A 115,343-nucleotide genomic window follows, 5' to 3' on the forward strand; every position below is an offset into this window, starting at 1 on the left:
CTATTGCTTTTGTTTTCGATGGCATCATCGTATATCGAGAGTCAGTTCATTATGGGAATAACTTTTTTTGTATTCAAGATAGCTTTAGGGCTTAGAATTCCATTGTTATTCATGCCAGCAGCGAGAGCTGACATTGTACGTGTAATGGGTTGGGATAAGGCTTGTGAAGGTTAATACTAAAAGTATCGGTGTAATTGACATTGATGAAGTTGATGACGGCATAGAGACTCTCTCTATTAAAGAGCTCTTAAAGTATTGGAATCCTTTTTTAGCGTGGTTTGAGCTGAAAGGCGTTGCTATTGCTCAAGAAGAAGTTCTTGAATGCTTAAAGAAGGGTGAGGAGGAGTTGGTATTTACTGAGATTTTCTTCTCTGGGGAGTATGTGTCGGACGAAATTGCAGCTGAAGCTCGCCGAAATCACATTAAGAAGATTGCTTATTTCGTTAAGCATGGGGTGAATGACGCCATTGATGTTGAGTTCCTTGAGAATGACAACATCGCGGTTAATGATGGTAATCATCGTTTATGCGCAAAGGTTATTCGAGGAGAGACAGAGATAGAGTCATTCCTCGGTGGTTTCATTGACTTTGCCTACGACAATAATTTGGTGATAGAAAGTGTCAAATGATGCAAATGATGCAAATGAATTAACTTTTGAATTTTGCCATCCAGAAACGGGTGAGGTAAAACAGGTTACTGTGTCGAAAAAAGAAGTGGGCTCATATATGGAAGATGTGTTGTTTGACAAACTCCTTGATTCCGCATGTGAATGTAAGTTAGTTGGAGAGACAACGCACCTCGACTGTTTATGTTATGAGCAATACGAAGATTTTGTCTTAAAATCCTAAATAAGAGTTTGACTAGCCGTAATAATGCCACTAATATTCGCTTTATCAGATGCGCGGTCTGTGTTGCGGTAATACCACAACTCAACAACAACGGTTACTGGGCTCCCTCCATCTTTGCGCGAAAAGAAAATCGGGAATTAGGTTCCGCAAGTGACATTAAGTTACTTGCGGTTTCTTCTTTCCAGACCTCTGGAAACTAAGCAGCCTTCCTCAGCTCTCGTCTCTCTCTATCTTTGAATTGATTCGTAACTTCTGTTTGAAGCATAGGGTAAGTGTTCCAGATTTGCTTCATTACCAAGTCAAATGACCAGTCGTGGTAGGTTTTGTGCTCATCTTCTTTTGCTAACTTCCAGCTGTGTTCATAGCCTTTGGCGCAATGTCTGATCATGTTGACTGTATGTTTGTTCATTCTACTCAAACTAAGAGATTGTCTAGTTTCGCCTCGGGAAAGGAGCCATTTTTCTGTAACGTCACGCCATACTTGTATTGGTAATGGGATTATACGAGGCGGTATCTTTTCAGACCAATTTACGCATATATCACCCGCTAGCTTATTGGATAACGGGATATCGCACTTAGTGTAGTACCCGTCACTCAAGTCCTCACAAGCCCATACTGCTGAATTAAACTGCCCATTCTCATCTCGAATGACAGAGACCATATGAGTTTCCACGCGTGATGCCTTTAGGGGTTTGGCTAACTTCAGTTTGAATGGCCCTTTTGAAAACATTCGATAGAAGATCCGTGCATCATGCTCTGGTAAGTTATAGTGCTTGATGAGATTCTTTACGTTGAATGTGACAAACTCAAAGTCCGATCGATTACACATGACGTTTTTGTCCAAAATGGGAATTTCAACGGGATTGTCTTCATTGACAACACGATGTCCATTTCGAGCCTCATCGCCTAGGTTGTCTTTGAAAAATATCAATGGACAAGGCAGAGATGTATTCAGTCCCTTGGGTTTTTGCCACTCATCTTCCATACCCATCATTTTGAGCATAGCTTTAAAGCCTTCAAGTATTGTTCTCGGCAGCTTTCCTTCTGAAGTTATAGTCACTGTCTGCTCAAGCTCATCTAAGAGCTGTGAAGGGATTGAGACGCCTTCTATGTCAGTAATACTTAGCATCTCTTGAATTTTGTCAGGGCTTTTCATGCTGCTCTTTGTGGTACTATTACTATGATTTTCGGATAATGCCACGTCAGCACAATCCCTTCAAGTAGCATTATTGCAAAAGCCAAGTACGTATAAGGATCTGGCATGTAATAATTCCAGAACTCTGGAAAGTCAAAATTGGCTTTATCTCCTATGAATTTATACAATTAAAGAAAAGACTAATGTATTTCATTAACCAGAGCGAAATCCCTTTAAATAGACTACGAGGCTACACTAACAGCAAGATTGCAATCCCCTTAACTGAGGTAATCAAGCATGATGGAACTCTTGATTGGTTTGAGCTTGATTCAGTGAATCAAACATATAAAGAATCGCTACTTTTAGATGAATCAGAATTTGATTTAAAATCCGCCTGTGAACGCTTTAACCTCGAACTCAAGGATTCAGCGACAGTACCGATCACTGAGACTCGTGTTCAGCAAGGCTTTAAAGCGGGTCTTGTTGATTATGGGCTTGGTGCAATCATTAAGGTAGGGGATAAGTGGTTTGATAAAAACAACGAAGTAGAAATCAAATCTGAACAGGATGCACTCTCATACGTTTCAAAGTACACATCTATAATCCCTTGTCTGTACCAACACGATATCGAACAAATGGATCAGAGTGGGGTAATTACATTAAATGGTGATGTGGTAGCTACACGCTCAAAAGAAGAGGGTGAGCTTGTTGAAACGTGGAAATTACACAAGACGGGGAGACAGCTCACTGGAGAAGCTCTTCGTGTTCTCCATCACCTAGATTACCCTCTAGCAATAATGAATAGCGCTGCACACGCAGACCTCTATCACGGTACACTTACAGATAAAGAGTCGATGTCAAAGTTTGACTCTAAGCCTATGACAACATCAATGCGTGGTTCAGGTTTATACACTACTCGTTCCATTAATGAAGCTGTTACTGTCTATGCGAACCCTAAGAGTTTTGAGGTCTCTATGAAGCGTGAAGGAGCATCAGACGAAGAGAAGGCAAGAATGAAAAGTGAAAACGGCTTACTACTTAAACTTCGAGTTTCTGGAAGTAATTGTTTTTACAATGCCGACTTCAATCGTGACTCAGGGTTTAAAACTCTCGGTGATATGCCTTCACCACATGCAATTGAGGCACTATGTAATAGCTTTAAGACTAATAATCCTTCAACAGACAAGATGCTGGAAAATACAGCTAAACGTACTGTTTCAAAGCTGTTTAACGCAAGAACTCATTACGATTGCTACGTGGTGATGAACGAATTAAACACCGAACTTGGAAAGCTTAATCAAAAGGAATTCAGACGTAGTGGCGGAGCTCTAAGCCGATTAATTTCATCGATGGGATATGATGCAATAAATATCGTTCCCCCAAAGCCTGAGCAAATACAACATATAAGAGATCTGATTGATGATGTTGACCGACCTAGGAGCGAAGTAAATGAGACTATTACAGACTTGAGTATTACCCCTAAAGCCATGAAGACTTACTTGGACAACCATCTGAAAGCAATTTGTAGCTCAGTTGCGCCTAAAATGGAAATGGGGCATACATTGTTTTTTGATCAGGATAAGCTCCCTGTAATTACAGAAAGCATTAAATTGCCTAAACACACTGCAATTTACACCGATGAAGTTCCTCACCCTGTAAAAGGTTACAGCGATGAGTTTTACTCCTTTGATAATAAAGACGAAAACAGGTTCAACACAATGAACATAAACCTTGTAAGGACGGTGCGTGAGGCTCAGTTTAAGAACCCACAAATAAAAGCCGAGCATTCAATAAACGCTAATAGACCTAGAATCTAGTGTTGGCTTCGTATAAAAAAAGACCTCTAAGCGAGGTCTTTTTATCGTTTAAATACTGCTAACTTTTGATTGGGTTCGTTTGACCCAGTCGATCTCTGGAATATCTTTCTGTTTGTCCAATAATTCTTTCCGTTTTAGGATCTTGTCTAGTGATGAGCTTTTGATCCATTCATCAAATTGCGATTGAACTAACCCACGAATACACTCATGCGTTGGGAATTGCGGCTTCACTCCGCACACCCCTAAAACCCGCTGTACATCCGCCACTTCCGTTAGCTTGCTCAATGCGATTTTTTCGACCTCATAAGTCTTGCCATTTTTGTCTTTTGACACACCATCTACTTTTACATCGTTCGCAAAAAGCAACTCATCAATAATGTAGGTCGGGATTAGGTAAATAGAATCCACGTAGTTATAAGGGTGTTTGTGCTCACCATTATTAGTTCGGATGAAGAGGTAGAAATCTGAAGGTCGACGCATCACAGAGATAGCACCGCTGAGGTTATCATCTTTGATGATGTGTAACTGTTTTCTTTTGATGTCTACTTTTGGGTTCACGGAGCATTTCATCTCTATACCGAAGCCATTAAAAAAACTCTTACACACCATCTCTTGACTAAAATAGGCTTCAAGTTTTTTGGGCTTAATATAGAAGTCGCACACATCGTCATCGCCAATAGGAGGTCGGCAAAATGTATCATCTACGGATGATGATGCTCCAATCTGAAGCTCTAGAAACTTAGCGCGGATTTTGGCATCTTTAAGAGCTAAGACCTTTAAATCCTCGACTTCTTGCTGGGTGTAAAGATCAGTTTGGGGCAATTTGAAATTCACTTGATACTTTACAGTTTGAGAAATTAGAAACACCTCTTCGAGTGTTGGAGGTATGCAATCATCATCAATGCCGCGACTTTCAACTAAGTCTTTAAGTCTTTGTTCTGAGATGTTGGTTGACGCCGCCAAGCTTTCAAATGATACCTCTTTGTCTTCAATTAGGATCATTAAATCTTCGAAGAAATTAAAGATATAGCTTTGTGCGCTGTGAATTAATTTATCATTCATACTAAAAATGAGCAGCTTACACTGCTCTATCCTTGATTAGGTTGAAAAGCTACCAGTCTTTTGACTTGGTCTTCAATTTCTGGCTTAACGCCAACCACAGTTTCGATTAACTTGGTGATCTCTTTGGCGTGGTAATCATAGAACTCACCAGCCATGGTATCGACAATTACCTCAGTTTCTGTCATCCGGTGTTTGTTGATCTCATCAACTACTTTTCCTAATGAATTTACTAGCTCTTGAATTTCTTGTTTATGAGCTTTTGACTGAGATTTCTTTTCAATCAGTTCCACTAATTGGGAAATAATGTCTTTAAAAGAAGAAGTTTCTTTCTTCATTCCCAATCGACTGAAACTGAATGTGTCGTGCTCAAGTGATGAGCTTGGGTTCTTTAACTCTCTTCCGAGGTAATAAGGAATTGTACACTTGACAAAGTGTCCGCATAAACTGCCTTGGATAAGCTCAAGCAACTGGTTTTTGGTCATGCAAATTTTCGCAATACCATGCAAGCGTTTAATACCCACATCACCATGCTCTCCAATGTAGTCATTAGCAAAGCAGATGTTCATATCGATAGTTGAGTTATTCGTATGAGCGTTCCCGAAGGTGTAAGTATCGTTGGCACTATTGGTGCTCAATTTAATTACCCCTTGGCAGTTTTGAGCGCCAAAAGAAGCTTTTCTTCTTAGGTCAAACGTTCTTTGATCAACTAGCCAACTGTATTCCTTACTTTCGTCACCTCTTAGGTTGGCCGAGCGCACAACACGCGCAAGCGAGACATGCTCAGGCTTATCAATGCGAAATGCTTCGAAATAATCGTTAATAATTGAAGTTTTTTCTACGTTACTCTCTAGTAACGCAGGCGAGGCTACTTTCTTCAATAAACCAGTTAACGTAGACACTACCTCTGATCTTACGCCAACCATAGTTGATTCTAAAGTTCTTCTTAGAGTCTCAATAAGAAACTCTACGTCGACATTAGTTGATCTAGCTAGGACAGCAAGCTGCCTCTTAAAATCATCTTTAAACTGTTTATTGATTTTAAAGTCAGGCTCACAGAGTGACACACATACATCTTCTAGCTTTTTAACTGCGTCCACCAGCTCTTGGGCATCAGCATTGGTTTGTTGGTAGAGTTGCTTATTTAAACTAATGTTTGGCTTATAGATGTCTGTCTTTAAATCGTTCAACTGGCTTAATGTTATTGGCGTTCCTTCGCCCGAGTCGACTTCAAAAATCAACTTAGCTAAAGATAGTTCCGATAACATCAGTTTTAATAATGGAGTTTCTAAATCAGGCACCCATTCATCATCGCGATAAACGGCAGGGTAGATTGATAACTCCTGAGCAAAGTCAGACTTGACCTTTGAATTGAATAACTGAACTTTATCGATTTGAACAGGTTTAAGCTGAATAAATCCTGCTGAGGTCATAGAATCAGCAATTGTATCAACTCGTTTTCTTACTTGAGCTCTTTGATTTAAGCAGCTAATAGCTTCATTAGTGACAATGCTTGGTAACCCATGCTTGTCCTCATTCAGGCAGTCGCTGACAATTTGCCTAATTGTGCGCATTTGAACCTCTTGAAAAGTGAATCTATCGCCATTTTACCATAACTAGTTGGCCTTGCAATGGATAGTCATTTGTTTTTAAAAACACCTATTTTGCACAGTGCCTCAGTATTTCTTGTATATCCGGCGTGTGTGTTGGTTTGTATAAGTGCTTAACCTTTTCATGTATTCGAAGCACATCTTCCTTACGAGCTAAATTAAATACAGGGATGTTGTGACGCAGTGCAAGCCTAATAGCTGTTCGGGTTCCACCCGTTCTTTGCGTTGTCTCTTCCCATTCCTTTGCCCCGTCAGGTGTCCAACAGACAAGAAGTCTTGATGGGATTGGTGATTCTATTGGGTCATCGCCTAATACTTGAAAAACATTGCGAAGATGATTTGCAACGGTGTTGTTGTTGCTTGGTGATTCTATTAAGACGTGCCAGAACTCGTGTAACGACTCTTTTTCAACAACGCTCATGGCGTCCATTCGTTTTCTAAAGTCTGATACATAAGTTCTTCTGCAATTCCCTTTAGGGAAACGAGGGGAGGGCATGTATATTTCTTGAAGTTGAGATAGTCGAGCTGGCACTCCCATCTCAAAGAAAGTGTCGGCACCTTTTGCTCCACCAGATCTAATGATATATCTGCATTGTTCAGTTAAATACAGAGCTACATAGTGCATTAAAACCCCAACGCAATTCGGGGTTTTTTGAGATCCTACAAGGGTGGCAGCAAAAGACATTGTTTCTCTTTATTTTAGAATTTTGCCAAAAAAGATTCCACGAGAGAGAAGTGTGTGTAGCTTAGATCGCGTATTGCTTAAGTTCCAAGGTCTGACTTTTGACTTTGCCGTTACACCCCGTAGATATTGACTGCAAATTTCGTTCTGCTTATCAATATAAGATGTAAGCTTTTTTTCTGCTTGCACTTTGAAAGAGTGGTAGTCATCTTGTGCTTCGTTAAAGTTATGCTCTTTGGAAATCTCTAATTTCTTTTTCTTAAGCGCCTCTTCAGCCGCCTCAAGTTCTTTTTTTGCCAAGTTTAATCGAGCCATTTCAGGTGAATCTTCAACTGCCTTATCCACAGACTTCTGTAGAGCAATGAATTCATTGTATTTGTCTTGTGCCGACTGGAAAACACCGTAGATACAATCTTCAACTTGTGACATCTCAGTTTCGAAGTTTTTTTGTTCTAACTCTAATGAGCCATTCTTCGATGGTAGTTCTTCGCCTGTAATTAAGCTTTTTACACCGCCAATAAAGCTGAGCTCTTTTTCTTTTGTCATCCCTTCCGAAACGCCAAGCGATTCTGCTAGGTAGGTTATGCGACAGATAAGATCGCGAGCATCACGAGGTGTTAGTTCGTTGCTTGAGATAACTGTGTCATTAGCTGCGTTCTTAATCGAGACGCTTACAAATGGCGTTTTAGTATTAGTCTTAACTAATGCCACCGACAAAATGATTTGTGGTTCGTCTTGTCTAATGAAGAAGTATCTTGAGTCGGCATTAATCTCTTTGTAAGAGAAGTTGGTGTCACCGTCTTTATTGCCGCTAAACTTAGGGTCGTGTTTGTGTATTTCTCTGTATGTCGGCGACAGCTCTTTTCTTAAGTGTTTTAGCTCAAAGCTAATTTGTTGTGAGAGTTTTTTTGTGCAAGACATTGGATAGCCTCTTGATTAAAGTTGTTCTAGATCGTTGAGAATTTCTACAATACGGTGCTTACACTCATCTGAAAGCTCACTAATTAAAAGTCCTTGCCGACCGTCAATGTGTAAGGTGTTTCGTTGCTCGTTAACACGGACGAGCATATTCAAATGCCCTAACTTGTGAGCCTCTATTGCGTCACTTAAAAGCTTGGCGGCTTTTTGGTTTGAAGAGCCAAGTCTAGAGATGTTTCTGTACAGATTTGGGGAATCGATTGAGTTGCCTGCAACAAAGTATGTATAGCCAAATTTGTCAGTTTTAGGGTTTATTGGGGAGCCAACTGCACACGTCATTGGATTTGAAAAAAGAATATTAGATTTCATTATTTATAAGTCCTTTGTAACTTGGTTATGCTAAACCAATACTTAAAGATCTTCAATTGTTTTTAAAAACAAAAAGGCAACCATTGGCTGCCTTCTAGTGTTGTGTTTGTCTTTTGTTGTGTGATTAACGGAATAGGAAAGTAGTCTTTATCACATCTTTCAAAACAACGATTTCTTGGGGAGTCATCGTGTCCTTCAGTTTCTTCACAGAATCATCTGTTAGGTGGTGTTGATCAGTTTCAACCGATAAGCCGTTCGGTAGTTTCACCACTGTTTTTTTGTCTTTAAGACCAAACGAAAGCAAAATATAGCCGTTAGTGAATTCTCCACCTAGTGTGATGGTATCATCTTGGCAGTTTTGGTCACACCAATCGTTCATATCAACCGATGCTTCCATTAGCGCAGTGATTAATAGGAAGTTTTTAAAGCCTAGTTTATCTTCCTTGATAAGCTCTATAATCTCTGAACCTTTCATTTCAGAATTATACAGTTCAACTTGATCGCCTATAGATTCAACACCCTCAAAAATTGAATCATCTAGATCGAACTCGTCTGTTTTTTCATCAGTGATAACTATCGCTGTATGAACATTGCCAAGGTTTGAGATCTCGGTAACAGGAGTGGAAAATATTGCAACATTGTAAACAGAATTAACATTGAATGTAGCAATATCAACTAGCACGTCTGACTCGATAAATGGCTTCCCTGATTTTAAAAGTGAACTCTCGATTTCGCAAATCGTTGTAGCATTATTATGTAAAGTCACTCTAAATCTCCGTTTTTCTTATATCTGTTTAAGTGGGGCGTAGTTTAGCGGTCTGATGATTTTTGTCAATAGAACGAGCGTGCTATGTGGCATTAAAACAAATGGAATTGTTAACAGAATGTTTAATGCACCACACCAAAAACATACCATCAATCGCAAGAAGGCGATCATTATGATCGTCTTATGATCAATAATGCATAAATTAAAACCTGTAAGATTACACTTTCATTAAATTTATGTTAATCAAATGTTTTTATCGACACTCAAAATTTTTTTATAGAACGATTTCTTGTATTTGTTGTCAGAGCTTCAATCGCCTTAGAACCAACCAGAAGAATGTTTACGGTAGCATTATGACTCACAATTACGAGCATACTTACGAGTACAAAAGTTTCTTCTAGTGACGGCATATGGCTGTTTTTTCAAATGTATTCACGTGTCGAATGCTTACATTGAACCAAATAGAATTAAAAGTTTTCGTGCATATCTCGATTGTTAACGTTAAAGTTTCAGATCTATCTATCAGTAGATATCTAAGCTTCTGCTGAATATTCAAATTTATAGGATAATTATGAAGTCGACAACGATTGCCTTACCCGAGAACTTTGTTTTTGTTTTTAAAAGACAGTGGGAAATGCGCCTTAATGACCCGTGTAAATATCGTCTTTCTGCATACTGGCATAAGCAGGCAAATTTAAATTCTATAAAATTTAATTCAAAAAGTATTCGCGTACCGTTTACTGGAGAGAGTACAGTTCTGACTCAAAGTATTTACGACCTTTTGGATTTGATCTTTAAGTCTTCAGTAAAGAAGGGGCTTATCACTCAAAATGATGGGTTGTTGTATCTAGCAAAACTAAAGAACTGGAAGAAGACTGGGGAATTTAAAAAATCAGTCCAAAAGAAACGACTTAAAACCATCAAGAGTAAGCGAGGTGATTTTTACTTGACTCCAGAGGAGCAAGTTCGTCGCTCAAAGCTAGCACCTTTACTTCAGAAGCGAATTGAATCACTTGTTTGCGAGTACGTGCGTGCCTCGTTTAAGCTATTTCCAGACTTGCCGTCAAGTTTAGCGGGTTTGAGAGAGGTCAAATACACCACAGCGCCTAGCATAACTCGCTCATCTGGTGGGATAAGTGGGGGCAATCCGTACATGAAGTTTGCTTTAAGCCGGATAATGATTGAACTTGACGATCAGGGGACTGATTTAATATTTCACGAGTACGACAGCTTTAAAGATGACGATGTGATTGGATCTATAGGTGGTAGCATTGAGGTTTACCTTTCGGCACTCGTTGCGCATGAACTGGCTCATGCTATCCAATATACATTATGGATCAACAACATGTTCGATCAACCCACTTGGAATGGTTTAAAAACCATAGATATGACTGAGGGGCATGGTGAAGGCTGGCGCTACATTTACGGCGTATTACGTAAAACGATTACAAATCGCCTTCCAGACGCTAAAAGGGTCGCTTAAAGCGACCTTATCCCCTGCGTACAAAACTTCCTTACACCACAACCAATCTGATAAACAGGCATACGAACTCTCAAGAAACAGCCCCTCATTAAATACAAGCTATCTCGCTCAGGTTAAAGCCGATAAGCCAATCCTATTATTAGTGCATCTGTAACACCTTTTAAATTGTCGAGGCTCTTTCTGACACCTACTTTGTACGCATTGTTTTTAAAAACAATTGAAGTCTGTACACATGTTCCGATAATTAGTATTCTTTAATTAAAATGTTCATTGGTTCACAAGCAGAAGGTGCCAAAGATTTAGGTATCGATGAAGCTATTCAAATGGAAGCTCAGGGTCTGTCCCGTGAAGAAATTTTCACAAATACTGGATGGTTTAGACAAGTTGAGTCTGATAGTAAGTGGAGATTTGAAACTGACGACTCAACTCTTGAATTCTCAGAAGAAATGAACAGCTTCTTGAGCGGGAGTGGTGGTCAAGAAATCCTATTGATGGATGCTTTTAAGCCCAACCCCATTCTTGAGCAATATCATGATTTCTGGAATGTTGTCATCACTCCAATCATTCAGGACGATTCGACTATCCGTTCAGGAGGGTATAAGGCTTCCAATCAATGTAGGTTCAACACAAATTCTGGATTCGTTGAGCTTCACGTGTCTCTTGATGTTACAAAAGAACAATTCAAAAAGTCATTACTACATGAGGTGCAGCACTTTATTCAACAAAAGGAAGATTTTGCTGTAGGTGGCAATGCAACAATGTTTAGGGAACTAGACCTTCTTAAAGAAAAACGCAGAGTGAGCCTTCTTAAGATAAATAACTTACTTAGGGAGAATCCAGAATTTGCAAAAGGTCTTGCTCAGCGATTTCAGACGTTAATTGAATTGCACTCATACGGGGAGGGGAACGACCTTGACTGGGATGCTGTCCCTGATGAAATCGCTGACAGATACTTCGATGAGCTTGATGCGTTCGAGGAAATGTATCCGAAATTGTCTAGTGAATATTTTGAGCTGGCAGATGAAGCTGAAAATCAAGAATATCGAGGGACTGAAGGTTATAGATACATAGACTCTATCACTCAGTATTTGCACTTAGCGGGTGAAATTGAGGCTTATCAAGTAGCAGACAGGGCGTACCTAACCAACACTGAGCGTAAAGCTTCAATTCCTGTTTTTATTCCACACTTTAATGAGAAAGTAGTATCAATAAAGCCCATTGTTCACTTTCAAAATGATGTCGATCAGGTAATTGAGAATGCTTGGAAAGATGAAATGCTTTCCAGAAATACAACTGTTAATGATGTGTCAGTTTATGCAGATTATTTCTCCCGATCGTCCTTTAGTAAGTTTGCCCAGTTCGATGAACTAGTTAAATCTGTAAATAGCAGTTTTCTTGTAATGATGGCCGACTTGTCCAAAGACCTACCTGATGACAATCCTCTAGTGAAGGACTTTAATATCGTAACCGCTTGGCTAGGTACTACACCTAGGCAGTTTAGAAACCTTGATTACGTTTCCCGTCGTGAGTACGAGCACAGGTTTAATGAGGGATTCTTGAGTTATGTGTCAGAGCCAACCACTAATGTTCAGATGAAAGGTGTATTTGATACAGTTACAAAATGGCTTCGACTTATCGCTGAAAAGTTTACGGGCGCTTTAACCGATATAGATGTTACCCCTGAGATGATGTCTGTTTACAACAACCTTTTTGGCAACAGTGATGGTGTAAATCCACACTCCGATTTCCAAACTAAACTCAGGACATCAATCAATGATGCAATGGACTTAACGGTAGATGCTCAATTATCTTTCGCCGCTGTTGTAGACGCGGGGTATGACGCAGTGGCTGAAAGGTCAGGGGTTCCAAGAGACACTTTAGAGAAAAAGTATTCGATGGAATTTAATAAACGAACAATACTCAAAGCACCAAAGAAGGACAGTAACGGAGTGATTAGAATTCCCCGCTCTATGAGCTTCTAGAGTGGCAATAAGTAGGCTAGCGAGATGCTAGCCTTATTTTTGCACCCGCATCCCCACGTTCATTAATTCATGGTTAACGATCAGGGCTAACATCGATATCAGACTTAAGACTTAAATGGCTGCACGTTCACGATTCAAGGATTAATGATCAAGGCTAACATCGATGTATCAGTTCATGTTCGATCTTGCGGTTTGCTTTTGTTTCTCGAAAGTTATTAACGATATTTGTCATTAATATCTGAGTGTTGGTGGTTTACTTGTTTTTTCACACACTACAGTTAACAGTGTTTTGTTTCGGAAGCATGATCAAGTCTTGTGTTTGTACGGTAATTGCAGAATGTATCGTTGTGCGTCCATGTACGATCTTGCGCATCGTAAAACATCCACCAGCATCAAACAAAAGACCCTTTTTAACTTGATGTTAAGTATAAAAATAGGAGGCTATGCCCCCTATATGAGTTTAGAGGTATCGAGCGATGTCTTTACGAACTGTATTCGGAGCCAGACCTGTTTTAACCACTTCCATTACAACTTCAGCAATCTGACCTGAGATATCAGCTTCCTGTGAAGTGAAATCTGAAACATCACCAAGATTAAGGACTACTTCACCATCTTCACCGACCAAGTATAAATGAGCTTCTAAATGTGAGTAATCACTATCATCAAAGCCTACATCTAGCCTTAGTCTGTATTCCTCTGCGTATTTACAAAGAATGACCGATGGCATTTTGGAATCATTAGTGGTTACATCTTCGAATAGAGACAAAGCCTTCTCAATTACTAAATACTTTGACGTTCCTTTAAAGAAGTCTTTGCCGAACCTTGAAACCCAAGGACTCATAGGCTTGATTGGTGAGAAAGAGTAAATTAACTCTAATTGCCCCTCATGCGATAGCTTGTCAATGTCGTGATTTAGCTCGCTAAGGATAATTCCGCGCAGGCTAGTGTATTCACTCCCCTTAGAGTCTTTGGTTTGAAGGTAAGCGTTGGTAGGGATGCCTTTACAGTTCGAGATTGATTCAATAATCTCCTGCTCATTAGACTTATATTGGTCAAAGATATTTAAGCTCCATCCATCAAAGTCCTTAGGCTGCAACTTCTTAATGTTTTCGTTTACCCAATTAACAATCTCAAACGCATAGTTAATTGCAATCTGACTGTCACGCATACGATCTGAAATTGAGATGGTGCGCTCTGAGGACTCCATTCCAATACTAATACGAACCTCTGCTTTTGTTAGGTAACCATCATCCCCTAGAACTCCGTCGTGAATGTGGATGTTTTCGAAGTGGTCACCATTCACCTTAATCGAAAGATGAATCCCTGCGAGTTTATACTTGTTGTCACTTGTGCGTGTGAAGAACACCTGCTTAGTTGTCACATCATAGGCGTGAGCATGAAGTTTAGATACATGGTCAAGATATGCTTCTTGAGAGCGGAATCCGTAGATCGTGGACAGACACTTAACAAATGCTTTTTGTGTAACCTTCATACCTGCGATTTTTGGAGAGGCGAATAAGGTTGCAAAGTTAGTAATGCGTTCGCGACTTAGAAAGTTATGTAGATAGAGTTTCATATATCACCTGTAATTGCCGATACGTATTTATAGTACTGACCTCCAGTTAGCACTTACAGAATCGGACATGAGGTTACATATGCGTTCTTTAGGGTAAGTGTTTTTATATTAAGAAGTTATTGACCATCAGATTAATCTGGGAGGTGGCGAGGTAACTACCCTCAATCAAGGGCTTATTTGTGTGCCAAGACGTGCAACTACAATACCATGATTAGGTACATTGTCAACGAATAAGGAGTTTAGGATCGGATTTGACAGGTTAGTGGTCAATGAAGAACATCGATATAATCTTGTGCTGCTAGGCTCTAACAGGCTTCGTACGTTCACGAATGGTGTGATAGCGATCAGAGCAAACATCGATACAAAATAATTGATGCTGGTGGATGTTGAGATTGAGTCACAAACCTATCTAAGTCCATGAATGCTAATTACGTTCACGGATGTCGGATTAATGATCAAGGCTAACATCGATGCAAGTGTGACTAACACATCATTGTGCAATTTCATGTACGAACGGCACCACGATCGTATTAATTAGCCTAAAGGTCATTAATTACAACGATATAGAGTCTCATGCTTGTTTTGTATAGTTCATGTACGATCTTGGTTATGTTCACTCTTATGGGAATAATGATCAAGGCTTGCAACGATATAACGTTTTTTATTATCCAGAGAAATGCTCAACAAGAACTTAAAGCTGAAGGTTGGCAGTGATACATCTCACAGTAATAGGAATTAATTACTTTTACTTAACGTGCCTTAAACCCTTAAATCTACCGTAGTTCACTCCTGACTCCACTTCGATCACATATCGATGTTTATGTTCATGTACGATCTTTAGTTTAAACTGTCCTTTCTCTTAACCTATTCAATTTCAATTGATTTGCTCATTTTGTATCGATGATAAGGTTCATGTACGATCTTGCTTTTATACCCTAGGCGACTATTAGGGTATCGGTACTTCATATTAAATCACTACGTATCAATGATTTATGACAGGTATGATTTATCGACAGGTGCATATTGTATGATGTTTACGCTTGCAAAACTCAGTGCTAGTATGGATTTGTTGATAACTAAATAACCAGTCCTAGCAATGATAGAAATAAGCGAACTGCTACCAAACGAATATGAAAAGCTCAACCTAAAGTCTAAGCTCCGTCTATTTCGCTTTACTGGTGAAGAGCACAAAAACGTGCTCACGTATGAAAAGCTATCATTAAACTCATCTCAAACAACTATTATTCGCCAGTTACTTCTTGCTAGCTCCACAACAAAAGGTTTAACCCTCAAATCATTCGCTAACATCTTAAAGGAAAAGCGATTGAAGTTTGCACCTGAATCCATCAGAAGAATTATAGGCGAACTAAAACAGCGAAAGGTGATCGAGGAAGTAGAGGTTACCTTACATGGAAATTTACTTAAGCAACCTAGGTGTTTCCAATTCTGTGATATCGCTGAGACAATCAGAGAAGCTGACGAACGTGAGTTCGCCAAGTTAAAAGATAAGAGTGTTAATGAGAAGAGAAGCACCGATATAGTCGCTCAAAGAGAAGCTTTAGAGCGTAGGGGATTGTCTTTGGATGATTGTCGTTCAGATAAAGCGTATTTCCCTAGTGGTGCTATGTATTCTGATGGTCTTGTTTTGAAGGAGATACAAGAAATTAGTCCCGATAGAGCAAACGGGATTAAATTCAGAGGCAGAACCTTTGATAACAATTCGGGCAAGTTTCATCTTGAAGCCAAAGCGCCAGATCAAATAGCTACAAAGGGAGCTATAGCTACGCTTGTAGTTATTATCAATATAGCTGTAGCTTACAACTCTAAAATGTTAACACAGCGACGTTTTCAGGTGCCTTTTGAACACAAGGAGTTCCCAGTCCATATCGTTGATATCCTAGAGTTACGAGGGATTAAAGATAGTGGGCAGGCTAGGAAACGTATTCGTAATCAAATCTCGTGGCTGCGCGAAACCATTTATCGTGCATCAGATTTGAAAGGGATATTAGATCGTAACCTTACGAAAATCTTCAAGCAATCTGACTATCAATTTTTCATACAGGTCACATCGAACGCAGATGAAGCTCCTGTCATTGAAAATGACAAGGCCAAAGCATCACCAAATCTGTATTTTATTACCTTTAATCCAATATTGGAGAAGGAGTTGTGTGAGGAAGAAACGTTCTTCAGCTTACCTTGGCGCTTGATGCAAGCAAGTGAACTATTGCTTTTCGTTTACATTAACTTTCGTCGACGCAAGATTGAAGATGAGGTTATTACCTTAGAAGTTCTCAGAGAATTAATGTGTTACGAGGCAAATGCTGACAAGTTTCAAGAGAAGCTTGAGAAGGAGCTTAATGCTGGTGGGTTTAATTTGGATGGTGGAGACGCGGATTTTAATCTTTGTGGCTATTACATTAAAAAGTCTGTAAATCAGTCTGGTGAACAACAATATCGAATCACTTGTAATGAAGTTGAGATGATTGAAGAGTCCGGAGCGATCGGTAATCGCAGCACTCCAGAAATAGTAAACCCTCTAAAGCTAAGACCAGATCAAATAGCCTCTACAATTAAAACGGCTGAAGAGATGAAGGTTGCACTGAATCACCAATCAGCTTATCAGGAGTTTGTTCGCAAATATGTTGTCAAACACACCTTGCGCACTAAGCACTTCCGTAGACTTTCATTTGGCAATGAAGAACTGGCAGTCACCTATTACGACAGTGACCAGATTATAAACTCTTTGGCTAAGTCGATTTCGGGCAAGATTGGCGGCAACGCTGACATTTTTCTTGAGTTCACAAACGCGATGAGATCAGAGCTTCACCCAGTAAAATTTGGTGAACAAGAAGTCTCATATGAACTGTTTTGGGACTTAATTGAATTCCTTAAAGATAGAGGGGTGACAGCAATCAGTCCTGTAGGTGTTCTTGAGGTGACCCGCACATATAGAAAGCTAAAGGTGATGCATTGGGTAAATAGGGAATTTGACCAACTAGTTGCGGATTTTCTCTAACCATACAAGCCTTATTACGTCTGAAACAAGTCCTTTCCGGAGGTTTGGAAAGCAAGTAAGTTCTTAAGGCTTGTTACTTATTGCGTGCGTATCACTGACATTTATCCGCCTGAGAATAAGTCTTTAAGTAAACTCAACACTGTGGCATTATGACTAAACAATAAATCATTAAGTCGTAGCACCATGGATAACGATACAAACTTAAACGACGTTCTAGATCTTACACCAAGCCAAGATATTGTAGAGCCTAATGACTACTTTGAAGCTTTAAAAGCAAAAGTAGAGTCTAACGAAGACAGCAGATTGAAAGAACAATACAAGATGTTGATTTCTGAAATAGAAGGGGCGGCGAAGATTGGGCAAGACTCACTGATAGAACACTTGCTGTTTAACATTAAGGTAATCACGAAAGAGATCGCGTTAATCGACTCGCCCTTCAACAAGTTTGTTCGGAAGGAAGCCTTAAAGGAGATGGTTGATAAAGTTCAACCTAAAGACTCAATCAAAATCATTGAACTTGAGCGCTTCCCTCGTTTAATTCCCAATGAGGTGAAGGAGAAAATTGCTGCTGCAAAGGATTTAGGAATCTTTGATAAGTATTGTGTCGTATTTACCGATTTAACTCAAAACGACTACAAAACACCTAAGGAACGAGAGTTTGTTGACCGAAATCGTGACCCTATTGTGTTTGGTTATTTTAGTTGTGATTCATTAAAGCAGAATCACGAAAAGTTCTTCCTAATTGGTGATTGGGTTGATGAATGGTGCGATCTAACTTTCACAAAGGCAGTCGAAAAGATGTCGAGTATGGGCATCCAAGATAATCATGGAGAGTTAAAGGATTTGGACACAATTATGCGTGAATACAGCATAGGTGCAGCTAAAGATATTGAGAAGGAAAATAACGCAGTTAATGATAAAACTGGCGGATTCTTTCATCGGGTCGCTAAAAAGTTTGCCTTCAAGTAATGTTCAATGACAGCACAGATCTGACTCTTACTTCTTTTTTTTCTGGTGAAGACAATCTAAGCCTTCTTCCTGACAACGTAAGAAAAAAGCGTATCGAAGACTCCGATGGATACTTTCGTATCTTCGGGGAGCTTAGAAATAAGATGCCTGTCGACCCGATACATATAATCAAAATGCTTGAAGAAGCAGTCGGTGATAGTGTCCACAGGTATCATCCTTTGCTTGATTGTGGGCAGGTCGAGGATGAAGAATTTGGGTGGTGTGTTTGGTACAGTGAATTTTTCGAATCAACACACCACAAGATCGACAATCTTTTTGCTAATGCCGATATGTGTATGCGATGCGGAGTGACCCTGAATCCCTTAACTCGGTTTGACCATCAGGATTCGCTATGTGACGCCTGTAACGATGAAATCACAAGAAGACCTGTAAATATTTTTTTGTGATTCTTTCCAGAGGTCTGGAATGAAAAGGAAGTAATGGTTACTTCCTTTTGTTTATCCAACACTCTAGATGAAAGGTGTTCTCTTTATGCGTTCTCTCAGATTCACTCCGACCTTCATCGAGCTTGATCATGCAGTAATCCATCCAGCCTAACATTTCGGCAGCGAAGTGTGAGTTAGGTTCTTTTAGTCTCCATTCTTTTGTACAACCAAAATATAGGCACATCTCTAATGCACTTTTTACTGACCATGATTTCGGACATGTGTTCATGTGCCCTGAGCATTCATGAAACCAGCCTTCTTTGATGGAGGTACGGAAAGCACTAGGTGCGTTCATTTCCCATTCCGCAGGAGATTGATATCGCAAAGCTGATTCAATACAGAAATCCTTGTCTCTGCATTGCGTCTCAGTTCCAACTAACTTTGCTTTAGATGGCTCAGACATATTCTTGCTGCACTGATCAATAATGCCTAATTTTTTTGCAACATAGAATGAGCGGTGATGAAAGAGACGCCACTCACTTTTAGTCCTAAAGTGTTTGGATATATGCAAACAATCAGCTTTAGTGTACTTACTGCCATGCTTGTCTTTAAATGGCATTTTCATTATCAGACCTTGCAAGACGCCTTGCCTTGCCGCTAAAACAAATGATTGTGGTTCTTTCATTAACCATTCATAGGGAGATTCAAACATCCCTGCATGTCTTTTGGAGCGCTCAAGGGAAGGAGAGGCTAACATGTATCGCTTGTGTGCGAATAGTGGTTTAGGTGGCATCTGCGCTAGTGGCAATGTCATAGTCTCCTTTCATTGAGATTGACCTGTTTTTTATCCATGCCTCTAAATTAAAAGTCATCCCTTTCTTTGGTTTTGAAGGCATTGTCGGAGGGCAGCGATCTAGCCACTTGTGGTACATTGCGGCTTTATAGGAGATAGGGCATCCTTTTGACCATTCCTCTTCGTTTATAAAAGGTCGGGAAGCAGCGATACACGTGTACATAGTCCATTTTAATGGAGATACATCCATGTGCTTAATGCATTCAGATAACCAACCGTGACGGATTGCGATAAGAAAAGCTTCTCTGCCTTTTTTATCCCAATCTTCTGGTGACTTAGCTCGTCGAGCTGATTCCAGACACGTCTCTAATGACCATCCATCAACGGCTTGAGGGGTCATGTGCTTTGTGCAGTCGTCAACAATTCCTAAAGCGTGAGCATCGCGGTATGAGGGGGTATGCTCTGTTTTCCACTCAGTCCGAGATGAGTAGAGCTTTGCGATAGACATGCACTGCGCGGTGGTGTGTTTATGGATCTTGTTTGTTTTGCCTGCCATATGCTTACAACACAACTCCCTAACACCAAGACGGCTTGCTGTTTGGTAACTTGTGCTGTCGAATCTTATCCAATCAATTCTAGAATTGAACAGCAGAGCTATACGTTTGCAATCATCCTGCGTAAGAGCGAATCCATTAGATCTCATGTGAGATATACATTCGCTCATCACACCATGGTGTTTAGCGTCTTCGAATGAAGCTGAGTGATGGAATCTCCACTCAACTTTTGTATGATATCCTTTCGCACGTTTAATACACTCTTCCTTGGAGTGGGTGTAAGCCTTGAATGCATTAGGCTTTACTTCGTGATGTGGAATCATTCCAAACACAGCCTTTTTGTTATCACTAAATTTCAATATTTAGCAATAATACCACAAAAGAACTGCGAGTGAATTGTACTTAAGAGCTTTTTCCCACCAACTCTGCTGCGAGCTGGTGGATTTAGAGCAGACCAGATTTGTTTATTTAGATTCCTAAAATCTTTTCACAATCTCTCTTGTACCAAGAGAAGTAGCGATTTACCGTATAAAGCTCATCTCGTAATTGCCACTTAGCAGCAATAGTTTTGTCACTTGCTTCAACATCATCAATAAGAGTGTCAATTTGCACTCCTTTAAATAGACAAGCCAACGTCTCTCTGACAAATGATTCATTATGCTTAAGGAGCGAGTAAAACCTATTTTGAACATCATGACGGACTTCGGTTTTGTGGAGTTTGGAGTCAAGTTTTAGATGCTCTGGGTATTGATTCCAATGACGAAGAGAGATGTTCGAATCGCAAGCTGGAGTTACGATTTGTCCTGAATCATACTGCGCCTTCAGTTTTTTCCAACGACCCAATTGATGTGATTTTGGGATTACAACACTGTCGGGGACGGAGCTCAGCACTCCGCTGCATTCACTACAGACACTAGTAACGTTGTATTTTTTGCTATCGGTCGTAAATTGAGAGGGATATTTCTTTCGACAAGGAAAGCAAACTCGATTTCTTCCGCCACCACGTTTACTCATAACTCAGCACCTGCACCTGTATTGATGATCAACTCACCATTAATGACACTTACATTGAATAGGTTGATTTTTGAAGCAATCGGGTTTTCATTGCCAATATCATATAAATCAAAAGGGTAGTTGTAATCTGGAAATGTGAGGCCAGCTTTTAGCAGTAATTTGTGGTTTGATAAAATCTTGTCTTCCATTACCTCTTTAATAGAACCCCAATAAGCAGTTGCTTTGTTTGCATCTCGTACGTAAGCGTCGATCAAACTTTCCACTCGAACGTTGTCATTCGCAGCAACAGCTCGTTGCAAGCCCGTGTATAATTGCTCAACACTAGATGCTGACACATTGGCTTCGTCCGAACTTAGAAGGGTGTAAAAAGAGTTTCCCTTCTCATCTGTAAAAAAGAGAGTAAAGGAATCTGCGTAAGACCCTACCTTAATCGTATCTAACCCGCGACAAATGCACTCAGCCTCTTTTAATAAATTCGCGACCATCACAACTGTTGGTTTGATTTTGCGCTTATAAACTGCGCCCTCTTTTGCGAGGAAGACTGTGAGACCATAAGTACCATAACCCGTGACTAAGTTTCCATTAGATGAAGTGGACTTAAGTGGCTTAGCAAAAATTGATTCGCCATCTAAGCTAACCCCAAACTTGACCGCTTGTTTATGAGTTTCTTTACACTTTTCACCAATAACAATGCGGTTGCCTACTGTTTTGTAGACAAACTTAGCTGTTCTATTGAACTGATGTCCGCCAACTTTAATTTTATTGACCATTTTCTGTACCCTGTGTTTAGGTAATCACCATAATTACCGTTTCACTATAATCTCATAACCATGCAATCAAGAAAAGTGTTTTTAAAAACAATTGAAGAATAAAATATTTCTGGTGGCTAGACGAAATACCCATATAATTAGAGATATAGAAAGCCACAAGTTGGAGAAGCAGAGTGACAAGAGCTGAATTGGTAGAAAGAATTAGCGAGGCGATGCCCAGAATTGGAATCGACAACTCAGAGAAAGCCGTCAGGGAAATATTGGAGTCTATATCTAGCAGTTTGGAGAGTGGCGAGCGTGTTGAGATTCGTGGGTTTGGTAGCTTTAACTTGCGAGATAGAGAAGCACGTAAAGGTCGAAACCCAAAAAGCGGCGACTCCGTAATGGTCGGTGAAAAAACTGTTGTGCATTTTAAAACAGGCAAAGAGTTACGCGCTCGCGTAGACAACATTTCAAAAACCTAGCCTTTAAGTCAGAGCTAATTTATTGGGCTTGATACATTTTAAGCCCAATAAATAGTCAATTCCTTCGTTACATGACATCATTTAATGAAATTGGAGCTCTAGTGACTTGAGCAAGGCTTTAGTTTCACCATCGACCTTTAACATAAAAAGGCTGTTGATGCTTATTGCGGTAACGCGGTTGTTTCTTCTTAGCCTTAGATTTCTTGGTTATCTTAGTGGGTGCGTCTGCTTTTTCGCGAATTGAAGCCATTGCGCTGATTCTTTCTGCATGAGAGTAAATGCTGGGCTCCATAGTGCAATACGCTACAGACTCAGCATTTATGTTAGCCATGCCCACTAAAAGAGCCTAGGTGTAAGATTACGTTCTACAGTCGAGGCTGAACCAATCACAAAATCATCACTCATCCCTTCTTTAGCAAGGATTTTATCGACTGCTACTGTTGTTGTGTCAATTTCCAGAGGCGCAGCTTTATCATCATCAAGCTTATTGGCGTTCTCGAAGAGAACAACCAGATAGCTTTGACCATCCGACAGAAACTGATGCTCAACACTTATATGTGCAGAAGATTCATTCCAAGGCTTTATTATGTACGCAGAAGGGGTACATCGGGACATAGCCACTATCACACCATGTTGAGTTTTATCGCCAACCACAAACTCATTCAGGGGTTTATAAACGTCATCCCACTTTTCGATGATCTCATCGTTAAGTTCCTTTACTTCCCTTTTGAAGCAATTAATACGATGCTCCCAGTCAGAAATCTCTTCCCACAAACACTTGTCCCACTTTTCTTCATTAGCTGCGGATTCACAAAAATCAGAAACTACAATTTTAGCGAGTGCTTCTGAGTCGTTAGGGTATTTGACATAGAATTCAGCGAAAGAGTTAATAAAAAATTCCGTGCAGAAATAATCATCAATACACCATGATGATTCATTTAGCTCTTTAAAGAACTTTCGTACAGTAAAATCAATAATTTCACGTGTAACAACTGGTCGTGAAGGTACGGGATTTCCGTTTTTACTATTAAATAGAGGTTTAGCCATTGATTTAAATCTCATTAAACACTGAATTTGTGGCATTATTACACATGTAACGAGCGTTAACAATGACACTGACCTTAGAGCCATCTACAAGTGTTTTTAAAAACACTTGCCAAAGTACACTGGCGTGGTACTATTACAGTTCTTAAAGGAGAAGTTATGAACAGTGCATTACTTGAACAAATTAAAACCTTTTTGCAGTCTATTGGGGCACCTGAAAGCGAGTTGCAATCTTTAGACCCAAATACACTTGAAGAATTTTTAGCCAGTAAATTCTCAACCTCGAAGCTAATGAATAAAGAGAATGAACAACAAACACTTTTGGCGAAAGTAGTTTCTCACAAGCTTGGCGAAATGTTCAAAGGTGACTTTATTCCGAATCTTGATGAGGTGAAGTTAACCAATAAGCCTTGTGGACAGTACGATGTTTTTTTGTGGTGTGATGAATCATTTATTGTTGGAAGTGAGTCTGGGCATGTTGAGGTCTACCATTTCAATGGCGAGTTAGCCAACAACAATTTCAAGTACGGATTTGAAGGGCAAGGGCATTTTCCTATCGGCAAAGTAACAGAAGCTTTCTTCAAGCGAATTCGAGAGGAATACCTTGCTTAAAGAATTTTTCGATACAAAAGCTTGTGTTTTGATGGCCGTAGGTTTTGGTGTAGGTTATTTTTTTCCAACAAAGTTAGTGGTAGCAGCCTGTTTGTTATGTCTTGTTGGAGCTGTCCTTAATCGAAAAAGGCGCAAGCTTACATCCGCTTAGTTCACACAATAATCGTAACTTCGATTGGGTTTCCAGAGTTCTGGAAGCCTTTTTTTTGTCTTAATAAAATATCACAAACAATGAAACACCGTGATCTGCAATTAACATGGACTTAGGTGACAAATTTCTAAATTACAAATCATCTTGAATGTCGTCGTATTCTTGCTTGACGATTTAGATAGAATGCCCGACCCATGGTAGTTTCCACCTAATAATGGAGGAATCATATTTATGGCTTGTAAGGTAAATGTAAATCTAATACAGAAAGATATTGATGATAATCTAGAGCTATTAAACATACCAACAACAAAAGACGTTGCTGGTACAGCTGCAATGGCGTGGGCGATGATTGATAGGATTGATAAGGCAATGGAGTTAGCCAAAAACCCTCAATCTATGAAGTTATCTAAGATCAATAGGGGTGGGACAATTGCAGCGGGTCTGTTTGCTGCCTACTGGGCTGGGGCAGTGATAGGGAGTACAGCTAGAGCCGTCTATAGAAATACAGAGTGCACTCCCAGTCAGGTTATGACATTCGCGAAGGATTCGGGCGTTTCTGTGGGGTGGCTACAAACGACATACGCTAGGTATCCGGAGTTATTAAATGGTGACAAATAAACTCACACTTGTATTAGTGGCTATCTTGGTTGTAGCTGTAATTATGTGGCTGCTGGAGGTGATAGGTGGGACGGTTGTTGTATTAGCAATTATCGCCCTGTCCATATTTGAGTCTGCCAAACGGATCTACAACAACACAAAGAAAACGGACAACCAAAAGTAATGAAGTAGGCTCGGTTTAAACCGAGCCTTTTTTTAGTATTTAAAACCGTGTTCTGACAGGTTGATATATACCGTTTCTTTCAGTTTCTCACCTGACATGGATGGCAGGTTTTGGGTGATCTGGTATTCAGTCGAGTACGTGTAAAGATTCCAAAAGTCTTTGTTCACTTCTTTTCTGACCGTAATACGACCTTCTTGAACATGTTTTAGGGCGCGTTGGAAGCCCACTTGTGCACCAATGTTATATGCTGATGCTATAAACGAATTGAGTGCGTTTGCGTCTTCAGGAGAGAGTTGTAACTTTTCTTTAATTTGCTCAATTGCTCCTTCTATACGCTGTGTGGGATTACCACCCGTTTGTTCTAATTCGAACTCTTCCTCAAGTCGTTTTGCCCATTTAACAATTGATTCCGATCTTGCCTCAATTTTGAGCCGCGTTGAATGGTATCCATTAGCCATGAAAATTCCTTAACCATCTGTAGTTTATATTCTTTCTTCGAATGCTATCGGCAGAAAGACAGAATAGTTTAATGAAATTAGTTTCACTTTGATATAAACCACGTTTTTAGAGAAAGGAATGGTAAACCACAGAGTGGTTACCACTCCAATTATGACTAGCCTTTTGTTCGCTCGACTATCAAATTGCTAAAATAGTCATCTGTAATCTTCAGATCATTCATTAACAACGCACTCATAAATTCGGAGAGTGCCTCATAATAATTTTGAGCGATAGTAGAAAGGACTCGCTCATTCTCTAGCTTGAAGGTAAATAAAGCCATCTTAGAGTCTGTCTTAGAGTAATCAGATAACCTTTTCTCTAGAGTGTTAAATCTAAGGAGGGCATCTAAAACATTGGATGGGAGTAGAGAAATTCCATATTCTGTTCCACTTTGAACGTCAATAACAATGCTATCGCCAATTTCCAGCGACAAAAGTGAAGCCAGTTCGAGATCCATCAAAGCTTCTTTAGCGTTATATCTTAGAGTTGTTTTATAGTCACTCCCATCCCAAATCTTAAAGAGTTTTGGTGAAAAATTATCACTAAACTTACCACTTGTTGTTTGGCTTTGTAGTTTTGAAAACTCGCGGTCTAAACCAATGATTGTCTCTGAAATTAGCATTGCAAATGGAATTTCTGAGAACTTAACGACTTCTGTGTCGAGTAATCTTAAGTCCGCAGTTGCGATATCTACAGCACAACGTGGAATGAAAGACATTTCCTTCGAAAAATATTCATCATAGGTCATATTCACATTAAGGCTGTCATTAAGAAATTCAATTGCAACACAGTGCTCTAGTTTTTCGAAAGGAGTCACCTTCCAACCAATGAGCGAATCAGACAGTTTGATTGATTTTTTTGTATTTTCAACAATCGGATTAATGTCTTTGAGAGCGATAGATGAGATATCTACTTCGCCATACTTGTCACGCCACTTAATGAATGTATTTGGTGATAAATGCAAACCATCATTGGTTAGGACAAAGCAATAATGGATGTTAGCAATTTCAAATGGTAGTGTTAGCACGTCCGCATCTAAAGTCGGGGCAGCACACTTACTGAGAGGTTTTATTTTATTATAAGAAATACCGTAACGCTCAATTGAAAGTTTGTTAAGAGCGTCAGATTTACTTTTTGCATTGCCAGATTGATAAAGGCGTTTAGCTTCAAATAAAATGGATGATAACGGCTTGCCGTCTGGTAAGAATTCAAATGTTTTCATGTCAATGCGTCCTTGATTGCGCCAATAATGAAACAGCCTCTAGTTCACAATGCGCAGGGCATTGTTGTTAAGTTATTTTTTTAGCACCCTATCCAACGACTTTACCAAGGAGGCTTGGAGGCGAGGGTTGTTCACCTTGTATTTTGAGCTCTCATAATACCATAGTTAAGCTGAGTGTAAAGCTCTAGGTAAGCCTAATCTTTCCTAACATTCTCTATTTTATTAATGGTGGTTGTTGACGGTGATTTCATACCGACTGATGAAATATGCAGACACTTCTGCCGTTATAAATGTGAGAAGATTACTTTAAATTATTAGTAATCATTTTTGCAGGAAACTATGGAACAAAAAGAGATCGATAGAGCATCTTTAGCACTAGAAAAAATAGTCATTCATTTGAATTTTAAAAGAATGCTACCTTTACTTTTGTTAACGACGTTCACTCCACTAGTGGTCTTACATGGCTTGTCTTTGGGGATTTTGCCTGTTGAGGGAGAAATGCCTCTCCTCTCTACACTTGGAGCGAATTCCAAACAGATTCTGACTTTAGCAAGCTTTTTGGTTTGCTTTTACGGTGCCAGTCTTCTGTTCAAATCAGTTGTAATTGAGCGTAGTTATTTTCTAGATGTTGATTTAGCGATCCCTTCACTACTCTCTGTTTTAGAGCGAAATAGTGGTGATTTTTGTCAATCTACAACAAAGTTGGCATTTCAAGGTATCGAGGATATTTTAAATGGTGGTAATCACCAATTTTCCGTGAATGAGCTACAGTGTCTTAGGTTTGCTCTTGAAGAGTTACTTTCAGCGCAGCCAGAAAATTAATATTAGTAAGGCTTGGTTTTTACCAAGCCTTTTTTTACCAAGCCTTTTTTTACGCAGCCAGTTCTACCCAGTACTCGTTGTTAATCACGCCTGCTTCTTGAATCTTCTTCATGAATCTTTTAGCTTCTGGTAGTTTTTCTTCTGGGCACTGCTTTTTGTGTCTAAAGATCATCCCATCACTCATCTCGACAATAATGTAATATGTCTTTAAGCCTTGTTTCGAACGCAACGCAGAGGCGTTAGATTCTTTTAGGCTTAATGATACAATTGTAGCCTCAAACTGCTCCTCGTGAGGTAGGTTAGTGAAAAACTCATTAACGCTCATTGCAGCCCTAACGCCTAACCACTCAAAGCAGTTCTTCTCTACTGAGTTGCCAAGTGCTTTATGAGCGTTGGTTTTTGCAAGATTCTCTGTCAGCTCAATAGGTAGAGACTTAGCCCTTGCATGTTCTACTTTTGTTAATAGTCGTAGCCATTGACCACACGATGATTCAACCACGGTCTCATCCAGTCTCACTCCCTTGCCATAAGAGGCAGTGATAGTGGTGATTCTCGTATCGTTAGGTTTTGCAATCTTTGCTCGATGCCCTTTACCAGCTGCTTTCTTCTCCTCTTCACGCTCAAGGAGTCTCGCTTTTGGATACCAACCAGAGCCCTTAAAATCTTTCTCTTCGAAAGACGATGGAATTGGGGGAAGATTTTCTTGTGGCTCCATAATGTCTGCAACTGTTGTAACACAAGGAACTGGTACTGGAAGTTCGAGATCGATATCGATCCCAACCGTTGTAAAGACTAGAGAGCCACGAACTCGGCCTTCAATAGCCCCAAAGTCATTTCCTTTTAGGGTCACCTCTTTGTGGGTGTACCCAAGTCTCGTCATTAACTCTTTTAAGATATGGCAACTTGCAGTATCAAACCACTCAAGAACGTTCTCTAGAATGAAAACCAAGGGGTTAGTTTTCTGGATGATAGTTGGAAGAGTCATAACTAGCCAGCCAGCTTCCTCATGAAACTCTGGAAGACTTACGGTTTTACCCGTTCTAGCTTGCTTTGATGCACCCTTGCATGAAAGTCCTGTGATAAGGATGTCCAGTTGAGGCATCAAATCTAGAGGAGCTTGTTCTAGTGAACAGCTCATGATTGTCGTAGTGTCATCGTAAACTGGGTTGCTAAAAGCAGAAGCTTCCATAGTTTCATGGTGGTGATCAACCGCAAAAGCACATCTAATCCCCTGACCAACCTTGTTGAATCCTGAGACAATGCTGTACGCAAGACCTCCAATTCCCGAGCATAAATCTCCAAGTAGTAGTTTTTCCTTTTTCTCCATACGCTCCTTGAAAGCAGCAATTCGTGCCTGAATACGCTCATCAGTACGACGGAGACAAATGACTACTTCATGGAGAGAAACTTCAATGAAAACTCGAAGAACATTGTCAGAAAATGATTCAGCAACCTTCTTGTTGTGTAAATCAAAGCTGAGTTTTCCGCGACTCATAGTTACTGAAAGTGTACCTTCTGGGTCTTTAACCATGCGAATACGGTTCTTCTGGTGAATAACTCGGAATTTATCACCGAATTTAACGCCACAGCGCGAGCCTAATAAATCACTTCTGAACCAAACTCGTTTTCCACGAGCTGTATTTTTAGCCGAAACATCATGATCTACTACTGTAGTTGTTTTCATTTTCTTGTCCTAAAACCTGTAATGTACAGACATAATACCACAACAAAGAGCGCAATCAAATGTTTTTAAAAACAAAATTAATGAGTGATAAACTCTTTAGTATCATAGCTTTAATCTAAAAACTACGAGATAGCGATGCAATGTTCGAACTAACATGCAACCATAACAAGAAAGGTGAGACTTGAATGGGTAATCTATTTTCTGATGAAATTGTCTCAGCGACATATGTGCTCGAAGTTGTTATCATGAACTCTAGAAATATAGAGGCAGCCTGAATGTATAGTAATAAAAAGAAAGAACCCAAGCCAAAGTATAAACAGGTTAAAAACTACGAAGAATTAATGGTGGTAGTGGGGTTTCATTTAGGGAGATCGGAGTTAACGATCGATGAACTTAGAACCAAAATTGAACGAAATACACTAGATACAGACCTTATTAATCGTGCTATTGAAAGAATGCTAGAGGTGGGTGCTCTAAAAACTAATGAAAAGTACATAGAGAACTTTACTGAGTACAGAGCTAGAAACTATTACTCGAAAAAGGGCATCATTGGTCTTTTGAGAGCAAAAAAATTACCTTCAGCTCTGATTGAGGAGATAGTACCAGACCTCTTTGATAGTTACATTCAAAATGAAGTTGATAGCTTAAGGGAGTATCTTGACAGAACATATCAAGACTTCACAACAACAAACAAAGACAAGCTATACAAAGAAATTCAAACAAAAAGGGGCTTTAGTGCGAGCCAGATTAATGTAGCTATAGCCGACCATGAAGCATTACACACCCTTAGAACAGCTCTTGAGGTGAAAGCAGCTAAGGCTGACTTAAGAACTGAGATAATCAAAAGGTACAAAAAGGGTAAAGGGCGTAATTTAATTAAGCTAGAGTTAAAGCAGCAGTGCATTGATGTAAGTAACTACGATGAGATACTTTCAGCAATGGAACTTAGTTCTGAGTTGGATTTTTATGCAATGGCTGCAACTGTTCTTTCCAAAAAGAAGTATGACTATTCTGACTATTCTGATTTAAACAAAGCTCGGGGACACTTAACTAGAAAAGGCTTCACTTCCGATGAAATTAAAGAGGCTATTGAAAACCTGAAAGCTAGCCATTGACTTTGTTTTGAAAAAAATCCATGAGGTAAGTCACATTTACGTTGAGTTATAATGCTACAAATGCCATAATTAAGATGTTCTTAATAAAAAAATGGAGGTAGACCATGGGTTATTCAAGACGACTAACTGACCATGTCGAAACAAGATCAGAAATAACCAAAAAGGTTATCAAGACTTGGATTGTAGAGCTTCTATCTCTTTTATTCGTCTATTCGGGGTTACTTTTAATTCATTCCTTGAAGGTTTTAGAAGGGAAAGACTTCATAGTTGCTTGCTTAGTAGCATCAGCACTATTTGCTGTTTCAAGAACCTTCACCAAGTTCGAGCGATTACAACTAAAGTTTATATCAGATCTAGAGCAGCAGAACGTTCATGAGAATGTGTGCGGTTTTAAAGCTGCTAATAAATTCTTTCATAAAGTAGAGAAGCGCAATAGAAACTTGACTCGCCGAGAGGCACAAGTACTTTATGAACTTAGTGATAAACTAGTTAAATAAGTGAATAAGCATGAAATATGATGACTTAGTATTTGGTTTACGTGAACATGCTTTCGTGTTAACAAAAAGCCAAGGTACTTACGAAGTTAAGCCGTTGATGAAAAACGAGCCTGTGTACGAATTCCAAACACTCGGTGAAGTGCAGGCTTTCCACTCAGGTATTGAAGCTCAAAAGCAATGGGGGAACAAAACCCCTGAACTATCAAAGTAATGTTATTAAAGGCTCCCAATCATGCGGAGCTTTTTTTATAGGATGCTTATGAAAAAACAGAGCCTAGAGATTTCAATGTGTTTTCTTCTTATTGCGTGGGCAGTTGTCTGCATCGTGCTCGACTACTTAGAGGAAGACTTGTCATTTAGTGGCATTTTTAATTCAATTCTAAATATCTACATTGGCATTGGCGCTTTAATCTTATTCAAAGAGCACGGCAGAGGTAAGGCAACCAAATACGCTGATATTTGGACTTGGCCTTTAAAGCTCAAGTCAAAAGACTAAAACAATCTCACTTTATTGATTCGACTAAAAATCATAAACTTAGAATAAATTGAAGATTTCAATCCTACAACGCGGTGGAAACAAAGAAAATCACGCAAATTTAAATGATGCCGCTCGTTTCTTCGCTGAGCAGTTGATGACTAGAAGAATGATGAACACACTCAACATTCGGATTGAGCTCAGGGCTTCTAAATTGGAAAAAGATGTTCTTGGTTCTTGTTCATCAAAAGCAAATGGCTCCATAAGTACTAAAAACTTCACAATCACTATACAGCGTGACAATAGTTATGCAGAGCAACTTTCTACACTTGCGCACGAAATGGTTCATGTCTCACAAGTTGCTTACGGCACACTTCAGAACCGTGTGTGGAAGTCTGATGGTAAAATGCATAGCAGGTGGAATGGCGTCGAACTAGGCGTAAAGAGTGACATAAAATATCGCGATAGACCATGGGAAAAAGAGGCTTTCGGTCTCCAATCAGACTTGGCAAGTGCATATCTGAATATCTCCAAGGGAAAGATTGAGCTAGGAAAGGGTTATTTAGCTAGATTTCATAGAGAGCTTGAAGGTTACAAACTCGCAAGAGAAGAGTTTAAGAACCCTACTAATCAATTTAAAGATTTCAATTGGAAAGCCCTCTCAAGGAAGGGTGCAAATGAACAAAATAACCCCCCTAAAAAGAAATCTCCATCAATGAGACCTTAAGCTTAAAACCGTCAATATTTGACGGTTTTTTTGGTTTAGGCTTTAAGGTCAATAAACAAAATAAAGTCATCTACATCTGTGTAATCTATGCACAGTTCCATCTGGATACTTCTAACTCCAAAGCTAAGTGTTCCGTTTATTTTTTGGCTTTTGAGTAACAGCTTACTACTAAAATCAATCTCTTCGCTTAAACTTATTAAATCCTTATCACACCAGTCGTTCATTGAGAACTCTTCACGAGATGAAGATTTTGAACCTGAAAACAACTTTCCAGAGGTCTGGAAAGTCCCGAGCCCATTCTTTATGACTTCGAACAGAAGCGACTCATACAAGTCGACTCGACGATCACTGAAGTTATCTTGCACAAAACTGCGAGGAATGGATCTTGTTTTTGCATCGTCAAGCTGAGAGAACAAGAAAAATTCAATTTCACAATTCTCTAGCGTGTGCTGGAGCCTAAGGAAGGATAAAACTTCGTCGAACCCCCAGTCCCTAAAATCCGTACTGTTAAGGTTCTCGGGAGGGGTGAAGACTACATATTCGAGCTTTTCACAGCAATTTATGACGAAGAAATAAACTTTATCGCCAATCGTAGACTTAAAAACGATCGGGCCATCATACCAATCGATTATAGTAATATCCTTGGAATTAACTGCCTTGTTGATTTGGTTCAGAATGCAATTTTCAGGCAATGCACACCTCTCTGAAATGATTGGAAAGAAACGTACATTGTGGCACAATCACTAAAAAGAGCAAGGAACTACTATGCCAATAGAGAATAATCACTATGAAATCAGTAAGATGAGTAAGGTAGAGCTTGAGCTTTACCAAAAGTTCTTTCTTAAAACATGGGTCGAAAGATTTCAGAAATACGCATTTAAACCTGCTTTACTTGGAGCTGTCTTTCCTGAAAACCTAGTAACCTGTTACGACAGGGATCTTTACGAGCAGGGCTACAGTGCCTATAACACACGTAGAATCTACGAAAACTTCAGTCTTTTTAACAAAGAGTACAGAGTGTATTTGGATGTTTGCATTGAACTTGGGAGCCCTCTTTACCCAAGTCGCGAATATTTTGTAGAACACCTAAACACATACGGGTGTAAAGGAATTTTAAATCTACGACATGCACTTGGTGATGAAATGAAAATAGTTAAAGATGGAAAAATGCATTCTTTAACTAAATTAAGCTCCATTGTTGGAGGTTCAGTTAATGAGACTGATTTGGAATCGCTCATAACAAAGCACTACGTTGACGGGAAGGCAACTTACTACAAAGGTATTTCTCATGATATAGAAGGCTTGGATGGGGCAAGTCCGCTACTTGTGATGGATGCAAATGCTATTAGCGAAGAAAGGTTTAGACACGTTTTCTGCCCTAAGAGAGCCAAGGAAAACATTGTATCAGGGGAAGTGAATCATTTTGAACATATCTCCTTACTGGATGATTTGATTACATTCTCAAGCGATTGGGGTGAGCGTGCTACGAATGTAAGTAAAATGGTTCGCTATGGCGCACGGAATAAAGAAGTTTCCACACTCGAAAGGCGACTTTCAAAAGCAGGTGTTTTTCTAATTGAAGAACCATCAAACGGCGGGGAACCCCATGTATTGAAGTTGCTCTCCCTTGATGATGATACCTGTCCAATCTTGTCACAGCTGTCTGACAATATGGAAAGACTGACCTCAGACGGTGAGGAGTATTCTGTTACTGAGGTCTTTGTTCAATCTTGTAATTTTCAAAGAATACACGTTAAAAAAGTGGATGAACTTGTTCATGAATGAAGTAATTAATAAGAGGCTCGTGGATGGTTGCTTAGCTGAATTGGGCTCGAACTTCTCTGGAGGATATTGCAGACCATGGTGGGCAATTACGAGTTCAAAGCACTTGCCCAACCCTGTTGAGTACCCATACTTTAAAGACGTTTTTGCTGCTTTTTGTAGAGCTAACTCGGGTAAACCTATAATTGAATCACGTCAGGCACTAGCAAGATCAATTGTAGTCAATGAACAAGGTGTTTTGTGGTTTAAGCCTAGGAATCATCGCCTCAGAAGTACACTTGTGGCATCGCACCATGAAGACGACCCATATTACGACGCTAACGCTTTTAGCGGCTCTACTGTTGTTAGGGGTGAGGGTGTTTGGGTCTTTGGGTGTGATACGAAAGTGTCTTTCTCTAAAGATAAATGTGACTCTGAAATCAGCAATGAACCCTTTTTGACCATCGACCTAAGTCTTGTAAGTATTGAGGAATTCGAATGTCTGTTTGAATCATCTCAATTTAGCTCGTCAAACTTTTGTGTCGCATCTTTCAATAAGATCGTATTAGATTTGCTAGAACGTTGCTCGGGAAAAAGGTTGAGTTTTTCCAATGAGCATCAGGAAGTCGCAACATCAGGTAAAGTAGCTCTGGGGGGCAATAAATTCATATTTGCTGATGCCAAAACCAATAAAGTTGTTTGCGATGGTAAATTTATCAGTGAGACGTATGGTGTAGGGTCTGTTTTCGGCGATAGATACTTTGCCCTGAATAACTGTGTTGTAAAAGACATCGGTATTCAGCGAAAAGAAGGTAAAGGTTTTGGTTTCGTCTGTACTGTGGAATCTAATGAAGTTGGGCTAGTGCCAACTCTTCAGTATGTGAAGGAATTAATTATGAAAAGAGCTCCGTACAAAGAAGTTGTTACAGAGCTCTCTAGAATTTTGGCTAGTGGATTTGAAAAATCGAGCCTAAGCTTAGCAATCTATGAGATGTCACAATTAGTGATAGATGATCAAGAACACAGCGAGACTATCGAAGATTACGCAGCTGCGATTGAAGGCCATTGTTCTAGTGATTTCATTCTTCACCCATCAAATTACGAGTGAGTATCTTAAACCATCAAGCGGGCTCATCATGAGCTCGTATTTTTTGACTAATAACAAAAACAGTTAATTCTTAGAATTTCTTTGATGAGGGGAGTTTCTGTTTGAAGTGTTTTAGAAGGGTGCCTCCCAGTGGTTAGTTGGGAGGACTTAACACAGGTTAGGCTGGACAGTTCTATAGGAAGCCCTATTAGAAAAACTAGCCCTGTTTCCTTCCGTCTGGACGAAGATCATTGGTTAGGTGATCTATGAACTAGTTGTTCGAAGAAAACGTAGTTAGAATACCGTCTACGGTTAATTAGCGCAAGTAAGATGCGAAAAAAAACCGAATAAATAAAGACTGAGGCACCAGAGGAACATTAAACGATCAAGTTATCTAATTTTCCTTTGTTGTTGGATTACTTGGTGCCTTAGTTTCTTCAATTAGTGCGTTAAAATGACTTATAAACTCATTTTTATATGAAATCATTTTTCTTGAAGGTCTTAAGTTGAATTTAGTTCTGAACTGACGTTCTTTTGGGAAGGGGTATTTCTTTCCATTTAGCTCAAGAGTAGCTCTCTCACCGTCATCAGCCGTGAATGAGAAAATACGGGATATTCCTGATTGTACTAAGTTTGAGTACGTACGGACGCAGTGGTGCATTGCTTTGCTTTCTTGCTTTAGCTCTGACTGTCGGCACAGCTGTGTGACCCTGAAATTCTTAAAATCAAATGACCTATCAAAATCTGGTTTACATAAGATGTCACCTTGAACCCTTTCTCTAGCAGCTACTGAACGGATGTGTTTACATGCCTCTTTATATGAAGAGTTGTCAATTATATTCCAGTTAATTGAACAGCAGTTTTCAGCTCTGTACATGAGATCTAGGTTGTCTATTTCTAGTTGCTTAATGAAATCCAATCTAGACTTTTGAACTTCATGCGGAATGTCACGAAACGCTCTTTCAAAATTAGGATGAAGTGTTGTTATCTTGCTGATTTGAGAAAGTAGCTTAGGGCTATAATTACTTGCATACGATTCAGCGGAATCATTAAACCCTTGACGTAAGGACATCGATTTGAACTTGTTCTCTTCAGCTCGATCGAGATGCTTAGATATAGATTCCCATTTATTTACAACAGACGCGCCTCTAGAAAGCCTGTAGTGCTCTTTAAGGATTATCGGCAATGTACTTAGGCAAACTGTCGCGTAATTAACTACAGGGGTATTCAGGCGCTTCTCTAACTCCTCTCTGTGTTTGCCTGACAAAATGTACTCTGAGCCACTGTGTCGAGGTGTCAAAGAGTTTAAAATGACATTTTTAGGAGTTTCTAAACCCTTTTTAGCAAACATCTCTGACCCGAACTTTGTTGGTTCAAATTTCAACTTGTGTTTTCTTAGATCAAATGAGCTCTTCATCGAGTGAAGCGACTTATACTTGTTAGCATACCTTTCACCAAACTTACCAATCTTAAAATTCTTGAGTTCATGTGGAACGCCAATATCCTCATACTCAGAGTAGTATTGATTGTGGAAAGGGCTAAATTCTTCTTTAAATGCGTCCTCGATCGCTTTGTAAGTAGAGATAATCTCTATGGCTAAATCGTCGTTACCATAGTACTTAAACTGATCTTTCTTCGAAAAGTAACGGATCATTGTTTGGTATGGTTTAGAAGGGCACACAATCTCCATCTGAAGAGAAGATAAGAATCTCAAAAATCCAAAAGTATAGAAAATCCTTTTAGTCTTAAGGTCTATCGCTACTTGGCATGAATTCAGATCAAACCCAGACAAAATAGTATGAGGGTTTGGAGTTAACTCATCCAAGCTCCTACAAGATGAAACGTAAATGTAATTTAAGAGACCGCGCCTGCCAACCTGATCGATTTCATATGAAAAAAACTCTGATTCCAGTGAGAATTTTGTTATTCGATTTAGGTTTGAACTATGAATCGACAGATACTTATTAGGAAAATCGTAATCTAATAAATCTTGATATGTAAAAGTTAAAGAGCGTGAAGGATCGTTAACTTTGGTGGACAAAAGAGTGCGTCTCCTTTTGTTGTTAGGGGAGTTTTCGATGTCCTTTGCAGTTTGAGTCAACTTATGTAGATTCTCGCTGTCTCTTCGAAAATGGCTTCTTTCTCTTTTCGTCTCAAAAAGATACTCGTTCATTCGCTTTACATCAAGGTATCCAATTCTGATAGGTCTGCACTTGTTACGAATGAAGATTGACTTAACGTGGTCTGGCGACATCTGAAAAATATCCAAATCGTTGATTTGAACGTCGTTGGCTTTCCCTTTTAAGTACAGGAGTACTGAAGCTACAGACTGACCTGCTAAGACTCCTGATTGTGGTATCTCCAGTGATAAGTTCTCTTTAAGAAATCTAAGTACCTTCTCACCATCATTTTTATATATTTTCAAAACAGCTTTTTGACAAACTGTAGAAAATATCTACTTATGAGACAAATCTTGTTGTGTCGGTTAAAATAAAACCTGATATCGAGAATTTACACACGTCAGTGTGAATTTTTGAAATCAGGTTGAACCAAGCGATATCAATCGCGAAGGTTGGTCATAAAGATCTTTATACCTTTAATAACCTTATTAAAAGGTTATTAAAGGTAATTAGGAGGTCAATTTTTGAATGCTAATTTTGATCAAAAGAGGGATTTGAATGCAAATCTTGATCCAAACGCTGCAAATCTTGATCACTTCAATGCAAAAGCGGATCAGAAAAATACAAATCCTGATCCGCTGTACATTTTTTGAAATGCTAATCACGATCTTTAGTGCTATTTTGCTTGCTAATTCTGATCGCTTACTCTTCTTTAGCGTTCACGCGCTTAGCTCTATGTCTTAAATTCCGGACATTTGGAGACACAGTTGATGCAGTTGTCGCTTTACTTTCAATTTTAGTAACTACCTGTTCCGGAACGTCTACAGTAGGGCGAGGAGAGTGAGCTCTTTTAGACTTGTCTGGAGCTACGCTTGCGCCCACACTTAAGTCAGTGTTTGCTGGAGTCTCTATCTCTTCTTTTGTAATTGGATGCTCTTCGACCACTACTGGTTCTTTAAATGAATCCTGTTGGGTTTGAGACTTGCTGCTCTCAAAGGCTTGATCGCCTAGTAAAATATTTTGCAAGGCACTTGAATTAGGTTTGCTAATTGGAATGCTATGTTCACCCATTTCAAGCCAAGTTAAATCCAATGGAGTTCTATCTCGGTCAGCCATATTGTTAGCTTTTAAGAAGGAAATGCTTATCTGCTCCTTCTTTAAGTCTTTGATTAAGCCATAATTCACCCTACATCGGGCATTAGTTTTTGTTAGTCCACTACCAGAGCTCGCTGTTAGTTGACTGACAGGCAAGTTAGTCTCTGATTTTTTAAAGTGATGGAGATAAACAATTGCGCATTTTGATTGCTTTGCAATAGACGATAAGTACACCTTGATAGCATCATCATCATTAACTTCATTAGCAAGTCCGATAACCTCACGTAGAGTGTCGATGAACAAAATATCGACATCCTCCATGAGAGCGCTTAACTTATTGATTAAATTTATATTTGGTACGCCAGCAGAGAGGAATAAGTACTCTTGTACATCGTCTTCATTTGTGCAATCTATAATCGAGACGTTTTCTTTAATTTTTTCACCTACAGCTGGATTAAAATACCCAAGGTGTGTTTGGATCTTTTTGGCTACCCAGTTAGCGCCCTCTTCACCAGCCCAAATTGCAACCTTTCGTTCTTTACGATCTTTTGCATCAGTTGGAAGTAACGAAACGAGATCGATGTTGGTAGCTAAGCTATAAGCTAATGAAAACATAAGCCTACTTTTACCTACATCCTGATTAGCGAGGATATTGCCTAGCCCATGCTCAGGAAGGGCTTTGAGGATGAAGTTCTCTGACTTTTCAGCTAACGAAGCCATTTCATCCGCAGACGCAACACTAATTTTCTTCATAATTAGCTACTTACCTTTCCGTTATAAATGATTTGATAATCAATGCCTTTGTATCTCGGGGGAAGATCTTTCCGCTCGCGTTTAACTAATCTCAGGTTAAAGTGCGCTTCTAATAGATCCGACTCTAGCAAAACATTTCGGAACATCTCATGTTGAATGTGACTCTTATTTTGAGATGTAGAGTTTGTAGGGTGACTCTCAAAGTATCTCTCAATCGCCCATGTTAGATACTTAAGGTTGAAGAATAGTCGGGTGTTTGAGTCAAGCCACTTTAGAAAGTCCATGATCTTACTCTTGTTTAGAGTAGGGTACACTTTGTGTAGTCTTTCTCTGGATAAAAAACCGCTATCTTCGTTCTCACGACGATATGAGCTTGAGATGCCTATTAAAATGTCGGTGTAGGTGTTTACCCCTCGACTTGATCGAGTTGGTAGTTTCTTCTGGTTACACAAGTAAATAATGCCATCGTCAACCACAATTCTGAACTGACGGACGTTGCTTAATTCAGTTCCACCTTTAAAGAAGCGCTGTAAGAAGACCATTTTAGAAATGCGTTCCAAACGAGTTCTGATAGTCTTTTTGTTCGGAGTTGAGTTCTTTAAGCCTAGGTGGCTCAATAGCTTACTAACTTCTATATGATGCCATGAGGCATCATGGCTCAGTGGACGATTAGGCTCCAAAACATCAGCGTCAAAATCTACATCCAACTCAAGAGAGTTGGTAACATCCAGCAGTGTTACGCCAGTGCCAACTTCTAAAAGCCCAGCCATTCCAGTAATAGCGTCTAAAACTGCTCTGTCGTCAGAAACAGCTACTGACCCATATAGTTCTAGCTGTGTCTCATCGTAAGGAGGGTTATCTTTCTTTTCAGACTCTACAGGCCAATAGATCTTCACTCGTTTACTAAGCAGAGGTAGCTCACCTTTGAATAGGCTTACTAGCTCATCATCAGAGTAGGATCTAACAGCATCAATAAACTGCTTTGGAATGCGCTTTGTCGGCAAGAAGAATGGCGACACAGTTCTAGGGCTTACTTTCTCATCTGGCAACTCTTGAAGTAACAGTTGTTCATCATAGTAGTAGATTTCACCAGCTGCGATTCCGCTATCTTCTTCAAAATTCTCTTCTAAAACTTCTTTATTACTCATAGGAAAACTGAAATTAGCATTACATGAGCCGAATAATAGCCTCACCATATGTCCATATCAATGTTTATTGCTAATTTCGATCACGTTTTGATGCAAATTCTAGTATTTGTTCAATAAGGCACCAAGATAAAGACTGGGAATATGCTAATTCCGATCTATTTTGATGCAAATCTCGATCGCTCATGAGATGTTGGGATTTGTGACCTCCTTCAAATTGATGCTAATTTCGATCGGAATCTTCGTTTTGTTGCTAATTCTGATCTGATTTAATGCTAATTCCGATCTGATTTGATGCAAATCTCGATCACAAGCTTAATTGGATACAAATTTCAGTCATGGCTTTTTTCATTCAAAAAGTGACACCACTCAATTAATGCTAATTCTGATCTTCAGCATTGCTAATTCCGATCTGTCTTATGCTAATTTCGATCTACATGAGTCTTAAACTGAAATTAGCAACGTTAAGCATGTAGGTCTCAATTTTGGATACAAGCCTCAACCTGTTGGTGTATACAAATCCTGATCTCAGCGAAATTATTAATGCTAATTCTGATCGCTTTGACGTGAGTTTAATGCTAATTCCGATCTGTTTGAGGAAGGGGAGGATGCAAATTTCAGTAAGTGGATGATTTTGTAGATGCAAATTTCGGTTACTGCTAAAGCCCCATAAATAAAGGCTTGTGGTAAATCCTAGATGTATGTATGCGCTGAATGCCAGATTTAATATAAATAGAGGTCTGCAATCCAGCTACATTTGTTTGGTATCGGTGTTTTATCAATGATCGATCTTGAAGCTAATTGGTAGGTTTAGTTTTGCATGTTGGATTTGGCTTTGTTTACTTCATTTATTGTGATTCACCCCCTTTTAGAGAGCCTTGTTTAGTAAAAGTATGTTAAGCCCCATGATCGATCTTTAGGGGCTTTTTGCTTCAGTCTTGATTATCAGCCGCGTCACTTATCTCAGCTGGTGCAACGGGACGCTAGGATGATATTTTTACTACCTTGGATTTTGTCGATAATCTTGTATCGAGAGCATTCTTCGGCAGTTACTGGGTATTGCTTATCCCAAGCTTTCATTAGCTTGCTTTGGGATGAACTCATTTTAAAACGTGGGTAGGCGTATTCCATGTACATGTGTGCGCGAGCAATTACACCTCGCGCAAGTTCGGGTGGTTGAGCTTTAGAACCTTCGATTCGCATATCACAAGAGCCAAAAGAGCTTTTTGAGGATGGTAGCATCACGAAGTTGTAGTTAGATCTTAATGCATTAACTGCTCCATTGGCAGCGTACAGGTTGTGCATGTCAGCTTCAGCTCTTTTGTATTCATCAGATACTTTGGCTGCGCATCTACGTCCTTTGTATTGCTTACCAGAACTAGTTACACATTTTGGGTGACCATTATTCCATTCGTTGGGAACTATTGCCCTCCCGAAGTTCTCTGCCGCCGTGATGTGTTCAAATTCGATTCTTTTTTGGCGCTTTGGGTACTTTGAACTTTCAAACCCCTTGGGTGCGATGAAAGTTTTGTTGTCAGTGAAAGAACCATGGCAGTAAACAGTGGTCTTTCCGGTAATGCTATACACCTCACTTAGGAGTAGCTTTTTTGCTTTATTAAAAGAGGTGATATTTTCATTTTGATTAGCAAGACTGCCAAATGAAGCGATCGCAGTTGAAACTGCGATGGTGATGAGGCTGATTTTTTTCACTTTTACACCGAGTGGGTTAAACGTATGATTTTGGAATACTACCACAAAAAAAGCCTCGTAGGGTTTCCCGCGAGGCTCTGCTTTTATTTTATGTCTCTAGCTTTTACTTTAGCTTAAACTTAGAAACAATCCCTTCTAGCTGCGTTTTGGCTGCTGATAAGTTTAACGCTTCATTTGCCGTGCTCTCGCCACTCTCAGTTAACTCTTCTACGATACCCGCGATAGATGTCATATTGCGTGTTAATTCTTCAGAAACACTGCTTTGCTGTTCTGCCGCAGTGGCGATTTGCATGTTTAGATCATTTAGGTGAGTCACTGATTGAGCGATTGCATCTAAGTCATCCGCTACAATTGATGTGCCTTCAACAGTCTTTTCACATGTTTGCTTAGTAACTTGCATTGCAGCAATAGCTGCGCTTGAACCTTCGTATAGTTTGTTTAACGTTGTTTCAATTTCTGCGGTGCTCGTTTGAGTTCTGGCCGCGAGTGCGCGAACTTCGTCAGCAACTACAGCGAATCCACGACCGTGTTCACCAGCGCGAGCAGCCTCGATTGCGGCGTTAAGTGCTAGTAAGTTAGTTTGGTCGGCAATTTCCCCGATAATCTTAAGAATGTTGGTGATTTCGCGAGTGTCTTTTTCGATCTCAGCGATGCTCTTTGCTGTATCCTCAACATCATCAACCAACTTCGATACGGTGTCTGTAGCGTCGATAACAACATTTTTTGAATTAGCTGCTTGTGAATTTGTTTTCTCAGTTGATGCTGATGCATCTGAAGCGTTGTTAGCCACATCTAGTGCAGTTGCGCTCATCTCCTCTATAGCAGCTACGATTTGAGATGTTTCCGCTGCATGAGCTTGCAGTACTTCGTTATTTGATTCAGTTTGCTTCTGAAGTTGCTCAACACTTTGTGTTATGTGTTGTGAGCTTTGCGAAATCTCAAGCATTAGACCCTGTAGGTTCTCAATAAAAGAGTTAATCCCTTCGGCTATCTGACCTAGGTCATCAGTACTTTGTACCGGAAGTCTTCGGGTTAAATCACCGTTACCTTTAGATAGATCGGTAATGACCTCTTTTAGGGCTAAAATTGGACGGTAAAGGACATTAAGCAACGCTATTACTAGAGCAAGACCGATCGCTAACATAGCAAGTGATACCTTCACTGAATCAATTAAGGCTTTATCAACGGCACTGTATGCTACTGATTCATCCACTCCTACAAACAGATACCACTTATGACCATCAACTAATTGAATTTCTTGTGTGAACGCTAGCTTATCGACGCCATCAAGTGAGTAGTTGGTAGAGGTGTCATGAGCTGCTGTCATTGCCTTAAGAACTCCACCCATGCCGATATCTTTTAGGTTTACACCTGTTTTTAGGCTTGCTGAGTTTGATGATATTGCAGTGCCATTCTGGTCTAGAATTGCAGTTACTGCACCGTCAAAGTCTACATTCGAGACAGTCTTCTCTAGGATGTCTAGTTCAATCGTACCTGTAAGAGCGCCATCTTCAAGACCTTTAGCAATAGATAGGACTGATTTTCCAGTGAACGCATCCTTGTAAATGTCCGTGATAACAAATTCATCTGTGTTATCAGCAAGTTTAAACCATGGGCGTGTCCTAGGATCGTATTCAGGTGGTTGTTTCATTCCGGTGTCAGTGGCAGAAACACCGCTATCAAATCCATACACAACAGCAGAAAAGCCATTAGCATCTTTCATGATCTTGGAAGTTTCGACTAGATTCTCTTTGTCAGTATTAGCTTGATAGAACTCTGTTAAGGAGCCAATAGCGTGAGTTTTCTTCTCGAACCAATCTTCGATTCTCTCTGCCTCGTAATCTACGATAGTGCTTGAGATTTCGTTAACTTCATCGATTGTTTGTTGTTTGATGTTGTTATAAGAGAGCCAGTTTGCACCAATAAGGCTAGTACTTACTAACGCTATGGTGGAGGCTATAATTGTATTTTTAAACCCTAGTGATTTCATTTTGTTATTGTTGTTTTGTTCTTATGAAATGTAGTTATTTTACTATCTGAATAAAACCCCTTCTTATACTAAGTCTTTAGAATTAACGTAAACTAATGAAATTTATAGGATAACTCACGATAAAAAATAACGAATAATCGTTATATGCAAAAAAGCTCAGGACAGACCTGAGCTTTTGTTCGCGATGTTGTGTTATAGAGGGAGAGGTTGGTTTTTTGATTCTTTCAAGATTAGTTTGCTAATCTTGTTACAACTGTCGATAGATAGTCCCTTTATATTATCTGCGAGGTTAGAGGCTAGTAACTTTGCTTCATTAGGGCTGTTTTTAAGGTTGATATGCACTGAGTCAACTGAAGAGCTTCTTAACTTCCTTACTTTAAGGTGTTCTTCGTCGCTAAGTTGATAAGTCTTGACTAGTTTATCTAGCGCTTCATCCGTCATGCGACGCTCACCATGTTCGATGCTAAATAGGGTAGTTGGTGAAACGTTTAGTTTTACAGCCATTTCCTTCCCCGTCTCATCGAGGTTGACGCGCAATGTCCTCAGGTATTTTCCTAGGTAGGTTCTCTGTTTTTTCATGAGTCCTCAGAAGTTGTAAGCCAGATCTTTCTCTAACTCTGTTTGTTTTTCTTCAGCTCGATCACCTCTGTGATGTCGAATAATTGCAGCGCTCATTAGGGAAGATGCTGCCATTAAAACTCCTGCACCAACATGCGTGAAATCAAGCAGTTGCAAGGGGATCATTGGAATTGCATTAAAAACAATGATTAGTGCGTACTGACGTGTGTATTTTCTAACAATACCCATCGGGAGTCCGTTGCAACCCGAACCGATCCCTATACAGTAAAAGTTCAAGTGCCCAAGTGCAGCAAAAATACTAGATGTAATGGAGAACATTAGGGTTGAAAGTACTAGAAAACTGAAATCGATTTCGTTGGAACTACTATTATTAACGCTTGTTGGTTCAGTCGTTCCACCAGTTGGCGTCATGGTTCTTTCGAATACCGCGAACACGATACACATAATAACCAACTGGATAAAGATAGGCTTAAGAGACTTAAGGATTTCTGTATACTTCACTCCTTCAAAGACTCTATCTCTGAAAGCCGTAAAGTTAATGTGTTTTTGCTTCTCAAAAACATCTTCTGTTAGAAATATCTGAAAGATTGACATTGAGAGGGCAAGGTATATCCACATTAATGCGAACTTGGGTGCGAAGTCAGTTAAGAACTTAGCATTTTCATTGTAGCCAGTATTTGTTATGAAACTGAAAGAAGTGATCACAACAACACAATAAGACAAAAGGGTTATTGTAGAAGCGAATGGTTTTGCTAGAAATGCTTGTTTCGCCAACAAAAGCACTTCTTTGGTTTGTTCAGACATACGTTTAAAAAGGATTTTCACAAATTTTGTGGCATTATAACCTCAATCATGTGAAATTCAAGTTCTAAACAAGAAGAGCGGCTTTGCCGCTCTTGTTAACACTCTTAATCTGCTAACAAACCAATGTGCTTGGCGGGGATCTTAAGCGAATGTTTTTTTGCTGATTCCAGCAGTGTTTTTTCGATCACTTTAAACGTTTCGAGTCCATTTTGCTCCACTCTGTCCTTAAAGTCAGATGTAAAAAGCACTTCGGCAAGTTTGGCCGTTTCGTCTAAGTCGTGGATCTTAGCTCCTGTAAAGTAAGGTTCTCTGAATTCAATGCTTTGCTTCATGTAATCATAGAAATCCCAAAGGCTTGCCCACCAGCTCTCACTGATGTCCGAAGGGATTTTGTCCAATAGACATTCGGGCTTTTGTCCAATAGATGACAAGAAGAAGCCAACTGGGATTAAGAACTCTGGTTGGCTAACAACTTTCTCGCCATAGGAAAAGCTTGTGCTTAAATCATTAACTTTGACTAAATTAAACGGAGATCCGTTTGACCAAATCAAGTTGTCGCAAAACAAGATATTGGCTAATGCGGCTGCACGATTTAAGCCACACTTCTTCATGAAGCTTTGTATGCGCGGCTCTGCATCCCGAATATCTAATCCTTCAGGATTGTATACCAGTGGCTCTTCGTTATACTCTTTGACAAGGGCTTCATACAAGTAGCTGCTATACTTGTTTGCAAATAGTAAATAGGTGTAGGCTCTTTCACCATAAACATTGTTTTTCATAGCCCAGTGCTTAGGCTTGTCTTTTAAAGCATCACTGATGGAGCACTCTTTTGTTAACCAAAAGCCTGATGTTAGAGAGGGGTTCCCTTCCTCAATATAACTGAGAGCTAATTGCTTGTAGTTTAGGATTGTCCCGCTTTCGTATAACTTTGGTAAGTCAGACTCAAAGAGTCGGCTTGAGCTTCCGGTTTTAAAGGAGTAACCAAAGATGTGTTCACCTTTAATTGCAATTAAGTGATTACAGTATTCACTTCTGTGCACAATAAGCTTTGTCCCATCAGTCTCGAACGCATACGCAGAGTGATCACTATCGTTATAGGTGAAAGGAAATTGCTCGGTGTGTTTGTTTGCTGTAAGGATGTTGAAAATACGCTCCCAATAAAGCAATTTCTTCTGAGATGGCTGATTATCACCCTCACAAACCTCAAACAAGATATCTAAAACATCTTTAAGTCTTGAGCCTTTTTTGAATGAAACCGACTTAATTGCTTCTGCCACAAAGTAGCAAAACTGGCTAGCATTACTCTTGGTGTCACAGTGTTCAAATTCGTTGTAGGGTGGGGTTTTGTACGAGTATACACCGTCGATTTTGCTGAGAACGATTCGACCAGCAACGAATCCATCCGTTGGGGTGTCATGCCATGACTTTGGATAGTCTGGGTCGGTAATAAATGAAACATAGTCTAGAGGTTTGTAGTTCTCGGTCACTCCTGCGCCTTCAAGGTCGCGCACCATTTTTAACAGAAGTGTTGCTTTACAAGTTTCACTTTTCATCGAGTCCAAATCTTTTTGTGTATATGAGGACAGACTCGTTTTGTTTGATAAGTCTTCAGAAGATTCATACACATGGAAAGTTTCTCTATCGAGTGTAATTGCATAACCTCTATTGTTTTGCTTATCGATAATCTTGATCATTCCGTCATTGATGTCTTCATCAGATGAATTGTCAAGTCCAAACTTGAAGACTCTATAACGGTCTGAATTTTCGTTAATGATGTCGGAGGTGTTCAATAGCAACACCAAGGAATGGGCGCAGGCATTCACATGAATTAGGGTCATTGATGATAGTCCTTTTAATGTAGTTGGATAGAATCTATCGCTTCAAAGAGCGTATCAAAGGCTGGCTTTAGCCCTATTGCGCTAACTCCCATAGCATTGCATCGGATAAATCCTCGACCTGAATAAATAAGCCATCTTGATGCGTTGCTTTGGTAAAACTCTTGGGCTGAAACACGAACGGTCTCAGAGTCAATAAACAAGGTAAACTGATTAAGGTTTAGCTTGTTGCTGATATCCAAAAGAGCTGAAGTCATTAGCATTGAGTAGTTTTTTGACTCTAACGGGGTTTCTTTCGTCTTTGTAGGTATTGAGTTCACCTCAAAGAGCAAACCATTGTAATCGACAATACTGCCGACTTTATTGGGTTGATTTGATTCTTCCCACTTGTGTGGTTCTAAAACTTCGACAAGTATTCTCTCGGTTTCTTTAAGGTTTTCCTTTTTTAGAAGGATTTTTTTGGACATTATTGAACGGGTTTGATGAAATTTATGTGGCATTATAAGCAAACAAAAAACACTGAGTAAAGAAAATGAGTTAATTGATCTCGGTATTTAAGAAACTTTGTTTTTAAATGAATAAGCAGTTTGACTTATGTACAAAGTACCTGCTACAGTGCGTGTACTTTGTACATGAGGCGTGACTACAAAAGGTAGTGATAAATGGAAGATAAATTATTTGATCAGTTAAAAACATCGTTGGAACAGGCTGTTGAAATCAGCAAAGGAGAATGTCAGCCATCTCGTGTTCGCACAATTCAGAAGCCTAATGTTAGGGCAATACGTGAGTCTCTTGGCATTAGTCGAGCTGAATTTGCATCAGTTATCAACTCTAGCGAGGAAACTGTGAAAAGCTGGGAACTAAACAGACGTTCGCCAACAGGTCTAACTGCAAAAGTTTTGCTGTTGATGGCAGAAGATTTGGATATCTTTCATTTACTCAAGCAACTGAACTCTCAGGTTGAAAAAGCCGATGTAAGCTGATGGATACCCAAGATCTAGTTTGGTGTCGTGTTTTGAGTACTAGAATTAGATTTTGTATAATTAGATAAAAATCAAATGAAAACAATTAGTATTGCCTTAAGTGAATTATCCGAACATATTTCAAAGAACCTTTACGAGAATAAGCCCAAGGACATAGAGCCTTTGCTATATTCTGAGTTGATTGGTGCGCTTAATACCGCTCCCGCTGTTCTTGTGGATAAAGTCGGTGCTGATTTCGTTGAGAAAGTAACTGCGGTAATTGAGAATTACGAATATTTCGTCAAACATAGTCATCAGGTCGCAGAGCTTAAAGAGCCAGATTTTACTTCTGATCATGAACTAGGGGAGACGCGTAAAATCTTACAGCTTAGCGTTAAGGAAGCTGGGTTCGATAATGCCATTAAAGTTATTGAATCTAGTAACACTTTTGCAGATAGCATGAGGAGCGCAGTTAACTCCGTTCAAGAGAAGCCTGTTAAGAGCGTGCCGAGTTCAAAACCTTCAACTTTAAAAATGTGATTTTCCAGAGTTCTGGAAACAAAAAAGAAGGGATGCATCAGCATCCCTTTTGTCATACTTTTAGTTCGCCGCTACAGTTTAAATTCAGAAACAAGGTTCTCTAATTTAACTGACAACTCTTTAAGTTCAGCACTTGAACGACTTAAGTCGCCAGCAGTGTCACGGTTATCCTGTGTTATCTGGTTGATATCATCAACTTTTCTATTTAGTTCATCAACAACTGTCGCCTGTTCCTCAGTTGCAGCGGCAACTTGGTAGTTAACGCTTGAGATTTCTCCAATGCTTTTGGCGATGGTGGAGATAGCCTCTCTCGCAGATTCTGATGAAGCAGTGCTTTGTTCAGCAGTACCTTTACCTGCTTCAATAGATTCGACGGCTAGCTGCGCTTCTTTTTGCAGAGAAACAATCATTGATTGGATATCATCGATTGAGTTATTTGTGCGGCTAGCAAGCGTTCGAACTTCGTCTGCCACAACAGAGAATCCGCGACCATGCTCACCTGCACGAGCAGCTTCTATTGCCGCGTTCAATGCAAGAAGGTTTGTCTGTTCTGAGATATCTCTAATTACATCAAGAATTCGCTCAATTGAATCGGTCTTTTGTGCGAGGTTTGACATGCATTCTGAAACACCTGTTATGTCTTCAGACAGTTTTCGAATGGTGTCTTTTGTGTTTACAACCACCTTCTGACCTTCAGCAGACTGAGTGTCAACCTCCGCAGCTTGCTCCGCTGCAACTGCTGCGTTTGAAGCAATTTCATTTACAGTCGCCCCCATCTCATTAATAGCCGTTACAGTCTGGATAGTTATATCTGATTGGAGATCACAAAGGCTAAGGGTTTTGCTTGAGTACCCATCAACACTTGAAGCGGCAGAATTCAATTCTGTTGCAGTTTCAGCTACTAACTTGACCGAATTATGGATGTTCTCGATGAATGAGTTGAAACCAGAGGATAGGTGAGCAATCTCATCATTACCTTTGACAGGGATACGGGTTCTTAGGTCACCTTCACCCTCGCCAATGTCTTTGAATACGTCAGCGATACGCTCGATAGGGCGTACAATGGAGTTTGCGATGAAGACAGAGGCTAAAGTTACTAGGAGAGCAATGAGGGCAGTGATTAACGTCATGTCCATCTTTGCTTCGTGAACTTCAGCAAAAGCTTCTTCTGAAGGGATTTCAAGGACTACATACCAGTCCAGAGAATCGATATAAGATGATGCAACGATGTAGTCTTCGCCATTTCGTTCAGTATGAACAATGGAAACATCGCTCTTGTTCAGAAGTTCATTAGAGCTTTCAGAATACAAATCTGAAACAGACTTTTTGCCCCCAAAAGACTCGTGACCTTGATTGATCATGTTTCCTTCTGAGTCGGTTAGGAATATGTGTGTGTTGTCTGTTACGTTGAATGTATTAAGGAAGTCCTTAATAGCGTTCATGCTTTTTGAAGTGGCAGTGATAATACCTGTTTGCTGATCTTGGTAATTAACAAAGACCTTGTAAGTCCCGTCGACTTCCCTGAAGGTATTGATGTTGGTTCCTTCATAAGTCCCTTTGCTAGCAAAATACCACTGATCCTCATTTCGTGTTAGCGTCTTAAGAAAGCCATTTTGGTTCCAGTATTTGTTCGAAGATGTATCAATGATAGATGCATCGTAGAACTTATACTGTTCAGTCATATGTTTCAGAGTCTTTTGTAATTGAAGCTCATTTTCTGGGGTTAAGCCTACCTTCAGGGCATCTACAATAAATTGGTTTGACGCAAGATCTTCTGAAGCATTGATTAGTTGACCAATCTCCATTTCGACCTTGCTGTCAATTGAATGAATTACCGAAGGAACCTTAACGCTTAAAAGGCTAGACGTTTCGGACTCTTCGAACTTATCAACCAGTTTATAGCCAAATCCACCACATAGTGCCAGTGATGAAAGAGCCATTGTGGCGATAAGCTTGTTTTTAATTGATAGGGATAAAAGTGAGTGTCTCATTTAATTTTTTTCTTAAAGATAAGACACGATTCTGAGAATTAAAAGCTATTAGTATTTACTTAATTAACCACATAGGGGGTAAGTATTTTTATTGGAAGTGATTAATTTATCAATACGTATGAGGCTGCTTAATCGCCATAGTCGTAAGCAACCAAATCCCCACGCTTGTTCCAGCCAACTTGCCCCGAGTCAATCGAAGCTACAAAGTCTGGCAGAAATCCTAGTTTGTCGATGATTTCGTCAACAGAGGCGTGTTTGATTTTTTCCATAGCGATCACAGTTAGGTCAAAGTTAATGTATTTCGTCTTTCCAAGTCTTTCGCCTTCGCTCGCCTCAACAGAGCCTTCCCAATCATTAGCTCGGATACCACCAAAATTTCTTGGAGCTTTAAATACCACGTGCTTTCCAATGTAGACCGCTCTGCCTCTTCCGCATTCTGGTTGCCCATACTTGCTCCATAGCTTCTCGTGCAGCTCTACCCATGGTTCACCAAGTTCTTCTCTAATGGAAGTCATGAATGCGTCACGCTCTTTGTGACCAAATATCATAACTTCTTCTTCATCTAATTCGTTCAAATCGACTCCAAGAGGTTTTGCTGGTGGGTGTACATCCACCAGCATCAATTTTATTTAGAAGCAAGTCTAAGTGCAATTTCAAATGACAGGTCTGTTAAATCTTTTGGCATATTGGTGAATTCGAAGAGTGTAGTGCCATCTTCGAAAACAACAATGTAGTGAGGAGGGTGTTCCTCAGAGAGTTCATTGCTATACAGCTCTACACTAAGCCCATACAAAGTAATTAACTTAGTGTGATCATGGCTGTGGTTAATGCCAAGCTTTTGGCATAAATCCGAAGCAGATAACCCATGAAAACTGGATTCACGGATGCTCAGATTAATCACAGATACAGGAGGTGTATCTGTGTGAGTGGTAGAGCTATTATTTGTAAATGTAGACAGTTCTGAATAAATACCATCGAATTGTTTGGTAGCTTTTAAAAACGGAGGATTAGAAATCTTCCCCGTCACAAAGGCTTGAACTACCCAACCTTGGTTACATCGATCTGATTTAGGTGCTTTGCTTAAGGAGTGAAGCAATTCAATGTCTTTAATGCCAGTGCTTTCACCTTTAAAAAACACACCATTAGGGAGATTGATATCACAATCGTGAGCTCCAGTTACGACTCCTTTTTTTCCTACCGATGCAAAGATTACAATGTCATTTTTTAAATTCGTTTCTTTTGCCGAGAACACTAAAGGTAGGAATAGAGTATTTTCGTACATGAATGGCGACAGCTTTTTGCATTTAGGTAATAGTTTGTTATAGCTAGTATTAAAACGCTCTAAGCACTCACGGTTTAGAACTGTTGAGTGTTTTAGCTCTTTGTTGGATTTTGATTCTCTTCTCGCATCTTTAAGTAGTTTGTTTACAGGCTGTCCATCAGGAAGGAATAGATAGTGGCTACTAGTTTTTTGCCTGTGCTCCCGCGCTTCATCAAAGTCAAAGAACGAAAGGTTGTTATCTTTCGAGTCATTGAGCATCAAGGGTCTTGCGGTTGGCTTCGTGTTATCCATGTGCTTGACTACGGCCAAGACGTTTTTGATATAGACGCGTTGAATTGTATCTCGCAGTTCTGGTACTCGAACGTAAAGTTCTTCTTCAGAGCGGTTTGATTCTACGAAACCTTCAAATACTTCACCAGACCAAGGGTTTTCAAATAGAATCTCCGTTCCGGCGTATCGGCTTAGGTTGTTACCTAGCATGTTGTTTTGAAAAGCAGGATAAAAGGACATATGCGTACTCCTAAGTTTGTTACATCACGTGAAACAGCCCAAATTTCAAGATGCCCCAAAAGTAGCATCAAGTATGAGATTTTACGTTCTGCGCCTAGCGCTTTACCAAGGGGCTTGGGGGTTAGAACAATAACCTTGGCTATAATGCTACCATGTTTATAACTTGTGTCAATTTAAGCTTGTGGTATTATGGCTACAGATAAATTTTACAAGAGTAGTAATTATTCACATGGGCTCGTTTATTTCTGTAGAAAGCAAAGAAATCGCCATTAAGGAGTCAGTGCAGTTGGCGCTTGATTGTGGTTTGTTGGACAGGTTAAAAAAGAGAGCTGAGCGACTGTTGTGGAAAGATAAGTTTCTACTTAAGGTTGAGTCTTATGTCTTTTTAGTAAACTTCGTATCTATACCAATACTGATCTGGTGTTCCAACTATCTGGCTATTAAGCATTTTGGCGTTGAGTTAGGTGTAATCCAGTTATCGTTATGCGCATCAATCGTTCTAGTGACCACGACACTGTTACCTAGAAGATTGTTTAAACTGCTAACCCCTAAAAATCGTCTCTTGTTATCCATTTCAGAAAAAGAAGTGACTCTTTTGTTTAAGTATCTTTTTTCAAAGGAACCGATCGAGATCAGAGGTAACGATTTGAAAAAAGAGTTGATAGCGTTTCTTTTGGTTGTTCAAGAAGGAGAGGAACCGACCTTTACTCTTTGTGATAAAGAGGTTGCCATTTTTTTATCTGAAAATCTTAACCCTCTTATAAATGAACTTAAAAAAAGGTCACAATCTTTAATTTAGGTCGTGAGTAAAAACTAACATTCTGGTTAAACGGTCTTTTATGTACTGTGGCATTATCTATGGGGTGTATTAATGGAGCTGTCATCTATTCCTAATGAATATGGAATGATTCGAGAACGGTCAAAGCGATTGGCTAACATTATGCTAAGAACAATCGAGTACAACGAAATTAAGGGACAAAGCCACATTGAGGCTATTATGGTTGCTAATGGGAGAATACTTGCCATTGCTGAGTCGGTTATTCAGGGAGTGGAGCGTGTTTCAGCTAAAGATCTAACGCCACTTGTCGGTGAATGTGCAGGTCAGATTGTTTCTAACTTTGATCAGCTATGTAAAAAGGAATCATTTAGCACAGATTATGAACTCGAACTAATCCAGATTTATATGGGAGAAATCTACAGTCTGGCTACTAGAGCGATGCAAATTGAACAAGGTATGAAAGTCTATAAGCCTACTTAGGGTGGGTTAAGGTCTTGGGTAGATCTGTTAGAGGTACTCATGATTTCCTTTGTTGCTTTACCTAACGTAGAAAGGACAAATTTTAAATCTAAAGACTAATTTTGTGTCTTCATGTCTAGATTCCCTAGAAGAAGAGTTGTTTAAAGATTTACGAGAAAAGAAACAGAATTAATGGGGGGTTTATGAAGATTGTATACGGGAAGGAAATTCATCTTTGTGTACCGGAGATAAATGACATTTCCTCGTTAAAAGCTCTAAAGGCTATTGAGAAAAAGTCTAAGTCTTTCTATGAAGGCTTGACCTTGAGGACGACTTATAAGCATATTGCTATGCATGTATCATTTCTTCTTATTGCGCTTCTGTCAGTAAAGTCGAATTTTGGGCAATTTGATCTTCAGTTCATGATCAAGACGATTGTCGAAAGTGATTACGAACAAAACTTTGTGTTGTCGTTTATTGGTTTGTTTTTTACATCAATTGGGCTCTGCTCAACAGTGTTTCTATTCTTCTACTCAAAGAAGCTTAGAGATTCTTTTGATAGAGAGTTGTTTGTAAGCGGACTTGAAAACAATGAATTGTATGCTCTTGGTAAACATGTTTTGCCATTTATTGATTCGAACTTATTGAGAGTTGAGGTTGCAATTTTACTTGTAGAACTTGCTGCGGAACGGGGCGTGAGAATCGTTCTTTCTCAAGAGTTTGAGAACATCTATGAATTACGAGCTAACAAACAAACCCTAACTCTTGCAGATGACGCTCTAGAAACAGTCTTTTGCGTTGCGCTGAAGAAGGCTATTGGGAACTTAACTGAGGAAATTGAAAAGTGATTACAGATTTGGCTAATGAAGATTTGCGCTCTGCCAATAAAAAGCTCGACCAATTAATTATCTTGCAAGCAAAGCTAGAGCGCTATAAGGATTCCTTTGAGAAGCGTTCTCCATGGTTGGTTTTGAATGGTTTGTTCTTTTCAGGGCTGGGTTTTTTTATGTGTTGGGATGTTTATGGTAGTGAGAGTGCTTTAGCGCAAATAATTGAGAACGGTGCCTCACCTTTTCCTTTTATTTCGTTCGTTATGGGGTTACTTGCACTGCTCATGTCACTCAATATACAAGGTGGCTATCTAAGAAGTCGTTATAAAATTCTGTATAGTGAAAAGTTATCGGACATGCTGACAGGTGTTGAGATTGACCTTTTGTTTGATGATGTCCTGCCTTCTCTTCAAGGTTCCGAATTTAAAGGAGAGGTTATAGATTACTTAATCGCTGTTCGCTGTTCTCGATGGAGTTACCCAATGCCTCCAGAATCGTTAAAAGGGAAGTGTGTGGAAGCGTTGCAGAATGGCGATAAAGTGCTGCCGAGTAAGTTGCTGGTGCAAAAGTTCTTCTTTAATGCTCTGGACGATAGCATTAAGGCATTGCAGTCTGATGTTCTAGTTGAAACTGAATTTGCGAGAGCCAAAGAGCTGTATGAAGAACTCGGGGAATACAGATTTAAGTAATACACAAAAGGACGCATTTGGCGTCCTTTTTTTGTCTATTAAGATTTTTAAGGTTGGTTTCCAGACCTCTGGAAGGTTACTTGGGTGTGTCTTTTGAGTCTACTTTGTATTTTTTTAAGTGCTCAGAATAGTTACCGCGATTAACGCCAAGCATTTTGGCTGCTTTTGTCTGGTTTCCATTGCAGTGGTGGAGCACCTCTTTAAAAATTTCTTCCTTTACCATAGGCAAGACCCATGACATATCAGGTTTAGCTTTCATGTCCAACCTTGTTGGTTCTAACTCAGTTTTTAGGAAGTTAACCAAAGTTTTTTTATCAATGATTAAAGGGGAGCTCATTAGAATAAATCCTTAAATTGCCGTCATGATGTGTGAATGCAAACTATGATCAGATTTCGTGGAATGGAAGATGCTTAATTCTGTCCAGCCCAGTCCCAAAGAAGTTCTGGTTAAGCTTCAGTACGTTTATACCCATAGCCTGAGAGCATGGCTTCATTGCTTCATAGAGTGAATTGTAGAAGAGTTTTTCAAAAGACACTAAGCCGTCGATTCTCCAGCATGAGTCATGAGTGCACAAGTGATAAAGCTTTAAGCCATCAATCTCAACGATTTTGCTTTCATCATACTTTGTCGGTTCAAGTGTCGAGTAAACCGAGATGTAGTTTGATGAAGAACCTACATATATGTATTCAGACCTTCTTAATCGAACTGAAAGGTAGTCTTCGTCAAACTCAATTATTAAGCCTGCCGTTTCTGTTTCAAGTTCGTCGATTCCATCAGGGTTTTCTTGGAGGAATGTTTTAAAAGGAGATACTTCTGACTCAGTTAGAGTTTTGCTTAAACCAAAATCAAGAGGCAGAAGGATTGATTTGCCAGAGTTTTTGAGGTTGAGAGCTTCAACTGCAATCTCAACCATCTGAGAGATGTTTACTCTTAAATTACGCGACATTATTAGCCCTTATATGTCATTTTCGCTAGATGATACCACTTATTAAGCGTATGCATAAGAGCTAATAATGTTTGGTTAACTGCTTATTTAATCTCGCTAATCGCGAATTTCTTAATTTTTTTATGTAGCTCTAACATCATGTAATCAGTGATCTCTTCGCTTACTGAGTTTTTCCTAATGTTAAAAGTGAATGATGTGTATGATAATCGTAATGCGGTGTATGCATCTTTCATATTTGCTGCTTTCAGCCAACGCACTTCTTCTTCTGAAAAATCTTTCTTACTTATCTTTAGGTTTTTTGCCTTAGTAACGCGATTTACTAAGTGAATGTGCCCGTCTTTAGCACGCGTAAGGACGGCATTAAGAACAGCTTCATTGACTTTTGGAGTCCAGTCTTCAGAGAACTCCTTACAGTGAGGTAAGATTGGGTTCAACCACTCATTAATTGCGGGGAATACTGCTATTCCGTTAGATGAAAGGATTCGGAGGTGCCACTTAAGATCGCTGACAATAGAAACTCTTTCGTTGTTAACGATTTTGGATTCAAGTGGGTGCTCAACAATGCTAATAAAGTAGGTGTTTCTACGTCCCTTAACAGTAACTTCTTTTGTAGATTTGGTTTTTGGGGACTTCTGTTGAAGTTCTTGGTTAACGCGCTTTTGAGTCTCTAATTGAGTTTCTAGCATCTCAATAGACTTATTTAACTTAAGAGTGCTTTTTTCACCCAGAGCGATAATAGACTCAAGTTCTTTTACCTTAAGCGGCAACTTTCTAAGCGCGAGGAGCTCTTTGTTTGCTAGTAGTATGTCATCTTCTAGTGTTTTGATTTTTGATGTTTCTTTCCCGAGTTGCTCTTTAGCTTCATTTAGCTGGTTATTTAATAAGGAAAGCTCTGACTGAAGATTTTTTAGTTCAGTGATTTTGTCATTTAGGGAGCTAATTTCAGAAGTATTGGCCTCTGCTTCTAATTGCATCTCATCCATTAGAGTCAAGAACTCTGCTGCAAGGTCTTTTCCAAGTTCAGCGGCTTTGTCTAAGCAAAATCGAGCAATTGGCAACCTCTCAGTAAAAGTTGATTGAGTTAGGTTTTCGATCTCGCTTACGGCAACTGATAAGTTTGCTTCAAATTTGGCTTTTAAGTCTAAAAGTTCTTGCACAATCATTCCCTCATCCCTTGCGTTACAAGGCACAAATCAAGTCTTCTATATATTAAACTAAGAGGAAGGTATGCTACCTGATATCGACAAAACCACCAAACAAAATAGCCGCCATCAATGGCGGCTGTGGCTTTTGCTTAATGATGTGCCCGATCATCTTTTATGTGCTTTGCTATATCGACCATAAGTAATGCTGCTTCTACTGAACCTAGTTTTACCGCTTTTGTGAGATAATCGATGGCCTTTGAGCGGTCTTTTGTGACACCTTGACCAAGATGGTGCATCTTACCCAATATACATAGGGCATCTTCACTGCCGTTGCTCGAAGACATCATTAACCAATGCTCAGCTAGCTTTAGGTCTTGTGTAAGATGGATACCCTCATAGAACATCTTTCCAAGCGTCAACTGTGAGTCAACATGTTGATGTAATGCAGCTCTATAAAGTAAGGAAACTCCTTTCTCTACATTTTCATCTACACCTCTTCCAAGAATGTACATCCAAGCCAGACCATAGAGAGCGTCTAGGTGCTCTTGTTTAGCAGCCTTACATATCCATAAAGCTGAAAGTTCAAGGTTAAGATCAACGCCATCTCCTTTAGCATACATAACAGCCAACTGGTATTGCGATTCAGCGTCACCAGACTCAGCAGCTTTGGCATACCAATAAAATTGATTCTTAGGGCTCGGGTTAGGGACTATTCTCGCGTGATGAGCCTTACCGAGAGTTTTTTGAGCTTCGATATAACCTTTTTCAGCGAGCTGCTCTAATAATCGCACTGCTACGTCAGGTCTTCGCCTTGCTCCTTTCCCTGTCATGTAGGCTTGGGCAAGCTCTAGTTTTGAAACTTCGTTATCTGCCATTAACTGAACAGTCTGACTAACACCAATATCATCCATTTTCGATACATACTGACCTAACATTTCAGTGAGGTCATCTCTACGAGTTCGATTTTGAATGCGTTGAAGTAATTGCGGTGAAATCTCACTACACATGGCTTACCTGCAACTTGATACTCACTTGGTCGAGTATTGTGACCGTTAAACAATTTGTGTAGCATTATAGCTAAAGTTATAAGTAGCTCAACAGTTCAAAAACACTAAGAAAGACAAACATGATTAAGTCCGTTTTTAGTGGCATCAAAAGTGTCAAATATGACATCGCATTGATTGCCACCTTAATAATTGCACGTGGTTCGTTTGTAGACGTTAACCAAATTCCGAGCGAATCAATGCTTCCACTAATGCACGTTAACGACTATGTGTTAGTTGATAAAAGAGCCTATTCTTTAAGGGTTCCAGAGTTGTTTAACCGTTTTGCCTCAACCGAGCCTTATGAGATCCACTTAGCTCGCTGGTCAACACCGCAGAGGGGAGATGTCATAACCTTTATTGAAAGCGAAAGTAATAAGCTATTCATTAAGAGAGTGATCGGCGTAGCAGGAGATCAGGTTGAACTTATTGGGACTCAGTACTACGTAAATGGAGAGCCGCTTGCACTGCAACAAGATAATAACTCGGAGTACGCAGCTTCTGGCTTTACTACCTTTATGGAGTCAAATAATGGTGCAAACTATCCCGTGCGGTTCAGTGATGATGTTACAAAGGTTTATGAGGGTGTGGATAGTGGTTCGGAAGGTGTACGAAAACTAACAGAGCGAGTCCTACAAAAACGCTATGGAAAATGGGAGGTTCCAGAAGGAAAGATTTTTGTGTCTGGTGATAATCGTGACCAAAGTTACGACTCGCGTTACTTCCCGTATACATTTGTGGACGTCAAATCAGTAACAGGGAAGGCAACAAAAATACTTTTAAATGTCGATACTGTAGAGGTTTTGGGTATGAATATGCCGAATGTCTTTACAGGGATGTCGAATTTCTGGCGAAGCATTTATTAAGTCTGATGGAATATGAAGAAGCAAGCTCCGAGAGCTTGCTTTTTTTATAATAAATCAGGCGATTCACAAAACCCTCAATTGTGGTACTATTGCAAAAAAACAATATGGTAACTGATATGATTGAAGGACTATCTCCTTACTCAAATGAAGAATATAGACTACCAAAAGTAGTTAAGTTCATTATCGCGTCGTTGGTTATTTTGATTTTTATTATTGCCACATTAGACGATGATATTGATAAAGAAGAATCATTTTCCTTGGAGAAAAATGCAAATCTAGCCATGAGCTCTTTAGAGTTGGAGCTAATTGGAAGTCTTACAACGAATGAAAAGAAAAGCTTAAAGCCACTGTACTATGAGATTTTGTCTAAGCGATTGGAGTTTTCTGAAGGAGCGGTATCAAGAGAAAAGCCAGATTTTAAAGACACACCATTTTGTGATGTTATTGATACTTTTGAGGCGACAACTTCTTTACTTAATGGAAAGTGCAAGGGCGCAGAGCGTTGCCTTTCAAGAATGCCTAATGAAAAATGGAGGGCTGTTTACGGAATATCTCTAATAGAACAGTGCAATGGGAAACCAAATGTGAAAGCGGACAACCATTCTGAAGGTCTGGATAGAGCTCAAAAGCATGACTTAGACTCCATTACGACAATTATCGACGGAAAGCGTTACATATCACCTGAGTATTATCCGAAAGTGCGTGAAAGCATCAAAGATTGTGAGAGAGCTAGAATGACCTTCATGTCGCTGACAGCCGATACGCCATTCTTGACTGTAGAGATGTATAGCGAGATAAACAAGGCGTTGCTGAGGTGCGAAGCTTTTAAGACAGAGTTGGTTATTCAGAAACCTAATCACTCTAAATAACTCATTTGCAAATTAGATAACAAAAAGGCAAGTTGTAGAACTTGCCTTTTTTGATCATGAATGTGTTCGTCGACAGGGCTTTTTTCAGCGTCGCAAGAGTAGTTGTCGTCCTAGTGAACCTCCGCCAAGAAAAAATATAATTCATGAATTTTGATTAATCAATACTTTGTTTGAATGTGTTTCTTGGTGCATCAAATTGTGGCACAATAGCAAAAAATGTACTTTTTTGAGAATTTACTATGAGTATTAACTTCAATAATCCAAAGAAGGCTTGCCTTGGCCTAATTCTTACCGCCAGTGCTATTGTCATGGGCTGTGACGGTTCGAATACTGAATTCGTTCAAAGCCCTTACGAGAACGCCAAAAAGGCAATGAGTAACACTGAAAATGAGCTTTTGACTGCTCTCAAAAATGACGAAAGAGAAAGGCTGTACCCTCTCTTTTACGCGATTCTAGCAAAACGCGTACAACACTCCGAGGAAGGTGTGATTGTTCAATCTCCGAGTAAAAATGCAGTACCTTTCTGTGATGTTATAGATGTCTATGAACCTCTTACTAAAGATCTCAGAAAGAGATGTGGCCTTTCAGACAGCTGCAAACAAAGAATGCTAGATAATCAGTGGAAGAGTCGTTACGGAAAGTCCCTTGTTGAGGAATGCAAAGGGACGTCTTACGTGATTCAAAAAAGAGCTGAGGATGCTAAAAGGGCAAAGCTTGAAGCTGAAGCTGAGTCAGAAAAGAAAGACGTTGAGAGAATTCGAAAAGCGAATTTAGATAACGACACTGTAATCATTGATGGGGAGCGATACGTATCACCAGACATGTATGCAAAAATTCGTACGAGCATTGTTGATTGCGAAAGAGCAAGAATGGACTTTATGGACATGACTAAAGAGTCGCCGTACCTAACTCTTGATATGTACAATGAGATCAATAAGTCGATTCTTAAATGTGAGTCGTACAAAACAGAGAAAGCGATTCAGGAACCACAAGGCGCAAGGTAATTAAGGCTAGTAATGGGTTGGTATTGTCATCCAGATACAATGGCGCTTGCTAGCGCGGACGCTAAGGCACTGAAAGAAGTGGGGAATAACGATCGTGATTCGTTGGCTTACAAAGTTGCTTTTAGAAGAATTTACGACCTTGAAAATCGAGGTGATGGAGCCGCAGGATTAAGCCAATACTTGAAAGAGCTTGATCAGGAGATCGAGGGAATAACAAGCAGCAAGATTTCTAGTTGACTAATCCCCTCCTTAAAAGGAGGGGATTCTTAGTTCGCCCGAAATAAAAAATCTTCCTACTGACAAGCCATTGGTATTCGTGGTGCTGCGTATTGCGCATGTCACAATAAGATATTTATGCTTCGTCACGGTGCCCAAGTCTGACAAAAAACGAGATCTCAAATTTGTGCGGGTTAGTTGCAATGACCTTCATATGGCGCAAATCTTCAACAACGATATATGCTTTGGTTGCGGGTATGTTTATGAGCTTTGCCGTTGAAAAACTTTCTGATTTTACAACCTTTTGTGCTTCTTCGATGAGGTGTTCTTTTAACGTTTCTTCCGAGAATACATTAGAGCACGACTCTGTCCTTATTAAGTGAATTGCTGTCTGGCGCACGTTAGGCAAATCAAATTGGATTCCTTCAACTACTTTGTGTCTAGCTGTCATACTTCTTTTCCTGCTCGATGATAATGCTGCATTATGCATTTATCTGCACTAACGAAAAATAGTGACAAAGAAGTTTGCTTGATATTTATACGGAAATGAAAGCTGGCGCACATTTTTAGTGGCTTTGGGTTAATGCTGGTGGAAGGTGCTTGAGGATCGAGTTTTGCAACATGTGGAAGCTCCTTGCTTGAGACTAAACAAGGAGCTAGAGTCGTTTAGGCTACGGTGTATTGACCGTTACCTGCATTTTCAGATGCGAACTCATAGACTTTAGCACCTGCTTGAAAAGTGCTTTTAGGGTGGCGTGTCATCCCCTCCAAAACAGTTTTGCTTGCGTGAAACAGTGAATCATTATCGAGGCCAACTAGAGCTCTTGTTGCCTTGTTCATAAGCGCAGGGCGCACTTCACGAGTAGAATACTGCACATCAACAACCATGTACTCTTCATTGCCTGTCACGTTGATAGGCAAGCCTTCTTTACCTAAAGCAATTTGTTTAGTGTCCGCGAAATTTAACATTGGGTATTCCTGTCAAAACTAGTGAACTCGGCAAAACCTGCCGAGAATTAAAGTAACCTTGTTTTGACATAATGCCACATTAATGTCTATTTTGTCAGAACATCCACCAGCTCCAAAGAGGACTTATTTTTCTTGGGTTTGAGATGGCTGACGCAACATGGGGATGCCATCAATGCAGTCTTCATTAGATAGATTTTCGAAATCGAGATCTTTACGTCGTGAAGAGATTTGGAAACCAAATTTTCGATAGAAGTTCACTAAGCGAAGTGCATTCTCTTCTCCTACTTTTTCTGTCCATGTGGATAGTGCGATAGGGATCTTATAGTTATCTGCCAACTGGCAAATAATATTCATCATTTTTGTACCGTTCCCTATACCTTTTTCGTTGCCAGAGTCGATGTAGGACAATCGCAACTGACCATCAAAAATGGCGAGTTCTAAAGTTGAATAGTCCCTAACGTGTACAAGTCTGATATTGCGAATACTCTGACTAAGAGAATTGTTTGGGTAGCCATTTGAAAGAAGCTCTTTCCATAAGGTGTTACGTTCTTCAGCTTCCATTGTGGTAAATTTCCAAAGAAAGTCTTGCTCTAGGAAAAGATGCTTAGTCAATAGCTCGTCTAAGACAGCCTGAAATCTGCCTCGTAAAACTTCGGTTTCCAATTGTTTCATTTAATTCACCTGTGCGTTAAACCTCGCTTATTATGCCATGACTGAGTATGTAATCAAGCTTTATTAAGTTTGCCGTAGTTCATAAACTAATAGAAAACATTGAAGGAACTAGATTTAAAAACAAGGTTGATAGTCGCACAGTATGCACAGGAATCAGGTGACAAGATTAAGCGTTATGTTGCTAGCGGATTAAACGGACATGTATTTGAAACTGAACATGGTTTTGCTCTAAAAGTGACAGGTGACTTAAGAGAAGTGCACATGGCTCTATTGTCTCATCGAAATAAACTAAATCGTTGTGTTGATTATTATGATTTCCATAAAATTAGTGATGATGAGTTTGTTTTAAAGCAAACTTTCTTGAATACGGCTGGAATAGAACAGTGGTTTATGGAGTTCGAAGACGCTTTGGAAGAAGCTGAGTGGGATTTTAATTTTGTCGATGTTCGCGCCCTAAACCTTAGTGGTGGTGCTAAAAAGCTTCTGAAGGACTTAGAGGGTCTGGTTGCTGAGGCTGAATCATCTGGGTTTGAATTTACGGACTTACATGATGGCAACCTTGGTTACGACTCCAATGGGCTTCTAAGAGCTTTTGATCAGAGGACTTTGAACATGTCAGATGCAAAGGTAAAGAAGTCTGTTGAGGTAATGTATTTGGAATTTGAACCTCATAAGAGAGAGTGTGTATCACTTAAGAATAGATCTGAGGTTAAGTTAGTGCGCTAAGTCGACAATTATTACAGTAATAAACGGTATAACTGTCGACTTAAGTTTCCAGACCTCTGGAAAGTATTACTTTTTTTCTTCGCTAGGCTTCACAATGACAGGTTTGAATTCACTCATGTGCCTTTCAGTAGTGGCTCGGCTAGCAATATTTGGTGGACGGTCTTTTCCTGAATTAGCCCACGCTCTTGCTTCTTCAAGATCGAATGGCTTTGTTTCTTGTCGTTTTTGAATTCGCATAAAAACCCAATTTTCATTAATTTAGAACCATGATACCACAAAATGAGCCTAGCAAATGACACCTCAGCAATGCTAGGCTGCTGTGGTATGAATATTTAGACCACCATTCTGCCGAGTTTCATGACTTGCCCTAACGCCTCCTGTGTTGTTAACTCACCTTCGGCTCTAAGGAGGTTCGTTACGATTTTAACTTTACGTGTCATAAGTGAGTCAGGGATGAATTTGAATAGAGCTTGTGTACAAGATAGTACAAAGTCCATGTCTTCATTGTTATTCGAAATTGAATCCTCAAAACTTTCAAGAGTATTGTTTACGAATACATCGAGTATGGTTGGCTCTTGAGGGATGCATGTTTTTGTTAGGAGAAGGTTTTCTGAAAACTTAAACTCATCAAGAACCACGTTAAACTCTTGAAGCCTCCAGAAAAAGTATAGGACTGAGTACTTAAAGTCTTCAATGTCCTCTTTGGCATGAATTGACTCAAGCTCAATATGTCTTGAATACATTTTGAAGAAATTCAAAAAATGCACTTTTAGAGAATTATCTAAGTTTGAAAGCTCATAGTCTTTTTCGTTCATTTTCTTACGCAAGTTCATTAACAGAATGCTCAGATAATTTTCACCTGAAGGGTTGCTGTCAGACAGGAGATCCTCTTCAGTTTTGTCCATTAATTCTGATTCAAGATATTCAAAAAGAGGGTGAACTTGTACAAATAGCCTGTTAGCGTCACCATTTAAAGCTTCTAAAGGGGTGGCTAGGTCAGTCAGGATTGAATCCTTATCTTCTTTTGTAACAGTTGCGGGTGCGATATACGGCATTCCTGTTACAAACTCTTCGAAACTACCACTCTCGTAACCTAAATTAAGGATTTGTTTAAAGTAGCGATCGTTTAGTTCTTCAATGAGGTTCAGTTCTTCAACTAAATCAGGCATCCGACAGATAGCGTTGAACTGCTTAACCGAGCCCAGTTCAATTAAATATGAGGCTAGAGTTCGAATATTCCCTTTATTGTGAAACTGTAGTTTCAAAACATCTTGGCACGTAATCACGTAGTTAGTATTCAGATTACTTTGTAGTACAGCGAAAGGGTATGACATCATTTTTTCGCTTGAAGAATTATTCGTGGACAGGCTGAGTGTGATTACAGTGTAGGAGTCGCTTTCGTCGACGTCTTGAATGTTGATCGGCATCAAAAGGATGTTTTGATCACAGAAAATTTTGTTGTCTTTAATTAGAGAAACAAAAGCGGGTGCATTTACTTTAACGGGACGTTTCTGAAATCGACCATCTGAACCTGTAATGATAAATGAGCCGTAAGATTGCCAAAAATATTCAGAAAGGTCGTCGTAACACAACTCTGATTCTTCTGCTGCTACATATTCACTCGATACCGTAGATGCATCAGGTAAAGCTGATAAGAGTGAGTTCGTGTTTTTGTAGCCATCTTCTTTTGCTAGTTTAAATTGAGTTGTGGTTAACTTTGAATTGAAAGCGTTTGATGCGGCGCGAGAAAAGGCATGAAATTCTTTTTTTGAAGAATAGATAGAGTTAGTCATTACAAGACTCCTTGTTGATTTTAACCTGATTGCTAGTAGTTGCTCTCGTTACCACTTGCTTTGGTTAAGACAAGTGCTTGCTGTTTAATGACGTAATGTAGGTAGTCATGATTTGGTGCCATAGTTATATTTATAACTTGAGAGCGGCAAGGATTTACTTCCTATGCTCTAACTGTACGGTTCTCTTTCACACCGCCAGAAAAGCAGTCTTATTATGGTTCTTTTAGATCTAAAGTCAAATGGTTGTTCGTTACTATCTGAATTGATATTAAAAAACGGAATGAGGATACCTCAAAGATCAAGCGTATTTTGAGTGCATCAGGTGCAGTTACGGCTACAAGGCAGATGTTGTTGGCGAACTAAAGTTTTAGAGCAAGAATTCCGCCTGTTCGCCTATGGAGAATCGGTGTTAGTGTGCACCCATGTAATGGGAATTCCTCACCGAATTAGGTGAGGGAGTTATTCGTTTTAGGTTCACAAAAGATAGGTTTATGTTTTACCTCGCCCTGCTGAACGTAAGTGCATTTCCAAGCGCTTCTCTTACTGTATGACGACCTTTAGTTACTGGAATTTTGGCAAATTCAAAGCTTATTTCACACTCTTCGTTAAGAATGTCGTTTGGGATTGCTTTGAAAAGCTGCTGAGTCGAGTTTACGTAGAAGGATAAGTCTTTCATCCCATTTGTTAGTGTGTAGTCCAATGAGGCAATAGTCCTGTTGATTAGGATAGAGAGTCCATCAGGAAACTCTTTTAACCCCAAGTCTTGCGACAAAGTTTCTGCGCAAAACTCAGTATCGTAAAGAATGTCATGTAGTTCTTTTTGGATATGGAACAGGTAACCAATCTTAGGTATCAAATCAGCTTTGCCTAGCAGTGATTTTGTTTGAGCAAGGGTTGAATGCTCATACATCTTGAATATGTGGATCAGGTGACGTCTGACATTAGTTTCTAGGTCGTTGAGAGTGTAGTCTCTGTTGGCAAGCTTGCCTTGTATTTCAAGGCGCATTCGACCTAGATATGAACCTCCCCAATCAAGCTCCCTAACGTCAGCTTCTTGTAATAAATGGCTCTGTAAATTATCCACCAGCAAGCGCTCCTCAAGCAGGTTAAGAAGTGATATATCTCGGTATTCCAACTTAGAGTAATCACCATCAACAGACTCAACGGGATGTGCTAAATCAAGCATTACAGAGTCTTTAAAAGCCTTAGATGCGAAGTTTTGTTCTAGGGAAGGCATACCAGTCGTATACTGCTCAAAGTCCCCCTCGGTTCCACACAGGGTCAATAACTGCTTCAAGTATCTATCAGTAAGGTCTTTGGTCAAACCAAGTTCTGAAACTAACGTCGGCATTCTGCAAATAGCATTAAACTGTTGAACTGAGCCATATTTAACCAAGTAGCTTGCTAAAGGGCGTTCACCATCCTTGTCTACTATTTTTCGCCTAAGTGTTTCGTGACACTCGATTATATAGTCTCGGTTGAGGTTGCTCTGTATTACGGCTAGTGGATAAATCTTTCGACCAGACGATAAATGCTCAAAAGCAGATTTTGCTACCTCTACACAACTAACATCGCCAAGTTGGCTTGAATCGACAATGACGTGGGGCTCGCATAGGATTTCTGCATCTGAAAAGACCTTGCCGTTTTGAATTACCGATACATACAAAGGTGCTTTAAGGAACACGTTTGTTGGTGTGTGCTTGTGTCCCGAGGTCGTGATCACAAACATGCCCTGTATAGACCAATGTTCAGATTGAAGCTCTAACAGTGTCAGGTTCGACTCTTCAAAAATGTTTGTCAGGCGTTCATCTTTAGCTTTGTCTGGTAGGGAAGCTAGTAGTGAGTTGGTGTTCTTAAACCCTTCTGCCTTGGATAGTTTGTACTGCGTGGTGCTGAGATTTGTATTAAAAGCTAGAGAGGCTGCTCTTGAAAAGCTATGAAACTCTTTCTTCGAGGCATAGGTGTTTCTAGTCATTTTGAGACTCCGTTTATGGATGACCTTTTTGCTAGTAGTTGCTCTCATTACCACTTGCTTAGGTCTAAACAAGTGTCTTTATATATGACGATACATTTAACAGTGAGTCATGATTTTGTGCCAAAACGCCTGTGAGCGTCGAGAGCGGCAGAGATTTACTTCTCGTGCTTTTCCTGTCAATCCTCTTTCATATTCACAGATAAGCGCATTGATTATGGCATTGTCGGTTGCTATGTCAATGATTGCCAAGAAATCTTACGATTATTTTTTATCAAATTTTGTAGTGTCTACAACTTAACTTGAGAGCTTTCAGTCCCTTTAAATCTGGGTTTCTTTGGTATTAATTGCATCAATTTAAATTAGGCTGCAACATTGGTTGCGGGAATGTTTTTGATGAGTATTTGCTCAATTGGCTTGAGGTCAGTGCAAGTAAAACAATACCTTTATGAAAAAAAGGAACGATGAATATAAAGTCAAAACTATTTCTGTTTACTGGGTTAGCCACAGGAACTATCGGCGGTGTGTTGGTAATGGATGCTCACTTTGATAAAGAAACCTCAAAAATTGAATCTTTAAAGGCAGATATAAACTATCTGAACAAAGAGTTACTTTCTCTGAGAAGAAATGAGAAAGATTTTTTGATGAGGCTTGATGATAAGTATCTGGCGAGACATGCTGGCAATATGACAGACTTTTATGAAAAGTCAGGAGAGATGAAGGCCAAGCTTTTAGAGCTGGGCTTGCCAATTGAACAACTGGGTAATGTTGAGAGCTTAATTGGTGACTATGCAGCAAACTTTGAGAAAGTGGTTAATGGATTGACAGAGATCGGTGACATGGCTCTAGATAAAGGAGTGCTGGAGAACGCGGGGAATCAACTGAGGGTGATAACTCAGATGCCTGAATTTGATGCGAAAACATCAATGTCCATCGTCCTTTCTATCTCTGAGTACCTCAATACACCAGATAAAGAAAGATATCAGAGGGTGTTGAAGGCTTATGAATCTATGGAGGGTTCAAACAAAATTGAATTTGGTTACATGGTCAAGCTGATCAAGGACATACATAATATGTACCTAGAGCTCGGGTATTCTGACTCAGAGGGATTGAGGCTGGAAATGCGTAAGGCGACTCATGCTGCCGAGAAAACGTTTGAACAAATGCAGAAGTCGACTGGTTTATCGGCTAAAGAGGCAATGGATTACAATTCTAAGATTGAGTGGGCGATTATCATAGCTCTTTTTTCTTGCTTGCTGGTGGCTCTTCTAATGCTAGTTAAGCGCATTACATCTCGCGTTGAAACAGCGGTAGAACAAATTGAAAACTTATCTGAAAATCTGGATTTTAGTGTGCCGTTTACTGTGGATGCCAATGATGAGATAGGCAACATCCAAGAAAGCATGAATAAGCTAATTAGTTCATTTGCAAAGGTAGCAAAGCAAGTTCAGGAAAATGCAGGTGAATTGAATGTGACATCAAAGACCTTAAATAAACAAGCAAGCGATATGGCTTCATCAGCAACAATTCAAAGCGAAAGAACTCAAGAGGTCAAAGAGGCTATAACAGGTTTGAATCTAAGCATTGCTGAAGTGAACGTTGCAACAGAAGAGGGGGTTTTTAACAGCGTTCGCCAAAGTTCAGTTAAGGCCACTGAAGGAAAATCCGAGGTTGAAGGCGTTGCTAAGTTAATTGAATCACTTAGTGAGGAACTGAATGGTTCAGCTGCTGACATGCAAGACTTGGCAGTTCTATCAAGCGGGGTATATAGGATTGTGGAAGCTATTAGAGATATAGCTGATCAAACTAACTTGTTGGCACTAAATGCAGCAATAGAGGCGGCTCGCGCTGGAGAGCACGGTAGAGGATTTGCCGTTGTGGCAGACGAAGTTAGGAGCTTGGCGAATAAGACACAGGGTTCTACTGAAGAGATTTCAGAAATTATAAACACGATACAACAACAAACAGACAAAGTTGTAACGCGCATACAGGCATGTAAGGATCACGGAGACAATAGCGTTGATAAGATTTCAGTTGTCTCGGGCAGTATTGAAGGAATCATCGCTGATATTGCTTCTGTTGTGTCATCTACAGAGCAGATAGTAGCAGAACTACAGAGTCAAAAAGAGTCAGCCGATATGATTACTCAATCAATGAATGAAATAGGCGATTTAGCGCTCGTTAGCAAGGATGTATCTGATAATAATTCTAGAATAGCTCAAGAGATAGAGTCAAAATCAAACCAGATGAATGACTCGATAGAAGCGTTCAAGTTATAGAGGCTTGGATTTATTCTGTTGCTCCATCAAAGGGAGCAGCCTTAAAGACAAGTCGTTTGCTTAAAACATTGAACAAGAGAAAAATGGTTGCAATCAAAAAATGATTGCAACCATTTTTTGATTGTAATATTGTCGACTCATCCGCTTAACATAAACAAGCGCTTGGAGAAAACATGAAAATCGAAATCCTAACCGCCGTCGCTTACGGAGCGGTAAAAAATGAACTGCGCCCATACGTTATTGACGTTTTGAAAGAAAACAAGAGCGCTTACGAAGCAGCCGTTGAGATGGGCAATGTTCATCTACAAACAACGATTCGTAATAACGTACATAAAGTAAGAGTGATTATGGATCGGTTGTTAACTGATTCAATTCGCAAAGACTTAACGCTTGATATCGAACAATACAAATCCTTAGATGTTGAAACTAACAGCGTTGAACAGGTATGCGGTTATGTGCAGTTTTCACTAAGTTACGTTAATAATAGTGAAGAAGAACGCCGTACATATATCACTAATTTTAATGGCGAGGGCAAGCATTACTACCCTGATCAAACAGATCAGACTCCTGATTTCGGCAAGCACATAGCTGATTCATACGGCCTGACAGTTGGTGATTATATTGATTATGTGAATGATATTGCGCAAGGTATTGCACGAGAAATAGCAGAGGGCGCAAAAAAATACGGCGTCCCAAATTAATTACAAAACCATGATCTGGCTGGATTTATTTTTAACCGATGCGTAGGTTATTACGCAGCCAAGTTACCATAAGTAGCCTCAAACATAAGCTTGAGGTTACATTTTCCATTCTCAAAGCAAACGCCTTAGCTTTACTCGGTCAGCTACCCTTATAAGTTAAAAGCTCTTTGATTTTCGAAAAAAAATGCCACCGGAGGTGGTGGCATATGAAAAGCATTGTTTGACGACTTACCAAGCGTAAGTTGCACCAAATACGAAAGCGTTGTTTTCATTGTCCGCCTGATTGCGGAATTCAAAGTACGGTTGAACACCTGCACGTGTCCAAGTAGCTCGAAGTTCGTGATCCATGACGCTAGCGTCAATCATGTATACATTGTTGTAGCTTAGGCTCAGAGCTTCGCTTGGCGAGTAAGCAACTCTGTTATCCATACGGAAGTCAGTGTCTGAATCAGAATCTGTTGCGTCGATGTGTGCGCGGGTACGGTTACTGATAGCAACCCCATTTTCAAAGTTGTAGCCAATCTTAATCAGTGGGCGATATTGAATACTGTCGCCTTGGCTAAGTAAGTGTTGGTATCCTGCTGCCACCCAAAGATTAGGGCTGATCGAGTAAGACTGCTCTACGCCTACCGTAAGGAATGCAGGGTAAGCAACTTCAGTTCCTTTTAACTCACCAAGTTGGATGCCGTCGATCTCAGAATATGCAGTAAGACCGCCGATTTCATTTGTAAACGTATGCCCCGCTTCAATCGTTGATGTTGCACTAGAGCCGTGTAAATCATCTGAGTGAAGTTGAACGTTACCTGTAACGTATGTGCCAGCAAATGCGCTAGCAGTGAAAAGCATTGGGATTGAGCCTAGGATTAGGGACTTTTTCATGTTATCTCCATTAGTTATTTTGTCGCCACTTTTGTTTATTTCTAGTGGCTCTGTCTATGTAGTAATAATGCCACATATAAATTCACTCAATGAAATAAGTTTTGTGGCATTATTAACCAAGTCACAAAATAACCATCTTTTAGACTAAAAAGTATGCTGTCCGAGTGTTTTCGCTAAAGGCTATTTTTTCCTTCTTTGTTCGATCAAACCGCTCATCTTGTCAATCAGTGTCTGGCTTGCAAAAATTGCAGGGATAACATCTTTGCTTTTACATTCTTTTTTTGTTGATTGGATTACAACAAGCATGTCATAACGCAATGTGTAACTCTCGGTTTTCTTGTTATTGAAAACTTTACACATTGGCAGAAAGGAGAGCTCGGTTTTATCTCCGAGCCAAATTAGGAATCTTGTTAGATATGATCGATCTTCTTTCATTGGGCTACCACCTATTTGCTGTTGTACTTAGTGTCATTATCAACAATCTCGTTATTGTCTTTTCTGATTAAGAGAAACTCATTTGAAAATTCTTGCGCAAGAGTTATGAGCTGACGTCGACGCTCATCTTTTTTTCGCTCAATTTGTAATTGTTCTTCTTCTCTAGCGTTAGCTTCATCTTCTTTTTTCTTTTGAGTGATCTCGCTTGATAAACTTGCAATCACCTCGTCACTAGACTCCAATTCACCCAATGAAACCATCACTTCTACGGTGAAATTAGTCGAATCATCTTCGGCTAAAACATCAAAGTTTAATTGACCGCCTTCTCCATCAACAGCATAAAGGAGCCCGTCATAACCCATTAGTTCTGCTTTCTTTTCACCAACAACTTCTGCTTTGTTAATGACAGCACTTGAGTGGGTAAGGAAATACTTAATGTCTTCGATAGAACAGTCGTTGTGTTTATGTGTTTTGGCTAGTTCAAGGATGTCATCATGCGAAACGGTAACACTAGCAAGTGTGGTAGCAGGACAGCAGCTGCATGGAGGAATGTCCTCAAAAAAGACACACACATGGTCAAGATTGTACTCAACTTTTTGAATCGAAGCGTTTTGTCCGCTGCATTTCGATGTAGCAAGGTCATCGATAGCGTGCCAGCGCACAAAGTTAAATGTCTGATCGATTATACCAAAAAATCGCTTTAGATTTACTGTTTGAACCATATGCAAAATCCTTTAGTTCATTGAGAGTTAAGGAAATAAGCTAATTATTGTATATTAGGCAAGTCATTGTAACAATTGGGTATTTACTTCTGATTGATAAAAATTCGCTATCAAAGATTTCTTTGATGCAATGACAAAATTCCTTTCACTTTATGCAACTAAAGGATATTCTTCGTCGTAATCAGAATTATGGAGATTAGACTGTGATTGATAACTACACCTTGATTGAGTTCGATCAGCACAAGTTGGCAATTCTTCTCGCGTCTAAAGTAGAGGACGACCGAGGGTTTATTAAGTTCTTCCGAAAGGAAATCGCATCCGCACTTGATGACGAAAAGTTATTACAAGAAGCGGCAATGCATGGGAACGGCATTCCTGTGAAACTAGCCAAGGAAGTTATAGCAGAGAATAACTATGTGGCTCCGTTTAAGCCTCTTTTACCAGCTGAGGTCGATTTCACGAACCTAAATCTAATTGACCACCGAAGCTTCTTTAATGATATGGAAGGGCAGTATTCAGGTGTGTTCTTTAAGTACAAGGAAGTAGGCTCTAAGGGAGAGCGGTTAGAGTACGGGTACACAGTTGTGGACTTCAACTTGAACGAAGACCCAAAGGAAGCGTTGATTCATTCTCTAAAGACCATTGGTGGTTTGAAAGTTACGCCTGTTGTCGGTGAATTGTTCTAGCCTTACGCGTGCCTTCACAAAGGTGTGAAGGCATTCTAATAAGGTTTTATCCAACCTAACTTAAGAGCTTCGCAGTTTAGAATAAACAGTTTCTTTAAGTCTATATCGGGAACAGTTTTGTCCATATTGCAAAGCTTCACATCAAACTCAGATAGTGAAAAGTAGTTTGTGCCACGAACGAAGCCATTAATCTCGTTGCCTTTCATGCGTATCTGGCAAATGTCTCTAAATATGAAGTCGTTTCCGTTAAAGCTGTAGTTCACGAAGGCAGCTATGATTTGACCTTCATTGAGCCTTGACCAAAGTTCTTGGTAATCGGTGTTTAGGTTGTAAGGGTTTTCTGAATTCACTTTATTTGCGCCATTATTTTATTTTTATTGCTGACGGCAACTCCGTCAGCAATATTAGATATATTTCTTTTTGTCGATGTTAGTCAGTTTGGACTTCGATAGTTTGGTAAAAGTGACGTGGTGCTGAACCCCAATTCTTCGCCTGCTGGTGGACTCTATGCGGTTTAATTTCGTGAGCTGATGGGTCGCCTTCGAATTTCAGTGAAACCCCCAACCTTGGGTAAGAGTAAAGACTACGCTTACCTTTGTAGTTTAAGAATGATGTATCAAGTTCTTCAATTGAACGGTAAACATCTACATCAAAAACGTACAAATCATTCTCAAGGTTAATATTGATACTACAAACAAAACAATGGTTGTTAGCAAGAAAGGCTATATCATAGATGTGATTGTTTTCATAAACATCATCGTTGTCGTAAGAGTTTAAGCAGCGTACTTCGATACTTTTGTCGTTAATCGTCATACTGAAATCAAAACTATCGTAAGCATCAACTTGGTTTGTGGAAATGTGTTCAACTTTTTCTCGAATGGCGTGAAGAAAAACATCTGAGTCAATTGAAAAAGGACAAATTGAAGAACTTCCAAGTAGTACTTGTTCTTCGATTGCGGTATCTCGCAGAACGGTTTTCGTTTTACTAAGTTCGCTAATGTCACTGGAGCCATCCCAGTTGTGGACTTTGAAGTCTTTTAAGGTCTCTAGGACTAATTCTTTTAAAGATCGGGCAATGTGATTATTCTGCATTCGAATCTATTCTCCTGAGTGAAAAATGAGACTTCATCCAAAAGGATGAAGTCGCGTAAATTAAACAATATTGTCTTGGAGCCAGAGCGACAATTTGATCATTATGTCATTCTGTACTGACTTAATGTCTTTTGATGCGTCGATGATAATCGTGTTCGGGTCAGAGGTTGCAAGTTCAAGGTATTTCGCTCTTACTCGCTCAAAGAATTCAAGATCCATTTGCTCGATTCGGTCAAGCTCTCCGCGTCCACGAGCTCGTTCAAGACCTATCTTCGGTTCAACATCCATATAGATGGTCAAATCGGGCTTAAAGCCATCTAGAGTTAGATTTGAGATAACCTCAATTGTTTCGTCGGGGATTCCTCTTCCGCCGCCCTGATATGCACGGGTGGAGAGATCATGTCGGTCACCTATGACCCACTTGCCGGACTCTAGAGCAGGTTTGATAACACCTTCTACAAGCTGGTGTCTTGCTGCATAAAGGATTAGTAACTCCGATTTATCATAGAGCTCTTCTTTTTCGTAACTAAAACCATCTGCTTTGACAATACCTCGAAGAGCTTCAGCAACGGGGGTTCCCCCCGGTTCGCGAGTGTCAATTTTTGAAATAAAATGGTCTTTTAAAACTTGTTCGATTAAAGATGTAGCATTCGTCTTGCCTGCACCCTCAATCCCTTCTACCACTATGTACTTGCCTTTCATTGCATTCCTGTTGGGCGTTAACCCCTTTCTTATTAGATTAAAATTCTAAAGAATGGTTTTAAAGAGTTCCGTTATTCGGAAAACGTAATTATTTCCATTTCTTCAAAGTTTTCATGAAGAACAAGTTCAACTATTGAGCCCTTGTAGCGTGCAATCAAAGAAACTCTAGGGTAAGTATCTAAAACAAATTTGTAAGCATCATCGAAAGTTGCTTTGCTGTTTTTTCTAGCCATCATGGAGCAACTAGTTGCGTCACGATGGTTGCAAGATTTCAGTATGTAGTCGATCAAAATTGTGGCGTAATTTACGCGCCATTCAACCTCATCTTTAAGGCGATTCTTGAAGTTTTTGTCTGACTCAGACAGCTCGTTACATACAGTTTCCCACTCATGCATACACGGATGAAAATCTGGTAGTGACAAAACTTGATGTTTTTTGCCTGCATGTGCAAATGGGAATGCGTATGTAAGGACATCGTTGTACGCAAGTGTTAGGGCTAAGTCATCAGAAAGGTGAATAAGCTCACCAAAAACCTTATCGAAGTCAGAGTGCCCTTCGGGCTTGAAAAGGTTGCGCTCTGGCTTAACTATGTATTCCATAGCGCTTCCTATGACCTCTAAGCAAGAACTAATCTTCTCAAGGTTATTTTGAGTTTCAAGTGAATGCATTTACATTTTACCTTAGTCTCATTCTGGAGTTTGGCGAGGACGGTTTGTCTTCACCGAGAATTTTCATTACTTCATCAAAAGTGGAATGATCGCCGTTTCGGTTGTAGTCCTTTACCTTATCACTAGCCTTGGTACATTCTCTCTTGTAGTCATTGCCATCATTCTTCTTGAATATTCCGTGCGCTACAATGAGTTTGTTTGAATCTCTAGTAACCAAGAATCGAATCGGTTTGTTTCTTTTATCTATAGAGAGTTGTTGGATTTTTTGTTTTCTACCTCCACCAGCATTTAAGTAATTACCTAACTCTATTTTATTTCCTTCCTTGTCGAGAATGCCGTCACGAGTTGAGTAAGAGTTACCAAGTGCTTTGAAGAGTGTTTTTACATCCTCAAGAGCCTCTGGATCTCGTTGTAACTCTTTGCGGCAAAATGCTTCAGCAAGACCGAGAACACGAACTTCAACTTTCTGCGAATTCATTGCAGTAGAAGGCGAAGAATTATCTCGCAATTGCTGTAAGAGGTTTTCTTTTTTTGCCTCTCGTTCTCTTTTGCGTTTTTTTGCCATTAGTGTTTTATTTTCAAATATACATAATTAGAAGCAAAAATACCAAAAAGGGCGTTGTTTGCACAAAATGCAACCAATCGCCCTGAGATTTTGAAAGAGTATGCAAGATCCTACAACGTGACGTACCACGCATAAGGTTGGTACGCATCTTACCATTGTGGCATTATAAATCAAACAAAACTTTGAATATCTGGAATTTTATTTGATGTTGATAATAAGGACTTATGCAATCAAACTGAATGATTAAGAATTGTTCAACTCCATAATTGAACTTCTGAATCATAGGTGTTTAGTTGCTCAAGTATTGAGCTAGCTCTGTTGTTCTTGTGGTGATTTATGCTTATCTTTAATTAAAAAACAGATGCTAAAGAAAAGTATACTTTGTTCAGTCATTGCCAGTATGTTCCTTACTGGCTGTGGCGGAAGTGGCGAGAGTGGAAGATATAACGAAGGGAGTCGTCCAGATTACGAAACTCCAATCAAAAAGGTAAAGATGCCGGAAGGCGTTACCTTTTATCCTATGGTGATTGAGAGTCAAGATGATGTGATAATGAGTCAGTCTTTCACCTTAGGGAGTGACTATTATGGTGATGTTGTCCATACCTACGAGAATGTAAAAATGGTAAACACATTAAATGGGAAGAGATGGTCAGCAAATTCACTTTCGACATTAGGTCAGGCGGGGCAACAGTACGTTAAAAGGCTTGCAGCGCTTGTGTCGGAAGATTCATTAACCAACTTGATGCTTAATTTTAATGAAAAAGCCACAATTATCGGTAAACCTTACAATAAGAATATCTCAACAAATCGCTTCCTAAAAACAATGATCGCTAAAGATTTGCTCAACTTCTATAACGGTGCAGAGACCATGATTGAGTACGATCCTGACAAAGATAAAAAGGCTGATAGCGAAGAAGGCGAGAACAACGAATTAGAGCTTAATCTAGCTCCATTCGTAAAGGCTTTCAATGAACTTCTAGAGAGTGGTTTGAGCCCTGCTAAGGCAGCCATGAGTGCATCTGAAAGAGTCATAGACTCTATCCTGAGGGATGAGTTAAGAGAGCAAAAGATAGCTGGTTACGAGACGCAGGTAATTGATTACTGGTTATTTAATGACAATGCGGTTAATGAAGCTTGTGGCTCTCTAAGGGGTATTAATAGTAAACGGTTATATTCTGGGTGTTTCGATTCAAATGACCTCGCGGTTGATTTCTTGAAGCTACAACAAACTCGCAAGAACACTTATGCAACTTTTATAGAGTTCCACACAATGGCTAACGGTGAGTGTTCGACATGTTCTGTGGTTAGAAATGACCGTATATTACTGCCTAAGGACTTGTATGAGCGTGATTATTTCAACAGAGTGGTCATTTCTAAGGGTATTGTGGAGATGTATCTTAAATCGCTACCTTGGGACGGGTACAGTGAGGATGATAACAGGAACAACATCCCTTGGATCATTGAAGGCACAATTTCGAATTTTGCATGGGAGAATAACATCGACTTTCAAGCCCTATCCGAACTAACGAATGAGGAGTTAGAAAGCGTCTTTAATGGTACATTTGGTTATGATGAGAGAGCGAGAACTATTTATAGCACTATCGTGGCCTACTTAACGGGTGATGTTGTTCGCTATTATGAGACTACAGGTGAGACTAAAGCCGCCTTGGCAGAAAAACGCCATCTTAAGTATGTAGGGTTTATCAATAAGCTAAAAATGTACGATCCGATGATTCATAAGGATATGAAGTCATTTATGGATGACCAGTTCAATCAGATGAACTTCCGAACTCATAAAGATGAGTTTAAATCTTTAGGTAAATCTTTAACGATTAATTCTTTCAAAGAACAAATTAGAGATCTGGCAAGAAAGATTGTAGATGAAGAGAAGGAGTATCTAACTTTCACTCAGGAATCATTCCCAGAACAATAAAACAAAAAAAAGAAGAGCTACCCCAAGCTCTTCTTTTTTGTCTGGCGTCAAAAACTTGGTTTAATGACTTTTCGATCGTTCAGCGTTCTTTCTTCAGGAATAAGGTCGGGGATGTTCTTACTATTGATAGATGTTGTTGCTTTCCTCATCCTTTCTGCGAACTCGTTGATTCTAGCTTTAAATTCACCTTCATCACCAGAGTGTTTATTAATCTCTCTTATTGATTCATAAGAAGTTATGTCTCGAATTTCATCGCCATACTTTTGGCAGATTTTGAAATAAAGAGCATCTTTAATCTTAGGTGAGGCATACGCTAATAAGTAGTTCTGACAATAACCAAGCTCATCAATGCCAGTTTCTTCCATCAGTTCGATACAGTATTCAGCACAATCGTCAACTATCTCACGAACTTCTTCAAACTGCTCCTTATTGAACATACCTTTGTCTGCCAAAGTTATTAGAGTATAGGGAACAACTACGTTAAGGATTTTTTCTTTACTCACCGCATCATAGTAAACATAGCCGCAAACATCCCTATCAGCTGGTCTAAAATCTTCAGTTATCTCAAAGTTCGCTTCTTTGCTCAGCGTTTTCATATAGATTTCTTCGCCGATATCGAATAGTTGTTCAGCTGTAGCCTTAGTTGTTTTGTCCAAGTGACACCTTAGTATATGCGAGACAACTGGTTCATCTATGTCGCCTTTATGCTTAATGAGCTCCTGATTAATATCGAGGTCTCCGTCTTCAATTTGTCTGCGATAAGTCTTTATTTCATGAATTTTATCGGGAAACACTACAGTATTTGGTCTTAATAGAAACTCTTCCTCTATCGCATAATCAGAGGCGGTTACATCCAATAGATTATCCTTGTGCACCCACGCCTCAAGTATGATTCCACCGTAGCCTGCGACTTCTTCGCTTTCATTAACCATTTTTGTATGTGATGAGGCGATTTCTTCGGTTAAATAATAGGATTTTCTTGATTCAGCGAAACCTTTCGCTTCTTCAAAATCTGGTGACCAAGATGCCGCATAAACACTTGAGTAGCCATCTTGATTTAGACTGTTCATTGTATTGGTGTGATGCGCCTTGCTATTGAGATTCATACCTCGATAAACCTTAATAAAATCCCCTTTACGATCAATACCTTCATGGTTTTCGGCAGGATATTTTTTCTGTAAATGCTCGTAAGCAGCTTCGTCTGAGAAAGGTTTCTCTTCCCTAACGTGCCTTTTTAATAAATGGTCAGTATTCATTGATTTTTATTTGTGGTGTCAGCTTTTTTTTGATTAGTATTTTGACCGAAGTGCTTTAGACATATAATAAAAAACACTTCTAAAAAATCACCATTAAGTCAACCCATTAGCATAATGTAATCATGCCTCAAGGGGTGTTGTATATGAATGGGGATTATTGGTTCACAGCTTTAGGCTAGGGGGTGACATTGATTGTTTAACGTCTAGTTTTGTCTCAATGTTATCTAACTGTGACGTGATGAAAGAAATTTCAGAGGGGTTGATCACAGCGTCGTCGTCCCATGATAGCTTGTTCAAACCAAGATCTGTCATTTTGCCAGAAATCACAATATCAATAAGTTGTGATTCATTCAGCATGGGTGTTACAAATGCACCAACTTTTTCAGTAACGTACTCTTTAACAGCTGACTCTCCCTTAGATGCTAGTTCAGAGGCGCTTGCAAGTGCATTGGAAATGTTCCATAAACCCGTTTCGTACTTCTCCAAGTCGGTAGCCATCGTGCTAGTTAGGTTTTCAAACTCGATGAGCGGCAAGTCTTTGAATCCAATATTCATAAGTGATGCACGAGCATATCTGTTCAGTCCATGCTCACTGAGGATGCTTCCATTATTTTTTAACAAATCATCGTTTGCTAAACAGACTTGCCCTCCAGCTTTTTTAAATGCCTCTGAGAGGATCGTTAATCTCTCTGTTAGTACTGTGTATTTATTCATTTTTTCTCGGTTGTGTGTACTAATAAGAATATAAACTTTTTCCAAGACAATAAAGTTGACATGATTAAATGAGGTGCATATGTGCTATGTTTTTAAAAACACTTGCGTTGTGGCATCATTGCTGATAGATTTGAGTTCGGTTCAAAAAGTTAACACAGGGGGTCGTGGTGACCAATAGCGTATACATTTCGCTTTACAAAGAAGATGCGTCGGCAATAACTTCTCATAAAATGCCTGAGATTGAATCTATCTCAAGCCTTTTTGCAAGTTGTTATGACTTAATTGATGACGATAATGCTGACAGCATTGGCGTCGACTTGGCAGTTAATGAAGATGTCATTGAGTGGATTAAAGGCATTATTTTAGATGAACTTGATTCTTGTGGTGTTTTTTCACAGATTCTTGAAAAGTGCAAAGATATGAAGAAAACCACCTTTGAGCATCTACTAGATAAGTGCCAAACACCAATTAGTATTAAAGTTCACTAATTCAATTCTTAGATAAAGGCTCGATCATCGAGCCTTTATTGTTTTTGTAGTCCAGTGTAGCCAAGCTTAATTAACTCACCTTCGAGGTGTCGCAAGATACTTTTTTTGTAAATAACCACTGCACTCCAGTAAGAGCACTCAAGTTTCTTTGCATCACTCCATAGTTTGTTGTCAACATCGATCGGTATCTCGAAGTATTGTTCAACCAAGTCATCAAGTAACTTGTGAGCTTTATTGATTTCGACATCGAGCTTTCGAATGGAGCTTTCGAACTTCTCATCATCTATCATCAAACTATCCAAATTGATGCTCCTCAAAGATATGGTTTAGACCAAGATCTTCGATAATCTCGTATGGCACCGCCCATGAAAAACCTCTAACCGTACAGGTTTCCATTAGCTTTTCATCTTTAGCATTTTCCGATGTGAGATATTTTGCATCCGGCACGATACCAACACGAGCTAGATCAAGCCTGTCTGCATCATGGCAAGCTGCTATTGTAGGGTTGTCACTGTGTGTACCGTCACTGTGCGTGGCGCAAGCCTCTTTTAAGATTTCAATATCATCTCTGTTAAGGAATAGTTCATCCTTGAATTCTTCAATAAAGGCTGCGGCACGTGAACCATGCAGGGGGTCTTCGTATTCATTTTCACGGCAGCAGTCATGAAATAAGGCAAACCAGAAAACGACTTGTCTATTGACTCTATCATCTAAAGAGGCGAGATGAAGTCCATTACTCATAACTCTACACCAATGCAATATACCATGCTCACTACGAACGAGGTTGAACTCAAACCTATCTAGTATCGCGTCTACTGTATCTGGATTGAACTTGATGTTATGCATAAGGGCTCTCTTTGTCTGCTTGAGGTCATTCTAACTTTCAATGATGACGTATGAATACAATTTTTTCTTAATTTGCGCTAATGCGTTTAGATCTTTCTGCTTTTTGCTCAGAAATTGCTTGGCGGCGGCCTCTGTGCCAGTGGCGGCGAGCTCTGCGCTTAAAGTCACTGTCGTATTCTCCAAACATTTGTCTTAATGATTTTGTGTTGACGCGACCTTCGTCTAGAGAGCAAAATCCTTTGTCGAGCCATTCTTCAGAATGATATTTAATGTGGTTTTTCTTATTGCAGGAAGGACAAGGTATGTCGCCACCAGAGTCTAAGTACGAGTTACCTTCATCATCAACGCCACCGCTATCCATATCCCATAGATATCCGTCAATGCACTCACTATCAAGATAGTGCGCTCCGAACTCATTGCCTTGATAAGTGCAGCCAAGCTTTTTATCTTTCATTCTATTTTCTCCATTAATAAAAAAGGAGAGCAGTAAACTCTCCTTGTAGAACTAATTCACATCATAGTCGAATAGGCATGACGATGAAGAAGATGTCAGGCGTGTCTGTCCCAACCACAACACAGCTTGAGTTAGCTTCCCCTTGTTTCAATAACACTTCATCTGACTCTAGAGCACCCAGTGCATCTAGCATATAGGAGCCGTTGTATCCCACACGAAGGTCGGGCTGGCCTTGGTAATCTGACACATCTAGATATTCTACAGCTTCCTCGTGCTCAGCGTTTTTCGCCTTAATAGTGACTGACGGGGTATTGTATAAGACTTCGATTCCACGAAATTTCTCGTTACTTAGGATCATTGCAAGTTTGATTTTGCTAATGAGCTCCTGTCGGTTTACACGAGTGATGTTATCGGCATTGCGAGGGATTACACGTCTGTAATCTGGGAATCGTCCATCAATTAACTTTGAAGAAATGCGGATGACACCAAGGTCAATGATCAGGCTGCTTGAGGATACTTGAAGTGTCACTTCGCCATCCACATTGTCAATAAGCTTTACAATCTCTGAAACTGATTTTCTTGGAGTAATGAAATGGCACGCATCCTCAGTGGTTTTTTGAGTATTTGCAGCCGAAGATGCAGCAGCAAGACGGTGACCATCAGTACCAACACAAGTTAGAGTGTCACCTTGTGCCTCGAAGAACACGCCGTTTAAGTAGTATCGAACATCTTGGTTAGCCATTGCGACCGATGCTTTTTGCATTAGGGTCTTAAGGTCTTTCTTAAGGAGTGCAATACTTGCGTTTACTTCGTAAGACTCTGTGTTAGGGAAGTCATTTGCTGACAAGCTATTCATTGTAAAACGGCTACGACCATTGCTAAGAATGACATTGCCGTCTTTCAGGGTGAATGTGAGGTTTGCACCGCTAGGGAGACTTTTGACAATATCAATCACTTTGCGAGATGGGATGGTGATAGCACCAGATTCAATGATTTCACAGTCATTAATGGTTGCTACAAGTTCGATCTCTAAGTCGGTTCCTGTAATTTTAAGACACCCTGATGTGGTGTCGAAAAGGAGGTTCCCTAGAATTGGCAGCGTTGGGCGACCGCCTACAACAGAGCCGACCTTTACTAAGGGGTTTAATAGAGCGTCTTTATTGATTTTGAATTTCATGGGAATGACTCATTTAAAATATTTGAGCCATTATACCACATTGCGATAATGCCACAAATGTTTTTTAAAAACATTTGACTGGCTGTTTTTGGGATATGAAATCAAGCCTTTTAAAATAGCAAAGGAAGAAGGTGCTAGCGAACCTAACACCAAAAACTACATAATATGGAATCGTGCAGCCTGTTCCTTAAGTCGTGTTAATAAGGCATCGAGGAAGCCTGACTTTTGCAAGCCAGCATAAATCACCTTTGGGGTGCTTTCGTCACTCGGATACTCATCCAAGCATTCAGCACCAATTTCATTAACAAATGCCATAAGAGCATCATGTGTTACTTCACGTGCAAGATAACAGGCAGCGATGGTCATCTGATTAGCAAAAGGCGCTTGTTTTTCGGCATCAGTGAGATAGTTTTGAGCTACTTCGTTTAGGAGCTCAATGTTTTGAAAGCTATTAGCCCAACACATTAACTCGTTACGGATTTCGTAGTCTCCGCAAGCAATCTTTTTCTCAAGGCTATTTGATAAGTCATTGAAGCTTTCTTGTAGGTTCCCATCTAGCAATGAGACTTCTTGATAGAGATCTCCACCGAGACTACTCTCGTCGTTTACAATACGGCGGATTCCTACTGCAATCTTCTCTGCGTTTTCTTCAAGAATATTCTTAATACCGTACGTAGAGTAAAGGATAAACTCATTCAATAAACTGACTGATGGTTCCTCATGATTTGGTGAGACTGGTTTATCTCCCTTTGGAGAACAAAATTCATCATTCGCAAACAAACTGTGCTTAGGTGTATTTTTTTTGATTACGTAACCTACCTGTTCAAGTGTGCCATAGCCAGAAACGACCGCACGACGAATGTCATTTGTAGAGTAAACTTCCTTATCGATACCTAAGAGACGTAATACATCCTCAGTTAACGCTACTTCAGGCTCAGTTGCGGAGTTGCTGTTAGCTTCCATGGTGTAAAGGTAAGGAAGTGAGTACGCATCAATGAGCTCGAACGCATCAATGAGAGCGGTGTTTTCATCTTGGTAGGTTTGGTAATCACCAGCACCTGTAACCGAGATAGTTACAAGTCCACCATTATGGGTTTGATTTTTGTATTCCAAAAGCGAGCAGGTTTGAACGGCTTTAAGCATGATTTCCTTAAGCTCTTTCTTGTTTACGCTTGGAAGCTGAAATAAATCAAACCATGAAAGTTGGTCAATATCAACGCTGTTCATGAAGCGAGTAACGTCTGGTTGTACGTTGAATTGATGTGAGCCTTTCTCTTGTTTTTTTAGAAAACTAACAAGTGTGTTTTCATTGAAACCTTCTTTGGTGTAAGGCAATGATTTGGCGATTTGAGAGCGGAGCCAAGAAGCCTTTTGACGATACTGACCTTTAGTTCCCTCTGTGAGTGCCTTGTTTAGGTTGTGGCTGAGTGCTTGCCATGCTGAGTTTGTGAAAGGCAAGAATTGGGTCATTTCGTCAGTAAGATTGACTCGAACCTCTTTTGGGTAGAGAACATCGATAGCATCCGTAGAGAGATGTTCTTTACCGAGCTTTGAAACTTTACTCACTACATCTACTTCGATACCAAATGAAGAACCATGTTCTTTGAAGTAATTTAAGAGTTCTTTATTTTCGCTCGACAGGGAGTCGAAACTTTTGCGATCTAGTTTAAGAACTTCAGCGAGTTTGAATTGTGTAGACATACTTATACCTATAGATGTGTGTGAACTTGGTCTCTCGATTTATTACCTTTCACACACTTTGTATTTCGTATGTGCGATGTAACTTTTGTATTTAACTTAATGCTCAATAACCCATTTACCAACCACCAATAAGGTGTCGAGAGTTTACGCAGGCTGGGGTGGCCTATCGCAAGGCGAGCTTCACGCTATCGTGGGCTGGCATTGTTTGCGACAGATTTAATCTACCATGATTGAGATAAATGTCAATCGTTGTATTTTAACTTAATTGCTGTAAACTACAAATCTTCGCGGAGTCATTGACACACTTCTGCCGCACCGCTTCCGCCTCTTATGCAGGTTTGGTCAAGTGAAGTATTATTTTATCTTTGTCGTACCTTAGAACTGTTAATTCATCAATGGACTCTAAGATGCACAGTAGAGGAAGCGCCTGTGAATACATGTCCGAAGAGGAATTATTATGTCTATGTGGGTAAATTCGAATGCTGACTTTAACAAGCTTGTAAAGCGTGTAGAGTTGTTCATTTCTAAAGTTGCTGGCTCAAATGTTGTAAAGCGCCGTGATATTGAACGCGAGCTTGCTCCCGCATTCAACTATGGCTCAGACCATCCAACACTCTCTAGCTCCCTTAAGGAGCTGCCAAAAACGAAAGAAGGCTTCATTGCAAAGCGAATGGATACCGAGTTTTCTGCCAAGTTGCGAGAGGAATTTTCCGTAATTCATGAGGCTTCAAAGTACAACGAGCGTTGCCAAGCTCTCACTTCGAAGCTTGTAACAGGGTTGCTTTCAAGTTCGTCATCTCTAGAGGCTTTGAGCCCTAATGTAAAAGAAGTATTGAGTTCTTTCCATGAAGTAGCAGTTGAGCAGAATCTATCAGGGGATCGTGGTAAGGCACTTCTCACTGTAAGCTCTCTTGGCGTGATTCATAAGCCTGAACTTGCTCTTGATGTACGTAGAAAAGCCAATATGACCTTTTCTTGGAAGACTACTTCTATCAAGGTTGAAATGCACCTTTTTGACTATCTAAATGGTCGTTACGAGATTACTGCTATCAAAGATATCGAGATTGGCGTAGATAAATCTGTAATCACCATGTCGGAACATGATCGGGCTATTTTGTCAGGACTATTCACCAAAACTCTATCTTCTTGGGCTCAAAAGGGAGCCTTTGCATTAACTGATATGGGCGAATCACGGTTGTCTATTGAGACGTTAAATGCAATTTATAGAGATTTAATGCCTCGTTAACCATTCCTCTTTCTAAGAGCTCAGTAACGTAAAGTTACTGGGCTTTTTTTTGTACCTGTTAGAGCAGGACTACAGCATAAAATGTAACTAAGCCTAATGGTAATAAACGTTTTTTATTAATTAATGCCTAGATAAAAGCAATGCAAAATATTAGGTTTGAAAAAAAATGTTTTTTAAAGATAAGGTTTTAAAAAGAAGAGGATTTGTCCTAGCCGAGGCAATTTTAGCATTGGCAATCATTACAACTGCGGCTGTTTATCGCGCTAAAGTTGAAAATCGAATAAATCAATTGGAATACGCTCAAGAGTTCGCTGTAGACCTAACGCATGTAGCTTCTGCCATTGATAAAAGAGTTTTTCTAGACGGTATTAAGCATCCTAATGGAAGTTGGGATCAAGAATGGCGAGATACTGAAGAAGTTATCGAAAAAATGCTCGGGCATGAGCTGATCGGCAAAGACAATCCCGACTGCGGACACCCGACATTAGGTTGGGCTCCTGTTATTACGGATAATAGCGCTTCATCTCTGATAACTTGCAATTTATTTAGTCCTAAAAAGTTACCATTCAACTTCTCTATGACGGGGAAGAGAGCCAATTCACCGTCTGCACCTGCTCTTATTAATGAATGGTCTTTCGAGCTATTCCACGCCAATCCTTCTGAATTCTACGAATACGCCCATTTGTATCCACACATACTCAAAAAGTTAAAGCTTCACCAATCTCTTAGTATGACCGGAACAATAACATCAAAAACAATCAATAGGGCAACTGGTGAGGATGTGACAGCAGCGAGTTGTCATTCACTGAATTCAATGTGTGCCATACAGGTGAAGTATCAGACAAGCACATCGCCACTGATGGGGGAGGATGTGTATTTAAGAGTTGATGGGCTTAACACCATGAGAAATAGCCTTAGATTCTCATCTGGGGCTACTGTGGCTACTTGCTATAAACAAGACGCTCCAAAAAACTATAAAGAGGTTCCCTGTGGTCTCAACTTTGACCCCGTAGATGACTCCTTGGACGTTGTATCAGACTTGGTTTATACCTCAGGTCTTAACTTAGTACGATCGCAGAGTGAAGCTCCTGTTGTGGTTACATGTAAAGATAAGAGCGGTTCTGATGTTTATTGTGGATTGTCAGCAAGCGGGACGCCATCAAGCATTACTTCTAGTGCATATCTTAATTCTATTGTCGCAAATGATTTTATTGGTTTAACAAACAACTCTGGAGTAAGCGTTTTTGAGGTTGATGGTCGAGGTAATATCGCGGCAAAAGGTGATGTTTCATTTGCAAGTTCTTTAGGCGTTGAGGGTGATACTGAGGTTGGCGGCGATCTACTTACAAAAGGAACCTTAGTTGTAAACGGGGACTCTTTAAACAAAGGGGATTCTGTTACGAAGGGAAGCTCATCTGTAGAAGGTGCCTTGACAGTATTTAGTGATTCCTATTTTAAGCGAAACGTGTTCACAAGCGGTACATCCACTAGTCACTTAACAGTGGCTAAAACATTTAGGTCTACAAAACCTGTATCTATTGGGTCTAGCTGTAGTGGGGATAATGTTGGAGACTTTGCATCTACCACTAGTGGAATCATCGTAAGTTGCCAAAACAAGTCCTCATCAAAGATTTGGGCTCCTGCCGTTGAAAGTGTACCTGTTGGAACAATATCAATTTGGTCAAAGGGAACTCCACCAAGTGGGTGGATTGAATGTAAAGGTCAGAGTACTCATCCATATCCGCTTCTTAGAGCTGCAATAGGAAGCCGCGTGCCAGATTTGCGAGGGGTGTTTGTACGAGGTGTAGACAACGGGAAGGGGTTGGATTCAGGTCGTAGGATAGGTTCGTATCAGGGAGATACCGATCAAAAGTTTACAGCGAAGTGGAATGCAGATGACAGATCTGCAAGGTGGCCTAGTGGAATTGCAAGAAGTAACTGGAATAGAAATAGTGGTGGTGCTGATGGCGGTGACGGTAGCAGTGCTGATTTGACACTAGACAATTCTAGAGCAATAAGGACATCTCATGAATCAAGACCTAAGAATGTAGCGATGATGTACATAATTAAACATGAATGATGGAGTTTGGTGTGTTGATACTATGAAGTTTAGATTATTAACACTGTGTGTTTTTTTGCTGAATCTTAAAAAAAGAAATCACATGTAGCGGAAAGAATCACACACATTGTGTGAATGTGTAGAATTTCCTTTAATTTAAAATCCTACACTCTTTTATATTTTTTTAGGGTAAGGGTTGCAATTCGAGCGAAAAAACTGCAATAATTCCATTGGTTTAACTATAATGCTACAAGGAGGTTGAAGTGTGTATAAAGCAGTGTGTTTGGGGTTTCTACACACTTACCAAGGTGTGCAAATGAAGTATATACAGTTAATAAAACACAGCTGGAATTTTGTACTCTTAACCGTGTTGTGTATAAGCACCTGTGTAGGGATTATTAACACACTTGCATATTTAGTTGTAACAGCAAATGCTCTTCCTCCGCATTATGTAGAGTTGGTCAAACTAGCTTTGATGATTCTGAATCTTTTTTTGATTTGTCCGATTTGTTTGTTCGGAATAACCTTCCATGAAATTGGACACGCAAAGGCAGGTGAGATTGTAGGTCTAAGAGCATTAGATTTAATCTCTTTCGGACTGGGGTCGCGGAGAAGGTCTTTTAGCTTTGGGGTATATCGTATAGAGATAAATAAGACCTTACTACCACCACATGTAGATCTTGGTGCTCTAGATGAGCTGAGCCCAGAGGAAAAGATATTTGTATTTCGTTCAGGCCACTTTCTTTATGTCTTCTTTATGCTGGTGGTTGTTTTATTTCTGGGCTTAACAATTGAATTGCTACCTGATGCCTCTTATATAAAAGAAAGTCTTTGGAGTGTTTTTGATGTGCTCCCAGTAGCCCTTTTGGCAGGATTTGCCAACTTTTTACCTATAAAATTTGGTGAGGTGGGAACAGATGGTTGGCACATCAGAGAAGCTAAACGAGAAGGATTTAGTGCTAGAGTGTGATTTCCAGAGGTTTGGAAACTCAATATGCAATTTGTTTTTTGTTCCAATACCTTTCGTGAATGGTGTATGCGATTGTGTTTATGCTCGGTTCGATTACGGCTACAGATCCTCCTGCAAAGGCATCACCAGTTAAAGCATATACGACCGAGAAAGCTACCGAGAAGTGCACAACGGCAAAGCTTATGGTTTTGATGTTGGATGTGTTTAATTTTTTCAGCATGGAAGACCGCCATGCCCGTTCATGAAAATAGAAAGCAATTGTGTTTATGCTCGGTTCGAGCATACCAATTAAGCCTCCTAGAAGAATATTTCCAGTTAATACATAAGTGATAGTAAAGGCTATTGAGAAGTGCGTAATAGCGAAGCTTATTGTTTTTTTTATATCTGTTTTCTTTTAGATTTGAAATTTTATCAACAATAGGTAAAGACTTGATTAACTATAAGTTTAATAGTCAAAAACTATGAGGAGATGAAATAGTGATCGTTCGGATGGATAGGTGTATAGAATTTACGAGTGTCGGTTGACAGACCAGTTCGACCGTCGTAATTTAGATACAGGATAAGTGAGTTTGTGGCAGTATGAGGTACTCCACGTAAAAAAGTCTACATACCTCGCGCAGTAATTTAGCGACGGTCATGCACCGCGCAGAACAATTTATATAACTATTATTTTTGTTCGTAAAAGCCTACTCGATGAGTAGGCTTTTTTGCATTTGTTAATCAGTTAATCTTGAAAAATCTCCCCAAGCCATCGAGCCTTAGTTAGAAAGCTTGGCAATGTGGTTGGAGAATTGATTTCCGAGTTACTCTCTCTGGTATTAATGGAAGCAAACTTTAAAAAAGACGCTCTGTTAGTCGGAGAAGAGGTAAGCGACGATTCATCATCAATATAGACCGTCGACGTTGGAAATTCTCTGAGGTTCTTTACAAGTTCTCGCAGGAAGGCTGATTCTAAGTAAACTCTACTCGGGTAACAAGTGTAAACAACATTGCATGAAGATAGATCAGTCTCAGCGAAGCTCGACATTTTAAAATGATTTTCTGTCATTAAAATAATGCCTCTTGGTAGTTGAGCTCCAATATCTTGATGAGTCAGCTTCGTTACTTTTGTTGATTCTAAATAGTGTCTAATTTCCTTCTCATAGGAAGCGATCAGTGATGCTGGCAAAACAAACAAGTTTGTTTTGGCTTGCTCTCTGTGTGATTTGGTAAACTCGTATACTGGTGAGTGCCCTGAACCAATCGGAAAGTCAGGAGTCATCACTAAAATTCTCATACCTTCAGGAGAAGTGTCACGCACGACTGCCGGATCGAAAGAATTAGTTATTCTACTTACTGATGTGCGTGGTGATAACACTTGAATTTCGTTCCTTGAAAGTGATTTCTCAATTCCAATCTCGTAGAACTCAATTTTTTGTTTGCTTTGACTTCTTCTGGCTACTCTGGAGATAGCCTGAAAGAAAAACGCGTCAAATTGACGTTTGCCTGTGCATTTTTCGAAGAAATCACCCATTAAGTCTTCTTTTTTCTGAGGGCTCATATTTTTGCATGATAGCTCACCTTCTAGAAACGAGATTAGTTGCGCACCAATCTCCGAAGGGGGGACGCTGTTGGTATAAGCTCGGAGGAATAAGTTTGAGATGGCAGGCGAAAAGTAATCGTCTAATGGTAAACCATCTAAAACGGGTTTAAGGTGGTTATACGATTTGTAATCGCAGTAATGAGCAAAAACTTCGCGTTGCTTATTCTTTTTAAAGCAAAGATTCAGTGATTCTTCAAGGAATGAAAATAGAGCTTTAGATAGTTCGTTTGCTTCTTGGCGTGTTTGGCAGAAACTAAAAAGCGTTAGCATTAGCTGACTCCGATTGCTCGCAGATTTAGAAGTTCGTGCGTTCTTCTGGTAGCGAGGATCTGAGTTTGCTACTAGAAATTGATATTGTGTCTTTCGCCATCCCTCTTTTGAGGTGCACGATTGCAGAGCACACTAAACTCTTGAGTCGTCTATATGACATAACCAACTCAAAACGAAGATTACCACATTTGAGTTTAATGTCAAGTTTAAAGTTGTGACATGGACTTGTTTTTGGAAAGGATGTGGTGTGGAAAGTAGCGCCCAATGAGAGTGAGCGCTGCTCTTGGAGATATTTTACCAGTTGCGGGTGTTATAGATTGAGTAGTCTACGTGTTCAGCCGTTATTGCTGTTGTCATGGATGTGAGCGTCACAATGTCTTCTTCGGAGAGTTCTTCAAACATTTCAAAGCACTCGAACTCGTTATTAGATGACATCTCTTCCCATTCTTTATGGAGTGCCTCTTCGTTCCAGTCTTTAATCATTTTTTCACTGATGTAAGTTATGGCATGAATAACTCTATCAGAAACCTTTGAAGCGAGCGGGTTTTCGATCAAAAAGAATACAATTCCATTGTCTATTGTCCTTACCTGACGGAACTGCTTCTTCTCTGTCAATCTTCCTTGAGTCTTTAGCTTTAATAGTTCCGCCTCTAGAGTAAAGTAAGCTTTAGTGAATACTTCCAATGAAGCGTTCCACTTGAAGTCGTCACTACGTTGAAGAAACCTTTGAACGGCATGGTTCGTAAATATTACGTTGGTTACGTGTGACCAAGTATCGCCTTTTACCTTACCTGTGTCAGTGTCTGAAACTGCTAGAAAGCCGTTAATTAGCTTGAATCGTTTTGCTTCAGACGTAACCCCAATATGGGTAATAATAGGATCTGTATATGACCCAGATGTACGAATGCCGACGCAGTGTTTACCAAGGCGTTTCATTGACGCTATGGTCTTCTTTACGTCGATACCTAAAGAAGGTGCATTACGTACGTATTTAGGCTCTTGGCGTGAAAGCTCCTTAATATACATAGGTGATTTTTTTTCTAGCTGTTCATGAGCTTCACGGATGATGCTTCTAATTTCGCTGATAGAATGGACTGACATTGAAATGCTCGATTTAATTAATTTCGAGCATTTTAACTTTAATGGTATGTATTGTTTAGAAAAACAGGTCACTAACGGTGAGCAAGTCACTTTTTAGTGTTCTTTGTAAGCAAAGATTCCGCCGTACGCACTAGCCTCAAGCGAGTTATCTGTATCTTTTGGGAGGTAATTTGCCTTCTTAGAACTAGAGGTGAATGCGTTGGTTTCCACCGTCGCATACATCATGCACATGCATGTTAGGTTGATGATTGTTGAGACTACAAGCACTACTCCGAAAGATGAACGAAGAGCGTCTGCAAAAAAACCTGTAAGAACTATAAGGTTTGACGCAAAGCCAATGCCGAAACATACGGCTTTGATATTTTTAAGACTGTGCATTGTTTCACCGAGCTTTTTCTTAATTTTAATAAATTTCGGCGATATGTGTAAGTTGGTGCATATGAAATGCAGAGTGTACCAATGCATTTTTTGGGGAGATGGTGAGTTGGCAGAGGGATTCGAAGGTTCACCAAGTACAATCACGCATGATGGAGTGGGATCGAAAATAGAGAGCCTAACCCATCGTGCCAGCTTTGATTGTTTAGCCATCAATGATTAATTAAAAGATAATCGATGATCTTTTGCTTAATTTTGAGATGGATAATCACAATTCATTCTTTCATGACACCAGAGCGCAATGTGAGACTAACATCTTGTGTTTTAAGAGTTCATGTCCCTTCAGGATATGGAGCGTTCATGTCGTATAAATCGCTTTCTGCTTAGTCTTTTTTGGAGGTGGTGATATGATTGCGGACTCAAAAATGCACTTGAGCCCTAAATTGTTTAAAATTAATAGAAATGACTGAATTATTACCTGAGTTACATGATGCGATCGATGACACTGGATCATTTAAGATGATTCGTAGTGCATTTGTTAATACGCTTTATGACGAAGGGTCAAATGACTTCTATAACAGATTGCATTTACAAAACAGTGAGCGTTTTAGAGATCTGGTTGCAAAGGGTAGGTACGAACTTGCTATTGGGCTAGTTGAGGGGCCTTTTAAGCTCAAGATGTTACTGAACATATGTGAATACAGCGATTTAGAGTTTGAAAGCTCTAAATACTGGAATATGTTGTTTGCGGCTTACAGAGTTACTGAGTACACATATGATAATAAGGAAGCTTGGTTAAGCCTTATGGAGGGGGCTATGGAGTGTAGAGAAAGCTTTATGAGCGAAGCTGACTTAGAAAGTTACAAATCACTCCCTGAGACATTTGTTGTGTACAGAGGAGCTGTAGCTGGAGAAAATGAAGACGGTATCTCTTATTCTTTATGCTCAAGTCAAGCTGAATGGTTTTCAAAACGTTTAACGGATTCCGGTAGTGTTCTTATAAAGGGCGAAGTTCACAAGAAAGACGTCATAGGTTATAGCAATCAGCGTGGCGAGAATGAAATCATCGTCTCGCCTGACAACGTTAAGATACTCAAGCGATATGAACTTGATTATGAGAAGGCTCCCGAGATGGACATAAAGTCCAAGTTGGTTCTAAGTAACGCCAATGAAATTAGCTCGAAGTATTGTAAGCTGACTCAGCAAAAGCTGAGTGCCTCAAAATTAAATCCACCTAAACTGAAATAGTTCACGGACTCATCAATGATCACTTGAGGTTGTGCGTAATCAAGAGCAACCTCAAGAGACCAGCATCTATGTTGGTCGTCTTCTTTAGGCTTTGCTCAATCGTTGAGCTCTAACACAATCACTACCTTACTGGCATTTTCGATTGAATGTGATCTATGTCGGCCTACCTCATTGTGGTATTATAGCTAAATCGGTTCTACAGAATAGAAAACGCAATGAGAAAAAGATCTCTACTAAATGCAAAACTAAATTTAAACAAAGCTCTCAACGAGATTAGTGTAAAGAAACAGCTTCTAAACCCAAAGGAAAAAGCTCAGTACAAGTCACTGTGTGTTAATACGATGCGCAGCGTAGATATTGTACTGATAGAAGATAGTTCGATCCCTTGTATGGTTAATGCAAATTTTGAGCAAGTCGTCTCGGCATTAAATGAAGTAGCTTAGCGCTTTCATAATTACGTTTCCTAAAGGTCACCGAAGTGACCTTTTTTTTATTCACAATACCTCAAAATAGTCAGTTAAAAATCTTACATTCTTCAAAAAGATGTTTGATTTAATACCTACGCTGAGTAGGTCTAAGCTGACACACCTCGATGCTTTTTGTGGTGCAGGCATTGGCGAAATTGGTGCTCATCGTGCCGGACTTAAAACTATTTTTGCTTTTGATAATAACAAGAAGGCAGTTGAAACCTTCAACTTAAACTTTGGGGATATTGCCGAAGTTCTCGACGCTAGAGATCTATTAAAATCCTCAGAAGAGGAAGCTATTGCGTACATACGTTCAATACTGCCTTATGCTGACGTAATCAGTGGCGGCTTCCCATGCAAGCCTTGGAGCATTGTTGGAGCAAATGAAGGGGAGGATAATCCGACATCTGGCAAGCTGGGTTATGTCATGACTCTCATTATCAAGGCGCTACAACCCAAGTCCTTTCTTATTGAAAATGTCGACGGATTAGTGAATTCACGAAATATTGATTACTTCAAAAAGATGGTTAATTTTCTAGAAGACGCAGGCTTTGATGTTAGTTGGAGGGTTCTTAACTCTGCGGATTACGGAGTACCACAGAAGAGAAAAAGGGTGTTTATTGTTGGGTTTCGTAAGGATTTGTCTATAAAAGACTATCAGTTTCCAATAGCCACAACTCCTGATGACTCAGAAAAGATGACAATAAGGCAAGCTCTAGAGGGACTAAGTAGATCGCCTGACGGTATTAACGATCACGAAGGTGTTGGTTTACGTAATGACGAAAAGCCATATGCACATAAGATACCTAATGGTGGTAATTGGAAGAGTCTCCCTGTAGATGAGCAAAAAGCGTTCATGAAAAGAGGGTTTTACAGCGGAGGCGGCAGGACTGGCGCTCTATTCAAAGTAGATCCCGATAAGCAAGCCAAAACAATTCTTAGCAGCCCACTTGGAAAAGCGACGGCTCAGATATTGGATTGGGGCATAGGGGAGCCGAGGCGTTATACGGTTAGAGAATCATTGCGTTTGCAAACTGTGCCAGACACATTTCGTTTTGCTGATGGGATGAAACTTATGAAGAAATACGAAAGATGCAGTGGGATACCGTCACTGCTCTCATTCTACTTGTTCAAAAGCATAAGAAGTCGAATTGAATGATGTTTTCGGCACTTCTTGATTAAGGTTTTGTTTACCAAAGGGAGCCTCGTGTGTTGCGAGGCTTTCCAGAGGTTTGGAAACCATGTTTCGAACAGTTTTGTACGAGCTCAATTTTACTTGTCGATTATTAACAATTATTAAGCAATTTAATAAATCGTATTCCTAATTAATCAATGCTTTAATCGTGGTGTTTGCTGTTTCAAGATCACAACTCTGTTCTGCAATACCACGGATCATGATGCCTAACTTTGTGCCTTGAATCGCGGAAACATGTAGAAATAGAAATGATTTAAAGTCTTCGTGGTTCTCGATAGTGATTGCTTGATTGTATTGCTGGTGCCAGTCAATCAGTGTTGATGAAAAGAACTCAATTAATGACACCAATCCTTCAATAGAGGCCATTGGTCGGCATTTTCTTTCAGCGTACCGATTTACTACTTTTTCGCTTGCAGAGATAAGGTATGTAGCTTCGATGGATTGGAATTGTTGAGATGTATCATTAACCTTTAGGTTAGAAAGCTGGTGGAGTAATTTAAGGCTCAAAGGCTGCGTCAAGTCAGCAAGCGCTTCTTTTAGGCTCACTTTTGATTGCTCCAACTCATTATGAATTGCCAGTCTTCGAAGCTTGTCCCATTTGCAGATTTGTCGACAAAGTAGACGTAAAACATTTTGGAGTTCTTCTGGTTTGTACATAAGAATGCTCTTGTGGAATATGGAATCAAGAGACCTTTTTCAATAAGGTCTCTTGATGTGTCCAAAAATAAAGATTAATTAGGGATCTCTTTGTTGATAACACGGCGTTCACGGGAGGTTACGGGGGTAATCTCACCGAAATCTGATTGAGCATCGGTCTCAACTTCTTTGATCGTGTCAATGTGGAGCATTGAATGTCTCTTTTCATTGACGTAATACTGGTTTTTATATTCAGCGTTTTTCTTGAGAGCCTCTTCTAGTGAGTCGTAGTGACTACAATCCAGAGGTTTTTCGTTTTTTGAATAAACATCCCGATAGTCAAAGTAATCAGCGTAAGTTAGGTTGGTATCTGCATCTTTGCGAACAACGCGGACAATTGGACGGTAGTTCTTGGGTTCAGAGATACCTAGCAGTTCATCAAAGCTACCATTGTAGTTAATCACTGGTTTGAAGTTCTCAGGGCTTAATACCTCAGCTAAAGCGTGGTCAATTGAATACTGCTTAGGAGCTCTCTTTGAATATTTACCATAAGTCGATAGAGATGACTGTCCGAAAAAGTCAGAGTCTAAGTCGGTTTTCGCGGATAGTGATGAAACGATAATTTCTGATTGTTCCAATGTTCCACTCAACGACGAAAATCCTTTCATTTTGTCAAATACATCACTAGCTGCGTTTGTGTCATGGTAAATGCTAGTGTAAGCATCTTTTAGCCAGTCTAACTTCTCCTCGGAAGGTGATTTTTCAATAAGAAGCAAAAGAGGGTTTACTTTCAGTGCTACAAGACTGATCTCTCCTTTCGCGTTAACATCTGTCATATAGCCTAAATAGATAGAATATGAAGGTTCCGAAACAATCTTCCACCCACTAAGCTCTGTTAACTCTTCTCGTTCTGACAAATACCAGCAAGCAAATTTATCCCATTCAACTTCTGATGCCCCAATCTTGGAGATGCGGTTGATGTCCTGTTCAAGGTCGTATGACTCTAAGAAGTCGATGAACTCTTTTTTTGCTTTAGGTGTATCAAATGGGCTTTTCTCTTTAGCAGCATAGTCCCCGATGTTTTCTACTTGATAGATGACCTTCTCTTTTGAAACTTCCTTTGTTAGGCGGCAATATTTACCACGGCCACTTTTGATGTCGCTCTTTGTAAAGGAATAGGTAGAACACCAAACCCAATCAAAAGGTTCGATTCGGTTGTCGATTTCTTCATTTTTGGGTGCGCTGTAAACAACATACTTGCCACTTTCATTCAATGAGATGCGAATAGCCTTTCTGCCAACTTGTTGCTGTTTTTCAATTAACGTGTCGACGATGACTTCGGGGTCACGGGCTAACTCATACATTTGGTTAAGTAGGTTAACTTTAGCCTTTGTGTCGTTGCAGATCTCTACCAGAGATTTACCGTTGTGTGCACATCGAGCAATAGCGACTGCTTCATCAATGACTTTTAATGCTTTATCAGCAGTCGCAACATCACCATCAGAAAGGGCTTTAAGGAGTTCTTTTCTAGTTTCCTCCTCCTCGTCCCGCTCATGCTCCATAAGCTTGATAATTCGTTTAAGAAGTCGAAGGTGCTTGATTGACTTAAAGCGTGTTGGTCTGTCATGTAAGTACCATTTTGCGTCCTGTAGCTTCAGACGATCTAAACAGATTGTGTTAAAAGATGCTTTGTTTCTTTCAAGTAGCTTCGAAATCAGTAGGCGTCCTTCTTTGAGTTTTGGGTACGACTGAATTGCATAACACTCAATTAATGGGACTTTCATTGACAGTTCATCACCACGCTTGTTAACAACACCAACGAACCAGTCTTCCTCTGAGTTAATATCAAACTCCCGAGATGGTGGGTTGTTGTAGCTGTGGTAGCTCTTTTTCTTCTCATATGCGCTCGGTACAGTTTCTAAGCTCATAACCTCATTATGAAGAACTAAAACGCGTGAGCCTTTGCTTACGTATGAATTTAAGTTTTTAATCCAGTCGTGGATACTGCCTAGTCGACGGGTGTTCGCAAGTAGATTTGAGCCATCATCATCATGAATAAAGTTAAAGTACTTTTCTTGAAATTCTCCACTAACAAAATTCAACGACATTTCTTCGGTGTAGAAGTCGCCGAACAGCTTGTGTTTGTGGTCTAGTCCGCAAAATAAGATAAGAAAGCGTTTGTAGGTGAGTGCCGATGCTTCAAAAACTGAAAGTCTGTTACTGTACTCTAGATCTGTAAATTTAATGGTTCGTCCATCAAATCCTTTAAACGGAGCCTCTAAATCATCAGTTGATGGAAATAGATGCGTTTTAAACTCTAAGTCGCCTCTCTTTGATTCGACAAAATGTACATTTTCACCGTCACGAATAAGCAAGAATAACCTAGCGTTCTCTGCGCTTGCATTTTCAATTTCTTCATATGTACACCCTTCATAATCGATCCTACGGCGGGTAGTTGATACACCTAACACGCATCGTTCAGTAGGGAAGATCTGATTCATCAGGCTGTCATTTTCTTTTAGCGCGTTAAAGAACTCGTCTCGTGATCGGAAATCAAAATCTTCTTCAATATCAACCCAAACGGCAGCTTCTTCGTCCATGAATAAAGGACGTTGGTAAACAGTTAATTTCTCGGTTTTTGGGGCGCTTTTGCCTTTACGTAGTGTTTTAATTTCTACCCCTTTTAATGTGTAAAGACCGAGGTTGGCAATGCCCTTTTTTAACTCTTTAATCTGATCGTAAACATCCTGTTGTTGAGCGATAGGCTGAAGCGTTTTCTCTTTGATGAAAGGTGTCATTTTAGACGCAATCGCAGTAAATTTGGACGTTTGTGATGTTATCCATGCAATGCGGCGACTGGCAATATCTTGATGGTGACTCATTGCGTTTATGATGTTTTCTACACCTTTCTCACTTAAATTTGTGACCATTAGATCAGTGATTTGCTGAGAGGCAATAGCTTGAGGTAAGTTTGTTGGCAGTGCTTCGCGGATAACGGGCAAGTTTTTTTCGAGCTCATCCGTAGGGAGATCTCTGAGGATATATCGATCTAGTGTAGATTCGTCGGAGGTTGCATCAGTGAGCTCTTTTTGTGCTTCAGTCAGTTCTAGTCTGATTGCATCAAGCGAGCGATCTCGTTCTGCCCTAGCGAAATTAAGGTCAACGTGTTCAAATAATGAAATGAAATCTTGAGTTAAAAATTTAGATGTTAACTCTCGATGATTATCTGCGGTGGGTTGCTTCGATGGGTGCAATAGGACGGTAATCGAGTGGGGTTCATCGTCCACGTATCCAATCTTTGAAAGCAGAAGAATTTCACCGGATTCAATACCTTTGCTTTCGTCTGTCGCAATGGCTTTCCAGTATTCTCCTGCTTTAAGTGTTACAACCTTTTCAATCTTTTCAGTTTTAGGATTGCTTCTTTTTTCTATTCCAGACATTAGTTTGACCTGTGTTGTTTAAACCACATTCATACTAACATAACCGGACGATTATTAAAATGTTTTTAAAAACATTTGATTTATGGCAGGGCGTTGCTTCTAACAAGTGCGTGTGGAGCTTCTCTCACTAGGACTTTTGAGAAGTTAAGGCATTGTTTTGCTTTGGTATAACCCGTTCGATTAATCCAAAGTCGCTGAGTTTTGGAGAGACTGGCTTTTTTCAAATCTGAGATGTTTGTGTAGTATTGGTTATCTTCACCTTTCCATATTTCTGCATATGGATGGAACCATAATGCCACTAGTAATTCGTGAAGTTTTACCTGTAGTTTCGATGCGACTAGGTTAACTTTTTGGCTTGATTCATTTGAAAATACAGCGCACTGACATATTGCTTTAAACGCAGTGTCAACGGCTATGTCGGATTTATGCTTAATTTCAATCTTATGAACGATGCGGATCTGACGTGCAACCTCATTAATCATAGATTTACAGATTCTGAAATCTTTTGGTTTACTCATTTTGTTATCACCTGTGTTACTTAGGAGCCCGAACCACCGAGCTCCATTTGAAATGGCCTTATAGGCTGTTGGATAAGAAAGAAGACTTCGCGAGCTCGATAAACTGGCAGTCTTTTAGTTTTAAAGTTACGTAAATCGCAACAAGATTCTGTTCGTCATCGAATTTGCGACCGTGGTTATGAGCAATATCGTATGAAAACTCAACGTTATCATGCTCTAGAATCTTACGGTTAATCTCGTAATCTATCCCGTGAAAGAATGAATCAAGAATATCATATGTGTAGCTAAGTAATTCGGGGCTTACCGCTTGAAGACCTTTTAGTACTAAAGTCCTCTTCCCGTCAGTTGAGGCTTCAATTGCAAAGTCGGGTAAGTAAGAGTCGTACACTGGAGCATCTGACTCTGTAAGCTTCGTTATTACGAAATCACCACTAATCTCTCCGCACTCTTCAACTAGAGTGTTAAAAATCACATCATGGAAGACATTAAGTTTCGAGATATTTTGTGCAATTTGGTGATGACTACGATTGATTAACAACCCGTTTTTAATCAGTTCTGTAATTTTCGGATTCTGGTTTGATACGTTAACATCCTCATAGATCGCTTCCAAGGATGAATTGAATGTATCGCATAGAGTAGGGTCTTTTTCGATAGATTTTAGCACCACCTCAAACTCCCATGGAGACGTATGTAACCAAATTGAGTTAATGAAGTGATCAACAACCTTTCTCATAACCTCTTTTCTTGTAAAACCAGTAAAAATGGTGAGAGGGTTCTTGGTCTCGATGTCGGTGTTGTTAAAGAAGCTCGATGCTCCGATGTACATCGGGATGTCTTTGTGGATAGTGATGGCGTCTTGGTTTGCTTCCATCACCTTCTTGTTCGAATACTTCAGGGCTTTGCTGAAACACTCTAGTAAGGTTGATCTTTTTAACTTGTGACCTGATTTCTTTTGATAATGCTCTTGTGTAATGCGAGCAGCCTCTTGAACATTGCAAGCGGAAATTAGGTGAGGGAAGTTTAAAATCTGCATTTTCATAGTACATCCTATGCAGCTATATATGTGAATGTTTGTTCCGTTAACATTGAGCTGCAAAGAGTCAATGATAATGATTTGAATAAAACCGATTAGGTAGGTAGCAGTTGCCATACTCGTTAGAGTGGAACTAGGGGGATGCCAGCCCAGAGCTCAAGCTCATCTGCCTAATATTATACGGGAACAACAAGGAGTCAAGTGTTTTTAGAAACAACTTGCGAGATCTGTCGATATTTTAATGTGGTAGTATGACAACAAATGCTATTTGTCATGATTCAAAAGAATGTCTAAACGTGAAATCTCAATCCATCAGGCGATTGATAACATCTCTACTCAAAGTGTAGTTGCGAAGAGCTTGCTCTCAGCAGTAAAAAATAAGATTGGTAACTCTGGAATTAAGCAGCAGCACGTTGCTAGAAGGTTAATTGTAGACTCGGCTCTCAAAGAAGCCTACGAGCACTTTGAGATCGAAGATCTACGTAGCCTAAATTCAATTAAAAAAGAATCCGAGCTTCTCCTTAATGACATTAACATTCGTAACGACGAGCTGCACTCCAAGGTCTATGAGATTGTTAAGTGCCGGAAGACTCCTTTTCACTCTCAAGTTTTAGATTTTTGTAAAGAGGCAGGGCTTGATAACAGCATTACAGAGCGTTGTCATCGGGCTATTGACGTTTTGAGGTCTTCTTACGCAGTTTTTGGTTTTCAGGGAGTCCCTTTCTTTGCCTGTAAAACAAACTGCATCTATCCAGAGAAGTTAGTAGAGCTGTGCTCCAACCAAAGTTTAGATGAAGTATTAGAGAGACCAGAGAGTAGTTTATGGGGGATGGCTATTAAAGACCCTTGTCGTTATGCTCCTTCAAGAAAAACATTCCTTGATTCTGTCTTGTATAACCTAGAGCAGGAGATAGATGGCTCAGAAGCTCTCAGTTTAGTTAGAACTGCATTGACTAGGAAGAAATCAGATCATGAAGTTGCAAGCCTAAGGACAGTTCTGATTACTCAAGAACGTCCCGATTACGTGAAGGTCATTGATGACATCAAAGACTGGGCTGTTGTTGCTGATGCAGTCTCTATGCGTTTGGCAGACTTAACTGATGAAGAAAGAGCTTGTATCGGTAAGTACCCCAAAACAAGGACGTACTCAATCGATATTGATGTAGAACTCCCTGAGGGCGTTCAACAGAGACATGATTGTCCGCTAAAACTAAGATACAAAATCAATGATTGGATTCATGGAATGGGTGCTGATATTGCTGAGGCAATGCCTTCAAATATCTCACTCTCATGGGATTTTGTTGAAGCAAGATGCCCTGATTTCATCACGGAGTCATTTACTTCAGTTGAGATCATGCAGTACTTGAGTAAGCGTCTGAAAGTTGAAACCTTACAAGCCGTTGATAGCTACAGGAAGTGGAAAAGTAGTGGTCAAAAGTATATGCCTTATCAAGGGGAATACTACTCAACAGATGAAGGCGTCGAAGGGCTTATTGTTGAGCTAGCTAGTTCCTTCATTAGGCGCAGCTTCCAAAGTTACGATTGCATCCATGATGTACTTGATGTTGCCAACACTCCAGAGGTATACAAGCCATTTTCAGGCTTGAAAGAGATGATTGAAGGCAGTTCGACCTTGTAGTTTTTTATTATTATCACTTCATAATAAGGCACCTACGAACCTTATCTCTAGGTATGAGTTAGGTTAAGTTCTTGGTGCCTTTCTTATATTTCTCTATCTTGACATTTAGCGCGAACATGGTAGTTTGTCTAAAAATAAACACCTAACAAATATGGAAAAGTCTCCATTGCTGATATTTGGGTTCGTAGAAGATTAGTGCGGGTAAAATAGTGAAAAACACAATGAATTTGAATGTTTCCCCATCGGCTTTAATGACCGAAGAGATGCTTCTGACTAACGTTTCATTCGAAAAGAACTACGTAAACATCTTTGATAAGAAAGTGGTGTCTTGCGATTTTGGAGCGCCCAGACTATTGTCGCTGGTGGCACAAAACGATACTGATGTTGATTCTGTTATGGAGTTACTCCAAGAAAGAGTTGATGTTTGGGTTAACTACGAGTCTACAGTGTCAGAAGAGATCGAGGTTAGTTGTTTACATGCACTACGTGATGATGAATCCGCAGTTAGTATCGCAGTCTTAGCTCAAATGTTGAAACCGTCATTTGTTATCAATGACTTAGGGCTTTTAAAATCAGATAAAGCGCTAGTGGTTGACCTCATCAAATACGGTTCTTTCGAGCAGTACGAGTTCTTACTTGGCAATCCTGCTGTCGCTGAATTTCACGGCGTTAAAACTGAGCTTAACCTTCGACCTGTTCGAGAGTTACTTCGTTTTTTTGATTTAGATTTCGGTGATGATGAAGAAAGCAGTTTGGAAAGGCTCTACAAGTTAACGTCACTTAAGAGTTCATCATCCTTTTTGAGTGGTAATTTTGGTTTGAACTTACTTGGTAAAGCCGAGAATCTTGCTTTAACTGAGTTGGTAAAAAGTGTCACTAATTTAGCTGAACTTGTACGCCAATTCAAAAAGCTAGAAGGTGAGTTTATCAAGAGCGACAGTGAGGGGATGGGTATTGATTTGTTCTCTATCAAATCACCCATTGTTAAGCGTATTCAGAGAGTTATTGCACAAACAGTGATGTCCTTCGTTGTCAACGATGCCATTGATGGTGATGCAGAACTTTTAATTCAGTTTATTGTTGTAGCGGTATTAAGTGGGTGCTTTAAATATCATCCGTCTGAAATTGGTACTTTGATGAGTTACGCACCTGTTGACGGAAAATTCACAGCACCACACTTTGTAATTTTCGACGGCGTTGATTTCGCGACCGATGAGAGCAAAGCGTGGAATGGGGCAAATTTTGCCACATCACTTTTTTTGAGCTTAGCTTGGAAATCAATCAATCCCGAGATTGATCAAAAACACATTTGGACTAGAAATTATATTTCAGTGGCAGAAGAAATGAGCATGACTTTGCCAAGTGCAGTTCTTTCGTCAAAATTAACTGTAAACAAGGACGAGTTGCCGGACTTTAGTGCACTTAATTCCATGACAATTGCTGAGTTGTTGTGGAATATCAAACATCGTAATTTGGTGGCAGCATAGCTCGAAACTAGCTTAAGCATTATTGCAAAAACCTTTACACATTTTGGTAAAGGTTTTTTTTGCATTAAAACAAAGCGCTACTACATCTCAAGTGCTGCGATGTTGTACAAGCTCGTTGACGAAGGTTGCCTTATTGGTGGAGGATTACTTTCTCCACTGGCTCTGGTGCTTTGTATGCTGCGTACCCATTATCTAGTATAAGGATTTCATCCATTGAGATAAGGCATTGGCCCGGAGAGAATTTGCGCCTTCTGTCTCCATGTTGTTTATTGGACTCATCGCCTTCTGTTGCCAGAAGAACGTGATACAGGTAATGATGAGATTTTTTTAGCGTTAAATGGTATGAATCACTGTAGTCACAATAAATTCTGCCTATCCTATTTTTTTTAGCTAGATTGTCGACTTTCGAGAATGCCTTTAATAGCACTGGATCGTAATGGAAACCGTCGTTTGCTGAGAAAGTGAAGGGGGTGTGGAAGCTTTGGCGTCTCTCATTCAAGGCTCTACCTATTTTTTGCAAGGCTTTAGCCATCGAATTGTGGATTCCTATTGGGCTTTTTTCCATGCATCTATTCATCACGTAGACAAGTTTGTTTTCTTTAATAAAATTTCTGTAGTCAGATTCCTTGAAAGCATCCTGATTTTCGATGGTTATTAAAACTACATCTCGCTCACGCTGCAATTCGTACGCGAAGCTATAAAAATTAAGGAATGAGTTCATATAATGGTTATTGTCGAAATGGATCATACCGCCTCCTGTTTTCATCAACTGAGCAAGTAACGACTCTTGTACTTGGTTGGCTCCTGAGCCTGCTGTTCCGCTGATGAGCACTCCGGACGCTAAATCCCCTCGGCTGAGTTTAACGCACTTAGAGTCGCTAAGTTGTGGTATATTGAGCACTAGGGGGTATCTAGTGCAGATCTCTTCTACAGAGTCCTTGTGACCTTTATTCACCCAAGATTTCATTAAATCAGCGATCGTTTCTGAGTGTTTCGTTTTCGCATCTCGTCTGATTAATCTAGGGATCTCTGCTTCATGAATGTAATCCTTTTGCTTTGGGTCTTTGTGTTCTGCCTCAGCTAACTTACGGGAAAACATTTCATACAACAGGGAGCCATCACCTCCACTCGTCATGTCTTCATAAATAGTTTTGATTACAAATGACTCAAAGCAGCTTCTACTTGTAGGGTCATGAGAAAATGCGACCAGTTCAATCAAATGCTCACTCTCTATACGACTCATCCTGAGGCTTGGGATTTTCTTAAGCTCAAATGTTTTAATTATGGTCGAGTGGACGATATCGTCACACTTGTAGTAGCGTTCAATGAGGCTCTTGCAGAAGTACTTAAGCAAGTCATTCATTGACATGTCCCAATAGACAATAGTGTTCCTGTGTGAGTGTTTTATGATTGAAGCATTGAGTAAATATGGGAAAATAGTGAGATAGGTTTTGATATTAAAACCACAGTCTCCACTTAAGTAACAGTCAAGCCTCTTGATTTTTTCGTCTCGAAACCATGGAACTGTGACTTTGTTGAAAATTCCGAAACCCGTTGATTGATAGCAATTGTGAATTTTTGATTCAAACTTTTGCTCCTGATTATACAGCTGTTTAAGATCGAGATTTTCAATAGGAATAACGTTGTTTGGTGTTTTAAGAGATGAGTTTTTTTCAATCTCTCGTATATACTCTCGGTATCCGCCTTTAAAGTTAAGCCCCGATGTTATTGAGTCAAGCGCGACTGTGTGTTTGACGTTGGAAGACTTCTTTAAGATCTTAGCGAAACTCATTATGTCCGCTTTGTTTACAAAAACTTTTTTCATGATAATTGGTACTAAATTTTTTAGTTTTCACCTTGTGCTTTTCGCTTTGATTAGGCGTCAAGGCTCACCTGTTTAAAAGTTACTTAACATTAAATCTGAATGTAAGGGAGAGGTTTATTTTGTTGTAATGCCACAATATTGACATTTAACTCGGTCATGTTAGTCTGTTAGTTCAAAGTATCCTTTTAAAGGTGGTATTTATTATGTTCTCTAAAGTTGGAAGTTCGTGTTTCTCACTCGTCGTTCAGTCTGGATTGTCCGCTCTTGACCTTAGTCAGGAAGAGGTCGGCTATCTAAGAACCAAAGAATTAGAAAACGAGAATTACAACACGACAGTTTTGGGTTTCTATGTGCATGAACAATGTGTAGTCGATTCCTTGACCAAAAAATACACTGTTCTGAACATTGAAAATGTTGATGGTGGATATTTCTTGCTGTTAGGCGCATATAACCGTTCTAAGAGCTCAACTTATCATGAAGATCCGAAAGACAAAGGTCATAACTCATTGGTTCGTTTGAATAATGAAGCGAAAGATCTTTTGGATAGACAGAGAAACTGTCCTAGTTCTGTTGATAGTTATGAGTTTGCCCGTTGTTTAAGTCGTTACGTCAACAGGTACGGAAAGGTAGAAGAAACTGCGAGTAGTAAGCGTTTTATTGAAGAGTATGATTTTATGCTTTCATTGGTTTCATATTCGCTAATCTCAACAGCTTCTTTGCACAATGTAAGATCCTTGCATTCATCAATCCATCGACGGATCGCAGCTCTTCCAGAGGGTTATGATAAAGTCCAACTTAAGAAGGATTTCGATGAACTTTATTCGCTGTTGGAGTTTTCATGGGAGCTCAAGCCTAGTGAATTTTCATCTTATCCTCAAGAAGGCAATGAAGTGTCTAAGGCTGTTCATGGTTTTGCTGAAAGGGTTACACATAAAAATGTTGTTATTAGTGATAATCTGACTCGCGATGCACAGATTAACCCACTCCGTACCAATCACAACAAGTTAACTTATTGCTTTCAAATCCTATTTGATAACGCCGTCTACTGGGCGAAAGACCGCGTGGGTATTGAATTGATTGATGTCGACGATGGTGTTTATAACAAAGCTCTTATTGTTAGCAATGATGGCGAAGAGATTTCTGAGTCTGATATTGGAAAATTATTCACTAAAACAGAATCGAAGCGATTGTTTGGGGGAAGTGGAGTTGGTTTGTTTATCGCGAAACTCCTTTCCAAGCAAGGTGGGTTTGAAGTTTTCTACGACAAAAACAAAGAATATGGTGACACAACATCTTTTGTAATTCGTTGGAGATCACGTTAATCCTAATATTTGCGAGAGTCATCGACTTTTCGGTTCGCTTTTGTTTAGTGATAGAGGCTCAATGCTAGACTCGTCGTGTTGTTTACAAATGGAGATTAACGTGAAAAACACGATTGAATTTAGCCCAGATTTGAGTCGTTTTAGTGTCAATCAGTCGGTTGATATTAATCGTCTTGAGGCTGACTTTAGCTCATCAGAGTCAGCTCAAGATGAGGGGTCTTTTTGGGATTTGTTTAGTCCGGCTGAGAAAGTTGTAATCCATTCGCGCTGCAAAGAAAATAACCAAATCACGGATAAGAGCAAGTTTTCACATGCTGATTTTTATTTTAAGGGCTTTGTTGAGCCATTGCGACTCGGGGGCAAGCCTTTTGATGGGCTCCGTCTCTCCGATAAGCCTGACCCTGAACTGATTGGTGCTTATTTTTCTGAACTTGAGGTAGCAGAAAAGTTCGGCATTAATGCTTATCTCGGGCTAAGCAAATTGATAACGAAAGAAGACTGCAATTCCATTGATATAATTGAGTTTATTGAGATTGATGTAGATAAAAAGTCTCTTCTTGTTAAAAGGCAAGATTCCATAAATAGTGAGACTTTAAGTGTCTTGTTAAAAGAGCTTCATAACAAAGTTATGTCTGATAATGGTGACGGCTTGGTTATGGATTTTGCGTCTACGTTTGTCGGTGGAATGCTTATGGATGTGAGCCCTAAATCCGTCCTTGTTTCAGACGAATATGATTTACTGGGCTACTCCGATTTTGAGCTTGTGGAGTGGACAGAGACTAAATTGAACGGTTCTATAATGGATGTTCTTGGAAGGCCAGTGATAGATATGGCTGACGAAGACGGCAAGTGTCCCACTCAGTACAATAGGTTTTTTCAGTATTCACAAGACCTGATAAAGAAATTGGACTTTGTTCCCTTACCTTTGAATAAGTCCGACAATGGCATGTCTGTTGACTCTATTGAAGAACTTCTAATTACTCCTGCTGGAGCGATACTTGCTGGCGAAGTCTTTTTTTTGTTAACTGATGTGCTAAGAGCCAAAATGCTTAATCTGGGTGATCTGATAAAACTTCATCACGACCTAAAACCTTCATCCTCTGTCACATTTCATTAAAAACATCCGCCAGCATCAGAGATTCACTAGAGGGCGGCTTTCTTGTTGACACCTAACTGGAACATGGTAATATTAGACCTGTCCAACGGTGCAGATGAAATAAGCTGTTGCTGGGACAGGGCGATAGCCTGCCGCTCTCATTTTATGGCGAAAATGAAATACACATTTCAAAAACTAAATAAACACGAGTCTCCTTTGTTGGTGTCTTGTGGTAACGAGAGCAACTACAAATGAATAGGCACATATACAAATATAGGATTGACCATGTTTACCTCTAAACGACAATACAAGACGTTAACTTCTCTTATCTCTAGAGCTTTTGATACAAAGCTTGAAAAAACTCGTCATAAAATTGCTAAGGAGGCAGGCTTTAAGAATGCAAACGCTTTTGAGGCAACCATCCCTGAAGTTGTGTCAGCGACAGAAAAAGCCGAGCTAATGGTATGTGTCGACGATTTGGGAATGAAGTATCTACTCTCCGAAACAGAGTATGAGCACACTCTTTCAATTGAGGGTAATATTCCAACAGTATATCGCATTACCTGTAACCGAGTGGTATCACTAATCCTTCAAGGCTTCACCGTCAATTCAGAGGCACTGTTAACTCAGAAAATGACACTTGGTGACTTTGAAGCGACCGATTATTACGAGAACTTTGAGTCCAAGAAAATATTCATTCTCTCTTCTTCGGATTTTGAGTCTTACGGTATGAAAATGTACTTTGCTACTTTCATGCAAAGGGTTAAGCCTGAAAACATTATCACAGATTTAGAGTTTCTTGAGAGAAATCCTGATCTGGTTCGCGATCTACTGGAGTCAGGATCTTTATATCAGTACAACTTCCTATGTGAGAACTCAGGGTTAATCGAGTCACTTGGTTTACAGGACTCACTCGTTAACCGTTATCTGGATCAAATTAGTCTTTTGTGTGACGACGATATTAGCGACTGGCACCTATGTTGTGAGATGACCGACCTGTTGCCGAGTTACTCTGAAGTAGTCGCTTGGAGGTTGGAATCAGATCGTCAAAAAGCTCTTTCGTTGTTAAAAACTCCTCCGGTAGAGTTTGTTGCATCTTTATCTGTTCTGAGTGGCAACATTCCCAACACGGCGTTTATTTCAAAACTCCTTTCAAAGAACCTAGTGTTGAATACAGCTTCAGAGGAAATCAACTCATGGCTTGAGTCTTGTAAAGTATACAGATTGGACAATAAGAATAGCTACGTGCGTACAGAGTTAGAAGAAGCAGTTATTCGACATGGCGCTTTCGGAGTGGATGTCGTTGCTCTTTGTATCTCGGAAAGGCTACGTTTTTCGGATACGGTGGACTTTTATTTAAATTTCATTGAAACACTGAGTAATCTAGACATCTCTCTTGATTCGGAGTTCGTAAAAGAGGCACTAAGTACTTTTCCCGAAGAGAGCATCTTTAATAATGGTGTGATCGGTTCTTTTCGCGGCGTCGAGAAGCATTCTGACATGTATATGTACAATCAGTCGCTGTTAGCAAATGGAGTATTATGGTTGGCTTACAGTGCAGTGCAGGATGAATATCCACACATTTGCAAAGAGTTAGTGCAGAAGGTGTTTTCCGCTTTACCAAGTGAACTATTGGCCGAGCCTGTGAATTTCAAAGTTCATCTAAGTGACCCATGGGGGTTTGCCGAGCAATCTACAGTGCAGGATATTCTCAAACTGGCACTCAAAAATAGCAACTAAGTAAGCATCATCTATGTAAGGAGCACCTCATCACGAGTGTGCTCCTTTTGCTATTAATGGTCACGACATGCAATTCCTATTTAATTGCCCGAGTTGTTAGTAATAAATTGACATTGATTTCGAACATGGTACTATTACCCCCGTTCTTATAACACAGGATGGAATAAGCCTTGTTAGAACAATAGGTAAAAACCCTAGCCGCCCTCATTTTGGCAAAGTTCTGAATTAAATAATTAAACTCTAAGCGCACTATCTGTATGTGTCTTAGTGGTAACGAGGGCAACTGCAATTAGACACAATTATAGGAGTTCGCATGACTGTATTCTCATCTACAGCAGATCTTAACGCTGTTTCAAAACTAGTTTCTTCAATTTACCGTTCTAATCTATCAACTGTACGTCACAAGATTGCGGTTGAGTCTGGATACAAAAACGATAACGCTCACGTAAACGCAATCAAAAAGGCGAATCTAAAAGATAGCTTGCCTAAAAAGGAACTTCTGAATGGAGATCGAATCCCTCTAAGTTTGCTTTCAAAAGATTCAAATATGGACTGGGTTCCTCCACATGGAATCAAGACCTATGGGGATGCTTACTATAACTTAAGCTGTCCTATCGGGATTAAGCTTGTTTTTGACGGTTATGAGTTCACTGACGAACGGCTGTTGACTTCTTTGTGGAAGATCTCTGAATCTGATGAAGATACCGACTATTCTGATTTCTACACTTATGAGCAATTTTCCATTGAGCCTTGCGCAGGAGATGTGGACGATTTTGATGTCTTCTTCTTTGCTACTTTATGCCAAAGAATCGACCCATATCGTTTTATTGATGATCTAGATTTTCTAGAGAATAATCCTGAACTAACAAAAGACCTTATTCAAAAGGGTTCTCTTCCTCAGTACAACTTTTTGACTGAGCATCCTTCGTTGATTGAAAAACTTGGGCTGCAAGAGCTCATGGCGAAACGCTACTATGATTACATCAGGTTGTTCACATATGAAGAGATCGGCTCTCTTTGTGACTTTCCGATTCTACATCTATCTTCCGATGCCGTGTACGAAAGCACTGGATACGCTTTAACTCTACTTGAAACACCAAAACCTGAGTGGTTCACTCCTAGCGTATGGGAAATGATTGAGTATTACGGGAAGGACTCTTTTGAAATTGAGATCCTTGACGGTTTTTGTGGTGCATATGATGGAACCGAGCTTGCCGCAAATCTGCCTTATGTTGTGAAGTCACAGACTGTTGAAGGACGCAATTTTAATTACTCCTTGGAACAGGCAGCTTACCTACGTCATACACAATTCTTTGTTGAGGTCGCTGCTTACAACGCCTTGAATGGAGGTGAGTTCTTAGAGGGTGAGCAGTCACCGTATACACTTTCTTTGTTACTATCTGAGCGACCGTTAGATCTGTCTTCTGACATTATTAATAAGTTTCTTGCTACCACTCATTCATTTGATGGTCGTGCATTCCCTATTGGGGTGGCGGTAACGTGTGGACAACTGGTTGTGTCTAACTCAGATGTTGCTGATGAGAACATGTACGAAACAATGCATTTTGATATGTGCTTTCTAGGTCAGCTAATTATTAGTCAATGTGCACGATTAACTCGGATGTACGCATCCGCAAAAGATGAAGGTAAAAAAGAGCTGCCAAGAGCAATTCTAAAAGACTTGTTTCATCGATTGTCGAGTAAGCAACTTGAGACTCTTATTGACCTAAGTGCTATTGGTCTAAGCGATGAATACTCACTATATAAAGAAAAAAACGCTAGAGATTGGTTAAGAGCTGCCCTAAAGAAAATGGAAGAGATTGGTTAGTACTGGTTTCTAATATTGGCACAGTCACGATAAGTTATGATTGTGCCTGTTTTAATCTAAACGTAATTATATGAATAAAAAAGGTGATCATGAGTTTCACAGATGAACAGATTTACAAAGAGGCTCTTAAAAGACTGGTTAATGGTTGCAAAAACATTGAATCTGGCAGACTGGTAATAGCCACTTGTGCTCACTCTGCGGTTGATTCGATATACATGTCAGTCGAAAGTGGGGAAGAAACGGTGACGGTTTCTTTTGTCTGCAACGGTGAGGGTATGCTGGCTGTTATTAACTTGAATAATCCAAACAAGGTTGAGCTCATGTACGAAGAAGAACATGAGTTTGCGGGTTTTCTTACGATACGTGGTTTTTTTGAGTTGTTGAGCTCAATCCCCAATATACATGCTCATATCGATAATAGTGAAAGACCAGTAACTGCAATGGGTTTGCAAATAGCACGTGAATACATCAACACACATTAGGTTCATTTCAATTGAGTCTTGGTGCTGGTGGATGTTGAGTTCAGCGAAGTTAGTTTTTATCATCCACATAAAAGCATCTGATGAATTCAAAATATCGTAGCTACATCAACAACCTAACCTGTAAAAAAATTGTTTGTGGAACCTATAGGTGCCACCGACAATACTTCCCTAAATCCCTTCCATTTCTAGAAAAAGAAATTGAGTGGCATGTTCCACTAAAGATGTTTAAGCAAGGGTTGCTCGTTGTTGGTGACCCTTCAAGGAAGACAAGACGTCAGTTTACAAACAACTATGTGAAATCTTTAATTACCAATGATGTAAAGGTCATTTACATTACTGATCAGAATTTAAGAGGTTATCAGGGGCACTTAGAGCCTCTGAGAGGCTTGTTTGATGTTAAAGATGGTCTATGCAAAAAGGATGTTGAGTTTTGTTCTTTGACTGCTGATTGCAATTCAAAATTGTTTGAATCTGACGTCAGGCTGCAAATCTTTCAACCGGAATGGGAAGTCGCAACAAAAGGTGTTGTCGATACTCACTACAACTCAAGCCTTATATGCTTATTGAACGCGATTGCTGAAGCCGACCTGAGCTCTTTCAGTTTAGGCACGAGGACTCAAGAGGTTGTAGTTGTGCTGAATGAAGGATATTGCGTTGATAAATCGAATTCAGGTGAATTGGAGAAGGCTATATGCTGGTTGAGAGGAAAAGGTGTTGGCGTCGTCATCTCATGTAACAACTCATCGAGGTTTAAAGGTGTTTTAGGATCGTTTGGTCACTACATCTTTACTGGCTTGCTTGACCCATCAGAGGAAATTGAATTGCATGACTTCTTTCATGTCGAATCTGTAACGGATGATAATTCCTTGCACTCACCACGTGTTAATGTTCGCGATTTGATGTCGCATAGAGGCAATGAATGCCATCACATTGTAAGAGGCGTGAATGGTGAAGATTGTTTCCTTTGTGTTGCCAATTTCAAATCTGAATAAGTGAAGAGCCGCTTGGGTGTTTCTTGTTATTGTTTCCAGAGTTCTGGAAACTAAATGACATTATCGCTATTGAGACAAAATTTTTTCGTTAGGTTTTCAACTGGTGGCATATTTCTTATCTTTTAAAGAAACGATATGAAATCAAACTTTCTTAAAATTACCATCGTACTTGGTTTGTCTTCGCTGATGTACGGGTGTGGCTCTGATGAAGCTACTAGCAGCAATGCTCTTCCAAAATTCCAACAAACTCAAATTGACTCATTCAACAAGGTCAGCGCCCAATTCGAGAACGTAGACAAGGTCGGGATTCCTGAAGAAGGACGTAAAATTGCGGCTAGCTTCAATGATAACTATGGCAACGCCGCCTCCCATTTTGATAAAAACCTTCTAGAAGTAAAATCAGGTATCAGTGCGAATATCTCTGAACTCAAGGGGCAGCATGAGAATGATGAGGCTCTATATGAGGAGAAATGTAAAGTAGGGCAAAGTTGGACAGATGACGCCTGTAATAACCTTGGTGAAGGGGTTGTTGAACTTTCTAACTTAATCAAAAAGCGTGAGTCTGACTTGAAAAACATGGAGGGCAAGATCGGGGCAGAGAAGAAGAATGCCTTGAGTAAAATCTATGTTGATCACATCAATAAATTCAAAACACTGGCATCAAAGAACAATATTGATATTGATTTCGGAGAATAAACACAATAACGTTAATTAGGTTTTTAATGGCTCCAATGGTGGAGCCGTTTTTTTTGGAGGAATTTTGAGACTAAAATACTTGAGACTTCGGACGCCTGATAAAATGGTCTCATTTGCTCGACTTTTGCAAGGTGAGTCTTCATATCTCGACAAATTAATCGCTGGATTCCGAAATGTTGGTTCGATGCATGAGTTTGCTGAGAGGCATCCGGTGTTTGAGCATGAATTTCCAGTTAGAGATGGTTACTTTGTTTTTGGGCAGTCTGCGTGGTTTTGCTATAACGGCGTTAGTTACGTGCTCAGTTCGGATGAGAGAAACCGTGTTTTGGTTCAAATTGAAAAATTAGAGTCGGTTTATACCGTAGGCTCATCACTAAAAATCAATTTGCTCTATAACTCAGAGCTTTCTGTTTTTGGTAACGTTAGCGACAGGACGAAGCGGAAAAAAGAAGCCTTACTGCTTTTAAAAGAAGATGGGCTTTCAGGAAGGCGACCCACTTTATTACTCAGACTTCGGGTGGGTGTCAGGAAGGTTCGTTATAAGGATTGAAACTTCTTGCTTTGTGATAATTGTGGCATTGTAGGTGAAGTTGATGGAGTTAAACTGGCTTGTGATTGATTGCATAAAGTTCCGTATAAAAACCCATCATTCAATGTGATAATGACTAATAATTCTTGATAATTGCAAGCCACTATAGAAAAATATGTGGCATTATTGCTAAAGAGAAAAATGTCATGTTCCATGCAGGTCTGCGAAAAATATTCGCCATCAATTCTTATATTAAGAAAGCGCTACTCTCAGAATTAGAGGTTGATGCCGCTACTCAAATAACTGGTGTAAACGGCATCGGCAAAACTACTCTTCTTCGTCTGATACCAATTTTCTATGGCGCAGAGGGACGACTTGTAAGTCGAAAGACTAATGTCAATCAGAGCTTTAATGACTTTTACTTACCGCGTGCTGATAGTTACATTGGTTTTGAGTTTGCTTCAGCTCGTGGTGAAATCAATCATGTAGTACTTCATCGCCATCCTACTAGCGGCCAACTGGTTTACCGCTTCATCAAAGGCTCGTTCGATAGCAGTATCTTTATCAAACATGACCTCTCTGGCAAGGCACGAGCTATACCAAGCTCTCAGCTTACTGCTGTCCTACAGGATTCAAACGTTAAGTTTGAGCGTGCTGTTACGAGCGTCAAAAAGTACCGTTCAATCATCCAGCACGTGAACCCTTCGTCATTTGAAAGTGAGTTTCTTGCGTATTCTTTGTGTAGCGGTCGCAACGATATCAAACACATTGAGAAAATCACTGCTGCTCTAATTCAAGGCTCCTTTAGCATGTCTGACGCAAAAAGCCTGTTTATTGAGATTTTAGATCGTGAGGACGCAGATTTAAGATTTGGTCTAGAGGCTTCTCAAGTTGAACGTTGGTGCAACGACTACCGTGGTCTTGGTAATTTCTTGGATAAGAGAGATATGTTCTCAAAGGCTGTTCAGAATAACCAGATGATTCAAGAGATTGCAGAAACACTTTGCCAGACTCTTCATATTTTTGGTGAAGAGGAGAAGCTGAAAAGTGAACAACTTAAGTCAATCCAATCTGAAATTAAAGAACTCGCATCTTTAAGTGCAGATAAACTTGAGACGATCGCCTCTCAACTACTAGTTCATGATTCGGAACATGCGACTGCTTTGGAAAAGGTTCGTGTTGTAAGCTATGCGATCGATAACGCTGAAGAGAAGTTGCTGAGTTATGAAGATGAAGGGATGCATGAGTT

The 115,343-nt window shown here is 39.8% G+C and carries 115 protein-coding genes (2 of these 115 cut by a window edge); 53 read left to right on the plus strand and 62 right to left on the minus strand.

Features of this window, described 5'->3' with window-relative positions; translation table 11 throughout:
* The 3 genes in view from KJB35_RS00670 to KJB35_RS00680 are tightly spaced (each overlapping or abutting the next) and all read left to right on the plus strand, a layout consistent with a single transcriptional unit that may run on beyond the window.
* On the plus strand, positions 1-174 hold the 3' portion of the coding sequence (locus tag KJB35_RS00670) for a hypothetical protein (RefSeq protein ID WP_285468928.1). The gene continues 102 nt to the left of window position 1, outside the view; 174 of the gene's 276 nt are visible here — the last part of the coding sequence; its start codon lies off the left edge, out of view; the stop codon is at positions 172-174.
* Positions 164-628, plus strand: a complete 465-nt coding sequence (locus tag KJB35_RS00675) for a hypothetical protein (RefSeq protein WP_285468929.1) — start codon at positions 164-166, stop codon at positions 626-628. Before KJB35_RS00670 ends, KJB35_RS00675 begins: the two co-directional genes overlap by 11 nt.
* Positions 618-848: a hypothetical protein gene (locus KJB35_RS00680; RefSeq protein ID WP_285468930.1), complete on the plus strand. Its 231-nt coding sequence runs from the start codon at positions 618-620 to the stop codon at positions 846-848. The genes KJB35_RS00675 and KJB35_RS00680 overlap by 11 nt, the downstream gene beginning before the upstream one ends.
* Before the next feature lie 196 nt (positions 849-1,044).
* Here KJB35_RS00680 and KJB35_RS00685 read toward each other — a convergent pair whose 3' ends face one another.
* Complete coding sequence (locus tag KJB35_RS00685; RefSeq protein WP_285468931.1) at positions 1,045-2,004, minus strand: hypothetical protein; 960 nt, start codon at positions 2,002-2,004, stop codon at positions 1,045-1,047.
* A gap of 182 nt (positions 2,005-2,186) precedes the next feature.
* Between KJB35_RS00685 and KJB35_RS00690 the strand changes: the two genes are divergently transcribed.
* Complete coding sequence (locus KJB35_RS00690; RefSeq protein ID WP_285468932.1) at positions 2,187-3,800, plus strand: hypothetical protein; 1,614 nt, start codon at positions 2,187-2,189, stop codon at positions 3,798-3,800.
* Between the two features lie 48 nt (positions 3,801-3,848).
* On the opposite strand, the gene KJB35_RS00695 is transcribed toward KJB35_RS00690, so the two are convergent.
* From KJB35_RS00695 to KJB35_RS00720, 6 genes are all read right to left on the minus strand, one after another.
* A complete protein-coding gene (locus KJB35_RS00695) occupies positions 3,849-4,862 on the minus strand; it encodes a hypothetical protein (RefSeq protein WP_285468933.1) in 1,014 nt (337 codons plus the stop codon).
* A gap of 26 nt (positions 4,863-4,888) precedes the next feature.
* Positions 4,889-6,433, minus strand: coding sequence for a hypothetical protein (locus tag KJB35_RS00700; RefSeq protein WP_285468934.1), 1,545 nt, complete (start codon positions 6,431-6,433; stop codon positions 4,889-4,891).
* A gap of 85 nt (positions 6,434-6,518) precedes the next feature.
* On the minus strand, positions 6,519-7,154 hold the full coding sequence (locus KJB35_RS00705) for a hypothetical protein (protein ID WP_285468935.1): 636 nt from the start codon (positions 7,152-7,154) through the stop codon (positions 6,519-6,521).
* A 9-nt stretch (positions 7,155-7,163) separates the two neighbouring features.
* Complete coding sequence (locus tag KJB35_RS00710) at positions 7,164-8,072, minus strand: hypothetical protein (protein WP_285468936.1); 909 nt, start codon at positions 8,070-8,072, stop codon at positions 7,164-7,166.
* A 15-nt stretch (positions 8,073-8,087) separates the two neighbouring features.
* Positions 8,088-8,438: a hypothetical protein gene (locus tag KJB35_RS00715; RefSeq protein WP_285468937.1), complete on the minus strand. Its 351-nt coding sequence runs from the start codon at positions 8,436-8,438 to the stop codon at positions 8,088-8,090.
* A 124-nt stretch (positions 8,439-8,562) separates the two neighbouring features.
* A complete protein-coding gene (locus tag KJB35_RS00720) occupies positions 8,563-9,204 on the minus strand; it encodes a hypothetical protein (RefSeq protein WP_285468938.1) in 642 nt (213 codons plus the stop codon).
* 571 nt (positions 9,205-9,775) lie between these two features.
* Between KJB35_RS00720 and KJB35_RS00725 the strand changes: the two genes are divergently transcribed.
* Positions 9,776-10,687, plus strand: coding sequence for a hypothetical protein (locus tag KJB35_RS00725; protein WP_285468939.1), 912 nt, complete (start codon positions 9,776-9,778; stop codon positions 10,685-10,687).
* Between the two features lie 263 nt (positions 10,688-10,950).
* Positions 10,951-12,669, plus strand: coding sequence for an LPD23 domain-containing protein (locus tag KJB35_RS00730; RefSeq protein ID WP_285468940.1), 1,719 nt, complete (start codon positions 10,951-10,953; stop codon positions 12,667-12,669).
* A gap of 460 nt (positions 12,670-13,129) precedes the next feature.
* On the opposite strand, the gene KJB35_RS00735 is transcribed toward KJB35_RS00730, so the two are convergent.
* Positions 13,130-14,245 (minus strand): hypothetical protein, encoded by a 1,116-nt coding sequence (locus tag KJB35_RS00735; RefSeq protein WP_285468941.1) that lies wholly within the window; start codon positions 14,243-14,245, stop codon positions 13,130-13,132.
* Between the two features lie 1,096 nt (positions 14,246-15,341).
* On the opposite strand from KJB35_RS00735, the gene KJB35_RS00740 reads away from it, so the two are divergent.
* Positions 15,342-17,261 (plus strand): replication initiator protein RctB domain-containing protein, encoded by a 1,920-nt coding sequence (locus tag KJB35_RS00740; RefSeq protein WP_285468942.1) that lies wholly within the window; start codon positions 15,342-15,344, stop codon positions 17,259-17,261.
* 183 nt (positions 17,262-17,444) lie between these two features.
* On the plus strand, positions 17,445-18,230 hold the full coding sequence (locus KJB35_RS00745; protein ID WP_285468943.1) for a hypothetical protein: 786 nt from the start codon (positions 17,445-17,447) through the stop codon (positions 18,228-18,230).
* A gap of 483 nt (positions 18,231-18,713) precedes the next feature.
* Here the strand turns inward: KJB35_RS00745 and KJB35_RS00750 are convergent, their stop codons facing one another.
* From KJB35_RS00750 to KJB35_RS00765, 4 genes are all read right to left on the minus strand, one after another.
* Positions 18,714-19,469 carry a hypothetical protein gene (locus KJB35_RS00750; protein ID WP_285468944.1) on the minus strand — a complete coding sequence of 252 codons (756 nt, stop codon included), beginning with the start codon at positions 19,467-19,469 and terminating at the stop codon, positions 18,714-18,716.
* Positions 19,438-20,151 (minus strand): hypothetical protein, encoded by a 714-nt coding sequence (locus KJB35_RS00755; RefSeq protein ID WP_285468945.1) that lies wholly within the window; start codon positions 20,149-20,151, stop codon positions 19,438-19,440. The genes KJB35_RS00750 and KJB35_RS00755 overlap by 32 nt, the downstream gene beginning before the upstream one ends.
* A gap of 319 nt (positions 20,152-20,470) precedes the next feature.
* Positions 20,471-21,016, minus strand: a complete 546-nt coding sequence (locus KJB35_RS00760) for a hypothetical protein (protein ID WP_285468946.1) — start codon at positions 21,014-21,016, stop codon at positions 20,471-20,473.
* Positions 21,013-21,786 (minus strand): hypothetical protein, encoded by a 774-nt coding sequence (locus KJB35_RS00765; protein WP_285468947.1) that lies wholly within the window; start codon positions 21,784-21,786, stop codon positions 21,013-21,015. Before KJB35_RS00765 ends, KJB35_RS00760 begins: the two co-directional genes overlap by 4 nt.
* A gap of 173 nt (positions 21,787-21,959) precedes the next feature.
* Between KJB35_RS00765 and KJB35_RS00770 the strand changes: the two genes are divergently transcribed.
* Positions 21,960-22,250 carry an integration host factor subunit beta gene (locus KJB35_RS00770; RefSeq protein WP_285468948.1) on the plus strand — a complete coding sequence of 97 codons (291 nt, stop codon included), beginning with the start codon at positions 21,960-21,962 and terminating at the stop codon, positions 22,248-22,250.
* Between the two features lie 336 nt (positions 22,251-22,586).
* Here KJB35_RS00770 and KJB35_RS00775 read toward each other — a convergent pair whose 3' ends face one another.
* On the minus strand, positions 22,587-23,297 hold the full coding sequence (locus KJB35_RS00775) for a hypothetical protein (RefSeq protein ID WP_285468949.1): 711 nt from the start codon (positions 23,295-23,297) through the stop codon (positions 22,587-22,589).
* A gap of 90 nt (positions 23,298-23,387) precedes the next feature.
* On the opposite strand from KJB35_RS00775, the gene KJB35_RS00780 reads away from it, so the two are divergent.
* The 3 genes from KJB35_RS00780 to KJB35_RS00790 all read left to right on the plus strand — a co-directional run bounded on the left by KJB35_RS00780 (position 23,388) and on the right by KJB35_RS00790 (position 24,838).
* Positions 23,388-23,906 (plus strand): hypothetical protein, encoded by a 519-nt coding sequence (locus KJB35_RS00780; protein ID WP_285468950.1) that lies wholly within the window; start codon positions 23,388-23,390, stop codon positions 23,904-23,906.
* Positions 23,907-24,288: 382 nt separating this feature from the next.
* Positions 24,289-24,675, plus strand: a complete 387-nt coding sequence (locus tag KJB35_RS00785; RefSeq protein ID WP_285468951.1) for a hypothetical protein — start codon at positions 24,289-24,291, stop codon at positions 24,673-24,675.
* Positions 24,662-24,838, plus strand: coding sequence for a hypothetical protein (locus KJB35_RS00790; protein WP_285468952.1), 177 nt, complete (start codon positions 24,662-24,664; stop codon positions 24,836-24,838). The genes KJB35_RS00785 and KJB35_RS00790 overlap by 14 nt, the downstream gene beginning before the upstream one ends.
* A 32-nt stretch (positions 24,839-24,870) precedes the next feature.
* On the opposite strand, the gene KJB35_RS00795 is transcribed toward KJB35_RS00790, so the two are convergent.
* Positions 24,871-25,296: a hypothetical protein gene (locus tag KJB35_RS00795; protein WP_285468953.1), complete on the minus strand. Its 426-nt coding sequence runs from the start codon at positions 25,294-25,296 to the stop codon at positions 24,871-24,873.
* Between the two features lie 155 nt (positions 25,297-25,451).
* Positions 25,452-26,558 (minus strand): hypothetical protein, encoded by a 1,107-nt coding sequence (locus KJB35_RS00800; protein ID WP_285468954.1) that lies wholly within the window; start codon positions 26,556-26,558, stop codon positions 25,452-25,454.
* Between the two features lie 339 nt (positions 26,559-26,897).
* Here KJB35_RS00800 and KJB35_RS00805 point away from each other — a divergent pair, with 339 nt between their 5' ends.
* Positions 26,898-27,380 (plus strand): hypothetical protein, encoded by a 483-nt coding sequence (locus KJB35_RS00805; RefSeq protein ID WP_285468955.1) that lies wholly within the window; start codon positions 26,898-26,900, stop codon positions 27,378-27,380.
* 49 nt (positions 27,381-27,429) lie between these two features.
* Here KJB35_RS00805 and KJB35_RS00810 read toward each other — a convergent pair whose 3' ends face one another.
* Positions 27,430-29,064, minus strand: coding sequence for a DNA cytosine methyltransferase (locus KJB35_RS00810; RefSeq protein ID WP_285468956.1), 1,635 nt, complete (start codon positions 29,062-29,064; stop codon positions 27,430-27,432).
* 275 nt (positions 29,065-29,339) lie between these two features.
* On the opposite strand from KJB35_RS00810, the gene KJB35_RS00815 reads away from it, so the two are divergent.
* From KJB35_RS00815 to KJB35_RS00835, 5 genes are all read left to right on the plus strand, one after another.
* Positions 29,340-30,179 (plus strand): RecX family transcriptional regulator, encoded by an 840-nt coding sequence (locus tag KJB35_RS00815; protein WP_285468957.1) that lies wholly within the window; start codon positions 29,340-29,342, stop codon positions 30,177-30,179.
* A 104-nt stretch (positions 30,180-30,283) separates the two neighbouring features.
* Positions 30,284-30,676, plus strand: coding sequence for a hypothetical protein (locus tag KJB35_RS00820; RefSeq protein ID WP_285468958.1), 393 nt, complete (start codon positions 30,284-30,286; stop codon positions 30,674-30,676).
* 10 nt (positions 30,677-30,686) lie between these two features.
* Positions 30,687-30,887, plus strand: a complete 201-nt coding sequence (locus KJB35_RS00825) for a hypothetical protein (protein WP_285468959.1) — start codon at positions 30,687-30,689, stop codon at positions 30,885-30,887.
* Between the two features lie 48 nt (positions 30,888-30,935).
* Complete coding sequence (locus KJB35_RS00830) at positions 30,936-31,172, plus strand: hypothetical protein (protein WP_285468960.1); 237 nt, start codon at positions 30,936-30,938, stop codon at positions 31,170-31,172.
* Between the two features lie 49 nt (positions 31,173-31,221).
* Positions 31,222-31,878, plus strand: coding sequence for a hypothetical protein (locus KJB35_RS00835; RefSeq protein ID WP_285468961.1), 657 nt, complete (start codon positions 31,222-31,224; stop codon positions 31,876-31,878).
* Positions 31,879-31,913: 35 nt separating this feature from the next.
* Here the strand turns inward: KJB35_RS00835 and KJB35_RS00840 are convergent, their stop codons facing one another.
* Positions 31,914-32,570 (minus strand): hypothetical protein, encoded by a 657-nt coding sequence (locus KJB35_RS00840; protein WP_285468962.1) that lies wholly within the window; start codon positions 32,568-32,570, stop codon positions 31,914-31,916.
* Between the two features lie 73 nt (positions 32,571-32,643).
* On the opposite strand from KJB35_RS00840, the gene KJB35_RS00845 reads away from it, so the two are divergent.
* Together KJB35_RS00845 and KJB35_RS00850 are read left to right on the plus strand one after the other, a co-directional pair.
* Positions 32,644-33,663, plus strand: coding sequence for a hypothetical protein (locus tag KJB35_RS00845; protein WP_285468963.1), 1,020 nt, complete (start codon positions 32,644-32,646; stop codon positions 33,661-33,663).
* Complete coding sequence (locus tag KJB35_RS00850) at positions 33,656-34,747, plus strand: hypothetical protein (protein ID WP_285468964.1); 1,092 nt, start codon at positions 33,656-33,658, stop codon at positions 34,745-34,747. The genes KJB35_RS00845 and KJB35_RS00850 overlap by 8 nt, the downstream gene beginning before the upstream one ends.
* Before the next feature lie 373 nt (positions 34,748-35,120).
* Here the strand turns inward: KJB35_RS00850 and KJB35_RS00855 are convergent, their stop codons facing one another.
* The 9 genes from KJB35_RS00855 to KJB35_RS00895 all read right to left on the minus strand — a co-directional run bounded on the left by KJB35_RS00855 (position 35,121) and on the right by KJB35_RS00895 (position 47,224).
* Positions 35,121-36,767, minus strand: a complete 1,647-nt coding sequence (locus KJB35_RS00855) for a PcfJ domain-containing protein (RefSeq protein ID WP_285468965.1) — start codon at positions 36,765-36,767, stop codon at positions 35,121-35,123.
* Positions 36,768-37,548: 781 nt separating this feature from the next.
* The gene (locus tag KJB35_RS00860; protein WP_285468966.1) at positions 37,549-38,694 is read right to left on the minus strand and encodes an AAA family ATPase; all 1,146 of its coding nucleotides are present in this window, start codon (positions 38,692-38,694) and stop codon (positions 37,549-37,551) included.
* A 2-nt stretch (positions 38,695-38,696) separates the two neighbouring features.
* Positions 38,697-39,842 carry a hypothetical protein gene (locus KJB35_RS00865; protein ID WP_285468967.1) on the minus strand — a complete coding sequence of 382 codons (1,146 nt, stop codon included), beginning with the start codon at positions 39,840-39,842 and terminating at the stop codon, positions 38,697-38,699.
* 960 nt (positions 39,843-40,802) lie between these two features.
* Positions 40,803-41,549: an endonuclease gene (locus KJB35_RS00870; RefSeq protein WP_285468968.1), complete on the minus strand. Its 747-nt coding sequence runs from the start codon at positions 41,547-41,549 to the stop codon at positions 40,803-40,805.
* A gap of 103 nt (positions 41,550-41,652) precedes the next feature.
* Positions 41,653-43,539: a methyl-accepting chemotaxis protein gene (locus KJB35_RS00875; RefSeq protein WP_285468969.1), complete on the minus strand. Its 1,887-nt coding sequence runs from the start codon at positions 43,537-43,539 to the stop codon at positions 41,653-41,655.
* Between the two features lie 192 nt (positions 43,540-43,731).
* Positions 43,732-44,118 carry a helix-turn-helix domain-containing protein gene (locus KJB35_RS00880; RefSeq protein WP_285468970.1) on the minus strand — a complete coding sequence of 129 codons (387 nt, stop codon included), beginning with the start codon at positions 44,116-44,118 and terminating at the stop codon, positions 43,732-43,734.
* A gap of 6 nt (positions 44,119-44,124) precedes the next feature.
* Positions 44,125-44,922, minus strand: a complete 798-nt coding sequence (locus tag KJB35_RS00885; protein WP_285468971.1) for a hypothetical protein — start codon at positions 44,920-44,922, stop codon at positions 44,125-44,127.
* A 104-nt stretch (positions 44,923-45,026) separates the two neighbouring features.
* The gene (locus tag KJB35_RS00890; protein WP_285468972.1) at positions 45,027-46,760 is read right to left on the minus strand and encodes a hypothetical protein; all 1,734 of its coding nucleotides are present in this window, start codon (positions 46,758-46,760) and stop codon (positions 45,027-45,029) included.
* A gap of 14 nt (positions 46,761-46,774) precedes the next feature.
* Complete coding sequence (locus KJB35_RS00895) at positions 46,775-47,224, minus strand: hypothetical protein (protein ID WP_285468973.1); 450 nt, start codon at positions 47,222-47,224, stop codon at positions 46,775-46,777.
* A 195-nt stretch (positions 47,225-47,419) separates the two neighbouring features.
* Here KJB35_RS00895 and nadS point away from each other — a divergent pair, with 195 nt between their 5' ends.
* Positions 47,420-47,740, plus strand: a complete 321-nt coding sequence (nadS, locus tag KJB35_RS00900; RefSeq protein ID WP_285468974.1) for a NadS family protein — start codon at positions 47,420-47,422, stop codon at positions 47,738-47,740.
* Between the two features lie 75 nt (positions 47,741-47,815).
* Complete coding sequence (locus KJB35_RS00905) at positions 47,816-48,259, plus strand: hypothetical protein (protein ID WP_285468975.1); 444 nt, start codon at positions 47,816-47,818, stop codon at positions 48,257-48,259.
* Positions 48,260-48,330: 71 nt separating this feature from the next.
* Here the strand turns inward: KJB35_RS00905 and KJB35_RS00910 are convergent, their stop codons facing one another.
* From KJB35_RS00910 to KJB35_RS00920, 3 genes are all read right to left on the minus strand, one after another.
* Entirely contained in the window at positions 48,331-50,250 is a 1,920-nt protein-coding gene (locus tag KJB35_RS00910) for a methyl-accepting chemotaxis protein (RefSeq protein WP_285468976.1), read from the minus strand.
* A gap of 128 nt (positions 50,251-50,378) precedes the next feature.
* Positions 50,379-50,825 carry a hypothetical protein gene (locus KJB35_RS00915; protein ID WP_285468977.1) on the minus strand — a complete coding sequence of 149 codons (447 nt, stop codon included), beginning with the start codon at positions 50,823-50,825 and terminating at the stop codon, positions 50,379-50,381.
* Between the two features lie 50 nt (positions 50,826-50,875).
* Positions 50,876-52,042, minus strand: coding sequence for a hypothetical protein (locus KJB35_RS00920; protein WP_285468978.1), 1,167 nt, complete (start codon positions 52,040-52,042; stop codon positions 50,876-50,878).
* A 229-nt stretch (positions 52,043-52,271) separates the two neighbouring features.
* Here KJB35_RS00920 and KJB35_RS00925 point away from each other — a divergent pair, with 229 nt between their 5' ends.
* From KJB35_RS00925 to KJB35_RS00940, 4 genes are all read left to right on the plus strand, one after another.
* The gene (locus tag KJB35_RS00925; RefSeq protein WP_285468979.1) at positions 52,272-52,841 is read left to right on the plus strand and encodes a hypothetical protein; all 570 of its coding nucleotides are present in this window, start codon (positions 52,272-52,274) and stop codon (positions 52,839-52,841) included.
* Positions 52,842-52,982: 141 nt separating this feature from the next.
* Positions 52,983-53,300 (plus strand): hypothetical protein, encoded by a 318-nt coding sequence (locus tag KJB35_RS00930; RefSeq protein WP_285468980.1) that lies wholly within the window; start codon positions 52,983-52,985, stop codon positions 53,298-53,300.
* Between the two features lie 182 nt (positions 53,301-53,482).
* Entirely contained in the window at positions 53,483-54,127 is a 645-nt protein-coding gene (locus KJB35_RS00935; protein WP_285468981.1) for a hypothetical protein, read from the plus strand.
* A complete protein-coding gene (locus KJB35_RS00940) occupies positions 54,124-54,798 on the plus strand; it encodes a hypothetical protein (protein WP_285468982.1) in 675 nt (224 codons plus the stop codon). The genes KJB35_RS00935 and KJB35_RS00940 overlap by 4 nt, the downstream gene beginning before the upstream one ends.
* Positions 54,799-54,874: 76 nt before the next feature.
* On the opposite strand, the gene KJB35_RS00945 is transcribed toward KJB35_RS00940, so the two are convergent.
* The 4 genes from KJB35_RS00945 to KJB35_RS00960 form a co-directional block, all read right to left on the minus strand.
* Complete coding sequence (locus tag KJB35_RS00945; RefSeq protein WP_285468983.1) at positions 54,875-55,135, minus strand: helix-turn-helix domain-containing protein; 261 nt, start codon at positions 55,133-55,135, stop codon at positions 54,875-54,877.
* A gap of 49 nt (positions 55,136-55,184) precedes the next feature.
* Entirely contained in the window at positions 55,185-55,745 is a 561-nt protein-coding gene (locus KJB35_RS00950) for a hypothetical protein (protein ID WP_285468984.1), read from the minus strand.
* Between the two features lie 83 nt (positions 55,746-55,828).
* Positions 55,829-56,902 (minus strand): hypothetical protein, encoded by a 1,074-nt coding sequence (locus tag KJB35_RS00955; RefSeq protein WP_285468985.1) that lies wholly within the window; start codon positions 56,900-56,902, stop codon positions 55,829-55,831.
* A 137-nt stretch (positions 56,903-57,039) separates the two neighbouring features.
* On the minus strand, positions 57,040-57,897 hold the full coding sequence (locus tag KJB35_RS00960) for a tetratricopeptide repeat protein (protein WP_285468986.1): 858 nt from the start codon (positions 57,895-57,897) through the stop codon (positions 57,040-57,042).
* A gap of 119 nt (positions 57,898-58,016) precedes the next feature.
* Here KJB35_RS00960 and lepB point away from each other — a divergent pair, with 119 nt between their 5' ends.
* The 4 genes from lepB (at position 58,017) to KJB35_RS00980 (ending at position 60,909) form a co-directional block, all read left to right on the plus strand.
* Positions 58,017-58,799, plus strand: coding sequence for a signal peptidase I (lepB, locus tag KJB35_RS00965; RefSeq protein WP_285468987.1), 783 nt, complete (start codon positions 58,017-58,019; stop codon positions 58,797-58,799).
* Between the two features lie 116 nt (positions 58,800-58,915).
* Entirely contained in the window at positions 58,916-59,668 is a 753-nt protein-coding gene (locus KJB35_RS00970) for a hypothetical protein (protein ID WP_285468988.1), read from the plus strand.
* Positions 59,669-59,907: 239 nt separating this feature from the next.
* Positions 59,908-60,672 (plus strand): hypothetical protein, encoded by a 765-nt coding sequence (locus tag KJB35_RS00975; RefSeq protein ID WP_285468989.1) that lies wholly within the window; start codon positions 59,908-59,910, stop codon positions 60,670-60,672.
* 12 nt (positions 60,673-60,684) lie between these two features.
* Positions 60,685-60,909: a hypothetical protein gene (locus tag KJB35_RS00980; RefSeq protein ID WP_285468990.1), complete on the plus strand. Its 225-nt coding sequence runs from the start codon at positions 60,685-60,687 to the stop codon at positions 60,907-60,909.
* Between the two features lie 115 nt (positions 60,910-61,024).
* On the opposite strand, the gene KJB35_RS00985 is transcribed toward KJB35_RS00980, so the two are convergent.
* The 3 genes from KJB35_RS00985 to KJB35_RS00995 all read right to left on the minus strand — a co-directional run bounded on the left by KJB35_RS00985 (position 61,025) and on the right by KJB35_RS00995 (position 62,529).
* A complete protein-coding gene (locus KJB35_RS00985) occupies positions 61,025-61,339 on the minus strand; it encodes a hypothetical protein (protein ID WP_285468991.1) in 315 nt (104 codons plus the stop codon).
* A 215-nt stretch (positions 61,340-61,554) separates the two neighbouring features.
* Positions 61,555-61,857 carry a hypothetical protein gene (locus tag KJB35_RS00990; protein ID WP_285468992.1) on the minus strand — a complete coding sequence of 101 codons (303 nt, stop codon included), beginning with the start codon at positions 61,855-61,857 and terminating at the stop codon, positions 61,555-61,557.
* Between the two features lie 123 nt (positions 61,858-61,980).
* The gene (locus KJB35_RS00995) at positions 61,981-62,529 is read right to left on the minus strand and encodes a GNAT family N-acetyltransferase (protein WP_285468993.1); all 549 of its coding nucleotides are present in this window, start codon (positions 62,527-62,529) and stop codon (positions 61,981-61,983) included.
* Between the two features lie 99 nt (positions 62,530-62,628).
* On the opposite strand from KJB35_RS00995, the gene KJB35_RS01000 reads away from it, so the two are divergent.
* Positions 62,629-63,255, plus strand: a complete 627-nt coding sequence (locus tag KJB35_RS01000; RefSeq protein ID WP_285468994.1) for a hypothetical protein — start codon at positions 62,629-62,631, stop codon at positions 63,253-63,255.
* A gap of 66 nt (positions 63,256-63,321) precedes the next feature.
* Here KJB35_RS01000 and KJB35_RS01005 read toward each other — a convergent pair whose 3' ends face one another.
* The 3 genes from KJB35_RS01005 to KJB35_RS01015 form a co-directional block, all read right to left on the minus strand.
* Positions 63,322-63,492, minus strand: a complete 171-nt coding sequence (locus tag KJB35_RS01005) for a hypothetical protein (protein ID WP_285468995.1) — start codon at positions 63,490-63,492, stop codon at positions 63,322-63,324.
* 95 nt (positions 63,493-63,587) lie between these two features.
* Complete coding sequence (locus KJB35_RS01010; RefSeq protein WP_285468996.1) at positions 63,588-65,048, minus strand: hypothetical protein; 1,461 nt, start codon at positions 65,046-65,048, stop codon at positions 63,588-63,590.
* 496 nt (positions 65,049-65,544) lie between these two features.
* Positions 65,545-67,023 (minus strand): hypothetical protein, encoded by a 1,479-nt coding sequence (locus tag KJB35_RS01015; protein ID WP_285468997.1) that lies wholly within the window; start codon positions 67,021-67,023, stop codon positions 65,545-65,547.
* Positions 67,024-67,484: 461 nt separating this feature from the next.
* Here KJB35_RS01015 and KJB35_RS01020 point away from each other — a divergent pair, with 461 nt between their 5' ends.
* Positions 67,485-69,299, plus strand: a complete 1,815-nt coding sequence (locus tag KJB35_RS01020) for a methyl-accepting chemotaxis protein (protein WP_285468998.1) — start codon at positions 67,485-67,487, stop codon at positions 69,297-69,299.
* 173 nt (positions 69,300-69,472) lie between these two features.
* Positions 69,473-70,000 carry a hypothetical protein gene (locus tag KJB35_RS01025; RefSeq protein ID WP_285468999.1) on the plus strand — a complete coding sequence of 176 codons (528 nt, stop codon included), beginning with the start codon at positions 69,473-69,475 and terminating at the stop codon, positions 69,998-70,000.
* Between the two features lie 228 nt (positions 70,001-70,228).
* On the opposite strand, the gene KJB35_RS01030 is transcribed toward KJB35_RS01025, so the two are convergent.
* Together KJB35_RS01030 and KJB35_RS01035 are read right to left on the minus strand one after the other, a co-directional pair.
* Positions 70,229-70,879: a porin gene (locus tag KJB35_RS01030; protein ID WP_285469000.1), complete on the minus strand. Its 651-nt coding sequence runs from the start codon at positions 70,877-70,879 to the stop codon at positions 70,229-70,231.
* Between the two features lie 446 nt (positions 70,880-71,325).
* Positions 71,326-72,036: a hypothetical protein gene (locus KJB35_RS01035; RefSeq protein WP_285469001.1), complete on the minus strand. Its 711-nt coding sequence runs from the start codon at positions 72,034-72,036 to the stop codon at positions 71,326-71,328.
* Between the two features lie 203 nt (positions 72,037-72,239).
* On the opposite strand from KJB35_RS01035, the gene KJB35_RS01040 reads away from it, so the two are divergent.
* Positions 72,240-72,722 (plus strand): hypothetical protein, encoded by a 483-nt coding sequence (locus KJB35_RS01040; protein ID WP_285469002.1) that lies wholly within the window; start codon positions 72,240-72,242, stop codon positions 72,720-72,722.
* A 35-nt stretch (positions 72,723-72,757) separates the two neighbouring features.
* Here the strand turns inward: KJB35_RS01040 and KJB35_RS01045 are convergent, their stop codons facing one another.
* The 5 genes from KJB35_RS01045 to KJB35_RS01065 form a co-directional block, all read right to left on the minus strand.
* The gene (locus KJB35_RS01045) at positions 72,758-73,072 is read right to left on the minus strand and encodes a hypothetical protein (RefSeq protein ID WP_285469003.1); all 315 of its coding nucleotides are present in this window, start codon (positions 73,070-73,072) and stop codon (positions 72,758-72,760) included.
* A 79-nt stretch (positions 73,073-73,151) separates the two neighbouring features.
* Complete coding sequence (locus KJB35_RS01050) at positions 73,152-73,814, minus strand: hypothetical protein (RefSeq protein ID WP_285469004.1); 663 nt, start codon at positions 73,812-73,814, stop codon at positions 73,152-73,154.
* Between the two features lie 60 nt (positions 73,815-73,874).
* Positions 73,875-74,516: a dTMP kinase gene (gene tmk, locus KJB35_RS01055; protein WP_285469005.1), complete on the minus strand. Its 642-nt coding sequence runs from the start codon at positions 74,514-74,516 to the stop codon at positions 73,875-73,877.
* A gap of 71 nt (positions 74,517-74,587) precedes the next feature.
* Positions 74,588-75,115, minus strand: coding sequence for a hypothetical protein (locus KJB35_RS01060; protein WP_285469006.1), 528 nt, complete (start codon positions 75,113-75,115; stop codon positions 74,588-74,590).
* Between the two features lie 76 nt (positions 75,116-75,191).
* Positions 75,192-75,749 (minus strand): hypothetical protein, encoded by a 558-nt coding sequence (locus tag KJB35_RS01065; protein WP_285469007.1) that lies wholly within the window; start codon positions 75,747-75,749, stop codon positions 75,192-75,194.
* A gap of 361 nt (positions 75,750-76,110) precedes the next feature.
* Between KJB35_RS01065 and KJB35_RS01070 the strand changes: the two genes are divergently transcribed.
* On the plus strand, positions 76,111-77,682 hold the full coding sequence (locus KJB35_RS01070) for a hypothetical protein (RefSeq protein ID WP_285469008.1): 1,572 nt from the start codon (positions 76,111-76,113) through the stop codon (positions 77,680-77,682).
* Between the two features lie 47 nt (positions 77,683-77,729).
* Here the strand turns inward: KJB35_RS01070 and KJB35_RS01075 are convergent, their stop codons facing one another.
* Both KJB35_RS01075 and KJB35_RS01080 read right to left on the minus strand, forming a co-directional pair.
* Positions 77,730-78,938, minus strand: coding sequence for a hypothetical protein (locus KJB35_RS01075; protein ID WP_285469009.1), 1,209 nt, complete (start codon positions 78,936-78,938; stop codon positions 77,730-77,732).
* Between the two features lie 162 nt (positions 78,939-79,100).
* Entirely contained in the window at positions 79,101-79,652 is a 552-nt protein-coding gene (locus KJB35_RS01080) for a hypothetical protein (protein ID WP_285469010.1), read from the minus strand.
* A 167-nt stretch (positions 79,653-79,819) separates the two neighbouring features.
* Here KJB35_RS01080 and KJB35_RS01085 point away from each other — a divergent pair, with 167 nt between their 5' ends.
* Positions 79,820-80,140: a hypothetical protein gene (locus tag KJB35_RS01085; protein ID WP_285469011.1), complete on the plus strand. Its 321-nt coding sequence runs from the start codon at positions 79,820-79,822 to the stop codon at positions 80,138-80,140.
* A gap of 35 nt (positions 80,141-80,175) precedes the next feature.
* On the opposite strand, the gene KJB35_RS01090 is transcribed toward KJB35_RS01085, so the two are convergent.
* The 5 genes from KJB35_RS01090 to KJB35_RS01110 form a co-directional block, all read right to left on the minus strand.
* Positions 80,176-80,442, minus strand: coding sequence for a hypothetical protein (locus KJB35_RS01090; protein WP_285469012.1), 267 nt, complete (start codon positions 80,440-80,442; stop codon positions 80,176-80,178).
* Positions 80,435-80,986 carry a hypothetical protein gene (locus KJB35_RS01095; RefSeq protein WP_285469013.1) on the minus strand — a complete coding sequence of 184 codons (552 nt, stop codon included), beginning with the start codon at positions 80,984-80,986 and terminating at the stop codon, positions 80,435-80,437. The genes KJB35_RS01090 and KJB35_RS01095 overlap by 8 nt, the downstream gene beginning before the upstream one ends.
* A gap of 67 nt (positions 80,987-81,053) precedes the next feature.
* Entirely contained in the window at positions 81,054-81,440 is a 387-nt protein-coding gene (locus KJB35_RS01100) for a hypothetical protein (protein ID WP_285469014.1), read from the minus strand.
* Positions 81,441-81,501: 61 nt separating this feature from the next.
* On the minus strand, positions 81,502-82,617 hold the full coding sequence (gene dnaN / locus KJB35_RS01105) for a DNA polymerase III subunit beta (protein WP_285469015.1): 1,116 nt from the start codon (positions 82,615-82,617) through the stop codon (positions 81,502-81,504).
* Positions 82,618-82,773: 156 nt separating this feature from the next.
* Positions 82,774-84,318, minus strand: a complete 1,545-nt coding sequence (locus KJB35_RS01110) for a hypothetical protein (RefSeq protein WP_285469016.1) — start codon at positions 84,316-84,318, stop codon at positions 82,774-82,776.
* A gap of 457 nt (positions 84,319-84,775) precedes the next feature.
* Here KJB35_RS01110 and KJB35_RS01115 point away from each other — a divergent pair, with 457 nt between their 5' ends.
* From KJB35_RS01115 to KJB35_RS01125, 3 genes are all read left to right on the plus strand, one after another.
* Positions 84,776-85,564 carry a hypothetical protein gene (locus KJB35_RS01115; protein WP_285469017.1) on the plus strand — a complete coding sequence of 263 codons (789 nt, stop codon included), beginning with the start codon at positions 84,776-84,778 and terminating at the stop codon, positions 85,562-85,564.
* Positions 85,565-85,730: 166 nt separating this feature from the next.
* The gene (locus KJB35_RS01120; RefSeq protein ID WP_285469018.1) at positions 85,731-87,644 is read left to right on the plus strand and encodes a tail fiber protein; all 1,914 of its coding nucleotides are present in this window, start codon (positions 85,731-85,733) and stop codon (positions 87,642-87,644) included.
* A gap of 295 nt (positions 87,645-87,939) precedes the next feature.
* The gene (locus KJB35_RS01125; RefSeq protein WP_285469019.1) at positions 87,940-88,593 is read left to right on the plus strand and encodes a hypothetical protein; all 654 of its coding nucleotides are present in this window, start codon (positions 87,940-87,942) and stop codon (positions 88,591-88,593) included.
* A gap of 19 nt (positions 88,594-88,612) precedes the next feature.
* On the opposite strand, the gene KJB35_RS01130 is transcribed toward KJB35_RS01125, so the two are convergent.
* From KJB35_RS01130 to KJB35_RS01145, 4 genes are all read right to left on the minus strand, one after another.
* Positions 88,613-88,975 (minus strand): DUF2061 domain-containing protein, encoded by a 363-nt coding sequence (locus KJB35_RS01130; protein ID WP_285469245.1) that lies wholly within the window; start codon positions 88,973-88,975, stop codon positions 88,613-88,615.
* A 342-nt stretch (positions 88,976-89,317) separates the two neighbouring features.
* Positions 89,318-90,133: a hypothetical protein gene (locus tag KJB35_RS01135; protein WP_285469020.1), complete on the minus strand. Its 816-nt coding sequence runs from the start codon at positions 90,131-90,133 to the stop codon at positions 89,318-89,320.
* Between the two features lie 606 nt (positions 90,134-90,739).
* Positions 90,740-91,546, minus strand: coding sequence for a hypothetical protein (locus KJB35_RS01140; RefSeq protein WP_285469021.1), 807 nt, complete (start codon positions 91,544-91,546; stop codon positions 90,740-90,742).
* Between the two features lie 93 nt (positions 91,547-91,639).
* Complete coding sequence (locus tag KJB35_RS01145) at positions 91,640-91,924, minus strand: hypothetical protein (RefSeq protein ID WP_285469022.1); 285 nt, start codon at positions 91,922-91,924, stop codon at positions 91,640-91,642.
* A gap of 459 nt (positions 91,925-92,383) precedes the next feature.
* Between KJB35_RS01145 and KJB35_RS01150 the strand changes: the two genes are divergently transcribed.
* The 3 genes from KJB35_RS01150 to KJB35_RS01160 all read left to right on the plus strand — a co-directional run bounded on the left by KJB35_RS01150 (position 92,384) and on the right by KJB35_RS01160 (position 94,795).
* Positions 92,384-93,169: a hypothetical protein gene (locus KJB35_RS01150; RefSeq protein ID WP_285469023.1), complete on the plus strand. Its 786-nt coding sequence runs from the start codon at positions 92,384-92,386 to the stop codon at positions 93,167-93,169.
* 215 nt (positions 93,170-93,384) lie between these two features.
* A complete protein-coding gene (locus tag KJB35_RS01155; protein WP_285469024.1) occupies positions 93,385-93,612 on the plus strand; it encodes a hypothetical protein in 228 nt (75 codons plus the stop codon).
* Positions 93,613-93,712: 100 nt separating this feature from the next.
* A complete protein-coding gene (locus KJB35_RS01160) occupies positions 93,713-94,795 on the plus strand; it encodes a DNA cytosine methyltransferase (protein WP_285469025.1) in 1,083 nt (360 codons plus the stop codon).
* 162 nt (positions 94,796-94,957) lie between these two features.
* Here the strand turns inward: KJB35_RS01160 and KJB35_RS01165 are convergent, their stop codons facing one another.
* The 4 genes from KJB35_RS01165 to KJB35_RS01180 all read right to left on the minus strand — a co-directional run bounded on the left by KJB35_RS01165 (position 94,958) and on the right by KJB35_RS01180 (position 100,464).
* The gene (locus tag KJB35_RS01165; RefSeq protein ID WP_285469026.1) at positions 94,958-95,488 is read right to left on the minus strand and encodes a hypothetical protein; all 531 of its coding nucleotides are present in this window, start codon (positions 95,486-95,488) and stop codon (positions 94,958-94,960) included.
* A gap of 74 nt (positions 95,489-95,562) precedes the next feature.
* Positions 95,563-98,907, minus strand: coding sequence for a hypothetical protein (locus KJB35_RS01170; RefSeq protein ID WP_285469027.1), 3,345 nt, complete (start codon positions 98,905-98,907; stop codon positions 95,563-95,565).
* A gap of 80 nt (positions 98,908-98,987) precedes the next feature.
* Entirely contained in the window at positions 98,988-99,425 is a 438-nt protein-coding gene (locus KJB35_RS01175; protein WP_285469028.1) for a hypothetical protein, read from the minus strand.
* Between the two features lie 58 nt (positions 99,426-99,483).
* On the minus strand, positions 99,484-100,464 hold the full coding sequence (locus KJB35_RS01180; RefSeq protein ID WP_285469029.1) for a hypothetical protein: 981 nt from the start codon (positions 100,462-100,464) through the stop codon (positions 99,484-99,486).
* A gap of 280 nt (positions 100,465-100,744) precedes the next feature.
* On the opposite strand from KJB35_RS01180, the gene KJB35_RS01185 reads away from it, so the two are divergent.
* Together KJB35_RS01185 and KJB35_RS01190 are read left to right on the plus strand one after the other, a co-directional pair.
* A complete protein-coding gene (locus KJB35_RS01185) occupies positions 100,745-102,097 on the plus strand; it encodes a hypothetical protein (protein WP_285469030.1) in 1,353 nt (450 codons plus the stop codon).
* Positions 102,098-102,318: 221 nt separating this feature from the next.
* A complete protein-coding gene (locus KJB35_RS01190) occupies positions 102,319-103,584 on the plus strand; it encodes a hypothetical protein (protein ID WP_285469031.1) in 1,266 nt (421 codons plus the stop codon).
* Between the two features lie 130 nt (positions 103,585-103,714).
* Here the strand turns inward: KJB35_RS01190 and KJB35_RS01195 are convergent, their stop codons facing one another.
* Positions 103,715-104,947: a hypothetical protein gene (locus KJB35_RS01195; protein WP_285469032.1), complete on the minus strand. Its 1,233-nt coding sequence runs from the start codon at positions 104,945-104,947 to the stop codon at positions 103,715-103,717.
* A gap of 665 nt (positions 104,948-105,612) precedes the next feature.
* Here KJB35_RS01195 and KJB35_RS01200 point away from each other — a divergent pair.
* The 9 genes from KJB35_RS01200 to KJB35_RS01240 form a co-directional block, all read left to right on the plus strand.
* Entirely contained in the window at positions 105,613-106,731 is a 1,119-nt protein-coding gene (locus KJB35_RS01200) for a HAMP domain-containing sensor histidine kinase (protein ID WP_285469033.1), read from the plus strand.
* Positions 106,732-106,831: 100 nt separating this feature from the next.
* Entirely contained in the window at positions 106,832-107,848 is a 1,017-nt protein-coding gene (locus tag KJB35_RS01205; RefSeq protein ID WP_285469034.1) for a hypothetical protein, read from the plus strand.
* A gap of 264 nt (positions 107,849-108,112) precedes the next feature.
* Positions 108,113-109,567, plus strand: coding sequence for a hypothetical protein (locus KJB35_RS01210; RefSeq protein ID WP_285469035.1), 1,455 nt, complete (start codon positions 108,113-108,115; stop codon positions 109,565-109,567).
* A gap of 313 nt (positions 109,568-109,880) precedes the next feature.
* Entirely contained in the window at positions 109,881-111,395 is a 1,515-nt protein-coding gene (locus KJB35_RS01215; protein WP_285469036.1) for a hypothetical protein, read from the plus strand.
* Between the two features lie 89 nt (positions 111,396-111,484).
* On the plus strand, positions 111,485-111,877 hold the full coding sequence (locus KJB35_RS01220; protein WP_285469037.1) for a hypothetical protein: 393 nt from the start codon (positions 111,485-111,487) through the stop codon (positions 111,875-111,877).
* Positions 111,878-111,957: 80 nt separating this feature from the next.
* Positions 111,958-112,869: a hypothetical protein gene (locus KJB35_RS01225; RefSeq protein WP_285469038.1), complete on the plus strand. Its 912-nt coding sequence runs from the start codon at positions 111,958-111,960 to the stop codon at positions 112,867-112,869.
* Between the two features lie 135 nt (positions 112,870-113,004).
* The gene (locus KJB35_RS01230) at positions 113,005-113,565 is read left to right on the plus strand and encodes a hypothetical protein (RefSeq protein ID WP_285469039.1); all 561 of its coding nucleotides are present in this window, start codon (positions 113,005-113,007) and stop codon (positions 113,563-113,565) included.
* A 64-nt stretch (positions 113,566-113,629) separates the two neighbouring features.
* Positions 113,630-114,115, plus strand: coding sequence for a hypothetical protein (locus tag KJB35_RS01235; protein ID WP_285469040.1), 486 nt, complete (start codon positions 113,630-113,632; stop codon positions 114,113-114,115).
* A 185-nt stretch (positions 114,116-114,300) separates the two neighbouring features.
* Positions 114,301-115,343: the beginning of an ATP-binding protein gene (locus KJB35_RS01240; protein WP_285469041.1), read on the plus strand. It continues 2,614 nt past the right edge of the window; 1,043 of the gene's 3,657 nt are visible here — the first part of the coding sequence; it begins with the start codon at positions 114,301-114,303; its stop codon lies off the right edge, out of view.

It is taken from the genome of Vibrio sp. D431a (genome assembly GCF_030248655.1).
In the GTDB taxonomy this organism is placed as follows: Bacteria; Pseudomonadota; Gammaproteobacteria; order Enterobacterales; family Vibrionaceae; genus Vibrio; species Vibrio alginolyticus.

Coding starts and splice junctions, on each gene's coding strand:
- KJB35_RS00685 (WP_285468931.1), bottom strand. CDS start 2,004: ATGAAAAGCCCTGACAAAATTCAAGAGATGCTAAGTATTACTGACATA.
- KJB35_RS00690 (WP_285468932.1), top strand. CDS start 2,187: ATGTATTTCATTAACCAGAGCGAAATCCCTTTAAATAGACTACGAGGC.
- KJB35_RS00695 (WP_285468933.1), bottom strand. CDS start 4,862: ATGAATGATAAATTAATTCACAGCGCACAAAGCTATATCTTTAATTTC.
- KJB35_RS00700 (WP_285468934.1), bottom strand. CDS start 6,433: ATGCGCACAATTAGGCAAATTGTCAGCGACTGCCTGAATGAGGACAAG.
- KJB35_RS00705 (WP_285468935.1), bottom strand. CDS start 7,154: ATGTCTTTTGCTGCCACCCTTGTAGGATCTCAAAAAACCCCGAATTGC.
- KJB35_RS00710 (WP_285468936.1), bottom strand. CDS start 8,072: ATGTCTTGCACAAAAAAACTCTCACAACAAATTAGCTTTGAGCTAAAA.
- KJB35_RS00715 (WP_285468937.1), bottom strand. CDS start 8,438: ATGAAATCTAATATTCTTTTTTCAAATCCAATGACGTGTGCAGTTGGC.
- KJB35_RS00725 (WP_285468939.1), top strand. CDS start 9,776: ATGAAGTCGACAACGATTGCCTTACCCGAGAACTTTGTTTTTGTTTTT.
- KJB35_RS00730 (WP_285468940.1), top strand. CDS start 10,951: ATGTTCATTGGTTCACAAGCAGAAGGTGCCAAAGATTTAGGTATCGAT.
- KJB35_RS00735 (WP_285468941.1), bottom strand. CDS start 14,245: ATGAAACTCTATCTACATAACTTTCTAAGTCGCGAACGCATTACTAAC.
- KJB35_RS00740 (WP_285468942.1), top strand. CDS start 15,342: ATGATAGAAATAAGCGAACTGCTACCAAACGAATATGAAAAGCTCAAC.
- KJB35_RS00745 (WP_285468943.1), top strand. CDS start 17,445: ATGGATAACGATACAAACTTAAACGACGTTCTAGATCTTACACCAAGC.
- KJB35_RS00750 (WP_285468944.1), bottom strand. CDS start 19,469: ATGACATTGCCACTAGCGCAGATGCCACCTAAACCACTATTCGCACAC.
- KJB35_RS00755 (WP_285468945.1), bottom strand. CDS start 20,151: ATGAGATCTAATGGATTCGCTCTTACGCAGGATGATTGCAAACGTATA.
- KJB35_RS00760 (WP_285468946.1), bottom strand. CDS start 21,016: ATGAGTAAACGTGGTGGCGGAAGAAATCGAGTTTGCTTTCCTTGTCGA.
- KJB35_RS00765 (WP_285468947.1), bottom strand. CDS start 21,786: ATGGTCAATAAAATTAAAGTTGGCGGACATCAGTTCAATAGAACAGCT.
- KJB35_RS00775 (WP_285468949.1), bottom strand. CDS start 23,297: ATGGCTAAACCTCTATTTAATAGTAAAAACGGAAATCCCGTACCTTCA.
- KJB35_RS00785 (WP_285468951.1), top strand. CDS start 24,289: ATGGCTTGTAAGGTAAATGTAAATCTAATACAGAAAGATATTGATGAT.
- KJB35_RS00790 (WP_285468952.1), top strand. CDS start 24,662: ATGGTGACAAATAAACTCACACTTGTATTAGTGGCTATCTTGGTTGTA.
- KJB35_RS00795 (WP_285468953.1), bottom strand. CDS start 25,296: ATGGCTAATGGATACCATTCAACGCGGCTCAAAATTGAGGCAAGATCG.
- KJB35_RS00800 (WP_285468954.1), bottom strand. CDS start 26,558: ATGAAAACATTTGAATTCTTACCAGACGGCAAGCCGTTATCATCCATT.
- KJB35_RS00805 (WP_285468955.1), top strand. CDS start 26,898: ATGGAACAAAAAGAGATCGATAGAGCATCTTTAGCACTAGAAAAAATA.
- KJB35_RS00810 (WP_285468956.1), bottom strand. CDS start 29,064: ATGAAAACAACTACAGTAGTAGATCATGATGTTTCGGCTAAAAATACA.
- KJB35_RS00815 (WP_285468957.1), top strand. CDS start 29,340: ATGTATAGTAATAAAAAGAAAGAACCCAAGCCAAAGTATAAACAGGTT.
- KJB35_RS00820 (WP_285468958.1), top strand. CDS start 30,284: ATGGGTTATTCAAGACGACTAACTGACCATGTCGAAACAAGATCAGAA.
- KJB35_RS00825 (WP_285468959.1), top strand. CDS start 30,687: ATGAAATATGATGACTTAGTATTTGGTTTACGTGAACATGCTTTCGTG.
- KJB35_RS00830 (WP_285468960.1), top strand. CDS start 30,936: ATGAAAAAACAGAGCCTAGAGATTTCAATGTGTTTTCTTCTTATTGCG.
- KJB35_RS00845 (WP_285468963.1), top strand. CDS start 32,644: ATGCCAATAGAGAATAATCACTATGAAATCAGTAAGATGAGTAAGGTA.
- KJB35_RS00850 (WP_285468964.1), top strand. CDS start 33,656: ATGAATGAAGTAATTAATAAGAGGCTCGTGGATGGTTGCTTAGCTGAA.
- KJB35_RS00860 (WP_285468966.1), bottom strand. CDS start 38,694: ATGAAGAAAATTAGTGTTGCGTCTGCGGATGAAATGGCTTCGTTAGCT.
- KJB35_RS00865 (WP_285468967.1), bottom strand. CDS start 39,842: ATGAGTAATAAAGAAGTTTTAGAAGAGAATTTTGAAGAAGATAGCGGA.
- KJB35_RS00875 (WP_285468969.1), bottom strand. CDS start 43,539: ATGAAATCACTAGGGTTTAAAAATACAATTATAGCCTCCACCATAGCG.
- KJB35_RS00880 (WP_285468970.1), bottom strand. CDS start 44,118: ATGAAAAAACAGAGAACCTACCTAGGAAAATACCTGAGGACATTGCGC.
- KJB35_RS00885 (WP_285468971.1), bottom strand. CDS start 44,922: ATGTCTGAACAAACCAAAGAAGTGCTTTTGTTGGCGAAACAAGCATTT.
- KJB35_RS00890 (WP_285468972.1), bottom strand. CDS start 46,760: ATGACCCTAATTCATGTGAATGCCTGCGCCCATTCCTTGGTGTTGCTA.
- KJB35_RS00895 (WP_285468973.1), bottom strand. CDS start 47,224: ATGTCCAAAAAAATCCTTCTAAAAAAGGAAAACCTTAAAGAAACCGAG.
- nadS (WP_285468974.1), top strand. CDS start 47,420: ATGGAAGATAAATTATTTGATCAGTTAAAAACATCGTTGGAACAGGCT.
- KJB35_RS00905 (WP_285468975.1), top strand. CDS start 47,816: ATGAAAACAATTAGTATTGCCTTAAGTGAATTATCCGAACATATTTCA.
- KJB35_RS00910 (WP_285468976.1), bottom strand. CDS start 50,250: ATGAGACACTCACTTTTATCCCTATCAATTAAAAACAAGCTTATCGCC.
- KJB35_RS00920 (WP_285468978.1), bottom strand. CDS start 52,042: ATGTCCTTTTATCCTGCTTTTCAAAACAACATGCTAGGTAACAACCTA.
- KJB35_RS00925 (WP_285468979.1), top strand. CDS start 52,272: ATGGGCTCGTTTATTTCTGTAGAAAGCAAAGAAATCGCCATTAAGGAG.
- KJB35_RS00930 (WP_285468980.1), top strand. CDS start 52,983: ATGCTAAGAACAATCGAGTACAACGAAATTAAGGGACAAAGCCACATT.
- KJB35_RS00935 (WP_285468981.1), top strand. CDS start 53,483: ATGAAGATTGTATACGGGAAGGAAATTCATCTTTGTGTACCGGAGATA.
- KJB35_RS00945 (WP_285468983.1), bottom strand. CDS start 55,135: ATGAGCTCCCCTTTAATCATTGATAAAAAAACTTTGGTTAACTTCCTA.
- KJB35_RS00950 (WP_285468984.1), bottom strand. CDS start 55,745: ATGTCGCGTAATTTAAGAGTAAACATCTCTCAGATGGTTGAGATTGCA.
- KJB35_RS00960 (WP_285468986.1), bottom strand. CDS start 57,897: ATGTGTAGTGAGATTTCACCGCAATTACTTCAACGCATTCAAAATCGA.
- lepB (WP_285468987.1), top strand. CDS start 58,017: ATGATTAAGTCCGTTTTTAGTGGCATCAAAAGTGTCAAATATGACATC.
- KJB35_RS00970 (WP_285468988.1), top strand. CDS start 58,916: ATGATTGAAGGACTATCTCCTTACTCAAATGAAGAATATAGACTACCA.
- KJB35_RS00975 (WP_285468989.1), top strand. CDS start 59,908: ATGAGTATTAACTTCAATAATCCAAAGAAGGCTTGCCTTGGCCTAATT.
- KJB35_RS00980 (WP_285468990.1), top strand. CDS start 60,685: ATGGGTTGGTATTGTCATCCAGATACAATGGCGCTTGCTAGCGCGGAC.
- KJB35_RS00985 (WP_285468991.1), bottom strand. CDS start 61,339: ATGACAGCTAGACACAAAGTAGTTGAAGGAATCCAATTTGATTTGCCT.
- KJB35_RS00990 (WP_285468992.1), bottom strand. CDS start 61,857: ATGTTAAATTTCGCGGACACTAAACAAATTGCTTTAGGTAAAGAAGGC.
- KJB35_RS00995 (WP_285468993.1), bottom strand. CDS start 62,529: ATGAAACAATTGGAAACCGAAGTTTTACGAGGCAGATTTCAGGCTGTC.
- KJB35_RS01005 (WP_285468995.1), bottom strand. CDS start 63,492: ATGCGAATTCAAAAACGACAAGAAACAAAGCCATTCGATCTTGAAGAA.
- KJB35_RS01010 (WP_285468996.1), bottom strand. CDS start 65,048: ATGACTAACTCTATCTATTCTTCAAAAAAAGAATTTCATGCCTTTTCT.
- KJB35_RS01015 (WP_285468997.1), bottom strand. CDS start 67,023: ATGACTAGAAACACCTATGCCTCGAAGAAAGAGTTTCATAGCTTTTCA.
- KJB35_RS01020 (WP_285468998.1), top strand. CDS start 67,485: ATGAATATAAAGTCAAAACTATTTCTGTTTACTGGGTTAGCCACAGGA.
- KJB35_RS01025 (WP_285468999.1), top strand. CDS start 69,473: ATGAAAATCGAAATCCTAACCGCCGTCGCTTACGGAGCGGTAAAAAAT.
- KJB35_RS01030 (WP_285469000.1), bottom strand. CDS start 70,879: ATGAAAAAGTCCCTAATCCTAGGCTCAATCCCAATGCTTTTCACTGCT.
- KJB35_RS01035 (WP_285469001.1), bottom strand. CDS start 72,036: ATGGTTCAAACAGTAAATCTAAAGCGATTTTTTGGTATAATCGATCAG.
- KJB35_RS01050 (WP_285469004.1), bottom strand. CDS start 73,814: ATGCAGAATAATCACATTGCCCGATCTTTAAAAGAATTAGTCCTAGAG.
- tmk (WP_285469005.1), bottom strand. CDS start 74,516: ATGAAAGGCAAGTACATAGTGGTAGAAGGGATTGAGGGTGCAGGCAAG.
- KJB35_RS01060 (WP_285469006.1), bottom strand. CDS start 75,115: ATGGAATACATAGTTAAGCCAGAGCGCAACCTTTTCAAGCCCGAAGGG.
- KJB35_RS01065 (WP_285469007.1), bottom strand. CDS start 75,749: ATGGCAAAAAAACGCAAAAGAGAACGAGAGGCAAAAAAAGAAAACCTC.
- KJB35_RS01070 (WP_285469008.1), top strand. CDS start 76,111: ATGCTAAAGAAAAGTATACTTTGTTCAGTCATTGCCAGTATGTTCCTT.
- KJB35_RS01075 (WP_285469009.1), bottom strand. CDS start 78,938: ATGAATACTGACCATTTATTAAAAAGGCACGTTAGGGAAGAGAAACCT.
- KJB35_RS01080 (WP_285469010.1), bottom strand. CDS start 79,652: ATGAATAAATACACAGTACTAACAGAGAGATTAACGATCCTCTCAGAG.
- KJB35_RS01095 (WP_285469013.1), bottom strand. CDS start 80,986: ATGCATAACATCAAGTTCAATCCAGATACAGTAGACGCGATACTAGAT.
- KJB35_RS01100 (WP_285469014.1), bottom strand. CDS start 81,440: ATGAAAGATAAAAAGCTTGGCTGCACTTATCAAGGCAATGAGTTCGGA.
- dnaN (WP_285469015.1), bottom strand. CDS start 82,617: ATGAAATTCAAAATCAATAAAGACGCTCTATTAAACCCCTTAGTAAAG.
- KJB35_RS01110 (WP_285469016.1), bottom strand. CDS start 84,318: ATGTCTACACAATTCAAACTCGCTGAAGTTCTTAAACTAGATCGCAAA.
- KJB35_RS01115 (WP_285469017.1), top strand. CDS start 84,776: ATGTCTATGTGGGTAAATTCGAATGCTGACTTTAACAAGCTTGTAAAG.
- KJB35_RS01120 (WP_285469018.1), top strand. CDS start 85,731: ATGTTTTTTAAAGATAAGGTTTTAAAAAGAAGAGGATTTGTCCTAGCC.
- KJB35_RS01125 (WP_285469019.1), top strand. CDS start 87,940: ATGAAGTATATACAGTTAATAAAACACAGCTGGAATTTTGTACTCTTA.
- KJB35_RS01135 (WP_285469020.1), bottom strand. CDS start 90,133: ATGAGCCCTCAGAAAAAAGAAGACTTAATGGGTGATTTCTTCGAAAAA.
- KJB35_RS01140 (WP_285469021.1), bottom strand. CDS start 91,546: ATGTCAGTCCATTCTATCAGCGAAATTAGAAGCATCATCCGTGAAGCT.
- KJB35_RS01145 (WP_285469022.1), bottom strand. CDS start 91,924: ATGCACAGTCTTAAAAATATCAAAGCCGTATGTTTCGGCATTGGCTTT.
- KJB35_RS01150 (WP_285469023.1), top strand. CDS start 92,384: ATGACTGAATTATTACCTGAGTTACATGATGCGATCGATGACACTGGA.
- KJB35_RS01155 (WP_285469024.1), top strand. CDS start 93,385: ATGAGAAAAAGATCTCTACTAAATGCAAAACTAAATTTAAACAAAGCT.
- KJB35_RS01160 (WP_285469025.1), top strand. CDS start 93,713: ATGTTTGATTTAATACCTACGCTGAGTAGGTCTAAGCTGACACACCTC.
- KJB35_RS01165 (WP_285469026.1), bottom strand. CDS start 95,488: ATGTACAAACCAGAAGAACTCCAAAATGTTTTACGTCTACTTTGTCGA.
- KJB35_RS01170 (WP_285469027.1), bottom strand. CDS start 98,907: ATGTCTGGAATAGAAAAAAGAAGCAATCCTAAAACTGAAAAGATTGAA.
- KJB35_RS01175 (WP_285469028.1), bottom strand. CDS start 99,425: ATGAGTAAACCAAAAGATTTCAGAATCTGTAAATCTATGATTAATGAG.
- KJB35_RS01180 (WP_285469029.1), bottom strand. CDS start 100,464: ATGAAAATGCAGATTTTAAACTTCCCTCACCTAATTTCCGCTTGCAAT.
- KJB35_RS01185 (WP_285469030.1), top strand. CDS start 100,745: ATGTCTAAACGTGAAATCTCAATCCATCAGGCGATTGATAACATCTCT.
- KJB35_RS01190 (WP_285469031.1), top strand. CDS start 102,319: ATGAATTTGAATGTTTCCCCATCGGCTTTAATGACCGAAGAGATGCTT.
- KJB35_RS01195 (WP_285469032.1), bottom strand. CDS start 104,947: ATGAATGACTTGCTTAAGTACTTCTGCAAGAGCCTCATTGAACGCTAC.
- KJB35_RS01200 (WP_285469033.1), top strand. CDS start 105,613: ATGTTCTCTAAAGTTGGAAGTTCGTGTTTCTCACTCGTCGTTCAGTCT.
- KJB35_RS01210 (WP_285469035.1), top strand. CDS start 108,113: ATGTTTACCTCTAAACGACAATACAAGACGTTAACTTCTCTTATCTCT.
- KJB35_RS01215 (WP_285469036.1), top strand. CDS start 109,881: ATGACTGTATTCTCATCTACAGCAGATCTTAACGCTGTTTCAAAACTA.
- KJB35_RS01220 (WP_285469037.1), top strand. CDS start 111,485: ATGAGTTTCACAGATGAACAGATTTACAAAGAGGCTCTTAAAAGACTG.
- KJB35_RS01225 (WP_285469038.1), top strand. CDS start 111,958: ATGAATTCAAAATATCGTAGCTACATCAACAACCTAACCTGTAAAAAA.
- KJB35_RS01230 (WP_285469039.1), top strand. CDS start 113,005: ATGAAATCAAACTTTCTTAAAATTACCATCGTACTTGGTTTGTCTTCG.